82 protein-coding genes and 2 pseudogenes are annotated in these 105065 nt (G+C 39.0%); 30 read left to right on the forward strand and 54 right to left on the reverse strand.

What is annotated here, in order from left to right:
* Positions 1 to 222 precede the first annotated feature (222 nt).
* Positions 223 to 423: pseudogene (locus FJR09_RS01905) on the forward strand (low molecular weight phosphotyrosine protein phosphatase); the annotation flags it as partial.
* Between the two features lie 102 nt (positions 424 to 525).
* Here the strand turns inward: FJR09_RS01905 and FJR09_RS01910 are convergent.
* Both FJR09_RS01910 and FJR09_RS01915 read right to left on the reverse strand, forming a co-directional pair.
* Positions 526 to 1212, reverse strand: a complete 687-nt coding sequence (locus tag FJR09_RS01910; RefSeq protein ID WP_168653681.1) for a hypothetical protein — start codon at positions 1210 to 1212, stop codon at positions 526 to 528.
* The gene (locus tag FJR09_RS01915; RefSeq protein WP_168632809.1) at positions 1212 to 2366 is read right to left on the reverse strand and encodes an AAA family ATPase; all 1155 of its coding nucleotides are present in this window, start codon (positions 2364 to 2366) and stop codon (positions 1212 to 1214) included. Before FJR09_RS01915 ends, FJR09_RS01910 begins: the two co-directional genes overlap by 1 nt.
* Positions 2367 to 2678: 312 nt before the next feature.
* Here FJR09_RS01915 and mnmG point away from each other — a divergent pair, with 312 nt between their 5' ends.
* The 4 genes from mnmG to FJR09_RS01935 all read left to right on the forward strand — a co-directional run bounded on the left by mnmG (position 2679) and on the right by FJR09_RS01935 (position 8493).
* Positions 2679 to 4595: a tRNA uridine-5-carboxymethylaminomethyl(34) synthesis enzyme MnmG gene (gene mnmG, locus FJR09_RS01920; protein WP_168653682.1), complete on the forward strand. Its 1917-nt coding sequence runs from the start codon at positions 2679 to 2681 to the stop codon at positions 4593 to 4595.
* Positions 4596 to 4917: 322 nt separating this feature from the next.
* Positions 4918 to 6132 carry a hypothetical protein gene (locus FJR09_RS01925; protein ID WP_168653683.1) on the forward strand — a complete coding sequence of 405 codons (1215 nt, stop codon included), beginning with the start codon at positions 4918 to 4920 and terminating at the stop codon, positions 6130 to 6132.
* A gap of 55 nt (positions 6133 to 6187) precedes the next feature.
* Entirely contained in the window at positions 6188 to 7858 is a 1671-nt protein-coding gene (locus FJR09_RS01930; RefSeq protein ID WP_168653684.1) for an alpha/beta hydrolase, read from the forward strand.
* A 254-nt stretch (positions 7859 to 8112) separates the two neighbouring features.
* The gene (locus FJR09_RS01935) at positions 8113 to 8493 is read left to right on the forward strand and encodes a hypothetical protein (protein ID WP_148767013.1); all 381 of its coding nucleotides are present in this window, start codon (positions 8113 to 8115) and stop codon (positions 8491 to 8493) included.
* A 729-nt stretch (positions 8494 to 9222) separates the two neighbouring features.
* On the opposite strand, the gene FJR09_RS01940 is transcribed toward FJR09_RS01935, so the two are convergent.
* From FJR09_RS01940 to glyS, 4 genes are all read right to left on the reverse strand, one after another.
* A complete protein-coding gene (locus FJR09_RS01940; protein ID WP_168653685.1) occupies positions 9223 to 11043 on the reverse strand; it encodes an SUMF1/EgtB/PvdO family nonheme iron enzyme in 1821 nt (606 codons plus the stop codon).
* Between the two features lie 7 nt (positions 11044 to 11050).
* Complete coding sequence (locus FJR09_RS01945) at positions 11051 to 11446, reverse strand: hypothetical protein (protein WP_168632804.1); 396 nt, start codon at positions 11444 to 11446, stop codon at positions 11051 to 11053.
* A gap of 460 nt (positions 11447 to 11906) precedes the next feature.
* Positions 11907 to 13271 (reverse strand): UDP-N-acetylmuramoyl-L-alanine--D-glutamate ligase, encoded by a 1365-nt coding sequence (murD, locus tag FJR09_RS01950; protein WP_168653686.1) that lies wholly within the window; start codon positions 13269 to 13271, stop codon positions 11907 to 11909.
* A gap of 80 nt (positions 13272 to 13351) precedes the next feature.
* Positions 13352 to 15502 (reverse strand): glycine--tRNA ligase subunit beta, encoded by a 2151-nt coding sequence (gene glyS / locus FJR09_RS01955; RefSeq protein WP_168653687.1) that lies wholly within the window; start codon positions 15500 to 15502, stop codon positions 13352 to 13354.
* A 1034-nt stretch (positions 15503 to 16536) separates the two neighbouring features.
* Between glyS and FJR09_RS01960 the strand changes: the two genes are divergently transcribed.
* Entirely contained in the window at positions 16537 to 18984 is a 2448-nt protein-coding gene (locus FJR09_RS01960) for a DUF4912 domain-containing protein (RefSeq protein ID WP_168653688.1), read from the forward strand.
* Positions 18985 to 19360: 376 nt separating this feature from the next.
* On the opposite strand, the gene recJ is transcribed toward FJR09_RS01960, so the two are convergent.
* Positions 19361 to 21667, reverse strand: a complete 2307-nt coding sequence (recJ, locus tag FJR09_RS01965) for a single-stranded-DNA-specific exonuclease RecJ (RefSeq protein WP_168632800.1) — start codon at positions 21665 to 21667, stop codon at positions 19361 to 19363.
* 96 nt (positions 21668 to 21763) lie between these two features.
* Positions 21764 to 22000: a hypothetical protein gene (locus FJR09_RS01970; RefSeq protein ID WP_168653408.1), complete on the reverse strand. Its 237-nt coding sequence runs from the start codon at positions 21998 to 22000 to the stop codon at positions 21764 to 21766.
* A 142-nt stretch (positions 22001 to 22142) separates the two neighbouring features.
* On the opposite strand from FJR09_RS01970, the gene FJR09_RS01975 reads away from it, so the two are divergent.
* The 7 genes from FJR09_RS01975 to FJR09_RS02005 all read left to right on the forward strand — a co-directional run bounded on the left by FJR09_RS01975 (position 22143) and on the right by FJR09_RS02005 (position 40169).
* Positions 22143 to 23669, forward strand: coding sequence for a type II CAAX endopeptidase family protein (locus FJR09_RS01975; RefSeq protein ID WP_015080392.1), 1527 nt, complete (start codon positions 22143 to 22145; stop codon positions 23667 to 23669).
* A 692-nt stretch (positions 23670 to 24361) separates the two neighbouring features.
* On the forward strand, positions 24362 to 24637 hold the full coding sequence (locus FJR09_RS01980) for a TM2 domain-containing protein (protein ID WP_015080393.1): 276 nt from the start codon (positions 24362 to 24364) through the stop codon (positions 24635 to 24637).
* Between the two features lie 440 nt (positions 24638 to 25077).
* Entirely contained in the window at positions 25078 to 27495 is a 2418-nt protein-coding gene (locus FJR09_RS01985; protein ID WP_168652581.1) for a cation-translocating P-type ATPase, read from the forward strand.
* 297 nt (positions 27496 to 27792) lie between these two features.
* Positions 27793 to 28713: a TIGR01777 family oxidoreductase gene (locus tag FJR09_RS01990; protein WP_015080396.1), complete on the forward strand. Its 921-nt coding sequence runs from the start codon at positions 27793 to 27795 to the stop codon at positions 28711 to 28713.
* A gap of 33 nt (positions 28714 to 28746) precedes the next feature.
* Positions 28747 to 29928, forward strand: a complete 1182-nt coding sequence (locus FJR09_RS01995; RefSeq protein ID WP_015080397.1) for an aldo/keto reductase — start codon at positions 28747 to 28749, stop codon at positions 29926 to 29928.
* Positions 29929 to 30402: 474 nt separating this feature from the next.
* Positions 30403 to 39690, forward strand: a complete 9288-nt coding sequence (locus tag FJR09_RS02000) for a DUF4114 domain-containing protein (RefSeq protein WP_168652582.1) — start codon at positions 30403 to 30405, stop codon at positions 39688 to 39690.
* Between the two features lie 266 nt (positions 39691 to 39956).
* A complete protein-coding gene (locus FJR09_RS02005) occupies positions 39957 to 40169 on the forward strand; it encodes a hypothetical protein (protein WP_168652583.1) in 213 nt (70 codons plus the stop codon).
* A 361-nt stretch (positions 40170 to 40530) separates the two neighbouring features.
* Here FJR09_RS02005 and FJR09_RS02010 read toward each other — a convergent pair whose 3' ends face one another.
* The 5 genes from FJR09_RS02010 to FJR09_RS02030 all read right to left on the reverse strand — a co-directional run bounded on the left by FJR09_RS02010 (position 40531) and on the right by FJR09_RS02030 (position 45122).
* Complete coding sequence (locus FJR09_RS02010; RefSeq protein ID WP_174782864.1) at positions 40531 to 40881, reverse strand: endonuclease domain-containing protein; 351 nt, start codon at positions 40879 to 40881, stop codon at positions 40531 to 40533.
* A gap of 215 nt (positions 40882 to 41096) precedes the next feature.
* Positions 41097 to 41327 carry a type II toxin-antitoxin system HicA family toxin gene (locus tag FJR09_RS02015; RefSeq protein WP_015080401.1) on the reverse strand — a complete coding sequence of 77 codons (231 nt, stop codon included), beginning with the start codon at positions 41325 to 41327 and terminating at the stop codon, positions 41097 to 41099.
* Positions 41324 to 41563, reverse strand: coding sequence for a type II toxin-antitoxin system HicB family antitoxin (locus tag FJR09_RS02020; RefSeq protein ID WP_015080402.1), 240 nt, complete (start codon positions 41561 to 41563; stop codon positions 41324 to 41326). The genes FJR09_RS02015 and FJR09_RS02020 overlap by 4 nt, the downstream gene beginning before the upstream one ends.
* A 153-nt stretch (positions 41564 to 41716) precedes the next feature.
* Entirely contained in the window at positions 41717 to 43276 is a 1560-nt protein-coding gene (locus tag FJR09_RS02025; protein ID WP_015080403.1) for a tetratricopeptide repeat protein, read from the reverse strand.
* A 322-nt stretch (positions 43277 to 43598) separates the two neighbouring features.
* The gene (locus FJR09_RS02030; RefSeq protein ID WP_168654005.1) at positions 43599 to 45122 is read right to left on the reverse strand and encodes a hypothetical protein; all 1524 of its coding nucleotides are present in this window, start codon (positions 45120 to 45122) and stop codon (positions 43599 to 43601) included.
* 1061 nt (positions 45123 to 46183) lie between these two features.
* On the opposite strand from FJR09_RS02030, the gene FJR09_RS02035 reads away from it, so the two are divergent.
* From FJR09_RS02035 to FJR09_RS02045, 3 genes are all read left to right on the forward strand, one after another.
* Complete coding sequence (locus FJR09_RS02035) at positions 46184 to 46621, forward strand: hypothetical protein (RefSeq protein ID WP_015080405.1); 438 nt, start codon at positions 46184 to 46186, stop codon at positions 46619 to 46621.
* Positions 46622 to 46875: 254 nt separating this feature from the next.
* Complete coding sequence (locus tag FJR09_RS02040; protein WP_015080406.1) at positions 46876 to 47487, forward strand: peroxiredoxin; 612 nt, start codon at positions 46876 to 46878, stop codon at positions 47485 to 47487.
* A gap of 44 nt (positions 47488 to 47531) precedes the next feature.
* Complete coding sequence (locus tag FJR09_RS02045; protein ID WP_015080407.1) at positions 47532 to 48068, forward strand: peroxiredoxin; 537 nt, start codon at positions 47532 to 47534, stop codon at positions 48066 to 48068.
* 12 nt (positions 48069 to 48080) lie between these two features.
* On the opposite strand, the gene FJR09_RS02050 is transcribed toward FJR09_RS02045, so the two are convergent.
* The 17 genes and pseudogenes from FJR09_RS02050 to FJR09_RS02130 form a co-directional block, all read right to left on the reverse strand.
* Positions 48081 to 49781: a tetratricopeptide repeat-containing serine protease family protein gene (locus tag FJR09_RS02050; RefSeq protein WP_015080408.1), complete on the reverse strand. Its 1701-nt coding sequence runs from the start codon at positions 49779 to 49781 to the stop codon at positions 48081 to 48083.
* 155 nt (positions 49782 to 49936) lie between these two features.
* Positions 49937 to 50620, reverse strand: a complete 684-nt coding sequence (locus tag FJR09_RS02055) for a COP23 domain-containing protein (RefSeq protein WP_015080409.1) — start codon at positions 50618 to 50620, stop codon at positions 49937 to 49939.
* A 108-nt stretch (positions 50621 to 50728) separates the two neighbouring features.
* The gene (locus tag FJR09_RS02060; protein WP_371724998.1) at positions 50729 to 51889 is read right to left on the reverse strand and encodes an RNA-guided endonuclease InsQ/TnpB family protein; all 1161 of its coding nucleotides are present in this window, start codon (positions 51887 to 51889) and stop codon (positions 50729 to 50731) included.
* Positions 51890 to 52124: 235 nt separating this feature from the next.
* A complete protein-coding gene (locus FJR09_RS02065) occupies positions 52125 to 52820 on the reverse strand; it encodes a COP23 domain-containing protein (RefSeq protein ID WP_015080411.1) in 696 nt (231 codons plus the stop codon).
* Between the two features lie 195 nt (positions 52821 to 53015).
* Positions 53016 to 53717 (reverse strand): COP23 domain-containing protein, encoded by a 702-nt coding sequence (locus FJR09_RS02070; protein WP_015080412.1) that lies wholly within the window; start codon positions 53715 to 53717, stop codon positions 53016 to 53018.
* A gap of 378 nt (positions 53718 to 54095) precedes the next feature.
* Positions 54096 to 54962, reverse strand: a pseudogene (locus FJR09_RS02075) (DUF1565 domain-containing protein); the annotation flags it as partial.
* A 294-nt stretch (positions 54963 to 55256) separates the two neighbouring features.
* Positions 55257 to 56333 (reverse strand): glucose-1-phosphate thymidylyltransferase, encoded by a 1077-nt coding sequence (locus tag FJR09_RS02080; RefSeq protein ID WP_015080414.1) that lies wholly within the window; start codon positions 56331 to 56333, stop codon positions 55257 to 55259.
* Entirely contained in the window at positions 56330 to 57217 is an 888-nt protein-coding gene (gene rfbD, locus FJR09_RS02085) for a dTDP-4-dehydrorhamnose reductase (RefSeq protein WP_168650377.1), read from the reverse strand. Before rfbD ends, FJR09_RS02080 begins: the two co-directional genes overlap by 4 nt.
* Positions 57210 to 57755 carry a dTDP-4-dehydrorhamnose 3,5-epimerase gene (gene rfbC / locus FJR09_RS02090; protein ID WP_168650375.1) on the reverse strand — a complete coding sequence of 182 codons (546 nt, stop codon included), beginning with the start codon at positions 57753 to 57755 and terminating at the stop codon, positions 57210 to 57212. The genes rfbD and rfbC overlap by 8 nt, the downstream gene beginning before the upstream one ends.
* Positions 57756 to 58004: 249 nt before the next feature.
* Complete coding sequence (locus FJR09_RS02095) at positions 58005 to 58655, reverse strand: YdcF family protein (protein ID WP_254433013.1); 651 nt, start codon at positions 58653 to 58655, stop codon at positions 58005 to 58007.
* A 71-nt stretch (positions 58656 to 58726) separates the two neighbouring features.
* Positions 58727 to 59398, reverse strand: coding sequence for a pentapeptide repeat-containing protein (locus FJR09_RS02100; protein WP_015080418.1), 672 nt, complete (start codon positions 59396 to 59398; stop codon positions 58727 to 58729).
* Entirely contained in the window at positions 59395 to 60795 is a 1401-nt protein-coding gene (locus FJR09_RS02105) for a DICT sensory domain-containing protein (protein WP_168653894.1), read from the reverse strand. The genes FJR09_RS02100 and FJR09_RS02105 overlap by 4 nt, the downstream gene beginning before the upstream one ends.
* 206 nt (positions 60796 to 61001) lie before the next feature.
* A complete protein-coding gene (locus tag FJR09_RS02110) occupies positions 61002 to 62576 on the reverse strand; it encodes a photosystem II high light acclimation radical SAM protein (RefSeq protein WP_015080420.1) in 1575 nt (524 codons plus the stop codon).
* Between the two features lie 573 nt (positions 62577 to 63149).
* Complete coding sequence (locus tag FJR09_RS02115) at positions 63150 to 63494, reverse strand: DUF760 domain-containing protein (protein WP_015080421.1); 345 nt, start codon at positions 63492 to 63494, stop codon at positions 63150 to 63152.
* Positions 63495 to 63740: 246 nt separating this feature from the next.
* Positions 63741 to 64697 carry an RNA polymerase sigma factor, RpoD/SigA family gene (locus FJR09_RS02120; RefSeq protein ID WP_015080422.1) on the reverse strand — a complete coding sequence of 319 codons (957 nt, stop codon included), beginning with the start codon at positions 64695 to 64697 and terminating at the stop codon, positions 63741 to 63743.
* Positions 64698 to 65383: 686 nt separating this feature from the next.
* Positions 65384 to 68638, reverse strand: coding sequence for a carbamoyl-phosphate synthase large subunit (carB, locus tag FJR09_RS02125; RefSeq protein WP_015080423.1), 3255 nt, complete (start codon positions 68636 to 68638; stop codon positions 65384 to 65386).
* A 459-nt stretch (positions 68639 to 69097) separates the two neighbouring features.
* Positions 69098 to 69652: a Dps family protein gene (locus FJR09_RS02130; protein ID WP_015080424.1), complete on the reverse strand. Its 555-nt coding sequence runs from the start codon at positions 69650 to 69652 to the stop codon at positions 69098 to 69100.
* A gap of 360 nt (positions 69653 to 70012) precedes the next feature.
* Between FJR09_RS02130 and FJR09_RS02135 the strand changes: the two genes are divergently transcribed.
* Together FJR09_RS02135 and FJR09_RS02140 are read left to right on the forward strand one after the other, a co-directional pair.
* Entirely contained in the window at positions 70013 to 70249 is a 237-nt protein-coding gene (locus FJR09_RS02135) for an Asr1405/Asl0597 family protein (RefSeq protein WP_015080425.1), read from the forward strand.
* 101 nt (positions 70250 to 70350) lie between these two features.
* On the forward strand, positions 70351 to 70971 hold the full coding sequence (locus tag FJR09_RS02140; protein ID WP_015080426.1) for a (2Fe-2S) ferredoxin domain-containing protein: 621 nt from the start codon (positions 70351 to 70353) through the stop codon (positions 70969 to 70971).
* 52 nt (positions 70972 to 71023) lie between these two features.
* Here FJR09_RS02140 and FJR09_RS02145 read toward each other — a convergent pair whose 3' ends face one another.
* From FJR09_RS02145 to FJR09_RS02165, 5 genes are all read right to left on the reverse strand, one after another.
* Complete coding sequence (locus FJR09_RS02145; RefSeq protein WP_015080427.1) at positions 71024 to 71575, reverse strand: hypothetical protein; 552 nt, start codon at positions 71573 to 71575, stop codon at positions 71024 to 71026.
* Positions 71572 to 72120 (reverse strand): restriction endonuclease, encoded by a 549-nt coding sequence (locus FJR09_RS02150; protein WP_168654006.1) that lies wholly within the window; start codon positions 72118 to 72120, stop codon positions 71572 to 71574. The genes FJR09_RS02145 and FJR09_RS02150 overlap by 4 nt, the downstream gene beginning before the upstream one ends.
* Before the next feature lie 130 nt (positions 72121 to 72250).
* The gene (locus tag FJR09_RS02155) at positions 72251 to 73174 is read right to left on the reverse strand and encodes a hypothetical protein (protein ID WP_168633553.1); all 924 of its coding nucleotides are present in this window, start codon (positions 73172 to 73174) and stop codon (positions 72251 to 72253) included.
* Between the two features lie 228 nt (positions 73175 to 73402).
* Positions 73403 to 74089, reverse strand: a complete 687-nt coding sequence (locus FJR09_RS02160) for a serine/threonine-protein kinase (RefSeq protein ID WP_254433014.1) — start codon at positions 74087 to 74089, stop codon at positions 73403 to 73405.
* Between the two features lie 212 nt (positions 74090 to 74301).
* Positions 74302 to 75429, reverse strand: coding sequence for a CO2 hydration protein (locus FJR09_RS02165; protein WP_168653891.1), 1128 nt, complete (start codon positions 75427 to 75429; stop codon positions 74302 to 74304).
* Here FJR09_RS02165 and FJR09_RS02170 point away from each other — a divergent pair.
* On the forward strand, positions 75428 to 75688 hold the full coding sequence (locus FJR09_RS02170; protein WP_085929747.1) for a hypothetical protein: 261 nt from the start codon (positions 75428 to 75430) through the stop codon (positions 75686 to 75688). The two genes, FJR09_RS02165 and FJR09_RS02170, sit on opposite strands and share 2 nt — an antisense overlap.
* On the opposite strand, the gene FJR09_RS02175 is transcribed toward FJR09_RS02170, so the two are convergent.
* Both FJR09_RS02175 and FJR09_RS02180 read right to left on the reverse strand, forming a co-directional pair.
* Complete coding sequence (locus FJR09_RS02175; protein ID WP_168654007.1) at positions 75674 to 77170, reverse strand: NADH-quinone oxidoreductase subunit M; 1497 nt, start codon at positions 77168 to 77170, stop codon at positions 75674 to 75676. The genes FJR09_RS02170 and FJR09_RS02175 overlap by 15 nt on opposite strands.
* 100 nt (positions 77171 to 77270) lie before the next feature.
* Entirely contained in the window at positions 77271 to 79127 is a 1857-nt protein-coding gene (locus FJR09_RS02180; RefSeq protein WP_015080433.1) for an NAD(P)H-quinone oxidoreductase subunit F, read from the reverse strand.
* Positions 79128 to 79783: 656 nt separating this feature from the next.
* Between FJR09_RS02180 and FJR09_RS02185 the strand changes: the two genes are divergently transcribed.
* From FJR09_RS02185 to FJR09_RS02195, 3 genes are read left to right on the forward strand one after another with little or no spacing between them, the layout of a single operon-like run.
* Complete coding sequence (locus tag FJR09_RS02185; protein WP_015080434.1) at positions 79784 to 80092, forward strand: carbon dioxide-concentrating mechanism protein CcmK; 309 nt, start codon at positions 79784 to 79786, stop codon at positions 80090 to 80092.
* A 45-nt stretch (positions 80093 to 80137) separates the two neighbouring features.
* Entirely contained in the window at positions 80138 to 80482 is a 345-nt protein-coding gene (locus FJR09_RS02190; protein WP_015080435.1) for a carbon dioxide-concentrating mechanism protein CcmK, read from the forward strand.
* 6 nt (positions 80483 to 80488) lie between these two features.
* The gene (locus FJR09_RS02195; protein WP_015080436.1) at positions 80489 to 80794 is read left to right on the forward strand and encodes a EutN/CcmL family microcompartment protein; all 306 of its coding nucleotides are present in this window, start codon (positions 80489 to 80491) and stop codon (positions 80792 to 80794) included.
* Here the strand turns inward: FJR09_RS02195 and FJR09_RS02200 are convergent, their stop codons facing one another.
* Entirely contained in the window at positions 80795 to 80953 is a 159-nt protein-coding gene (locus FJR09_RS02200; protein WP_168652412.1) for a hypothetical protein, read from the reverse strand.
* A 40-nt stretch (positions 80954 to 80993) separates the two neighbouring features.
* Here FJR09_RS02200 and FJR09_RS02205 point away from each other — a divergent pair, with 40 nt between their 5' ends.
* Positions 80994 to 82655: a ribulose bisphosphate carboxylase small subunit gene (locus FJR09_RS02205; protein ID WP_015080437.1), complete on the forward strand. Its 1662-nt coding sequence runs from the start codon at positions 80994 to 80996 to the stop codon at positions 82653 to 82655.
* 63 nt (positions 82656 to 82718) lie between these two features.
* Here the strand turns inward: FJR09_RS02205 and FJR09_RS25710 are convergent, their stop codons facing one another.
* Together FJR09_RS25710 and FJR09_RS02210 are read right to left on the reverse strand one after the other, a co-directional pair.
* Complete coding sequence (locus tag FJR09_RS25710; RefSeq protein ID WP_256370232.1) at positions 82719 to 82844, reverse strand: hypothetical protein; 126 nt, start codon at positions 82842 to 82844, stop codon at positions 82719 to 82721.
* Positions 82789 to 83025, reverse strand: a complete 237-nt coding sequence (locus FJR09_RS02210; protein ID WP_254433015.1) for a hypothetical protein — start codon at positions 83023 to 83025, stop codon at positions 82789 to 82791. Before FJR09_RS02210 ends, FJR09_RS25710 begins: the two co-directional genes overlap by 56 nt.
* Between FJR09_RS02210 and FJR09_RS02215 the strand changes: the two genes are divergently transcribed.
* The 5 genes from FJR09_RS02215 (at position 83024) to FJR09_RS02235 (ending at position 87150) form a co-directional block, all read left to right on the forward strand.
* Positions 83024 to 83833, forward strand: a complete 810-nt coding sequence (locus tag FJR09_RS02215; protein ID WP_015080438.1) for a carbon dioxide concentrating mechanism protein — start codon at positions 83024 to 83026, stop codon at positions 83831 to 83833. The genes FJR09_RS02210 and FJR09_RS02215 overlap by 2 nt on opposite strands.
* Positions 83834 to 83933: 100 nt before the next feature.
* The gene (locus FJR09_RS02220) at positions 83934 to 84722 is read left to right on the forward strand and encodes a BMC domain-containing protein (RefSeq protein ID WP_168652413.1); all 789 of its coding nucleotides are present in this window, start codon (positions 83934 to 83936) and stop codon (positions 84720 to 84722) included.
* Positions 84723 to 84957: 235 nt separating this feature from the next.
* On the forward strand, positions 84958 to 85671 hold the full coding sequence (nblR, locus tag FJR09_RS02225) for a response regulator transcription factor NblR (protein ID WP_168633558.1): 714 nt from the start codon (positions 84958 to 84960) through the stop codon (positions 85669 to 85671).
* 158 nt (positions 85672 to 85829) lie between these two features.
* A complete protein-coding gene (locus FJR09_RS02230) occupies positions 85830 to 86357 on the forward strand; it encodes a DUF192 domain-containing protein (protein ID WP_015080441.1) in 528 nt (175 codons plus the stop codon).
* A 565-nt stretch (positions 86358 to 86922) separates the two neighbouring features.
* Positions 86923 to 87150, forward strand: a complete 228-nt coding sequence (locus tag FJR09_RS02235; RefSeq protein WP_015080442.1) for a DUF2949 domain-containing protein — start codon at positions 86923 to 86925, stop codon at positions 87148 to 87150.
* Positions 87151 to 87210: 60 nt separating this feature from the next.
* On the opposite strand, the gene FJR09_RS02240 is transcribed toward FJR09_RS02235, so the two are convergent.
* The 8 genes from FJR09_RS02240 to FJR09_RS02275 all read right to left on the reverse strand — a co-directional run bounded on the left by FJR09_RS02240 (position 87211) and on the right by FJR09_RS02275 (position 96674).
* Entirely contained in the window at positions 87211 to 88362 is a 1152-nt protein-coding gene (locus tag FJR09_RS02240) for an alanine--glyoxylate aminotransferase family protein (protein ID WP_015080443.1), read from the reverse strand.
* A 167-nt stretch (positions 88363 to 88529) separates the two neighbouring features.
* Positions 88530 to 88775 (reverse strand): DUF5340 domain-containing protein, encoded by a 246-nt coding sequence (locus tag FJR09_RS02245; RefSeq protein WP_015080444.1) that lies wholly within the window; start codon positions 88773 to 88775, stop codon positions 88530 to 88532.
* Positions 88776 to 88948: 173 nt separating this feature from the next.
* The gene (trpC, locus tag FJR09_RS02250; protein WP_015080445.1) at positions 88949 to 89830 is read right to left on the reverse strand and encodes an indole-3-glycerol phosphate synthase TrpC; all 882 of its coding nucleotides are present in this window, start codon (positions 89828 to 89830) and stop codon (positions 88949 to 88951) included.
* A 148-nt stretch (positions 89831 to 89978) separates the two neighbouring features.
* On the reverse strand, positions 89979 to 91409 hold the full coding sequence (gene lpdA, locus FJR09_RS02255; RefSeq protein ID WP_168633561.1) for a dihydrolipoyl dehydrogenase: 1431 nt from the start codon (positions 91407 to 91409) through the stop codon (positions 89979 to 89981).
* Positions 91410 to 91541: 132 nt separating this feature from the next.
* A complete protein-coding gene (locus FJR09_RS02260; protein ID WP_168654008.1) occupies positions 91542 to 92633 on the reverse strand; it encodes a hypothetical protein in 1092 nt (363 codons plus the stop codon).
* A 25-nt stretch (positions 92634 to 92658) separates the two neighbouring features.
* On the reverse strand, positions 92659 to 93699 hold the full coding sequence (locus FJR09_RS02265) for a hypothetical protein (RefSeq protein WP_148279049.1): 1041 nt from the start codon (positions 93697 to 93699) through the stop codon (positions 92659 to 92661).
* Positions 93700 to 93946: 247 nt separating this feature from the next.
* Entirely contained in the window at positions 93947 to 94828 is an 882-nt protein-coding gene (truB, locus tag FJR09_RS02270; protein WP_015080449.1) for a tRNA pseudouridine(55) synthase TruB, read from the reverse strand.
* Between the two features lie 85 nt (positions 94829 to 94913).
* Complete coding sequence (locus FJR09_RS02275; protein WP_168652415.1) at positions 94914 to 96674, reverse strand: alpha/beta hydrolase; 1761 nt, start codon at positions 96672 to 96674, stop codon at positions 94914 to 94916.
* A 764-nt stretch (positions 96675 to 97438) separates the two neighbouring features.
* On the opposite strand from FJR09_RS02275, the gene FJR09_RS02280 reads away from it, so the two are divergent.
* The gene (locus tag FJR09_RS02280) at positions 97439 to 99001 is read left to right on the forward strand and encodes a serine hydrolase (protein ID WP_168652416.1); all 1563 of its coding nucleotides are present in this window, start codon (positions 97439 to 97441) and stop codon (positions 98999 to 99001) included.
* 95 nt (positions 99002 to 99096) lie between these two features.
* Complete coding sequence (locus FJR09_RS02285; RefSeq protein ID WP_015080452.1) at positions 99097 to 99369, forward strand: hypothetical protein; 273 nt, start codon at positions 99097 to 99099, stop codon at positions 99367 to 99369.
* On the opposite strand, the gene dprA is transcribed toward FJR09_RS02285, so the two are convergent.
* From dprA to FJR09_RS02315, 6 genes are all read right to left on the reverse strand, one after another.
* A complete protein-coding gene (gene dprA / locus FJR09_RS02290) occupies positions 99366 to 100481 on the reverse strand; it encodes a DNA-processing protein DprA (protein ID WP_015080453.1) in 1116 nt (371 codons plus the stop codon). The genes FJR09_RS02285 and dprA overlap by 4 nt on opposite strands.
* A gap of 89 nt (positions 100482 to 100570) precedes the next feature.
* The gene (locus FJR09_RS02295) at positions 100571 to 101224 is read right to left on the reverse strand and encodes a DUF2301 domain-containing membrane protein (protein ID WP_168652417.1); all 654 of its coding nucleotides are present in this window, start codon (positions 101222 to 101224) and stop codon (positions 100571 to 100573) included.
* Between the two features lie 75 nt (positions 101225 to 101299).
* Positions 101300 to 102028: an ABC transporter ATP-binding protein gene (locus tag FJR09_RS02300; protein WP_015080455.1), complete on the reverse strand. Its 729-nt coding sequence runs from the start codon at positions 102026 to 102028 to the stop codon at positions 101300 to 101302.
* A gap of 277 nt (positions 102029 to 102305) precedes the next feature.
* Positions 102306 to 102533, reverse strand: a complete 228-nt coding sequence (locus FJR09_RS02305) for a ferredoxin family protein (protein WP_015080456.1) — start codon at positions 102531 to 102533, stop codon at positions 102306 to 102308.
* An 84-nt stretch (positions 102534 to 102617) separates the two neighbouring features.
* On the reverse strand, positions 102618 to 103823 hold the full coding sequence (locus FJR09_RS02310; protein WP_015080457.1) for an ATP phosphoribosyltransferase regulatory subunit: 1206 nt from the start codon (positions 103821 to 103823) through the stop codon (positions 102618 to 102620).
* The gene (locus FJR09_RS02315) at positions 103823 to 104755 is read right to left on the reverse strand and encodes a J domain-containing protein (protein ID WP_015080458.1); all 933 of its coding nucleotides are present in this window, start codon (positions 104753 to 104755) and stop codon (positions 103823 to 103825) included. The genes FJR09_RS02310 and FJR09_RS02315 overlap by 1 nt, the downstream gene beginning before the upstream one ends.
* Positions 104756 to 105065 lie beyond the last annotated feature (310 nt).

Raw genomic sequence — 105065 nt, forward strand, 5'->3', positions numbered from 1 at the left:
CAGAATTTTGAAACAGGAAAGTTTCATCCTCAACAGGACTTGCAGTCATGCAACTACGGTCGGGCAGACCGAAAGTTAACCCTTCGGCTTCGCTCAGGGTTAAAGCCGAGCGGAGTCGAGGCTTTAACGCTTGGGGAGAGTCCCACCTCTGAGCTAGATAACGCAAGGAGTCTAGTTTAAGTGGTCTCGTTGAACCAAGAATCCCCGTGTCTTTAGACCGGGGAGTGTCAAGATGATATTCTCGCTATTGACCCTTCTGGACAATATTATTCTCAAGTGAGAATGATGTGTGATTTTTGCTCTAAACACACTCTCAAGCAAGTTCCAGACCCCTATTATGGGGGAGTTGAGGGCTTTAATCAAGTTATTGATTTACTGATGGATGCTTGTGAAGGTTTGCTGAAACATATTACACAGAAATAATCAGGTATAAGGTTTGATTATTCCCTCTGCTTTTTGCAGGGGGTTGAAATATGATTTTTTCACGCAGAGACGCGGAGCCACAGAGAAGAGCGCAAGAGTAAATTAGAGTTGTTTTGACAATTTTGATTTAATCATATTACAAAATTGTATGAAGGTTTGGAAGGTAGGTAAATGTTCAGTTTCATTTTGAACCCTGGCTATTAATTGTTCTAAATATTCTTCTTTTATGACTTCATTTGTAATTTTATAATGTTTAAGATTGTTGATCTTAAACAATTCTCTTAAATAATCCTTATGAAATTGAGCATGAGTATTAAAATGTAGTTTACCCATAATTTCTGGACAATTAATTGAAACATCATAATAATTTGTATAATCTAATAATGGACTAATTTCTGCTTGTAAAGGGTAAATTCCTTTATTTCCCAAGCACCAAGTATCAAAGCAGCGATTTTGAACAATGATATGAAATTGGATATTTACTAAATCAATATTGTTAGACTTTAAACATTTATAAATTTCTTGTTCTTTATAATCAATAGTCACTTCTTCTGCATCTAAACAAATGACAAGATAATTATATTTACTATACTCTTGAATATTTGCAATAGCATCAGGTAGATGTCTATCAATGATTCCCGGTTGACCTTTTGCATTAAAAAGATAATAGTTATTATGATCAACTTGATGGGGTAGTCCAATTCGTGTTAATTCTGGTAGAAGATACTTAAGCCAAGCTTTATAAACTTTTTCTTCAGTATCTCCCTCCACAAGAAAATAGATATTCATTATGCTGATATTCCTTCATTATATTCATCGAGATTAATCAATTGCATAAATGCTTCATGTCTGGATTTACCTAATCCAAAATCTTTTGCATCTTTAGCAGTTACTACACCACCCTTGCGAGTAACTATTTTCCAGTGTTCCATTCCTACTTTATTGATTATATAAGGATGATGACTGGTGATTATAAATTGTAAATTTCTGCTTTCAGCTAGTAAATCACTTAAAACATTAATGCAATTAACTCCTAAACTATTCTCAAACTCATCAATTAAAATTACCGTACCTTCAGTAGATAAATAAATTGCACTGATAAGCATCAAAATTTTAAACATTCCTGAAGAAATTCGATGTTGATTAATCCAAGTATTTACACCTTTCTCCTTGATTTTCACAAAAGGATATTCTGTTAAAATCAGATGTAGATCTTCATTTTCATCTGGTCTTAACTTTATATCTTCTACTTGGTTAAAAATTTCTATAAAATTCTCTTTTATCAAATTAAATTCATTCGGAAAATGATCATATACTAATGCTAGTTTAATTTGAACTGGTAAGTTACTTCCTTTGAGATCACATAAAGTTAAAGATGAATACTTTTGAGTTAATGAAGCATATTTAATCGTCGGATAAATTGCATTAACTGAACTAGATTGATCGCTGTAAATTATTTGATTGAAACTATCCTGCACTGGTGCGATATCCGGTTCTTCACTTAATAGTGATACTGCACTTTGAAATCGAGATAATTTTGGTACAAATTTATCTTTAAATTTTATTCCTTTATCATCTCTTTTAATAAGAATTTCTCCATTTACAGATAAAGATTCATAAATAATTTGAAATTCTTGTTCTTCATTTTCTTCGCCATCTAAAATATCTTCCAAAATAAAAGCATCAAAATTATCAAGTTTTTTAGTTTCAAATTCTCCAACCCAATGATATTGTGAATTGTTATTTGCCGTAAAACAAATATCCCATTTTACACCATTTAATGACTTACCTTTGGCTATGCTTCGCATAGTAACTATTGCTTTCAGTATTTGTGTTTTACCTACACCAGAAATACCAACCAACAGCGTTAGTACAGAAAACTGAATTGGCTCAAAACGCCACTCAAATTCACGGTCATAGTAGGTTATTTCATTTATTCTCATATTTTTTATATTTAGTATTTAGCGAATGTTTTGAACAAAAAAAGTGACGCAACTTATTTTAACTTAATCTTTTTGGCTTAAATAAAAATTTATAACCATAAATTGATTAATTATAAATATCTGGTAAATTTTCTTACCCATTACTATAGCTCAACCCTCAATAAACCTTATATCTGCTACAACTAAACAATAACTCTCTCGTAGCTGCTCCTGTAACTGAACTAGTAAAAACTGAAATCGCCTCTAAATATACGCTAAAATACCGAATGTAACTAGCTTTTTAAACTTTTAATTTTTAATTCTTAATTGGTTATGACCATGCACAATGCCGCTGAATTTCCAGACGCTTATGATGTAATTGTCGTCGGTGCAGGTCACGCAGGTTGCGAAGCAGCACTGGCTACTGCCCGCCTCGGTTGTCGGACACTGCTATTGACCCTAAACTTAGATAAAATCGCTTGGCAACCTTGTAACCCCGCTGTGGGTGGACCTGCCAAGTCCCAATTAACCCATGAAATAGATGCTTTAGGGGGGGAAATTGGCAAAGTAGCAGACCGGACATACCTGCAAAAACGCATCCTCAATTCTTCACGAGGTCCTGCGGTATGGGCATTGCGAGCGCAAACTGATAAGCGGGAATATGCGGCGATAATGAAGGGAATTGTCGAAAATCAAGAGAATTTGACAATTCGTGAAGCCATGGTAACAGATTTAATCTTAAATGATAGTAATGAAGTTATTGGCTTAGAAACTTATTTTGGCGTATCTTTCCACTGTAAAGCGGTAATTCTCACCACTGGCACATTTTTAGGTGGTAAAATTTGGGTGGGAAATAAATCCATGGCCGCAGGACGCGCGGGAGAGTTTGCAGCAGAAGGTTTAACACAAACTCTCAACCGCTTAGGATTTGAAACCGGGAGACTGAAAACTGGCACACCGGCACGGGTTGATAAGCGTTCCGTTGATTACAGTCAAATGGAAATTCAACCGGGTGACGAAGCTGTGCGGTGGTTCAGTTTTGACCCCCAAGTGTGGGTAGAACGGGAACAAATGCCTTGTCACATGACCCGCACCACTAAAGAAACTCATCGTTTAATTCAAGAAAATTTACATCTGTCCCCTGTGTATGGTGGTTGGGTAGAAGCAAAAGGACCCCGCTATTGTCCGAGTATTGAAGATAAAATTGTCCGCTTTGCTGATAAGGAAAGTCACCAAATCTTTATTGAACCGGAAGGAAGGGATATTCCTGAATTGTATATTCAGGGTTTTTCTACCGGTTTACCCGAAACTTTACAAATTTTAATGTTGCGGAGTTTAACAGGTTTGGAAAACTGTGTAATGTTACGTCCTGCTTATGCAGTAGAGTATGACTATTTGCCCGCAACTCAGTGTTTTCCCACATTGATGACGAAGAAAGTCCCCGGATTATTTTGTGCAGGACAGGTAAACGGGACTACAGGTTATGAAGAAGCTGCCGCTCAAGGGATAGTAGCGGGAATCAATGCAGCGCGGTTTGTGCGGGGTGAAGAAATGATTATTTTTCCTCGTGAACAAAGTTATATTGGTACATTAATTGACGACCTGTGTACGAAGGATTTACGCGAACCTTATCGAATGCTTACCAGTCGCTCAGAGTATCGGTTATTACTGCGTTCTGACAATGCTGATCTGCGTATGACACCTCTGGGACGGGAAATAGGTTTAATTGATGACCGGCGCTGGGACTTGTATACTCAAAAACAAGCACAAATTACTGCGGAGAAAGAACGCCTACATTGTACTAGAATAAAGGAGAATGAGCAGGTGGGGCAAGCGATCGCTCAAGACACCCAACAAGCAATTAAAGGCTCTATTACCCTGGCTGACTTACTGCGTCGTTCAGGTATCCATTACATTGATTTAGAACGTCACGGACTCCATAACCCCAAGCTCAAACAAGCGGAAAAAGAAGGAGCAGAAATTGATATTAAGTACGCGGGTTATTTAGCAAGACAGCAACACCAAATTGACCAAGTTGCCCGTCAAGCAAATCGCCAGCTACCTGGTGATTTAAACTACTCAACCATTGAAACTCTCTCTAAAGAATCTAGAGAAAAGCTGAACAAAGTTAAACCCCTCACCATTGGACAAGCTGCGAGAATTGGGGGAGTTAACCCAGCCGATATCAACGCCCTGCTGATATATTTAGAAATAGCTAAAAACAAGGGTACTCCAGCGATTTCCCAATAAGTAATAGATAAGTAGGTTAGCATTGAAAATCGTCGTTATGGCACTAGGCAAGAGGCAATACTTCGACTTCGCTCAGTAACCAACTTCGACTTCGCTCAGTAACCAGAGGCAAGAGGCAAGAGTGAAGAGGGTTTGGGCGATTTTACTTTTCGTTGTTGGTTATTTACTGACTCCTTTTTCCCAACTCTGGCCATAAACTTTTCTAACTAAATATCACCAAAATTTTCCAGAACAGATTAAAATTCAGGTAAAAAAGCTAGTTGATTTCCACAGCAGTAGCGGCGTTGTTTTTTATTATTTTTAGCTACAACCGAAAAAGCCTATGTTACCCAAATCTAGCACTGATTTACTTGTTTCAGAAGCATCCGATAGCACCAGCATGGCGTTAGCCATAGATTCTGTCACCAGCGAGCCTGGGATGATAGAAACCTATGCTGAAAGTTTAATGGATGAACTTTTTAATGATATTGAAAATATTTTAGATAGTCCAAGTAAGCGGAATCATCATATAGACAGAAGAGAATCTATACCTGTCCAACCCATGTCATTTAAAATGCCTGATGTGGTTTTGCCATCAACAGTTAATATCCCATTACAGTCCGCTTCACCTATTAAAAATATCCAAACTACAACACTGGTAGTTAATCCTCCATCTATCGGGGGAATTACTACCAAAAGTGAACCACAAATTAGTAGTTTAAGTAAAGTAATATTCATGGGATTAAGCTTAACTTTAGGGACGCTAGGGATGGTTTACTTAACTGAGTCTGGTTTATTAACTACAATAAATACTCAATTAACTTCCCAAAGTTGGCCAAATCCTCAAATATCATCACCTGTTTCTGTGACAACAGATCCTCAATTAGATTTAGTAAATTATATGTTGGCAGCCTTGACTGTAATAGAACAGCAGGGAACAACCAATGATAAAATAACTATTAAACCAGGATTTCCTGCTGGTAATATTAATCAAACAACTGCCGCACCTTTATTAAATACCCAACCTACTGCAACTTTGCCTTTACCTGTAGCAGCGAATAATGTACTACCTGCTACTAATCAGCCAAGCTCCCCTAATGTGATTGAGCGTATGTATATTCCAGTTGATCAGTCACCAGTGACCCAATATCAACTACCAACTGTTCCCCCAGTACCAATACCACCCAAATTACCTTCATCTTCTTCTTTAGCAGTTCAGAATTTTCCTATTAATGATAAACAACCAGCGACTCAACCCATAGCAGAAACAACGCAGGTTAAGCCCAACCCAGTCGCAGTCAATGCTCTACCAGCAAAAGAACCTACTAACATAGTAGAACAGGTTTCTGTGCCTAGCTATTCCGCACAATTAGATGGATTATTGGAGTTAGGGAATGAATCCGTGGCTTTGTTTAAAGTGGATGGTATCAGTCACCGGATTAGTTTAGGTGAAAATATTGGTCATACAGGTTGGATATTAGTAGAAGTCAGTAACGGTGAAGCTATTATTCGTCGTAATGGTGAGGTGCGATCTATTTATACAGGACAAAAGCTTTAATTCTACTCTTGACTGAAAATCAGGTAGAATTTCCTAAGTTGAGTTACAATTAAAGATGTTCACACAAAAAAGCTGGAAGGATTTTAAGGTATTTGCAGGTGTATTTTGTGCTGTTGCTCTGACACCGTTTTTTGTAGTTAACACCTCTGCACAGGCTGCAGATACCGTTGTAATTCGCTATGGACCTTTGGAGGAATCTGTATCCTTAGAAGAGTTAAAAAAGTCTACAGAAACTGGCAAATTACCAGCTAGTTTGGGAACTTATACCAAGAGAATGACTGAAGAACAACGGCGCTTTTTGGTGGAGGGACTAAAAATCCGAATTCCCATAAATGTTATTACTTTAGATAGATTAATCAATACCCAAATTGGGACTACAATCCTCAGTGATGTCTCTACAGCTATTAGCCGTGGGGATCAAGCTGGATTACAAGCGATGAAAGGGGGATTAGTTTTAGGTGCTAATTCTCCACAGGGTTTATCTATACTGAGTTTTATAGCCGCATATCCCAGTCAACGTCTAGAAATTAATTTACCTCAAGCTATAACTGTAGCGAGGAGTTTGAATGGTGCATTTATCCGCACTCAGCGGTTTATGTTTGGTCTTTCTCCCCAGGTTAACCCCAAAGATATCAAAGATATCAAAGTTGCTTCTTTAGACCCGACTCAAGGAGGAAGCGCGCAGGTACAGACACTCAAGTTAAGTTTTAACGACCAAAAGCGTCAACGACAAATTCCCCTAGATGTTTATTTTTCTAGTGCTGCAAGTACAAATAAACCTGTAATTGTCTTTTCTCATGGTCGGGGTTCAGTGAGGACTGACTTACGCTACTTAGCTGAACATTTAGCCTCTCGTGGTTATGTGGTTGCGGCTTTAGAACATCCTGGTAGTAATGAAACTGCTTCTAAAGCAGTCAAAAAAAATAAAAACCAACTGGTTGCACCCCAAGAATTTTTAAACCGTCCCCGTGATGTCAGTTTTATTTTAGATGAATTGGAAAAACTTAACCAAACTGCGAATAGTCCCTTACAAGGAAAACTAGCAACTAATAATGTGATGGTTGTAGGTTATTCTTTTGGTGGAGGAACGGCTTTAGCATTAGCGGGAGGTGAGTTACAAATCGAAAACCTGAAACAAAGCTGTCAGCGGAAATTAGGTAAAACTAACTTGAGTGAAAGTCTTCAGTGTGCGGCGCAAGCATTACCAGAAAAGACTTATCAATTGAGAGATGCTAGAATTAAACAAGCGATCGCTCTTAATCCTACCACTTCTTTAATGTTTGGAGAAACTGGGTTAACAAAAGTACAAATCCCCACATTAATCCTCTCCAGTTCCGCAGATAAAATCACCCCACCATTAACTGAACAAGTTATCGGTTTTGCGAAAATTCCCTCTCCAAAATGGTTAGTTGGTGTGGTTGGTGGTTCTCATTTGAGTGTGATAGATCCTAAAATCACTCCATATCAACAAGGAAAACCAGGTAAACCTATATTGAATAAAGAAGTAACTGGAAAACAAGCTCAAGACGTGCGGAAGTTCCTCAAAGGTGTTACCCTAGCAATGGCGGCACAGTTAACGCCTGAAGCTAGTCAATATGCTCCTTTTTTGACTTCTGACTACGCTCAAATTTCCTCAACTCGTCTATTTCCCTTGCGGATAGTGCGAGAACTTTCTCCTGAGATGATACAAGAAGCACAAGGTCCAGGTATGACAGCCAATAAATAATAGGTTAAAGGACGAGCAAATAAGTAAAAAGGCTTGGAGGGTAAACCAAGCCCAACTTCACTCAGGGTAAAATATATAATCCATCCTACAGATTATTAATATGTTAATAATCCTTCTCAAGAGAGAATATTCAACATGATATTATATATTAATTATTTAATATTACAAATCATTAAACTTTAAGCATAAATAAACTTTCTTAATCTATATCTATAGGAAGATGAAATTTGCAACCCTCATGAGGATTTCCCCTAATGAAAAAGATGATCGTTGCCTTCTTAATGATGCCGTCTTTATTCTTCTCGCTAGTACAAGAACAAGCATTAGCTCAAGACTGTATCCAAACAGTGTTACAGGGTGCGGCTACTACAGCTCTTGGTATTTATGAACAAAAGTGCCTTACACTTAATTATTCTGGAGGCGTAGTAAAAAAAGATGTCCAATACAACTGCTGTGGTCCATCTGCCACAATCCGCATCAACGCGAATGACTGGGAATTACTCAGAAAAGCTGGAAAACTAGATGGTCTGCGCTATCAAAAAGTGACAGTAGGTGATAATAGCCGGACAGTTGAGTTCAAAAAGATTACGAATGACACACCTTCATTAATCGACGGCAAAGATTTCTTTAAATAAGCCAGATGAACGAAAATTTTTAAACTTGATTTTTTTAGGGACATAACAATGTTGTGTCCCTAGTTTTTTGACTCACACTTGCACTTCCATAAGGATGCTTATTTATTTGTGTTAATCAATAAATTTTGGGTTGCGCTTTGCTTAACCCAACCTACGGTACTATGGTACTAGGAAAATGTTTTTGAATTGAGCCAGTCAAGTCTTCGGTTTCCCTACCAAGCTAACTGGCTCGGTTTTATATTTGGATATAGTCACCTACATCACTGGGTTTGAGTTTGGACTCTCTGGTGTACGCTTGATAGAATCCCTCCTATCAACTCTGACTGTAGAGAGTGCTGGCGAGGAAGACCCGAACACAACACGAAAACCGAGATTATTGTCTTGATTACGCGCGTTGTTCCTGTTACGATTCGCCGAACGGCAATTGATAGCATTGTTGTACCAAGAACCGCCCCGTTTAATAACTCAACCCCAAGCTATGTGCCATACATACTAAGAAGTATAAGCAAGGATAGCCACCCTCAATTTACAACATCCGAATATTAATCGGCGATATTGTTTACAAGTCTTTAACAAATGATTTTTGATGATATTAAACCCTTTGTAGAGACGTTCCATGGAACGTCTCTACATTTTTGAAGATGTATATAATAAAAAAAATTCGCTCGCTGGCGCTCGCAAGGGTAAAGAAATAAAGAGAAGAGCGCAAAAGCGCAAGAGGGTAAAGGGCTAAGAAAGTCCTGGCGAGGAAGACCCGAACACAACACGAAAACCGAGATAATCGCCTCGACCACGCGCGTGGTGCCTGCCACGATCCGCCGAACGGCAATCGATAGCATTGCCGAACCAAGAACCGCCCCGACATATATAAGCACGGTTATCTTCTTTAACTACCTTTAATTCTCCCCAAGGTTCATTGCCATTACTTTTTAAACGCGCTGGCTTTTCGCTATAACTGTCGTGAAATTCATCCCAGCACCATTCCCAGACATTCCCGTGCATTTGATATAAACCCCAGGGGTTAGGGGTGAAACTATCCACATTTACGGTACATTCTCGATATTTGCCCTTGGGGGTATCCGCATAAGGATAATTGCCGTTATAGTTAACTTGATCAGTTGTAATAGTCTTACCAAAAGCAAAGGCTGTAGTTGTTCCAGCCCGACAGGAATATTCCCATTCTGCCTCTGTGGGCAATCTGACAGCCCGCTTTGTTTGTTCAGATAGCTTTTCACAAAAAGCCTGGGCTTCATGCCAGGAAACGCCAATTACAGGCTGCTTATCGCCTTGAAACTCGGAATCATATTGCTCACATGGCTTAGTTTTCATGACAGCGTACCATTGGGCATTGGTAACAGCATATTTGCCCATTAAAAACTCTTGCAGATACACCTCATGCTGGGGGGTAGACCAATCTAACCATTCTTCAGCCTTTTCACGCTCTACGTTATATTTCAGAGCATTTTCTAGGGCTATTTGGCGTTCTTCTGGGGGCATTCCCATCATAAACTTCCCTGTAGGCACTCGCACCAGTTCCAGGGTTAAACCTTGACCTAAATCTACAGTCAACTCCTGGCGTTTTGCTGCTGCTATTTTCTGTCCCTGTTCCTCTGCTTCTCGACGCTGTTCCGTTTGAAGCTGAGATTGCTTATTTGCTAATCGCTCAATTGCATCAAATGCTTGATTATCATCTCCACCTGAAGCGACAAGAACGCGCCTCCATAACTGACGAGCTAGAGGAATATCTCCTACTACTTCAGCATGAAGAGCATCATTTTTTAGAGCATAAATATCTGTGAGATTAGCAGATTTAGGCAATAAAATATAATGCAATTTTGTAGCAGGTTCTATGGCAGCATAGGGAGTCTGAGGATAATTTTTATGCTTTTGGGTCAATTGGGGAACTTGATAGCGCAAATAGTTATACAACCGTTCAACCGTCGCGCAGTTGCTTTCACCTTGAATTTGCAACCCATTGAGTAATACATGAGTAAAAGCGCCTTGTTTAATTTCCTCAATTTCGTAGGAAACCTGACTGGGACTACAGGAATAGAAGGTAATTACACCTTGCTGTTTTTCTTCACCAATTCCTAAACCGGCACTTTTTTCACCAGTGCTGCGACAAGCATCAATAAATAAAACTATATTATCTGCACCACTGCGCCGCAAACGTTCTGTGATGTAGGTAATGGGAATTGCTAAATTGGGTACAGTGCGAGGATTTCCATCTATGGGTAGTAAATAATCTCGTCCTTCGTGGGGCATCCCATGACCGCTAAAATAGAACCAGAGAGTATCCCCAGATTCTAAAAAAGGCTGTTCAAAGCGATCATTGAAAAAGCTGTTTAGTGTACCGTAGGTTGGTTGAGTTTTCTTTCCCAGGCTGTTGCGCGGTGAATCATCAGAGAAAAAATATAGATAGTTTGGTTGTACACCTAAACCAGTTGAAAAATAATCGCGCACCCGTTCTGCATCAGTTTTTGCATACTGGAGGCACTGAATTTCGTCATATTCGTTAACGCCAATGACAACAGCGCAATTCTTAGCCATATTGCGGTCAATTTACAGGTGATTGGGGTGATGAACGCTTAAATTTTAGCTCAATTGCACCCTTACCAGCAGCCTTTACACCCGTACCCAGTAATTTAATTTCACCTTCACTACTAATTTCTACCGTGAGGGTAATTTCATCAAGCTGGAGTTCCCCTTGGGTTTCGACTTGCTTCTGAACATTACTAAACACACCACTGATTACACCCACAAAGTGCGACATTTGCTTCGCTAAGGTGCCGGCTGTAATGCGACTGTTTTTTATTTCTTCATCCGTAACCGCAGGACTACTGTAAGGATTACCATTACCTCTAACAGCTTTCATCCCTTGTTTTGAACCATTATCAGAACTACTTGCGGTGACAATCCACAGTTCTTCATCTTGCCAGTTTTTGTCTGTCATGTTATATTCTCACACCTTCTTGGACAATTCTCGCACATAAGATGAGTAAAGTAGGTAGTCGGACAAAATTAAATTCACTCGTTAAGAAAGGGAACAGAGATCAAAACTATAACTTACGAATTGACAAAAAAAAACAGAATATATATTAGTGAAAAATCAGGTTCCTCGTAGGGGTTTAGCAGTGCTAAACCCCTACCATACTTGTCTGTTTACGATCAATGTAATCATCAATGAAAGCCTGAAACAACGTATTTCCTTCAATACATAAAATGATTAATTTGTATAGTGCGTAAGTCCTAAAAACATATAAATTTGATTAATATTAGACTTCCTTGCATCAACCTAACCTACAACGCTACTCATCCTCTCTGCGTCTCTGCGTCTCTGCGTCTCTGCGTGAAATAAATCCATATTTTCATTCACCAAAGCCAAATGCTGGGTTTCCTTGTGTCAACCCAACCTACGATACTAGATACTTTTGACACAATTGCCGAAAGTCTTCACCCCGCATTTCAAAGTTAGGATATTGGTCAAAACTAGCGCAAGCTGGAGATAATAATACTACTGAAGCTTGATGTTTTTTAGCTAATTCCGCAGATATGGGTAAAGCCTTTGCCATCGTTTCGACTATGTGATAATTGCTATATCCCACCTCTTGCAGCCGTTTTGCAAATGCTGGTGCTGCATTCCCAATGAGTAAGACGGCGGCGGCTTTGGCTTGAATTTGGGCTAACCAGGCGCTATCATCTCCGGCTTTGGCTTCACCACCAGCAATTAAAATGGCAGGACTTTGCACAGATGCTAAACCGACTTCGGCTGCGTCGTAATTGGTGGCTTTGCTATCGTTAATAAAATCAATGCCTTGCCAATTGCAGATATGTTCTAAGCGGTGGGGAACTCCGGGGAATTCACGGACAGCCTGGGAAATTGCGGTAATATCTATACCTGCTAATCTAGCAGCGGCCACAGACATGAGGAGATTTTGCTGGTTATGTTCCCCTACCATTCGCAATGCAGATACCTCCACAATGGGTTGGGGTGTGGTGGTAATTTTTTCCATTACCCAGCCATTTTCTATATAAAAGCCTTTTTCACCAATTAAGAATTCTTGACCTTTAACACTTGTCCAATAGGCATTTGGCCAATGATTTAATCCTAATTTACTCAAATAAGCATCATCACCATTAAATATTTGAATTTGGGAATTATGCAATAATTTGGCTTTGATATTATAGTAATTTTCTAATGTTTTGTGTCGGGCTAAATGATCTGGTGTGAAAGTTGTCCAAATGCCAATGCGAGGTGCTAAAGTTACAGAAGATTCGATTTGATAACTGCTAAGTTCGCCAATTATCCAATCGGGTTTTTTCGGAGATAAAGCAACTTCACAAGCAGCATGACCAATGTTACCACAGGCGGGAGCGTTTAATCCTGCGGTTTGGAAAATGGCCGCAGTTAACGCGGTGGTGGTGGTTTTACCATTTGTACCAGTGATTGCTACCCAAGGAATATCTTGTAAATTTCGCCAAGCTAGTTCCATTTCGCCAATAGTTTCTATGCCCAATTCTCGCGCTTTGGCTAGAATAGGAATATCCCAAGGAACTCCGGGACTGACAACTATTAACTTGGATATATCAGAATCGGTAAATTCTGGTGTGTTTCCTAATTTGACGGTAATGTGTTCACTGGCGAGTTTTTGTTGTTGTTCGAGGAGGGTTGGGGAGGTGCTACTATCGCAAAGTTCAACCTCCCAGCCTTCCTGTTTCAACAATCTTGCCGCAGCAACACCGGATTTTCCGAATCCAATAATTAGCGCTTCTGGCATAGACTATGTAGCATCCCTGGTTAAGCTTCCCTATTGTAGTGTTAATTGGCAGAAATTACACCACTTTTTGTTGCTTTAGGCTACAAATTTTTGACTATTGCGCCAAAGTCCGCCAGTACACGGGCGTGATTTCGCAGTAATCCCAGTAAATTTAAGCGATTTTGCTTAATATCGGGATTTGCGTCCATGACTAAAACGCTGTCTTCACCATCAAAAAATGTACCCACGGTAGGAGCGATTTTTGTCAGTGCGGTTACTAACAGTTGATAATCCCGGTTTTGTTGTGCTGCTTGGGTTTGGGGAACTAGTTCCAGCAAAGCGTTATAAAATGCAGATTCGGATTTTTTCTGGAACAGTTCGGGATTAATTAAAGACTGTGGTTCTAGGGTTTGAAAGTCTAGATTTCCCTGTGCTGCGAGACGGGTGGAACGGTTGACGGTTTCGTAGATTTTATCTAATGTACCATCTTTGCGGATTTGTTGTAAATAGAGAGCGCGATCGCGGACATCTAATAAATCCGTTAATGCCCGTTCTGTGTATTCTGGATCATTTTCTCCCAAAACCGCATTTACCAAATCGTAATCTATCTGTTTTTCATCTTGTAATAAGGTGCGAATCCGTTGCAGGAAAAATTCTTGCAATGTTTTAATTAAGGATTTGGCATCTTTGTTAAAAGTTGTAGCGAAATCTGTGGCGATTTGTTCTAAAAGGGTTGATAAATTAATTTGCAAATTCGCCAACCAGGTAATATTAACAATCGCATTTGCCGCGCGACGTAATGCAAAAGGATCTGATGAACCTGTGGGAATTAAACCCAAACCAAAGATACTCACTAATGTATCTAATCTATCAGCTAAACCGACAACTTGACCTGTGAGGGTTTGGGGGAAAATATCATCAGCATTTCTGGGTAAATAATGCTCAAAAATCGCTGTAGATACTTCTGGATTTTCGCCATTTGCTAAGGCGTATTTTTCGCCCATAATTCCCTGTAATTCAGGAAACTCATAAACCATTTGCGTGACTAAATCGGCTTTACAGAGTAATGCACCTCTTTGGATATTCTGGGTTTGGAATGGATTTAATTGTAATTGAGTAGCGATTTTTTCGGCATTTTTAACTATCCTTTGAACTTTGGCACGAACTGAACCTAAATCTTCTTGGAAGGTGACTTTTTCTAATTGGGGTAAATAGCTTTCTAAGGGTTTAGCTAAATCAGCTTCATAGAAAAATCTACCGTCAGCTAAACGCGCTCGAATTACTCTAGCATTACCGACAGCAATAATATCAGATTTGGCTGGATCTCCGTTACTAATGGTGATAAAATTGGGTAATAATTCCTGGCAATCAGCATTTTTGAAGACGGGAAAATAACGCTGATGACTTACCATGACTTCGGTAATTACTTCTTTTGGTAAGTTGAGAAATTCTTCTTCAAATTGTCCGATAACTGCGGTGGGATATTCAACTAAATTGACAACTTCTGCTAGTAAGTCGGGATAAATTGGGGTATATCCGCCTAATTTCTCAGCGGCGGCTTTCACTTGATTTGTGATGATTTCGGCTCGGTTTTCTGGGGGAACATTTACATAACCGGAAGCCAATGTTTTCACATATTCTGTAGCGTGGGAAATGCTGACGGGTTCGGGGTGTAATACTCTATGGGTGCGAGAAATGCGACCACTTTTAACAACTTTTGCCCCATTCTCTAATTGTAATGGTAAAATTTCCCCATCTAACAATGTGACTAAAGTGCGAATTGGCCGGGAAAATCTCCCGTCACCATGTCCCCAGCGCATTAACCGCTTACCTTCTAAGTTCCAGACCCATTGGGGGACAAGTTCGGTTAAAATGTCGGCTATGGGACGACCGGGAATTTGTTTGTTCACAAAGACGAAATCCCCTTTGTCTGTGGGACGAATTTCTAAAGCGGAAATATCTACACCTTGCTTACTCGCAAAACCAATGGCGGCTTTAGTGGGTTGTCCATCTTTAAAGGCTGCTTGTGCGGGTGGTCCTTTGATTTCTTCTTCCCTGTCTGCTTGTTGGGAGGGTAAACCGGTAATGAGAACTGCTAACCGGCGCGGTGTTCCATAGACTTCGACAACAGCTTCGGGGAGATTGTGGGTTTTGAGACTTTCAGGAATGCGCGATTTCCATTGTACAATAGCGTCACTCAAAAAACCTGCGGGTAATTCTTCTGTACCGACCTCTAATAAAAATGCTGGCATAAGATACTGTTTTTAACTTGGCGTGGCTTAATATTAGTCAATTCCAGTATTGTACGCCAGTTCTGACTCTTGGGAGTAACTCCATTCATAATTGTAAGGTTTATCTTTATAAAACACTATTCATGGCAATAAATACCCCAATTGAGAAAGTGTAATCAACTATCTTTATTGTCTGAATCAGGATGTCCAGGATTAGAGGATTTACAGGATGGTAATTTGTAAGTTGTTGGTGGGATACTGAAATTGTAATTGTCTGAATCAGGATATCCAGGATTTGAGGATTTTCAGGATGTGATTGTTTATTTGAAGTGGCGATTTTGAGGATTTTTTCGTCTGAATCAGATATTTTCATTATGTTGGGTTGCGTTCCTTAATCTAAGCTCCTACTGAACCGAATTGACAATATCAGCGATAGCACTTAAAATTTTATATAATAATTAGCTGACTGCTGAAAGCTATTAATTAACTATAAGCCTCTATCGGTAAACAAGAACAAACAAAATTCCTATCCCCAAAAGCCGCGTCAATTCTCCCCACACTTGGACATAACTTATATTCCTTATTCCAAAGTGCAGGATAAGCAAAGTCTACTTCCCCATGAACGATTAGAATTAGTAAAGGAAAATACACGGGATAAAAAACGAATTTCGGTTTTTAATTAATCAGAGTGCGTTGAAACGCAATTTAGCGATAAGACCGTAAGTTTATTAGACATCTGGTGAAAATTAAATATGCGTGACTTACAACCCTTGTAGAGACGTTCCATGGAACGTCTCTACATTCTTTTCTGGAGAAATTTATTTCGTGGTTGGGGTAGAAGCCAATAGATAAGCCATTTCTAGCTTCAGTTGACACCTCCTGATTCCTTCCTTGTGCTTCCGACTCCCGACTCCTACTTTTTTATTTTTATCACTTGTGTTATTACAGATAAAAATAACTAACGCTGTATAATTAACCCATCTTCTCAATCAAAACGATATTTTGAGTATTGGCGTTGGCGAGTAGTTCATTTATATTAGCTAAATCAGGGATATATGTGGCAACAACAAAAAAAAGATCGTGTAATGATCAAACTGGCCTTATTAACGGCTATAACTACCAGTCCAGTGGGAGCAAATCTCTTGATTTCCCTACCCGTCCGCGCGGAATCTGAGAGTAATACCCCGGCTTTTGCTTTACCGAAAAAAGTAGAAAATGGTACTGTCATTAAAATTGACGGTTCTCTTAACTCTATCATTGTCAACCAAAGCCTCAAAGAAAACTTTGAAAAACAGTTTTCAGGAACTCAGGTAGAAATTGACGTAAATGGGAATGAATATGCTATAAAATCGGTTTTAGATGGTAAAGTTGACCTAGCATCCCTTGGTCGTAGACTCACCCCAGAAGAAAAAGCACAAGGGTTAAAACAGGTGTTGGTGCGTCGAGAAAAAATTGCCATCATTGTTGGTATGAATAATCTCTTTTCTGACAGTTTAACTATTGAGCAATTTGCCAAGATTTTTCGAGGAGAAATTGCAGATTGGTCAGAAATAGGAAAAGGTAAAGGTAAGATTAGATTTATAGATCGTCCCTTAAATAGTGATACTCGCAGTTCTTTTGGTGAATATTCAACATTTAAGTCTGGACAATTACTAACAGGTGCTAATGCTGTGCAAATGCTGGAAGATAACACAACTGACATCATTAGAGAATTAGGTAATGATGGCATTAGCTATGTTTTAGCAAATCAAATTTCCAATCTGCCAGATGTGCGAGTATTAAAAGTACAAAATTACTTACCAAATGATTCTAAATATCCCTTTTCTCAGTCTTTTGTTTACGTTTATAAAGAAAATCCCAGTCCTAAAATTAGAGATTTTCTAGGCTTTATTTTAGCTAAACCAGGAGAAGAGTCAATAAAAGCTGCTAGAGAAACAGAAGCAATTGCTATTGCAGCCAGAACATTACAAACTATTTCTAGACCTATGGCTACCACAGCCACTCCTCAAGTTTCTCAAACTCCATCTTTAACAACGATTCCCGAAACATTAGTTACACCCCAATCTATAAAAAATAAAGGGGAAACACGGTTGATAAATCCTCTTGATAATCCTTCAATGATTACCAAGAATATGAAGTTTTTCTTACTACTACCTTTATTTTTTATTGCGGGATTAAGTATTTTTTTACCATTGTGGTTGAGAAGAAAAAATCGAGTTGCTTCCAGCGGCGCTTCGCTATCCTCAAATCCGGAAACCGATTCCCTTCCAGAAACAGTTTTTACTCTGTCAGATTCAGAAGCATTCGCATCAATTCTCGCTAACAATGGTAATGGCAATGGTAATGGTGCAAATCACTACAAACAAGAAAACTCCCAGGAAATAACAGCAATTGGCAATATAGCTGTCATAGATATACCGCAGACAAGTTCCCCTCACAATCAAATAAACAAAATTTCTGAAATTGATCTGAATATAGATTATGATGAAGTAGTTTGGGATACGGAAGACCCTGTAGTTGTTGTTAATAATCACTTTCCCCCAATCCCGAATATTCACCACCAACCAAATGATGCAGATATCTCCACAGATGAAGTCAGCAATTTTCTCTTAGAAGCACCAGAACTACCTGTAACTAAATCTAATCAAAATATTACATCCCTATCAGAATTACTTGGTATCACTTCGACACCAGTTAAGCCAGATATCAGCCTATCAGAACTCCTGAATACAACCCCTAAACCAGTCAACCAACCACCGCAAAATCAAGATTTACCATCAGAGTTAGGAGAGGCTTTAAACGCTATTAACAGTCCAATTGCACTCACACAACTGGAAATAGAAGAAGAGATATATCCTACTCTATTGCATCCCACAGCCACAAATGAAGACATAGCTATCGAGTTAGATGCAGAGATAGAAGCTTGGACTAATATTAATCCCATGACTGTGACTGGAAATACCAGAATTATCTTCACACCTCGCACTCCCAAATGGGCTTACCTGTCTTGGTATATTTCCGATAATCATCAACAAACATTACAGAATCAAGGACTTACCATTTTAGCAATTCGGGTCTATGATGTTACAAACCTTGATCTAAGCTATCAACGTCCTCAATTTGATGCACAATATGAATGTGAAACCGCAACATCTAGTCGTTATGTGCCTATTCCCAGGGGTGAACGGGACTACATGACAGAAATTGGTTATGTGAATAATGATAATCAGTGGTTGTGTTTAGCGCGTTCTGGTACAGTCCGTATTTTCAGTCGTCCGAGTACGGATTTCTGGGTTGTCGTTGATGCAGAATTAGTTCTTCATGGTGCAACAGAAGAAGGTGCAAATGTCACTATTGATGGTCAAAAAGTCAAAGTAAATCCTGATGGTACATTTAAGTTAACGATTCCCTTTGTAGATGACCTACTTAGTTATCATATAACAGCAACTTCTGCCAATAAAGAACATACCAAAGCTATTGATAAGAAGTTTTTCCAGGAATAAAAAGAGAGTTAAAAGGTAGGTTGGGTTCAGGCTTTGCGAAACCCAACAAAACCAATTATTTCTAATGTTCAAATGTTGGATTTTCCATTATTTCTAATGTTCAAATGTTGGGTTTTCCATTATTTCTAAGAGGTTGTTTGAAAAGTATTATATGAAACCCATAATCTCCAAAAACCTAACCCCCCTCCCCCCCCTTCCCTACAAGGGAATGGGGGTTTTAAAGCCTCTCCCCTGGTAGGGGAGAGGTTTGGAGAGGGGTCTGTTTACACATTAAAAACTTTTAAAACATCCTCTAATGTTCAAATGTTGGATTTTCCATTATTTCTGATGTTCAAATGTTGGGTTTCCTTACGTCAACCCAACCTACGAAATGAGATTATTTACCAATCATGGCAACAATAATAGATAGAGGAACATGAGAAAAATAATCTCTTTGAAATTGTTCTTCTCTGACTGCGGCTAAAAATTGACTAATAGCATAATCAGCAGGTTTTTGATAATATTTAAAATCCCAACTTATTTGTAAGTGATGATTTTGACGTTGGACGATAAAGCCTAAATATTTTAAAGCTTGAAATCCTAAATATAGGCTTTGGTCACTGATACCCAATTTCTCTAAAATCTGCACACGGGTAACTAGCTGGTTTGTGCGACCAAGATATTTAGCAATACCTACCAGAGTTACTAAAACATCTCTAGGAGTCTGATTTTGGGGTTTTCTCCAAGCAATCACTAATTGTTTTTGTTGATTTAGCGATTGTTTCCACCATAACCGGAGATTATCCCAATTAGTAGGACAATCTTTCATAATTAATAATGATTTTTCTGATTTTAATTCTCCTAAATCTTCCTGATTTCTCCAATCTAAAATCATTGCCGAATTCTGAGTTTTCAGTTCAGTTTCCGTATGGGAACGTACTGCAACTAATCTAATTTCATAGCGTTTTTTAAAGCTATTAAAATCAATTTCGGCAATACAATCACATTTACCTATAGGCAATTCTTCCTTATAATGTCCCCACCAAATTCCTGGAAAGGGATTATTAGTAGAATCATCTCGAAGATTAAAATCAGTTTTAATATATTGGATTTTATTTCCTTTTAAATCTTGTTCATTTCTATGCCAAGAATTTTCAAACCAACAATTTTTAATTAGTAGCTTGGGAATAGGATTTCCCATACCACAGGGTTCTAAAAGTTTCAATTCTAAAAATAAATCTTTACCCAAATCTGCAACCGTCACCACCAAATCAGCTTGGACTGTGGGAGTAAGATTAATTCCTCCTAAAGATTGGCGTAATTTTTGGTTAATTGCGGCTGTAAATAAGGGGATATTTTCTACTAATAAACTCAAACCCGCTGCAAAAGGATGTCCACCAAAACGATGTAATAAATGGGCTTGTTCTTGAACTAATTGATATAAATCAACAGAATTAATTGAACGTGCCGAACCTCGCGCAAAGGATGGGCTAGAATCTGCCCCATTTTCTTTTCCTTCTGTACTTAATAAAATTGTCGGTCGTCCCGTTTCCTGGGCAATTTGACCAGCAACCAAACCCAAAACACCACCTGCCCATTGAGGATCTTCTAAAACAATGACGCTGGTAGTGGATAAGTCTAATTGATTGAGTTTTTTCGTAACTTGGACTTGGACATCTTTTTGTAAAGACTTACGACGGGAATTAGCTAATTCTGTTTCTTCTGCAAGTTGTTGACAACGCTGCATATCTCTACTCGTCAATAATTCTACACAAAAACTAGCGTCACCATGAATGCGACTAACCGCATTAATTCGCGGTCCCAAACCAAAAGAAATATCTGTAGGGCGATCGCCACTTTTCTGGCATAATTCTAATAACTTACCTACACCTGGCCTTCTTCTGGCTGTTGGTAGTTTTTGATAATCCGTGTGTAATTGTTGAATTCCCAATTGTGCCAAATACCGACAATCACCACTTAATTGGACCAAATCGGCAATTAATCCCACTGCAACTAAATCTAGTAAATCAGTTAAAGGATGTGCAGGAATATCTGGCAAACTTATATATAAAGCTTCCACCAATTTATAAGCAACAGCCACACCAGAAAGATGATATAAAGGATGTTCCTTAGCTAAATAACGAGGATTGATAATTGCGACTACGGGAGGACGTTCTGAGGGTAATGTATGATGGTCAGTCACAATCACATCTATCCCTAAACTTTGGGCATAAATGATTTCGGCAATATTTGTACTGCCCGTGTCACAAGTAACAATTAACTGACAACCTTGTGCAGCTAAAATATCAATTCCTGGTTTATTTAAACCATGAGATTCAGTTAAACGATTGGGAATATAATAACTTAATTGACGATGTTGCTGAAAAAATTCACCCAAACCATCCCATAATACCGCAGTCGAAGTAATTCCATCTGCATCAAAATCTCCCCAAATAACAATTTTTGCTCCCGTTTTCCCCGCAGTGATTAACCTTTCTACAGCCAAATTCATTTCCTGTCCAAATTCAAAAGAACTGGCAGGTTGATAACTTTGATAATTAATAAAAGCCGCTAACTTTTCCTGATCTTGAATTCCCCGTTGCCAAAATAATTGAGCCGCAAAATCACCACCTGTTGGGTAACTTTTCACTAATTCAATAAACCAATTAGGGGGTTTTTCCGTTCCTGTTAAAATCCATTCCATTTTAGATCACATTCTAACTTTTGTATTTCTTTCTTTCTTTGCGCCTACTCTTCGAGATCAGGAAGCGTGATTGCGCCTTTGCGTGAGACAAGGAATTTATTCATCATTATTAATTATATCTGTGCTTAATTCATTGATTAAAGGATTGATAACTACATCATTAGGAATTACTTCTGTTTTGCCAAGACCCATGGTAGTCCGGGTACGTTTATAACCATGCTTAAACTGCTGGAATATTTGTGCAATATAGATTTTAGCAGTTTTTGACCCCGATTTTCTGTTTATTTGTGAGAAATCCGGGCTAGGAGAAGCAATAGAAGACTTCGTGGACATTACCGACCTAGAACAATAGCTAACACCCACACAGACCTGATCTAAGCTACTTTTTTGAAATTTTAATTTCCCTCTGCGGGACTAGCTTATAATTACCAAGGGGCTGATGATGCTCCTGTACTTGTAAGTCTAAGGGGGATAGATGACAATTAAACGGTTGCTGTTAATTGGGCTAACTTTGTTAGCAATAATGTTGTCGGGCTTATCTTTATTGAATAGCTGGCAAAAACCTCAGTTCCAGAGTCGTCTAGAATTGTACCAGACTAATATCGTCTTACAAGCCCAAGCATGGAAACCAGAAGATAGCAGCGACAAAAGTATTCAAACACTTCAAGAATCTATTCTCGGTGCAAATCCTTTAGAAAGCGCGATAAAGCAATATCAGGAAGCAAGTGAATCTATTCAAACTAGTTTAGAGACAACTAATAAAAAATTAGCAGCACTACAATCTTCAGCAGTTACTCCTGTTTCCGCAGAGGAAAAAAGTTTACAGAAATCTAGCCAACAACAAGGAAAATTGTTAGCGGAAGTAGATTTGCGGTTGGGAATTTTGCAAGCACAGCAACAGGAAGCAGATAAGGCTATTAAAACTTGGAATCAATTACAGCAACATTCAGATATCAACCCCAAATATCAAGAAACTGCTCAAGTATTAAGCGGAATATGGAGTAAACCTCCCCGTCTATTACCCAAAGCTGAACAAATAATTCAACAAAATTTAAATAGTTGGTTTCGTTTTACGGCTTTAGATCAATTATATCAACTTCAACAACGTCAAGAAGCTTTATTATCTCTAAAAATTGCCCAACAAGCAGCAGCAACCCAAGCATTGTTAAAATTAGCGATAATTGCTACTATCCCCACCTTAACAGCTTTTATAGGGCTAATTCTGCTGATTTTCTTATTGTTTCAACGCTTGCTTAAAGGTCAAGCATCCCTATTAGCGACAAATGGCAATTTGGTTTGGTCAACTCCTTGGAATTGGGAAATAATTATTCAGGTTTTTATCCTGGGATTTTTCTTGATGGGGCAATTATTTATACCAGAGTTATTATCTATTTTGCCTATTCCTCGTGGTACAGGAAATGCCAGAATTGAGGCTTTTGTGGTTTTAGTTAGTTATATGTTTGTGGCTTTTGGTTGCTTTTCAGTTCTATATTTTTCCATTAGGCGTTTTTTCCCCCTTCCTGAGAACTGGTTTCGCTTCAATTTCTTCAGTAATTGGTTTTTGTGGGGACTCGGTGGCTATTGTACAGCTTTACCGATTGTGGTGATAGTATCACTGATTAATCAAAAATTGTGGCAAGGACAAGGTGGCAGTAATCCACTTTTACAAATGGCACTAGAAAGCCGGGATAATACCGCATTGGGGATATTTTTCTTTACCGCAGCCATAGCTGCACCGTTTTTTGAGGAATTCCTATTTCGCGGCTTTTTATTACCATCTCTGACTCGTTATACGTCGGTTTGGGGGGCAATTTTGATCAGTAGCTTGTTATTCGCGGCTGCTCACCTAAGTTTATCAGAAATACTGCCGCTGACAGCATTAGGAATCGTCTTAGGAATAGTTTACACGCGATCGCGCAATTTACTTTCTTCTATGCTTCTCCACAGTCTTTGGAATAGTGGCACATTAATTAGTTTGTTTCTTTTAGGTAGTAATAATTAAGTTAGTTGTCAGTAGGGGCGAAGCATTTGGAAGATAAATTATCGGTCATTGCCAAAAATAGTTCTCCAAATGCTTCGCCCGTACAGTTGTCAGCATTTGGAAGATAAATTATCGGTCATTGCCAAAAATAGTTCTCCAAATGCTTCGCCCGTACAGTTGTCAGCATTTGGAAGATAAATTATCGGTCATTGCCAAAAATAGTTCTCCAAATGCTTCGCCCGTACAGTTGTCAGCATTTGGAAGATAAATTATCGGTCATTGCCAAAAATAGTTCTCCAAATGCTTCGCCCGTACAGTTGTCAGTGAACAGGTCAAGATAATTCATTAGGTTGTTGGTAACTGTTTTTATTATCACTGCTAACTACTTAATTACTTCTCAAACAAAATCCTCCGGATTTCATAACAATAAATATGTAGAAAAATCTATAGTGTCGGATCTTTACTAACTTTGAGGTTAATTACTACCTGAAAATTAGCGAAGATACTGCACAATATTTTTCTGCCAAATTTGTGATGTTTTATCAGAAAATTTGATATTTTTACGATTACTTTTCAGGAAAATTTATCCACATTTAAATCTTACCAATTACCAATCACCAATTACCAATTACCAATCACCAATCACCAATCACCAATCACCAATTACCAATTACCAATTATCAATCACCAATCATCAAGGAGTATAACTAAATATGAGTAATCTCAACCCATCTTACACTACTAAACAACTGTTGGCTGGTTATGCTGGAATTATTTTTGGTGGATTTGGGCTGCATAAATTTATTCTTGGTTACACATCAGAAGGTTTTATTATGTTAGCAATTTCTGTAATTGGTGGCTCTTTTACCTACGGATTTACATTGATAGTTATGCAAATCGTTGGTTTGATTGAAGCCATGATTTATTTCAATAAACCCCATGAAGAATTTGTTAATACTTATTTTGTGAATAAGCAAGGTTGGTTTTAGAAAGTTTATTAATTAATTGAAATTGATATGCAAATTATCAAACACAACCGAACTCACTTACTCATTTTACTAATGATGAGTATGGGATATTTCAGCATCGTATCAGATTGGGAAATTAATTATTTCTGCAAAAGCCTGATTTTGATGTTACCAGTACAATTAACGGCTGTAATTTACACAGCTAAAAGCAAACTATGATTTTTGTGATTTAAATGATTTTTAGGATTTTGGTGAAAGTGGCAGATTTCGCTTAACCTCAAAAATAACATCTGAACTATGATTTTTGTGATTTTTGTGATTTTGAGGATTTTGAGGATTTTGGGGAGTTGGGGAAACTTAATATTGTTCACTTAGTCAAAGTGGCGGATTTGGCTTAACCTCAAAGTAGAGACGCTAGTTATTAAGCGCTAAACTAACAAGAACGAACCTAAAAACTGGCCATGCAACTGATCCCCAAATCTGAAATAGTTATAGAATCTGCCCCTCCCACAAAAATACTTAACTCAGAGAAAATTATTTTAGATGTTGGAGGGATGAAGTGTGCTGGATGTGTTAATGCGGTAGAAAAACAGCTTATTCAGCATCCAGGAGTTAAAAGCGTTTGTGTTAATCTCGCAACAGAAGTCGCAGTCGTAGAGGCGGAAATTGGTACTGTAGATGCAGAGGCGTTAATTCAGGGATTAACGGCTACAGGATTTCCTAGCCAATTACGGACGGCTAAAGGTGCTGGTGATAAATCTACAATCCCTAACCCAGAAGTAAGACAACGCCAAGAAATGCAGGGGATAGTTAGACAGTTAGGAATTGCTAGTTTACTACTGTTACTATCGGGAATTGGTCATTTTGGTAATATTGGATCTGTTATTTTTCCCTTTTTAAATGACATTTGGTTTCATTGTGGACTGGCTACTATCGCCATTATTATTCCTGGTAGACCAATTTTAGTGGAAGGTTGGCTAGGTTGGCGACGGGGTGCGCCGAATATGAATACCCTCATTGGTTTGGGAACTCTAACAGCCTATATTGCCAGTTTGGTGGCGTTATTGTTTCCCCAAATGGGTTGGGAATGCTTTTTTGATGAACCGGTGATGATGTTGGGTTTTATTCTTTTGGGGAGAACTTTAGAAAAACAGGCTAGAGTCCGTGCGGCTAAAGCGTTTCGCCAATTGTTAGCTTTAGTGCCGCAAACAGCCCGGTTAATTATTAATCCAGAATCGGAAAAATTGATTGCTGGGGCTAATATTATGGAAATTCCGGCGGAACAGGTGCGTGTGGGTGAATGGTTGCAGGTGTTACCGGGGGATAAAATTCCGGTAGATGGTGAAGTGCGCTTTGGACAAACTACCATAGATGAATCCATGCTGACAGGGGAATCTGTACCCGTGATCAAGCAAGCAGGAGATACTGTGACTGGAGGCACTTTAAATCAGTCAGGAGCGATCGCTATTCAAGCTACTCGCACTGGTGATGATACAATTCTAGCCCAAATTGTGGCTTTGGTAGAAGCTGCCCAAACTCGCAAAGCCCCAGTTCAAAAATTAGCAGATACGGTGGCTGGATATTTTACTTATGGTGTCTTAACAGCGGCTGGTTTAACCTTCCTATTTTGGTATTTGTTGGGAACTCATCTTTGGCCAGATGTGACGATGACTGGTGGCATGATCATGGCTCACAATATGGGACATAATCCCCAGCATTTAATCCCCCATACCCAATATTCTGCCCTGTTAATTAGTTTAAAATTAGCGATCGCTGTCATGGTAGTTGCTTGTCCCTGTGCTTTAGGATTAGCTACCCCTACAGCCATCTTAGTGGGAACAGGTATGGGTGCAGAACGGGGATTATTAATCAAAGGTGGCGACGTTTTAGAAAAAGTCCATAAACTAGACACGGTAGTTTTTGATAAAACCGGAACTCTCACCACAGGTAAACCCACCGTAACTGATTGTCTAGTTATTACCGAATCAACTTTACCATTATCTCTCATTCAACTAGCCGCAGCCGTAGAAAGCGGTACTTATCATCCCCTGGCTACAGCCATTCAACAAGAAGCCAAACGCCAAGATTTAGCTATTCCCCATGCTGTAGAATTCCATACTGAACCAGGTATGGGCGTATCCGCTGTCGTTGAGGGAAAAAAAGTTCTTTTAGGTAACTGGGAATGGTTTAATTACCACCAAATTAATATTACTGAAACCGCAGAAAAACAGGGACAAAAACTAGCTACAGAGGGAAAAACCGTGATTGGTGTAGCTGTAGATGGAACTTTAACCGGATTAATTGCTGTTAGTGATACCCTTAGACCAGATGCAAAAACCGCAGTAGATAAACTCCGACAAATGGGTTTGCGAGTTATGCTCCTGAGTGGTGATAGATTAGAAGCAGCCAGTGCGATCGCTAAACAACTAGGAATCGCCAACACCGACATCATGGCAGGTATCCCCCCAGCCCAAAAAGCCGCCACCATTCAATCTCTTCAATGTGGGAAAATCAAAACTTATGTCGCTATGGTAGGAGATGGCATCAATGACGCTCCAGCCTTATCACAGGCAGATGTGGGCATAGCCTTACATTCAGGAACAGATGTCGCTATGGAAACGGCTGAAATTATTTTAATGCGAAATTCCCTAACCGATGTTGTCAAGGCGATTCAGCTAAGTCGGGCCACTTTTAATACCATTCGTCAGAATTTATTTTGGGCTTTTGCCTATAATACAATAGGTATTCCCCTCGCGGCTGGTGTATTATTACCTAGCTGGGGTTTTGTTCTCGGTCCTGCCAGTGCAGCGGCATTAATGGCCTTTAGCTCCGTTAGTGTTGTTACCAACTCAATTTTATTAAGGAGGTTTGCCCCATAGTTAATTATTTAGCCAATTTTTCTGTAATCTCCAAGAATTGCAAAAAAAAGATTCCCCGGTAGTGCGGGCATATTGCCCGCTACATAAGTACCTCATAACACCAGAAAGTTCTGTAAATTAAAATTTGTCCTTTATTTAATTCCCATTCCTCAGTAGGTATACTAAACACGGGTGAGATTTAAACTTTTGCCAAATGACAAAGAACCCAGATGTGTAGGGGTTTAGCAGTGCTAAACCCCTACGTTTAGAATCAAACAATCAAGCCGTTTTGAGTATAATCAACAACCAGCAATATCAATGAAAATAGCAATTAGTGGTGCAACAGGATTTGTGGGTAGTCGGTTGGTAGAAAGACTACACACGGAAGGTCATAGAATTTTGGTATTAACCCGCAATCCTACCTTTGCTCAAAAAGTATTTCCCTCCCCAGCTTTTCCTAACTTAGAAATTATTGCCTATACCCCCAGTGTATCCGGCTCTTGGCAAGATGCCATATCTGGTTGTGACGGCGTAGTTAATTTAGCCGGAGAACCCATTGCTGAGGGACGTTGGACACCAGAACGCAAGCAGGAAATTCTCAACACTCGCAAACTAGGAACACAAAAAATTGTCGAAGCTATAGCTAAAGCTAATCCTCACCCCATTGTCCTAGTCAATACTTCGGCTATTGGTTATTACGGAACCAGTGAAACTGCCAGTTTTGATGAAGATAGTGCTTCTGGTAATGACTTTCTCGCTCAAGTCTGTCAAGAGTGGGAAGCGGAAGCGAGAAAGGTAAAAGATACCAATGTGCGGTTAGTAATTTTACGCTTTGGGATTGTTTTGGGTAATGGTGGCGCTTTAGGGAAAATGATTACCCCCTTTAAACTCTTTGCTGGTGGACCTATTGGCAGTGGTCAGCAGTGGTTTTCGTGGATTCACTTAGATGATATTGTCAGTTTAATTATCCAAGCTTTAACTAAACCAACAATGGAGGGAGTATATAATGCCACTGCTCCTCAACCAGTTCGCATGAATGATTTAAGTACCACAATGGGTAACGTCATGAATCGTCCCTCTTGGTTGCCTGTGCCGGGATTCGCTATAGAAGCTATATTAGGAGACGGGGCTAAGGTGGTTTTGGAAGGACAACAGGTTTTACCCAAACGCACTTTAGAGTCAGGTTTTGAATATCAATATCCGAATTTGCAATCAGCACTAACACAAATTCTTACCTAATTCTTAGTTAATAGATAGTTAAAAAATTCACAAATGCTATACAAACGTTTTGGCCGGACAGAAATACAAATGCCTGTGTTTTCCTGCGGAGGAATGCGATATCAATATAAATGGCAAGATGTCACACCAGAGGAAATTCCCGTAGATAATCAGGAAAATTTAGAGGCTGTAATTCGTCGTTCTGTAGAATTGGGAATTAATCATATTGAAACTGCACGCGGTTATGGAACATCGGAAATGCAGTTAGGAAAAATCCTCCCCCAATTTCCCCGTGAGAAATTAATAGTCCAAACTAAACTTTCTCCTGTTGCAGACCCTCAAGAATTTCGCAAAACCTTTGAAAAATCTTTGGCTTATCTTCAGTTAGATTATGTTGATTTGTTTAGTTTACATGGCATTAATAATGCAGAAACTTGGAATGATAGTATTTGTGAAGGTGGTTGTTTAGAAGTAGCAAAACAGTTACAGTCTGAAGGTAAGATCAGATTTATTGGCTTTTCTACTCATGCTCCCACAGAGATAATTTTGCAAGCAATTAATAGTAATCAATTTGATTATGTGAATTTGCATTGGTACTATATTAATCGCCAGAACTGGGCTGCTATTGAAGCTGCAACTAAATTAGATATGGGTGTATTTATTATTAGCCCTTCTAATAAAGGTGGGTTATTATATCAACCTCCCAAAAAGTTAGTGGATTTGTGTGCGCCTTTAAGTCCAATGGTGTTTAATGATTTATTTTGTTTGAGTCATCCTCAAGTGCATACTTTGAGTATAGGTGCAGCCAAACCAACTGATTTTGATGAGCATTTAAAGACTTTGGAATTATTAGATAATGCGGCAGAAATTCTACCACCAATTATTTCCAGATTGGAATCAGAAGCAATCAATATTTTAGGAGAAGATTGGGTAAAAACCTGGGAAACTAATTTACCAACTTGGGAAGAAACACCAGGGGAAGTAAATATGCGGGTGATTTTGTGGTTGTTAAATATGGCTTTGGCTTATGATATGATTGACTATGGCAAAATGCGTTATAATCTCTTAGGACAAGCTGATCATTGGTTTCCTGGTAATCGGGCTGATAAGTTAGATGAATTAGATTTACGAGAATGTCTTATTAATAGTCCCCAAGCTGAAAAAATTCCCCAAATGTTGGCGAAAGCCCACAATATTTTAGGAAGTGCAGAGATAAAGCGTTTGTCTCAGAGTTGAAAACTGCAAAACCTAGTATATTTGATCATATACTAGGTTCTCACATATATTTATTCTTCGACTAAAGACTATGAGCAAGAATTACAAGCAGGCTTTTAAACACATATTTCTTCAAAGTATCCAATGAATTCAAAATATTTTATCGTAAAATGGGTAGTGCAATAGCGAAGCGCTCCGTAGGAATCGCCTATTTACGAAATGTTGCTAGGTAAAAAAACAAACTGTTGCTCAAGTTTTAAAATATCGTTGCGCTATCTAAATGACTACTCTCTTTTGAGTATTTATGCTTATTGCACAATTGATATGCTTTGTGTAATAATAACTATACTCAAAATAGCTTAATAATCTGATTCTATAGGTAAGAGTTTAGCAGTGTTAAACCCCTAAACATCTAGGTTTTTCGTAATCTTGTGAAAATTCAAATCTCAGCCGTCACAAGTATACAGTATTTTTTGAATAAAGATAGTCTTCGTTATGTTTTATTCTTCAATAAATCCTCAAGACCTTTCTATTTTTTCAACAGGTATTTCTACCTCCTACAGCGACGGGGCTTATGGGCTTTCCTCCGAAGTTTTCAACCCTTTGACTCATATTCAAAATACATCAGCAATATTTAGCATAGAAAGCGAATTAGTTAACGGGATAACAAATTATTCTCTCCCAGAAAAAATTATCTCTGCGGATTATTTAATCAGAGAAAAGTTTAGCAATTTTATCACTAATTCTAACATTGATGACTGGTTAGGTATTGCTTATGGAGGAGATTATCAAATAAACTTAGCACAATCTTTGTTACAAAGTCAAATTAATGACGGTTTTAAAGATGTACAAATTAGTGTTATCAATTCAGAAATTTTAGGTAATGCTAATGGAGCTTATGCCGAATCTATTAATACTATCTTTTTGGGGAATGAGTTTGTAAACTCTAATTCAACAGAAGTAATTGCTCAAGTAATTACAGAAGAATTTGGACATTTTCTTGATGCTCAAATTAATGAGACAGATAGTCAAGGAGACGAAGGAGATATTTTTGCAAAGCTAGTATTTAATCAATCATTGACATCAGAAGAATTAAATAGCTTAAAAGCAGAAAATGATCATGGAATTATTCAATTTAATGATCAATTTATCAATATTGAAAAATCAGCATTTAAAATAACTAACAATATAGGAGAAACTTTAGCCGTAACTGAAGATACGACTTTAGTTTTTCAATGGACACAACGAGAAGCACAATATAACAATGAAGTTGGAATTATAGTATTTGATAATCCTGAAGGAAAAATAGATGGAGTCTCACCCCAACAAGCAGGTTATTTCCAAAAAGTATTAAATTCAGAAAAAAGCGAAGTTATTTTTAGCAAAGGAAGTAGTGCAGGAAACTGGAAACAACTAGATTTTAAAGCTGGAGATTATGTTGGTTTTTATTTAATTCAAAATGGTAATAGCGCAGAATATTTAAATAACCCCAATTGTATCAATATTTTCTCATCCATTACATCTGCAAATACAGACAATTTTGATCATGTTCTCAGCACCAATCTAGGTAATAATATTTATCGTTTTAATTGGGAAGACTTAACCGGAGGAGGAGATAAAGATTTTAATGATGTAGTGTTTAATGTGTTCGAGAAGGGCTTTAAAGCTGGAGAAAATAATACTCAAACAGTGCCATTAACCGTTGAATTTTTATCTAATGAAGCAGCTTATAAAAACGAAATTGGTTTTTATTATGTTGATGATATCAATGGTAATATTAATGGCATTTCTCCTGATGATGCTAATTATGCAAAAGAAGTTTTTAAACAAGATAATTATCAAGTCACTTTTGGAGAAGGTAACTATAGCGGAGTTAAAGAATATTCTCTAGAAGGAAATCAATATATTGGTTGGTATTTGATTGCTGACAATACCAGCCAAGGATTTTTACAAACTAATCCCAATAACAATCCTAATGGTGAAGCTTTAGCTTACTTTTCCTATGCTGAAGCTAACCCAGATAACTTAAATCATCTAATTCATTATTCTAGTAACCAAATGGGTTGGGAAGATATTTTTGATGGTGGAGATAAAGATTTTAATGACTTAGTGTTCCGCTTTGAGTTAGGAAATCCCATTAGTGAGCATAATGATGAAAATCAAGCTCCTAGAGAATTAAAGTTAACGCCAAGTAGTAAACAAGAAAATGTTAATCATAATACCGTTATTGGAGTATTTAATACTATTGATCCTGATCTAGAAAACATTTTTACCTATAACCTAATTTCTGGAGAGGGAGATAGTGATAATATTGCTTTTACGATTACTGGAAATGAACTTAAAATTAAAGATTCCCCTAATTTTGAAGATAAACCGAACTACAGAATTCGTGTTAGGACTACTGATGTAAAGGGATTAAGCTATGAACAATCATTGATTGTCGATATTATTAACGTTAATGAAACATTGACTGATATTGCCTTAGATAATGACATTGTTGAGGAGAATATTTCTGGTGCAGCGATCGCCACAATCTCAATAACTGACCCAGATACGGTAGCTACCTTCCGCAACAATACCGTTACTGTCAGCAACAATCGCTTTGAAGTCATCAACAATAACGGCATTCTCCAATTAAAGCTTAAAGGTGGTCAAAGCCTTGATTATGAAACCGAACCGACAATTGCGATCGCCCTTACTGCCACTGATAATAGTAATAGCTCTCTGACTTACAGTGAGAACTTCACCATCAACGTCATTGATGTTGATGAAAACATTGAAACTCCAACCATTAGCGCAGCGCTCACCAACGATACGGGAGTAAGTAACAGCGATCGCCTGACTCTCGACCCCACTGTTAACGGACAGACACAGGGGGCTACTTCTCTGCAAGGGAATCTCAACGGCAATGGCTTTGTCGATATTAGCAGTGCGCTGAATGAAGACGGCAGTTTTACTATCTCTTTTGAGCAATATGATGTTTTAAGTAATGATACCTTGCCCAATGGAATTTATCTCCTTGAGTTAAAAGCAAAAAATAGCTCTGGTCAAGAATCCGAGATAGTTACGGTCAGCTTTACCCTTGACTGGATTGCTCCGCCTCTGAGCTTTGAATTAGCTTCCGAAAGCGATACTGGAGAGAAGGGGGATAACGTTACCACTGCCTATAAAGTTAACCTCATCGGCCAGACAGATCCGGGTCTGGAAGTAATGTTGGTTGAGACTCAGCAGAAAGCAGTCGCTGATGAGACGGGGGCATTTAGGTTTAATGATGTTACCCTGCCCTCTGCCGGAAAAGCTCCCTACTCGTTGATGGTGTCAGATGCGGCGGGGAATCAGGGGCCAGAGCAAGAGTTTTTGACCAGGGAAGGAATCAACGGCGCACCGGAAATTACTAGCACTCCTGGAACAGTTTTCGATACTACCCAGCAAACAACTTACACCTATCAAATCGCAGCGACTGACCCTGATAACGATGCACTTACTTATACTCTTATCAATGCCCTACAAGAAGTAGAAATTGACGAAGATGGATTATTGAGCTTCACGCCATCAGGAGTTTTGAAACCATTTTATAACTTTAATCTCGAAGTCAGCGACGGTCGCGGTGGAAAGGATACTCAAACCTTTACCGTTGATGTTATGAATGAGAATCTAGGAACTATCAGAGGTACAAAGTGGGAAGATTTGAATAAAAATGGATTGCGAGATTTAGCGATATTTTCCAATTTTGACGACATATCAAGATTAAGCCTAAAAGGTGACACCACTATTGTTGAGTCTGACTTAAGCGGAGAAACTGCCTTAAGATTAACGAGAAATAGAGGTTTTCGTGTTGACACTTCTGGTAATGCTCTACTCCAAAATCCTTTTGATCTTGTAGATGAAGATGGAAATATTTTATCATTTTCAACCAAGTTTGAATTTGCCATCACCTCTAGTATGGGCATATCTGATGAAGATGGAGTAGGTGCTGATGGTATTACATTTATTATTTCTCCCACGGATACTTTAGGTAGTTACGGAGGAGGACTAGGCTATGGCGGCTTACTCAATAGCATTGCGATCGAATTAGATACTTTTAATAATAATCCCTTTGGAATCAGTGATGTTAGTGGAAATCATATCGGTATTGATCTGAATGGAGATTTGAACTCCATAGCACAAACTAATATTGACGGTCGTTTCAATGATGGAGAAATTTGGACTGTTTGGATTGATTATGATGGCAAATCACAAACTTTAGAGGCTAGGGTAGCTCAAGGAGATACACGTCCTCAAGAAGTATCTGTCTCCACAATAGTTAATATTCCCGAAGTTTTAGATCAAGAAAATTTCTTTGTTGGTTTTGGTTCGGGTATTGCTGCTGGTTGGGGAAATCATGACATTTTATCTTGGGAGTTCGGTCTTAATGAACCAGGACTAGCAGGAGTTAGTGTTTATTTAGACAGCAATAATAATGGCAAGCTTGACCCAGATGAACCTGTTAAATTAACGGCAGAAGATGACCTCAGCACTCTTGATATTGATGAAACAGGGAAATATGAATTTAATAACCTTTTGTCTGGTAATTACACTGTTCGGGAAATAATTCCACCTGATTTTAAGCAAACTTTTCCAACTGGCAGTATTTCTGGACCTGACTTCTATACTGTTGAATTAGATGTAGGAGGAATTGTCGAGAATATTAATTTTGGCAATGTAAGATCCACTTCAGAAAATCGCTCTCCACTGATTATTTCTGAACCTGTTACTCTTACTGTTCCTGATGTTCCTTATCGTTATCAGATAAGAGCTACTGATGCTAACGGAGATACTCTAACTTACACCTTAAAAAATCCTCCAGATGGCATGGCAATTGATGAAAATGGACTAATTACTTGGAATCCAAATGCCATTGGCAATAATGCCGTAGCGATTGAAGTTAGCGATGGTAAAGGTGGAGTAGCTACGCAAAACTATAGTCTTAACGTTATTGAAGTTACGGTTGATACCGAAGTTCCTCAAGTCTATCTGGGATTTAGCAGTAATGTTTTTGAGCGGGGCGAAACTATTAACTTACAAATTCAAGGTTTTGATAATGTTGGTTTGGCTGATTTAGACCTTTCCTTTGACGGTAATTCCTTAACTTTAGATCCAGATTACGCCATTGTCGGTGGAATCAGTACAGCTTCTGTGGAGCTTACTCAACCAGGAATCTTTACAGTAGTGGCAACGGCCACAGACTTGGCTGGCAATAAGGATACGGAAACCCTTTCTGTACGGGTATTCGATCCCAATGACACCTCAGCCCCGATCGCCAAGCTTGATTTAAGTGGTTTTGACCCATTGAATCTGGTTATTCGTCAAAAGACAGAAGTTAAAGGTAAGATTAACGATCAGAATTTAGAATTTTATCGAGTTGAACTTGCTCCTGTTAGCTTAATCGATCTCAGTAATCCCGCCGCTAAAGATCCTGATTACATCACGATTGCAGAAGGAACAGGCAATATTGATGGGATATTAGCAAGCATTGATCCTGCTCTTTATCGTAACGATAATTACTTTGTCAGAATCTATGCTCAAGATATTAATGGGAATATCACAGTCGAAGGGTTCGGAGTCGGCATTGACTCTCAAACGAAACCCGGAGAGTTCAGCCTCGACTATACCGATCTATCCATTCCCTTAACCGGAATTCCCATTGAAGTGACTCGTCGTTATAGCAGTCTCGATGCTAATTTCCAAGGTGACTTTGGTTATGGTTGGGAACTCGGCTTACAAGATGCCCAAATTGTGGAATCAGCACCCACAGGGGTCGATCTCAATTTTGATGATTTCTTTGGCGGCAATTCCTTTACGGAAGGAACGCGGGTAACACTGACCACACCTGATGGACGGCGTGTGGGCTTTACCTTTACCCCTGAAGTGTTTAGTGCCAGTGCTGGAATTTTCTTGGGACCAGACTATTATGCTTGGCAACCGAAATTTACCCCAGATCCAGGCGTTTATGAAACTTTGGAAGTTCCTTATGTACCGATTATGCGCCTGAAGGATGGCTCTTTTGGTATCTACTTGTTTGGTTTGACCTACAATCCCAGCGATTACATTCTGACGACGAAGGATGGGACAAAGTACACTTATGACCAATATGAAGGATTAGAGACTATAGTAGACCGCAACGCCAACAAACTGACCTACACCGACAACGGCATTACCAGTTCTACGGGAGCAAAAATTGACTTTATCCGCGATACTCAGGGGCGGATTACGGAAATCATTGACCCCGATGGCAAATCCTTGAAATACAGCTATGACACAAATGGCAATCTCATCGAGTTTGGCGATCGCACTAATAACGAAACTACTTTCAAGTATCAAGCTCAACGCGACCACTACCTCACTAAAGTCATCGATCCGTTAAACAGAACTAGCGTTCGCACGGAATACGATGAAAATGGACAAATTAGCAAGATTATTGACGCTAATGGCAATGAATTAGAAATTAACTTTGATGCTGCTGCTTCTAGTCAAACTATCAAAGATCCTTTCGGTAATAACATTACTCGAATTTTTGATAAACAAGGTAATGTGATTCAAGAAGTTGACCAATTGGGAGGTATTACTTTAAGAACATACAACGCTAATAATAACCTTTTGAGTGAAACAGATCCAGAAGGTAATACCACCAGTTACACCTATGATAATCGGGGTAATAAGCTTATAGAAACTGATGGAGAAGGTAACACTAAAACCTATACCTACAATGCTAAAAACGACATCCTTACAGAAACCGATGCTTTAGGCAATAAAACCACTTACACTTATGATGTTAGTGGCAATCTCACTCAACGAGAAGATGCAGAAGGTAATGTCACTACCTATAACTATGGTGCAAATGGATTATTAACAAAAGTCATTGATGCTAATAATAAAACCAGCACTTTTAGTTATGATAATTTTGGCAATCTCACTGAATTAATCGATCCTACTGGTGCAAAAACTACCTTTACTTATGATAATAATGGACGGGTTAAAAGTGTCACCGATGCTTTAGGAGCAATTACCAATTACATCTATGATGCACAAGGGCGGTTAATTGAAAAAGCTGATCCTGAAGGTAGTAGCTGTGGTTGTGCAAGAGGTATTACCAAAACAGAATACAACGCCGCAGGAGAAAAAATTGCGGAAATTGACGCATTGGGAAGACGGACAGAATACCGTTATAATGAGCGCGGTTTATTAATTGAAACTATCCTTCCTGATAGCACTCCAGATATTCTAACCGATAATCCTCACACCAAAAATGAATATGATGCTTTAGATCGGTTAACGATTTTTACTGATGAATTAGGGCGTAAAACCTACTATGTCTATGACAAATTAGGACGACAAATTGAGGTTATTTATCCTGATAGTACCCCTAATGATTTAAACGATAATCCTCGCACTAAGAAAGAATACGATAAAGCCGGATTAGTGATTGCGGAAATTGACGAATTAGGCAATCGGACTGAATTAAAATATGATAATGCTGAACGCCTAATTAGCCGGACTAATGCCCTAAATGAAGTCACCACCTATACTTATGATGCAGACGGGCGACAAATTTCCATGACTGACGCTTTAGGGCGTAAAACTATTTACGGTTATGATGATTTAGATCGTTTAAATTCTACAAATTACGCTAATAATACGGCAATGACCACCAGTTATGATGGGTTAGGACGAGTCATTGCAGAAACCGATTTAGCAGGAAATACCACTAATTATGAATATGACGCACTAGGAAGATTGACGACGGTAATTGATGCTTTAAATCAACGCACGGAATATAAATATGATGCGGTGGGTAATTTAATTGAACAAAAAGACGCAAATGGAAATATCACTAAGTTTGAATATGATAGTTTACGCCGTCTTCAAGCCACAATTTTACCGGAAGGACAAGAAAATGAGACAATTCATAATAAGATTGGCAATTTAATTGAGGTGACAGATTTTAACGGTGTTGTTACTACTTATAAATACAATGAGCGTAATTGGTTGATTGAAAAATCTTTCTCTGATGGTACACCAACAGAAACTTTTACCTATACTCTTACAGGAGAATTAGTCACTGTTACCGATAATCGAGGAGTGACAAGTTATGTTTATGATGAGCGTGATAGGTTAATTTCTCGGACTGAACCTGATAGCCGTAAGATTCAATATACCTATGATAATGCAGGAAATATCCTTACTTTAATCGTTCCCTCCAGCACAACTACTTACACCTACGATAAAATCAACCGCATTGATACAGTCAAAGACGCTGATAATGGGGTGACTGACTATGATTATGATGCTGTAGGTAATTTGATTAAAACTAAGTTTGGGAATGGTGTGATTGAAAATCAACAATATGACCTTTTAAACCGTTTAACTTACCTGGAAAATCGCAATCAAACGAATGTTATTTCTAGTTATACCTACACTTTAGATGGTATGGGTAATCGTCTAAAAGTGGAGGAAAATGACGGGCGGATTGTTGAATATAGTTATGATGATCTTTATCGTCTCACCCAAGAAAAAACCACTGATTCTGTTGTTGCTAATAAGACTATTCAATATCAATTTGATGCTGTAGGTAATCGTTTACAAAAGATAGATTCTGTTGAGGGAACAACTACCTACACTTATGATGATAATGACCGATTATTACAAGAAACCCTTGGCGGTAAGGTTACAAACTATCAATATGATAATGAAGGTAATCTCAAAGCTAAAGTTGAAAATGGCACAACTCAAGCTGAATATGAATGGAATGCTAAAGGGGAATTAACAGCAGTAGAAGTCACGGAAAATGGCGAAACGGGACGAATTGAATTTGAATATGATCATATTGGGATTCGAGTCGCTATTAATGTTGATGGTGAAGAAACTCGCTTTTTAATTGACAATAATCAACAGCAATATGCCCAAGTAATTGAGGAATATCAAGTTAATGGTGATGTTAAGACTACCTATACTCATGGTTGGGATTTGATTTCTCAAGATAATGGCAATAATCGTATTTATTATCAAGTAGATGGTTTAGGTAGCACTCGTCTATTAACAGATAATAATGGGGCTGTTGTTGTTGAATATGATTATGATGCTTATGGTAATTTAACCCGTAAAGTGGGGGATGCGGATAATAATTATCTGTTTGCTGGTGAGCAGTTTGATGATGCGGTAGATGGTTATTATTTACGTGCAAGGTATTATGATTCTGCTACGGGGCGGTTTGTTTCGACTGATCCTTTTGAGGGTTACAATAATCAGCCGATAACGTTGCATGATTATTTATATGCTAATGCTAATCCGGTCATTTACACTGACCCGAGTGGACGTGCCGCTATGGTCGAATACCTCCCCTTACTCGGAGGAGCAGTAGCTATGACTGTTACCGTATATTCTCTATATCTTTATTATTCATATGACATCGCCACATATTTAACAGAGAAAGTTCGTGTTAACACTGATGCAAAACCTAATACAAAAACAAAAGAAAGAACCTGTGATGACGATAGACTAAAATATTTGGAAAACTATAAAGATGAAATGTGTGAGACCCCAGCGTGTAATGGGGATGATGATCCTGACGTAATTCTGGACAAAATTAATAGAGTTCTTAAGTGTATTAATCTTAGACAAGAGATTACTAAACAATGTTATAACAATATTCCTGACCCTAAGCATGAAGACCAAATTGATGAGAAATGGAAATTCATTAAGAATTGCAGAACAATTCTTAATAGGCATAAGGGTAAGGGCAACTAATTAAGTGTGATCGCGGATCTTGTAGTGCGATCGCTGATCTTGTAGGGTGCGTTAGGCGGCTACAAATTTGGGCAAAAAAACAACATTAACAATCCGCCGTAACGCACCACCCATATTATTAATTTGGTGCGTTACGCTGTCGCTCTAGCGTAGCCATGCCCGAAGGGCTTTACACACCCTACTTTTTCATTACCTAAGCATCATTTTCAAAATAATAAAAAATGTTTTTTATAAATATTTAGTATAACAATTGGAGGAGTGAAACAATGATGTGGCTGAATTCAATTATTAGCGCCCTTCCTGGAGCTTTAATTAGTGGTGCTGTTATCTCATCAATATTTAATTGGCAATTAAATAAAAGACGTTTACAATTACAAACAACCTTTGAGCTTCATCGTGAATGGAATGGTGAATCACTACGCCTTGGGTTGAATGGGATGGAGTTTAGAGGTGTTTGTAAAGTATCGGAATTGATCTAGATCCCCCTAAATCCCCCTTAAAAAGGGGGACTTTGATTGATATATTTCCTTACTTAAAAAGGGGAACTTTCTTCTTTCTTGTTCCCCCCTTTAGAAAGGGGGGTTAGGGGGGATCTAATCCTTCAATGAGATCCCCCTAAATCCCCCTTAGAAAGGGGGACTTTGATTGATTTATTTCCCACTTAAAAGGAGGGACTTTCTTCTTTCTTGTTCCCCCCTTTAGTAAGGGGGGTTAGGGGGGATCTAATCCGGCAATGAGATCCCCCTAAATCCCCCTTAGAAAGGGGGACTTTGATTGATATATTTCCTTACTTAAAAAGGGTAACTTTCTTATTTCTTGTTCCCCCCTTAGTAAGGGGGGTTAGGGGGGATCTAATCCTTCAATAATAGTCACAACACCAGCTAAATTATCCAACACATCATGATTATTAAACCTAATCACTTTTAAACCGTAACCTTGTAATATTTCCGTTCTTTGGCGATCGCACTCCTGAGCATTTTCTGTGTAGTGACTATCACCATCTACCTCAATGACTAACTTTAATTGAGGACAGTAAAAATCTACAATAAAGTTATCAATAGGGCGTTGACGATGAACTCTATATTTGAAATCCCGTAAATAGTCATACCAGAGTTTTTTCTCTGCCAAAGTCATATTTTTTCTTAATTCCTTGGCTCTTGGTACAAGGTTTTTGTTGTATGGTAAATACATTTTGATCCCCCCAACCCCCCTTAGAAAGGGGGGCTTTTTGAGTTCTATTTTAACCTATGGTGCGATCGCACTCTTGTGAAATAGGCGTTCAGGTTGGTTTGGTTATTGAAATAGCGATGATGGTACTGTGAAATAGGCGATAGTGCAAGCTTTTAGGATGCGTTAATTAAATATAACCGACAATTTAAAAAAATGGAGGATTTGAGAAGTATCTCCTATCTTCCTAACAAATTGAAGAATGTTTCTTTATCAATACCAACATCTTGAATCATTCCTGTTAAAGTACCTTGTTTGATATCTTTTCCCGAATGAATAGGAATAACAACCCTACGCCCATCATTATGCTTGTAAATGACGTGACTGCCCTTTTGACGATCAAAATAAAAACCTAATTTTTCAACAACTTTAATAAACTCTTTAGCTTTGACACTTGGAAAAATACTCATACTAAAACAGTTAATGGCTTGACAATAAAATCTTCTTTAGGAATAGGTTGATTATCAGCCATGAGACTTTCAAGATATAATTCTACAGCTTCTGTGATATTGGCGATCGCTTCTTCAAAAGTATCTCCTTGAGAATGACAGCCCTTAAGAAGGGGACAAAAAGCATGATAGCCTCCATCTTCTTCCCTTTCGAGAATGACGGTGTAATTATAAACTTGTTTGCCCTGATTATTCATATACTTGTAAGTTACTCACTAATAACTATTTTATTATAAACTGTTTTGATAAATTTTAAAGTCAGATTTTAATAATTATTGACCGCAGATAAACGCAGATAAACGCAGATAAAGACGGATGATTTTATGATTCTGTACCACAAAAAATTGATATTAGAAATTTAAAATATCTAAAGATGCTTCTATTTCTAATTCTATTATTCTAGCTTGTGTATCTTTATATTCTGCTAATTTTCCTGCTTGCCAATATAAATTTGCTGCTTTATGGAAATCCTCAACTGCTCCCTGTTTATCTGCAATTTCTAATAGGGCATTTCCTCGATTATAATAAGCATTAACATAGTGAAAATTCATTTTAATTACCTGAGTATAATCGGCAATTGCTGCTGCATATTTTCCTAAATCAAAATGAGCATTACCCCGACAATAATAAGCATCAATATCATCAGGATTAATTTGAATTACCTGATTATAATCAGTAATTGCTCCTTCATAATCTCCTAATTCAACCCGATCATGTCCACGATTTTTATAACCAATAGCATCATGAGGATCAATATCAATTATTTGCTTTAATTGCTGTTGTTTATCTAATAAATATCGAGATATTTGTCTATCTTTTTGCGTGGTAGCATAATCAGGATTAAGGTTAATTGCCTGATTATAATCTTCAATTGCTCCTTGAGTATCACCAATATGAGAACGAACATCAGCACGATTTTTATAATTAATCGCAATATGAGGATTAATTCTAATTGCTTGGGTGTAAGCTTCTATGGCTATGTGATAATTACCTATTTGATAATGTACTAAACCTATTTGATTGTAAGCTTGAGGATGATTTATATTAATATTTATTGCTTGACTATAATTAGTAATTGCTGTGTGATATTCACCTAATTGATAATTAACTAAACCGAGTTTATAATAAATATCAGCATCACTATTATTAAACTGTAGAGCTTGATTGTAACTATTAATTGCCGCTGCATATTCCCCTTTTTGGAAATATTCATCACCGAGATTTAAATAAAAAATAGTTAAATCAACAGGTGTAGATTGGGGTTTAATTATTTGACTTTGAGGTAAATCAGATTTATGAGAATTTGCCGAAATTGAAAATTGTTCTAAATAGGAAAATAAACCACCACCATACAATAATTGATTAATTCCAAAGGAAATTTTCCCAGTTTTCAATTTAATCATTTGCGTGGGGAGAAATCCAGCTAAAAAAAGGTGATATGCAGATTGAGCTTCATTGACTTCTTCTTGAATCAAAATACAAACAATTACTGCATTTTTTTCCACTTCTTCTGCACTCACTGACCATCTAACTCTATCAATACTACCGTGACGAGATTTGACTTCAACGCCAATTACAGAATTAGCAGTGAGTGTAAAATCACTTTTACCATCACCACCAAAGCGTTTTTCATAATCTACTTCCGTAATAAAATCCGCTAATCTTTCTTTAACAACTTCCTCGCCTAATTTACCTTTAAGATTATTAATAAAAACGTCACGGACTGGGGAAGTGCGTTTATATTTTTCCGCCATTAACCAGCAAAATTCCCGTAATGCCTTTAATCTCTCACCAGAAATGATAGTTAATTCACTATGTTGACCTTCTATTTCACAATGAAGTAGACAACTAGATGTTAACCTTTTCAGAAAGTCAGATTGTAGCGATCGCAGGAGAGTAATCCAATCCATGTCTAATATTTCTGCGGTCTTTTTATGTAAGGGTAAAGCAAGAGCTTCATTGGTGTCAACTTAACGCAAAACCCCATGCCGAACTCAAGTTCCTTGCTAATATCGAAAGTTCTCTTTTGATGACTAAACACTAGCAAAATTTATTAGTCCGTTTTAACGGACTTGAGCTATGAGACAGGGAATTTATTCCCTGGCGGTTCTTACGTTGACACCAATAAACACTGCTAAACCCTTACAAATCTATAGAAATCCGGTTTGATTCTTCAAAAATACGTAAGGTGTGTTAACGATAACGTAACGCACCAGATCCTTGATCATGGTGCTAAGGATTTTTTCTTTCTTCCTTGATTTGGCGTAAGGTTTGGATAAGTTTTTGATTAGATTCAGTAGATACAGCCGGCGAATTACTACTGGATTTTTCAGAAGTGACAGAATTAGAAGTATTTACTGATGGAGTTTCGGGACGATTTTTAGTATTTTCAGATTCAGGTAATTTTTGAGAATTTGGTGTTAGTGAAGGTTTGATTTGCACTTCAGGTAATTTTTGAGAATTTGGTGTTAGTGAAGGTTTGATTTGCACTTCAGGTAATTTTTGAGAATTTGGTGTTAGTGAAGGTTTGATTTGCACTTCAGGTAATTTTTGAGAATTTGGTGTTAGTGAAGGTTTGATTTGCACTTCAGGTAATTTTTGAGAATTTGAAGTGGCTGTTGGTTGAATCTTAGAACTTACTCCCGTAGAATTGGGATTATTTTGGAACTTGAGTTGGAAAGGATAAGAGCTAATTAACTGCTTATCAGCTTGAGGTGGATTAGCACTGAAAAATTCCCTAGCCTTAGATTGTAACTTAGGCGATTCTGTTCCTGCTTGGAATTTAATATCTAAAACCTTACCATCTGGATCTACAACTAATCTACCCACAACTGTCCCTTCCATCTCCGGTGTATCTGTAGAGATGGTTTCACGAATTACCCCTTTCTCTTTAACATTGGGATATTCTTGACGAATATTTTGTCTAAGAGTATTGTAGGAGTTCAGTTTAGCCAGTAATTGTTCAGTTTTTTTACCTTTTGATTCAGATTCATTTGTGATGATTTCTGGCGATTGTCCCCTAGAATTATCTGTTAAAGCTAATTTTTCCCCACCTTGAGGAATCTTAACAGCATTATTTCCTGAGGCCACTGTTTGTGGTGGTGAAATACCTGCTGTTGTTGTACTGCCAATATCAATAGCTTCAGCAGACGGATTATTCAGTGGTTCTCCAGGTATTTCATGACTTTGTCGCAGTTCTGGTAACCGATTAATACCGAGAGATCCGGTTTCTTTCATTCTCTGATCTAGATTATTGACAAAAGGAGAAGTCGAGGAAGTCGAGGGAGTATATGTACTTCTTGGTAATCTAGACATTGCTATCTGTAAATCATTGCGAGTCAATCTTTCAATAGATTGCTTGCTAGGCAGATAAGAAAGGTTCAAGTTAGTTGGCGAACTCGGAATAGCTGGTAATACCGACTGACTAGATAATTCCGGTTGTAAAGCGGGATAGTTAGTTAATAGACTGCTTGAATTAGCACCTGGTAGTTGTTGCTGTAGCGGTAATTGGGGTTGCTGTAAAGCTACTGGGGATGTACTAGGGGGTTGTGGTAATCGGCTTTGATCAGCGGTACTCAGTTCCATCAATCCCACTGCTTTGGGTGAGTCAGTTTTAGAAGATTGACCAGAGTTAACTGGCATTAATGGCACAATTAAGGCAATAGCGCCGTGGATACCAAGGGAAGCTATAGCGGCTATTCCCGTTGGTTGGCTGAATATTTCTGGTATGTTTTTTAGGAGAGATACGTAAGACATACTGTTATGGTTGATTCTGATCAGTTAAACTTGAATAGAAATTTTATCAACAAAGAATTCAGGGGTTATCTTCATAATACCTGCGCCATTTTTGCTTTGTTGGGTTAAGCAACAACCCAACCTACGAATCAAGGCTTTTTTCAATTTGGCGAAGGTATTGCTCAATAATGAAGTTAATATCCCACAGTATCATCTACTTAGGGAAGGGAAATAATAATACTCAAGGTAAAACTGATTAACTCCTGAAATTTGTGTCTTCTCAATTATTTTTGATCTTTTAGGCTATTTTGTCATAAGAATACCCGGTAAGCGTGAAACTCAGCGGCTTTAGCCCTGAGAGGGAAACGACACGGGCGGTTTTAACCGCTGTGAATATTTTTTCATTACCGCCTTGGAGTTGAGAAATTCGGGGTACTTTTGTGGTGTACTTTCAACGGGACAATTACCGATTCAAATTTCCCAACTCTGTACGCATAATGTGTTGCTCCGAAGAGCCTCCCATTTCTGGGGTAATGTTAGCTGAATGCCTCCGGCACGCTTGCGCGAACGTCAATGTTTTAAGAGCTTGTTAGGCTTGCAACACTGTTTCAGTGACTTTGAAACTGTTTAATCACAAGCGACAGAGCAGGGAACTAGCTACGCATTCCAGGGTGTCGTGACTCAAAAAACGTAGTCAGTTAAGACTTAGACTGGTCAGTACAGCTTGCAATTTCTTACAAGCTCAGTCCCTTTAGGGCTGAGTTACTGACTGCCAAGAAGCACCTTACTCCCATACATAATAACTTCCCAAGGGGATAAGTTCAACAGGGGAATTAATGATATCTTCAGTTTTTATGTTCTCGTGATCTGAATATGACACATAACCTTAGCAACAAACTAAGCCTGAATGATGTCCAGGACAAGCTACGCTGAAGCATCTTGGGAATAATGGGGTGCAATCAACATCAAAATTCTCCGAATGCTATACTTTTCCCTGTTCCCTGACTCCATGAATGAATTTAATTTTATTCAACTACTTATATGATAATAAATCAAGCAATTTGATACTTAGGAGTATTAAAATGGGACTGAATGAAGAATTAATGAATTCTGGTCATAAGGACTTGATTGTCCAAGACTGCTGCACCATGATAGACGCACAACTGGCATCTAAGTCAGGCATAAGCGGTATGGCCATGAAAGCCGCCTTTGCTGCACTCAAGGGAATTCAACCGGGTTATATCACCAATGTGGTTGAGTCCCTCCTACCGGTTTGCTTAACTGCAATTGATCCCATTTGGAGTGAAGGAGTGCAACAGGGTGAACCGGTGGAATACCTCACAGCCAATAGTAATCAGACCGCAAATGCGCTGCTAGGTGTAACTGATGCCAGGGTTAAAAATACCAAACGCCAACTGGTGCGAGGAACTTACGAAAAATTCCGTAATTCCGCAGAAAAACACGTACAAGAGGCAGTACCAGATTTTGCTCAGGTGATTGGTAAGTATGTTAATAACTAGCTGAAAAATAGAAGTTAGTTTTTAAGTCTTCAGATGCGCTTCCACATAAATAATGGGAGCGCCTATCACCAAAAGCCGATTTGCTGATATATTCCTTCATGATATAATCGTCTGCTGAGGATATTAAGTTAAAAAGTCCCTAATTGAGCCGAAAACATGAGTTTTTCAAGACTCTAAAAGTTTCAATCTAACCGATGTGCCTGCGCTCAAAAATAAATCCAACTATGATATAAAGTTAAAGGAGAATTAGATTAATGACACTTACCTATGGAACAGAGGGATGTCTCCGGATTGGTCAGCAGGCTCCCGATTTTACAGCAACAACCGTAGTAGATCAGGAGTTTAAGTCAATTAAATTGTCTGACTATCGTGGTAGATATGTTGTTCTGATGTTCTACCCCTTGAATTTTACCTTTGTTTGTCCCACTGAAGTTACAGCATTTAGCGATCGCTACGCAGAATTTAGCCAACTAAATACAGAAATTTTGGGTATTTCCGTTGATAGTGAATTTTCTCACCTCGCTTGGATTCAAACAGATCGTAAATCTGGTGGAGTCGGTGACATAAATTATCCCCTAGTTTCTGACATCAAAAAAGAAATTAGTGCCGCTTATAACGTTCTCGATCCCACCGCTGGTATTGCTTTACGCGGTTTATTTATCATAGATAAAGATGGCATTCTACAACACTCCACTATTAATAATCTAGCCTTTGGTCGGAATGTAGATGAAACCCTGCGAACATTACAAGCAATTCAGCACGTTCAGTCCCATAGCGATGAAGTTTGTCCTGTTAATTGGCAACCTGGGGACAAAACCATGAATCCTGATCCCGTGAAGTCTAAAATTTACTTTGCTGATATTTAGAGAGTTGGGAATTTGGTAATTAAACTTTTAATTTTGAATATCTTATGTTGACTTCAACTGATTTTACTGGCTTATTTAACGAGCGATTTTTCCATAATTTTCTCCCTATACCCGCGTTAGATAATTTCAGATTGGGTATAGGCACACCAGATTTTAAATTATCAGATATTACTAACAATACTGTTGTTAAGCTATCTGATTTTCGAGGTAAACAACCTGTAATAATTGCCTTTACCAGAATTTTTACCGAAAAGCAATATTGCCCATTTTGTTATCCCCATATTCAAGCCTTAAATGAAAATTATGAACAGTTTAAAAATCGGGGAATTGAAATTCTATTAATTACTAGCACCGACAAAAAGCAAAGTCAAATAATAGTTCAAGACTTGGGCTTAAAAATGCCATTATTGAGTGATTCCAGTTGCCATACATTTCGTACTTATAGAACTGGACAGGCATTAGGAGCGCCATTACCAGCACAATTTATATTAGATAAAGATGGCAAACTGCTCTACAGACATTTATTTTCCTTCTTAGATCATAATGCCGGTGTAGAGACACTTCTAGAAAAATATAATTGAATAGGACACAGTTCATTTCCAAGATTCTAACCTACCTGTACCGCGATTGTATTGATAATTTTTCTGAATTAAACTAGGATGAGGATTGACACAATATTGTTTACCATCAATCATAATTTGCACTATTTTTTCTCCAGAGGTACAGGAAACATTTGTTAATTCCCAGCTTTTAATTAACTCTATATTGGCATCAGTGGTAAGCTGGGAAGTTTGTTTTGGCTTTTCCTCGACTTGAGAAGTAGATTTTTTAACATAACGTCTATTAAATATTTCTGAAGATTTTTGATAATCTGCAAGAGCGCCTTGATAATCATTAGTCAGAGTGCGAGCTATGGCACGATTTGTGTAGGCACTGAAATTATCAGGATCAATCAAAATAGCTGTACTTGATACTTTTATAGCTGATTGATAGTCTTTTAAAGCATTAAAAATATTTGCCTGAATAGAATACCCATAACTATTGTTAGGATCAAGACGAATAGCTTGTTTAGAAGATTCTAATGCCGCTTCATAGTTTCCTAACTTTAGATAAGCCATACCTTGATGAGCATGAGTAATAGCATAGTTAGGATTAAGACGCATAGCGCGATTAAAATCCTCAAGGGCTGCTTGATTATTTTGTAACGAAATCTGAGTCCAGCCACGATTAAGATAACCATCCAAATAATTAGGATCAATAGCAATAACTTGGTTAAAATCTACAAGAGCTTCTGAATATTTTCTTAACCATGTGTAGACATATCCCCGTTTAAAGTAAGCTTCTGAATATTTAGGGTCAAGCTTGATTGCTTGATTAAAATCTTCCACCGATTCTTGATAATTATATTGATCAAGTTTAGTAATACCCCTAGCATAAAAGTCTCTTGCTGACTGAGGATTACTTAAACGAGTAGCAGGAGGTTCATTCGTAGAACTCTGATTTTTTTGAATCGGAGTATTTTTAATACTTGGTTCACTTATAGCTAAAAAAGTATTAACAGGAATCCCCGCATTAAATCCTGTCTTCTGAGTCACGATTTCTCCTGTTTCTGTTTTATTCTTGGCTGATGTATCAGCTAATCCATGAATTGCCACAACTCTACCAATAATATCAAACACAGGACCACCACTATTACCAGTTACAGTTCTGGCATCGTAAATCAAACCATAGCCATTAATAGGACTATTATTCCGAGAAACAACTATTCCCTTGGTAAAAGCAAAGTCTCTGGCAGATCCAACTTTACCAAATACGGCTGGAAACCCACCAACAAAGATATCCGTACCCTCTACCATCTCATCAGAATTGCCTAAAGTAGCAATGGGATAATCTTCTGTAGCCACAAAAGTAGCTAAAGCTAAATCTGGGTCGTTTCTACCCTTCTGCAACACTTTGATATCTTTAACAGCATAATCTTTCCCTGTATTTGTCCGAATAGAATAAGTAATGTCTTTAGCGCAAACAATTTCTCCCGGTCTGTCTAACACATCACACACCACATGATTAGCTGTAAGTACGGTATAAGTATTACCTTGTCTAGCAATAATTACACCTGAACCTCCAGGAGTAATATCACCCTCTGCATTAATTTGGACTGAGGTGTTTTTGGCAATTTGGGCAATCTTTTGAAGACTGATAGGATCAGCAGCAGGTGTTGGGATAGAAATGACAATAGCTGCCACTATTGCCGTAGTCAAAACTGGATAATTTACCCTAGTAAAATATAAACTCATATGCTTAATTATTTTTGTAAATTCTGGTAATGACAGGAATTCGGTTTAATTTCTGTATCTCTGGCAGGAGACGTAAGCAGGTTGGCGTTCAAAATTGCCCTTGTCGTTATGACAATTTTTAACATCAACCCACTTATAGCAACTTCAATTAATAATTACAAGCCACTAGATTTATTTTCAACAGCAGGTTTTCTTGTAGTTTGCCGAAGTGAGCGATTGACATTGTTTGTGAGTAAATCGCTCAATCTAACCTTTACACGACCTTGTGTTTCCCGAATTACACCAGCGCTAGAACCTTTACGACTGATTTGGATGATTTGGGCAAGAATTTGGTCTGCTTTCTTGGCATTTTCGGGTTTGAGGGTAAACAGAGTATTGCGTCCATTACAACCAGTATCATTTGCAGAAACTACGCAAATGACAGTGTTGTTATTAACTCGACCGTTCATCAATACAACATCTTTGAGGCTACCCCCACTTTCAGCTACGGCCGCATTTAATTTCGGTGTGACGATTTGGCAACGACTTTGAGGAGTAAATTTCTGACCAAAGTATTTTGAAGATGCTGAAGTCCAGATAATTACAGGGATTGGCTCTCCACCAGGTCGCTGACCCACTGTAGCCACGTTACCATCACCTTGGGATACACAGGTAAATTGAGTTCCAGTGTTGGCTTCCTCCGATGGGTCTACATCTGCCACCGGACTACTGTTGCTATTATTGACTTTGTTGTTGCCATTATCTACTGGTGGTAAGGCTTGAACTGAAGATCCCAAGGCAACAATGCTGGATATGGCTAAGGTAGTAACTAAAATTGCTGTCTTCAATTGATGTTTCATAAAACCTCGTAAATTTTAAAAGTGAACTACCTACACTGACCTGACGGTACAGTGTAGGCTTCCCAATTCAATGGGGACTGCCTCGGACTTCATGGATTTTTTACGTCCCTAAGACTTTGGTCTTACATCCCCTCCAAGGGCAGAAGCGCTAGTTCCTAACGCCCAAAGTCGCAAACCTTCATTTCTAATATTTATTGCGGCATTGATATCTCTATCATGCTGTTTTTGGCAGTGAGGGCAATCTACAAACCTAACTCCTAACGAATCATATCCTTTTTGCCACACCGGAATTGGTAGTAGAGTTTCACTACAAAGTTGAGAAGACGGGAAGAAACGACCTATTTCTTGATAAGTATGACCAAATCTTTCAGCTTTGTATTTGAGCATGGTTTGAAACATTCCCCAACAAGAGTCACTAATAGCTTTTGCCAAGTTGGGATTTTTAACCATATTCTTAACTGCCAAATCTTCTACACAAATAACTTGGTTTTCGTATGCTATTTTGCGAGATAGTTTGTGTAGAAAGTCTTCACGGACTCTAGCTATTTTGCTAGAAACTTTTGCGACTAAACGTTTGGCTTTACGACGTTTATTAGATGTTTTATCGGTCTTCTTAGCTAGTTTTTTCTGCTTGCGCTTTTTATTCTTTTCAAGAAGAGCTAATTGCTTCTTAGGAAGGTCATATTTTGAGCCTTCGGAAGTTATAGCAAAGTTTTTCAATCCCAAATCAACACCAATAGCTTTTCTAATTGCAACTACCGGATTGTCATTTTGGTTAAAAAGAATAGATGCATAATACTTACCGTCTGCATTTCTTGATATTGTTACAGCCGTGAATTTTGCATCGGGCAATTCTTTATGGAACACGGTTTTCATCATCCCTAAATTGCCAGGAAACTTAATCACAGAATCCTCTGGCATCAGTTTCACATTTTGGGGATATTGAATTGATTGTTTACCATGTTTAGATTTAAAGTTAGGAAATTTAGCACGGTCTTCAAAAAAGTTGACAAACGCACTAGAAAGATTGAATGTGACTCGTTGCAACACTTGACTGTATGCAAGTCCTAACCATTCATATTCCTTTTTTAATCCTGGAAGCAACTTATCCATAGCCGCTTTAGAAAGCCCAATGCTTATTTCTTTATACGCGACAGTAGTGGCATTAAGCATATAATTCCACAACCATCGAGTATTACCAAAACATTGAGCTAAATATGATTCTTGCTCATCAGTGGGATAAATTCTAACTTTAATTGCTCTATACATGGTATCGACCTTACCGTGTTCGTATATTCATGGTAACACAAATAATCAAAACATACCGAATAAAAAACGAATATTTTGCTCGTTTCGTCGTTGTAGTCTTTCCGGTTTTCGCGGCGCACCCTGCGGGAAGCAAGCTACAAATCTGGTCAGACTACACTCCTTTCCTCACGCGCAATTCATCTCAACACTGACCTGAGTACAGGTACAGTGTGAGCCTTCTTGCTGTTTAAGGTAATTACAAACCACCAGAGTTATTTTCAACAGCAGGTTTTTTGGTAGTTTGCCGCAGTGAGCGATTAGCTTTCTTGGTGAGCAAATCGTTCAATCTAACTTGCACACGACCTTTTGTTTCCCGAATAACACCAGCGCTAGAACCCTCACGACTGAGTTGCATCATTTGGGCAAGAATTTCTTCAGACCGCTTGGCGTTTTTTGGGTTTAAGGTGAAGAGAGTATTAGTCCCATCACAACCAGTATCACTGATAGAAACTACGCAAATGACGGTTTTCTCTCCGACTCGACCGTTCATCAATACAACATCTTTGAGGCTACCCCCACTTTCAGCGACGGACGCATTTAATTTCGATGTGACGATTTGGCAACGGCTTTGAGGAGTAGATTTCTCACCAAAGTATTTTAAAGATGCTGAAGTCCAAATAATTACAGGGATTGGTTCTCCACCGGGTCGCTGACCAACTGTAGCTACGTTACCATCACCTTGGGATACACAGGTAAATTGAGTTCCAGTGTTGGCTTCCTCCGATGGGTCTACATCCGGCATGGCGGTACTGTTACTATTATCATCTGTATTATCCACAGGTGGTAAGGCTTGAACCGTAGATCCCCAGGACAAAATACTGGATAGGGCTAAGGTGGCAATTGTGATAGCGAAGCCCGACCTCGGAATCGTTGTTTTCCATTGATGTTTCATAAAACCTCGTAAATGTTTAAAGTAAGAGGAGCATCAGCATGAGATGTAAGTAGGTGGGCGGAGGAAAATCAAAATATATTTCGTTTTGTGAAATGGCTAAAACTCAAGCACAATAACGCATTGAGGTAAATTTACATATCGTTATACATTTTGGTTATTTTACGTCCACCTACTTAGTACCCATTAAATTAATAATTACAAACCACCAGACTTATTTCTAATAGCAGGTTTTTTTCTGATTTGCCGAGGTACGCGATTATTCTTATTCTTTCTGGGTAGTAAATCGCTCAATGTTACCTGCACACGACCTTTTGTTTCCCGAATTACGCCAGCACTAGAACCCTCACGACTGATTTGCATCATTTGGGTAAGAATTTCCTCTGGCTTTTTGGCGTTGTCCGGGTTTAAAGTAAATAGAGTATTATTACCATCACAACCAGTGTCATTGACAGAAACTACGCAAATGACAGTTTTATTGCGGACTTTACCGCTCATCAGCACGACATCTTTGAGGCTACCGCCACTTTCAGCTACAGCCGCATTTAATTTCGGTGTGACGATTTGGCAACGGCTTTGAGGAGTAAATTTCTCACCAAAGTATTTTAAAGATGCTGAAGTCCAAATAATTACAGGGATTGGTTCTCCACCGGGTCGCTGACCAACTGTAGCTACGTTACCATCACCTTGGGATACACAGGTAAATTGAGTTCCAGTGTTGGCTTCCTCCGATGGGTCTACATCCGGCATGGCAGTACTGTTACTATTATCATCTGTATTATCCACAGGTGGTAAGGCTTGAACCGTAGATCCCCAGGACAAAATACTGGATAGGGCTAAGGTGGCAATTGTGATAGCGAAGCCCGACCTCGGAATCGTTGTTTTCCATTGATGTTTCATAAGACCTCGTAAATGTTTAAAGTAAGAGGAGATTAGACTTTTCCGTTTTCTGACTAAAAAGGTGGAAATAATTGATAAAGAACAAAAACACAGATCCTATAAACCCTCTTTTTTCGGACGGGAAGCTCTGTTGGGGGAATTGACTAAAGCTTTGAGGTTGCCATTACTCTGATTATATTCGTAACTATTGGCTGTTAAGTCAGGATGGGGCATAACACAGTATTGTTTACCACCCATCATGATGGTAATTACTTGGCTGCCAGAGGCACAGGAAATGGGTGTTAATTCCCATTTTTGTAGCAATGCGATGTTGGGATCGTTGGCTGATAAATCATCGCTTTGGGAGGAATACGGTGTTGATCTTTGGCTGTTACCTATTTCGACTGAACCAGCAATACGTGAGGCATCAACATTGTTACCAACAGCAGAAATGAAGTTTTTGGTAGCATTGTAGAGGTTGTAACGACCATTATTGCTGATACTATTGCTACCAGGATTATTGTTAGTACCCAGATCCGGTGAAGCATTCAGAATGAGGACAATACCATCCCGTTGATTATTCTGAATTACATTTTTACGCAGTAAAGGTTTGGCTGATTCAGAGATGACTATACCATCTTTATTTTGGACTATTTGATTTTCTGTGATTAAGGGTGTGGAAGTATCACCAATAGCTAAACCAAAGCCATTATTCTGAAATAGATTATTGCGAATTTCGCCCTGGCTTGATTTTGTGATAGCAATGCCATTGGCACTGTTTTGCACAAATTGGTTATTTTCAACTTGAGGATTTCCCGTGCCTGTGACAAATACACCTTCCCTGAAGTTGTTAGTAAATGTATTGTTTATGATTTTGGGGTTGCTTGATTCTACCCATAGACCCGTACCCCTTTCATTGGTATTGGTGACTGTGATACCAGCAATTGTGGTATCTTGATCTGCCAGGATAGTAATGTTCTGTTTAGCGAAGGTGCGACTGATATAAATACCACCACCGGAAATAACTACTCTTCTACCTTTGCTTGATTCGTCACCCCGTAATGTTATTCCTGGTTTGAGTAATATAGGGAATGTTTCGCTGCTATAGTTGCCGGGAGCTAACTGAATCACTGAACCCGGTTTAGTCTGACTCAGTGCGAAGGTAATGGTTTTGTAAGGAGTTGTTGCCGATGTGCCAGCCTCAGCAGTATTTACACCAATAGCTGGATCAACATAAATTACCTGTGCAACGGTCGGCAATTGCGCCTGGACTGGAAAAGTGAAGATTAAGGAACTAGATATAGCTAAGTTCGCCAATAAAACAGGGGTTTTTGATCTAAACTGGCTGCTCATAAGTACATCCTTGATTTGATGAGTGTATCCTTCCATGACTTAATAGGAATTAAACCATAAATTCTCTGATAAGACAAGTAAAACTTATAACGAAATTGGGTGAAAACTCCGATAGTTTAGGATGAATTTAGCCATAGAGAACCCATCAAAAGCCAAAAAGTTTTGATGGGTGAGTGGAGAACCCCGTTAAAAAGCGAGATTAAAGCGTCAAGTCAGTTCAATTTGAGAATCATCACCAATTAAAAAGCGTAATGCTTTAGGACGACGGGGGGCAATACTTAACTGGGCGCGTTGTCCAATTAAACTATCAATAATTCGTTGCTGAATTCCAGTAATTTTAGCACCTTCTAAAACCACGCTGTGTTCTAAATCTGTTTCTATGAGTGTTGAATTATCGGCAATACTACTATATGGACCGATAAAACAGTTTTCTAAATAGCAATTATTACCAATTACCACGGGTCCGCGAATTGTACAGTTGATGATTTTAGATTCAGTCCCAATTTGCACTCTGCCAGTAATTTGAGTTTTCGGATCAATATCGCCTAAAATTGATTTTTGCAAATAGGTATCAAGAATGAGACGGTTAGCTTCTAATAAATCATCTTTTTTGCCCGTATCTAACCACCAACCATCAAGATTATAAGCTAAAACTTCTTTTTCTTGATCTATTAAACATTGAATTGCATCAGTAATTTCTAATTCTCCTCTAGCTGAAGGTTTAATCAGAGAAATCGCATCATGGATAACTGGTGAAAAAAAATAAACCCCTACCAATGCTAAATTTGACGGGGGAACTTTTGGCTTTTCAATTAACTGTAATACTTTGCCTTTTTCGTCTACCTTTGCCACACCAAAAGCGCTAGGATTTGTGACTTCACGTAACAGAATCAAAGCATCTGGTTGTTGTTGAGTAAATTTATCTAAAAATGAACTTAAATCTCCTTGTTGAATCAGGTTATCTCCCAAATACATGGCAAATGGGGAATCTCCTAAAAAAGTCTGGGCAACTTGGACAGCTTGAGCTAATCCTGCTGGCTTTTCTTGTAAAATATAGGTGATATTAACACCGAATTTTTCGCCATTTCCAGTTTTATTCTTGACTTCTGCCCCTGTTTCTGGGCTGATAATAATACCAATTTCAGTAATCCCCGCAGCAGCCATTTCTTCAATGCCATACCATAAAATTGGTTTGTTGGCAACTGGAACAAGTTGTTTTGCTCCTGTATAAGTTAAGGGGCGTAATCTTGTCCCTTTTCCACCGGATAAAATCAGTGCTTTCATAGAGATTTTCCTTGTAATTCTTTTAACATTAATCTTAGTTCTTGTCGCCAATGAGGAAGATAAGTTCCTAAGATTTGAGATATTTTCTCACAAGCTAAGACAGAATAAGCAGGACGTTTTGCGGGTGTGGGATATTCGGGGGTAGTAATGGGAATAATATTGGCAATTTTCAGGGGGAAACCAAGTTTTTCTGCTTCTTCAAAAATTGCTATGGCAAAGTCATACCAACTGGCTACACCACTATTTGTATAGTGATAAATTCCCGCATTTTCTGAGGTTAATTGGGGGATAATTTGGGTAATTGTTGAAGCTATATCTTGCGCCCAAGTAGGACTACCAATTTGATCGGCAACTACTCTAACTTCTGATCTTTCTTGACCAACTCGTAACATGGTTTTTACGAAGTTGCTTTTTCCATAAGTTCCATAAACCCAAGCTGTCCGCAAAATTATGTGGTGGGGACAATTTTGTTGAATTGCTATCTCTCCCGCTAATTTTGTTTGTCCATATACACTCAATGGATTGGTACTATCTGTTTCTCGATAGGGATAATGACTATTACCATTAAATACGTAATCGGTGGAAAGATGAATTAAGAAACTTCCTAATTTTTGACTTTCTTCAGCGATAATTTGCGGGGCGACAGTATTGATCAGGTGAGCATTTTCTGGTTCACTTTCGGCTTTATCTACTGCGGTATAAGCAGCAGCATTGATAATTATTTCGGGTTGGGTTTCTCTGATAATTTGGCGTAATTTGTCAGGGTGAGTTAAGTCTATTTCTGGACGGGCAAGGGCAATAACTTTGTAGTTGGATGCTAGGGTATGTTGTAGTTCTGTACCAACTTGTCCGTTACTACCTATTAGTAATATTGATTTACTCATAAACTTCGGCGTTTTTGAAAGTTGGAGCGTTGCTATCTTTAGCTGATAAAATTGGGGGTGTTTCTAGAGGCCAATCTATGGCTAAATCTGGATCATTCCAAAGGATAGCGCGATCGCCTCCTGGTGTATAATAATCTGTAGCTTTATAGATAACTTCGGCAATTTCTGAAAGCACGAGAAAGCCATGGGCAAAACCTGCTGGTATCCACAATTGGCGTTTGTTTTCGGCGCTGAGTTCGTAACCTACCCATTGTCCAAAGGTAGAGGAATTTTTTCTAATGTCTACTGCAACATCAAAAATTGTCCCGACAATGGTGCGGACTAATTTACCTTGAGGTTGGATGATTTGATAATGCAATCCTCGCAGCACATTGTATTCAGATTTGGAGTGATTATCTTGGACGAAGTTGGCTGTGATTCCCAGTTTCTCTGTGAATGTTTTTTGATTGTAGGATTCTAAGAAAAAGCCCCGTGAGTCTTGGAATACTTTGGGTTCTAGGAGGAGGATATCAGGAATAGAGGTGGGGATAATATTCATTGAATGGTTGAATATTTCAAAGAACACTTAAAACAATATCACTATTTCAGTCAATACCTTCAGTGTTAGTAGATTAGCATATATGCTCAAATTCAATTTGACTATTACAGCACTTTCCGGTGTTATGAGGTACTTATGTAGCGGGCAAGATGCCCGCACTACAGGAGTTTCATAGTTCAAGTTTGTACCTCATTAGAGCGAAATCTGCTGTATATAATTTGTTTATGAATAAAGGAAAGCCTCTAGCCTTCATCCCTTGTCTAAAGCACAGATGTAGCTTCCTAAGTCAGCTACATCTTCAAGGGTTTTCGGCATTTCCCTTATAAATGTAGTTGCTTTAATGCGAGGATTAAAACTAGCTCCAGTTCGATTAGTCACAATCCACAAAACAGATCGCCCACAATCTCGCATGACTCGCAGCAGAGATTCTGAATTGTCACCCAATGACGGCACAGCAATAGGTGTAACCACAATCCCTTGACTACCAAGGACAATAGTAGCGATAGCTCTTGATCTTCGGATATGATAATCCGATGTAATTAAATAAAGATGCTGTAACTTACTGTCAGCAAATTTGTTTACCAAAGTTGTAAAATTAGTTACTGTATCTGTCGCTCTGCCATCAAACCGTAATTGCCGATTAGGAACACCAAACTTTTCAAAAATCAGGCGATTATAATTTAAGTCTGATTCAAAATCAGAAACCCAAATATCTAAATTTCTGTGAGATTGCCAGAACTGGGCAGCAAATTCCATCCGACTACCATTACCACCCAATACAAGGATTGCTTGGGGTACAGGAACTTGGTGAAAGGCTATCGCTATCTTCACAGGAATTATGCCCACTAACACCAATATGATCCCGAAAACAAACCAAGCTAATTTAACCTTCCATTTCATAGGCTATCAAGTTCTACATAATTCTTCTTCCTCTTTCTTCCTCCTGACTCCTGACTCCTGACTCCTGACTTCTAACTCCTAACTCCTGACTCCTGACTCCTGACTCCTGCTATAGCTTCCAAAACTGTTCCCCGCAAACACACCCGATCTAAATTTGCGCCATTTAACTTCACTGCATCTAATTCAGCACAGAGTAAATTAGCTCCGGTTAAATCAGCCCCTGCTAAATTTGCTGCTCTTAAATCTGCTTCTTCAAGATTCGCTTCAATTAGTACAGCACCTTGTAAGTCTGCACCGCTTAAATCTGCACCTTTGAGATTAGCTGCAGTTAAATTTGCACCTCGTAAATCTGCACATCGCAAGTCAACACTCTGCAAATTTACACCATGCAAATTAGCACCACTTAAAAAAGCACCCGCTAAGGACGCATCATTGAGGATTGCTCCCATCAAGTTACTACCCCGTAAGTTGCTACCACGTAAATCCGCACTTGTCAAGTTAGCCTGCATCAAGTTTGCACCCATGAGGTTAGCCCGCAAGTCGGTTTCTTGCAGATTAGCCCCCATTAAATTTGCACCTTCAAAATGACCACCCTCTAATTTAGAACCAGTGAAGTCAGTCCCCACCAGTTTAGCCCCTGTTAAATTTATCTTCCTTAAATCTAGGTGAGATAGATCCTCATCTTCTAAATTTGCACCGGGGAGTTGTTTGTTTTGTCCTAATCTAATGGTTTCTATATTCATTTGCTGTACACTGAAATCTGCTCACTACTTTTGCTGTCGGTATCCCAACGGGAGTCAAGTAACCATAAACCGCTGCTGACCTTGGGTGTCATTATCGGTAAATCAAGCCCCTGTTGTAAACCCATCACTAATAAAGTTAATGTATCTACAAGTTTAGGATCAAAGCGAGTAGATTGTTGTTTTCGGCACTGATCTAAGGCTTGAGAAAATATCTCTGCTCCCCCTTTGCTAGAGTATTTATACTGGTTAACTTGTAGCTGAAATTCTGCAACCAATGATAAAATTCTTGATTCTAAAGGAATATCATCACCAGCTAAACCGGCGGGTTCGCCTGTACCATTCCACCATTCGCTTTGGTGGGTGATAATTTGAGCTATAGCCCGTAGTCTTGGCATGATTCGTAGTGCTTGCGCTGCTGGTACGAGGGGACAAGCCAGAGGACAACTAGGAGATTGTTCTTGATAAGCTGTTGTTATATGACTGGGACTAATCAGGCTTTCGGCTTTTTGCAGTGGGTCTAAGCGATGCAATAAAGCAGCTAGGCGTAATCTTTTAATTTGCCATGCTGGTAAATCCAATAATTGCCCCATTGTTTCAGCGAGAGATGCTACTTCTGACGCGGCTACAGGATTACGGCTATCTGCTAGATCAATCAATTGTGCCATCCGCAAAAATGCCTGAATTTCGTTAGATACCAAGTTATGATCTAGAAATTTTTGGTGAGATGCTGTGAGAACAGGTAAGTTACCTTGTCCGGTTTTGAGGTAATCAACAACACGAGAGACAACGGTAGCTACTTCTTCTCCTGGACAGATAGCTGGGTGAATTGCTTGTTTATATTGACTTAGTTTGAGTGCTAGTTCAGGATGATAGTCTTTGATATGAGCGATCGCTAACTCTGCGGTTTCTTCCACTAATTCCGGTTCAAATGTCCATAAACCGTAGAATTTACGCTCTAAATCGCAAGTTGGCAAACCATCCTTCCCATAGTCAGCTTCAGATAACTCTTGACAAATTACCATAGCTGTGTAGTCAGGAGCTAAAATCATCAAATGCCACTCCTGCGCCACAGGATCATCAGCAGCTAATCCCACTAAATCAATATTAGGTAATTGACCAGTAGGATGTTCGGCAAAACCAGCATCAGCCGCCGCCATAATCACAATTGCCCGGCTGTGTTGCGCGATATCTGCGTATCTTTGAGCCTCTTCCAGATACCATTTACCCTGCTGGAAAGCCGTAATCACCAAAGGATCATTATCTTTCGTTAAAATATGATCTTCCAAGGCATGGCAGAGAGACACTAAGGTATTTTTATAGTACACGCCAAAATGAATAGGTCTAGCACTATGGCGGTGAGATGCTTCTAACTGTTGAAGAATTGAACCTTGTAACATGGAATTAATTGGGGATTTCGGATAATAGGGCGGTTAGAAACCGCGTCTACACAGGCAAAACCCACACTTCGGCAAGCTCAGTGACCGCCTTCGTGGGTTCAATATCTTAAGTTTTAATTAGTCCGCACAGGCGGACTTCGTTTGTGTAGCCGCGTATCCCTAACGGAAGCGAGAGGCATCTTTCTGATCACCTGGGCTTATGTTTTCTATAATACGCCAGCCAATTGTTTCTCTGGTTTTTCTATCGGTGCAGAAAGTGCATCTTCCAAATCAGCGCAACCCAATTTGATTTCCAAAATATTCATCACTTCCCGTCCGAAGTCATTGGGATTTTGTCGCCAAGCTTGTAAGCAAACTTCACCAAAGAAAGAACCTAATGGTTCAGGATTCCAAAGGAGTTTTTTTGCTGTCCAAGGCATTAAACTCATGGGATCATAACCAGGTTTGAGAATCCCCTCTTTAAAGGCATATTCTTCTAAATGGGTATGGGGTTGGAGTCCAATAAAGAAAATAGCAGGTTCAACTTTATCAGCCCCAAAAATCCGTTCGAGTTCGCGGTGATAAGCAATAGTTTGGCGAATAGTTTCAGGACGTTCATCTATTACATTAAAGGAGTAGTTAACAGAAACTACATCATTGAAACCGGCGGATTTTAAATCACGACAATTTTGTAAAACAGTTCGTAAGTTATAACCCATTCGCATTTTGCGAACCAGTTCTTGAGAACCGCTTGTAATACCGATTTCAAAATAATTCATGCCTGTTTTTACCATCAACTCACACAATTCGGGTGTTAAGTTGTCGGCTCTAATGTATGCTGCCCAATGAATATCTGACATTCCCGAATCAACGATTTTCTGGAGAAGTTCTACAGCATCATCAATGAATTTACGGGCGGGAATAAATTGAGCATCTGTAAACCAAAAGTTACGAATTCCTCGATTGTATAATTCTCGAATTTCCGCAACAACTTCGTCACTAGGGTTAATGCGGACTTGTTTACCCTCGACTACTGTATAAACACAATAACAGCAATTATGAGGACAACCACGTTTGGTTTGGACACCAATATAAAAATCCTGTTCTTGCAGGTAATAATTAAATTCTGGCCAAATGGTTTCGATGTAATCGTAATTACAAACTGTTTTTTCTAGGGGTGTAGGTTGTTCGTGAATTAGGCGTTGACGGGGTTGATTTTCTCCCACTACATAACAGCGTTCATCCTGAAAATCTTCACCCTTGAGTAGTTTTGTGAGTAGGGTTTCTCCTTCACCGACGGAAATAATTGTTCCGGGCGGTAAGCTTTTACCCAACTGTTCATAAAAGACGCTAACTGCACCGCCACCTAAGACTACACGGGCTTGAGATTGATATTTTTGGGCGCGTTTTAAACCCCGTTTAACTAATCCTAAATTGCGCCATAATTCTACATAATAAGCAATAAAAATTCGTAATCCGCCAAAAGCACCACGCAATTTAATCAAGGGATTTTTTGCGTAGTAAAATTCAAAGGCGTTTTGGAGAGGATTACCGCCCCGTCCACCTACTGGCGCATAAATTTGAATATCCCGCCAAGAAAAGACGAGCAATGTGGGTTGAAACTCGTCAATACATCTGTCTAAGGCAGAAGTATAATCTAGTGGGGGGATTGTGCCTAAGTCAAAAATCCGCTGTTCTGCATGGGGAAATAGCTTGTGAACATGATCTGCAAGATAGACAACACCAATGGGAAAGATGGGGTTACAGGGAAGGCGAACGTAGAGGATTTTATTTGCGTTCATACGTATTTAAACTGTAATGCTTGCCGTAGTTGAGGAAAAGAGAGTTATACCAGCATTATCTTTGACATTTCAGTTGTTTTGTGGTGTGCAAAAATTTTTGCCGTTAGCAATCAGATTGAAAGCGAAAACTGCACTGCATAAAATTTGCTTTTTATATTATGTGGATGGTGTTTATACCACGGGGATTAAAATCCCTCCTGTCGCGGCTGGTGAGCCATGTCGAACCATCCCTTTCAGGGAGCCAAGCCCCCGAGTTTCCCACTTACCGCGAGATATTATGAACAAAATTTTCATATACATTTACCATAACATCGAGTTTATAAATTTAGCGATGATTTTTAGTTGTAATTCTAGAGATAGAGTCAGAGATAATTCAACTTACCAGCGAGAATAAAGTTTGGGGATAAGAGGCTGAAATTCTTATCTACAAACTATTTACAGAGATTCTATCGAAAATAAACAGCCAGATTTTCGTTTATTAGCTATTTTGTAAAGTAAATATAAATTTATTTACAAAATTTTTAGAGAAACACTTGGTAAGCGAAAAACCCAGTGACTTCAGCCCTGAAAGTGTTAATCAACTTCGCTATTATTAGTTTCTGTGCTTTGCATAACCGTATCAAAACCCATTCTTTGTTCTGCATTTCGCAAAAAATAACCACTAATCATCGCAGATGCCAATAAGCGACCTAAATTTTCCCGATTAGTAGAAATAGTAATCCCGAACTGTTCAGAAGGTAAATTTCCTAAAAGTCCGATAATATTCCGTTCCATTACCTGCAAAACTTCCGTAGAAGTAGGTTTAGATAATTGGTTAACTGTTTCTGGACTTAATGATTTAACGTATTGCCATAATAAATTACTTGTTTCCGACTCACTATTAAAAAATTCTGATACTCGATTAGATTTGTTACTCACCTTTGACCTCCTTTACTGCCACTACTAACGACGGTGTTTGTGACTGGAATAACTGGTAGTTATTGCTGATTCTATTTAGCTAACTATTATATAATTCATGTCAACCAATCTAACAGTTTATTCCTTTCGAGGGAGTCGGTTTAACCGTACTAAAATGGGAGTGTTTTTCACCTATTTAGTGAGTATGGGTGGGGAAACTCCACCCACAAAGCAAAAAATAACTGACCATTGACTAATAACAACCGACTAACTGGCAAGGTACTCATTCATAGTGGCTTTAGATTTGCGAAGTTTGTTTAAAGCTTCGCGTTCAATTTGGCGGACTCTTTCCCGGCTAATATTCAAGACTTCACCAATTTTAGCCAGAGTTAAAGATTGTCCATCTACTAACCCAAAGCGGAGACTAATGACTTCCTTTTGTTGGGGAGTGAGTTCTGACATGATCCGTTCTAAGTCATAGGAGAGGGAAGTTTGCATGACAAAATCTTCCGGTGTTGCCCCTGTGTCTTCTAACATTTCTCCCAGTTCAGTATCATAGTTATCTCCTAACCGCAAGTCTAGAGATAATGGCAGACGGGCTTTTTCTAAATATTCTCGCACCTGCTTGGGTGTTAGATCTAACTCTTGGGATAATTCCGCTACTGTGGGCGCACGTCCTAGACCTTGGGACAGTTGCCGCTGGGCTTTTTTAATTTTGTTGAGTTTTTCCGTAATATGAATGGGCAAGCGAATAGTCCGGGCTTTTTCGGCGATCGCCCGAGTAATAGCTTGACGTATCCACCAATAGGCATAGGTAGAAAATCTGTACCCTTTGGTGGGGTCAAATTTTTCTACACCTCGTTGCATTCCGATGCTGCCTTCTTGAATGAGGTCAAGTAAATCAACATTGCGTTTAATGTACTTTTTGGCAACGGACACAACTAAACGGAGATTGGCTTCTACCATTTTCCGTTTGGCTATTTCACCAACAGCGATCGCCTGATTTAATTCTGATACTTCTATATCAGAGGCTGCTGCCCATTCTTCTACAGTTGGTTCATGACCTAACTGGGCAGCAAGACCTTCCCGGATCTCATGCAAAGCAGTAGATCGTTGCACCTGTTTACCATAAAAAATTTCTTCTTCGTGGGTGAGGAGTGGCACACGGCCAATCTCACGCAGGTAAGTCCGCACGAGGTCGGTGGCTGATTGAGCGGTCTTCATGGCGCTACTCTTGGGTAATGGTGGGTTTGCTGATAGGGTCGTTAACGGAATAATGTTTTGAGTTGGTCACACCCGATCAACTCAGGTTACTCTTATTTGGGAAATTAGGTACTTTACTGCTAAAGGTTACACCTGTCTGCTTGTTTCCACAAGTATCTATAGTTAGATACACAGTAGCAAGTCAAACATTTTTTGTGTTTTCGGGAATATTAATAATTGTAACATTTATGAGAATAATTTGACTATAGGGAAACCCGCACTTTGGCCGTAATTTGAGATCACCTCAGACGCTGAAATTACTGAATAGCATACATTTACTGGGATAACGATCAATTCTCTAGCCCGGAAATAGCTTCCTCATATTTGTTAAAATATCTCAATGATAACCATAATTATTCTTTTGTAACAATTGCTTAATAATGTCGGACTATGATTTTTAGGATTATTTTGATGAAGATGAGGAAAACGTCTGAACTATGATTTTTCTGATTATTTTGATTAATATGAGGGATTTTCCCGATAAATCCGCAGGATTCATCATAAAAATCATCAAAGGTCTGAACTATGATTCTTGTGATTCTTTTAATTAAGATGATATATCTGTCGTAAAAATCATAGATTTCTGCGAAAAACTAGCCAAATAATCATAAAAATCATCAAAATCACAAAAATCATAGTTTAGACAATTAACTCATGGGACAGTATTCTTGGATTACCTTGACATCCAAAGTTGTGTTTTGCAGAGAATAGATAGCAGCGGCTGTGGCTCTAGCACCTGCAATAGTGGTAATAATGGGGATTTTGTAGCCTAAAGCCGTGCGACGAATTAGCTTAGAATCGGCATGAGCTTCTTCTCCAGAGGGTGTATTGATGATGAGTTGAATTTTTTGATTTTTAATCGCATCCAGGACGTGGGGACGACCTTCATGGAGTTTGAGGACAGATTGAATTTCTAACCCTTGTTCCTGAAGAACTTGACGCGTTCCTTGGGTAGCCATGATTGTAAAGCCTAACTTAATAAACTCCTTGACTACATCTGCTGCGAGAGGTTTGTCTCTGTCACTCATGGAAACAAATACAGTTCCTTGAAGCGGTAATTTTTCCCCTGCGCCTAATTCTGCTTTAGCAAAGGCGCGGCCGAAATCGCTATCAATACCCATTACTTCGCCAGTTGAGCGCATTTCTGGACCCAAAATGGTATCTGTACCAGGGAACTTACTAAATGGTAAAACCGCTTCTTTGACGGCAATATGAGAGGGAATGACTTCTTTTGTAAATTTCACTTCCTCTAAGGTTTTCCCCGACATAATTAAGGATGCGAGTTTGGCTAATTGTACGCCCGTAGCTTTAGATACAAAAGGAACTGTCCGTGATGCTCTGGGGTTAGCTTCCAAAATATACACTTGGGGAGAATAACCATTTGCACCAACTACAGCAAATTGAATATTCATTAATCCCACTACAGATAGAGCTTGTGCTAGTTGAACTGTCCATAACCGGATTTGGTTGAGGACTGCGGGAGAAAGGGAAATGGAAGGTAAGGAACAAGCTGAGTCACCGGAGTGAATTCCCGCCTGTTCAATGTGTTCCATGATGCCACCAATGACAACATTACCAGTATGATCGGCGATCGCATCTACATCCACTTCAATGGCGTTTTCTAAGAACTTATCAATTAAAATCGGGTGATCTGGTTCTACTTGCACAGCAAAGGTCATGTAGCGTTCTAACTCAGTATCAGAATAAACGATTTCCATCGCTCGTCCTCCCAATACATAGCTAGGACGCACTACCACAGGATAACCAATGCGCTTGGCAACAATCAAAGCATCTTCATAACTTCTCGCCATACCATTAGGCGGTTGAGCGATATTCAATTCTTGCAGAATCTTTTCAAAGCGTTCCCTGTTTTCCGCCATATCTATAGAATCGGGAGATGTTCCCCAAATCTTGGTGATACTATTGGAGTTTTGTAAATATTCTTGCAGGGGAATGGCTAATTTTAATGGTGTTTGTCCACCGAATTGGACAATTATCCCCACGGGGTTTTCGGCTTCAATGATGTTGAGAACGTCTTCTTTAGTTAATGGTTCAAAATACAGGCGATCGCTGGTATCGTAATCTGTAGAAACTGTTTCTGGGTTAGAATTGACCATAATTGTTTCATACCCGGCATCATGTAAAGAATACGCAGCATGACAACAACAATAATCAAACTCAATTCCTTGACCAATGCGGTTTGGTCCACCACCCAAAATCATCACCTTGGGTTTATCTGTTGGTAATACTTCCGTTTCTTCTTCGTAGGTAGAATAGTAATATGGGGTCAGAGCCTCAAATTCAGCAGCACAGGTATCAACGGTTTTGTAAACGGGGATAACTTCTAGCTGTTTGCGATAGGTGCGAACTTCATCTTCTTTGGTTTTTGTAGCATAGGCTATTTGGCGATCGCTAAAACCATTTCTTTTGACATCATACATTTGTGCTTTTGTCAACTGCTTTAGAGGAGTGCGCTTGAGAAACTTTTCTATTTCTAGCAGTTCTTGTAATTTATCTAAAAACCAAGGGTCAATTGCCGTTAGTTCATAAATTTCCTCATTACTCATTCCCAACTGCATAGCATGACGCACAGAAAAGATTCTTTCTGGGTTAGGAGTCCGTAATTGAGCGCGAATTTGTTCCCCACTGGGCAATTTTTCGGCTTTATCACAACCCCAACCAGCGCGTCCGGTTTCTAGGGAACGCAAAGCTTTTTGGAAGGATTCATTAAATGTCCGGCCAATAGCCATTGCTTCTCCCACAGACTTCATTTGGGTAGTTAAAACCGCTTCTGAACCAGGGAATTTTTCAAACGCAAACCGGGGAATTTTCGTAACTACATAATCAATTGTTGGTTCAAAGCAAGCGGGAGTTTTTTTGGTGATATCGTTTTGCAATTCATCCAAAGTGTAACCTACAGCTAACTTCGCCGCAATTTTGGCAATGGGGAAACCTGTGGCTTTGGAAGATAAAGCCGAACTACGAGATACACGAGGATTCATTTCAATTACCACCACGTCACCATTAACGGGATTTACGGCAAACTGGATATTAGAACCGCCGGTTTCTACACCAATTTCGCGGATAATTTTAATGGCCATATCCCGTAACCGTTGATATTCTTTATCGGTCAGGGTTTGGGCGGGGGCAACGGTGATAGAATCTCCGGTATGAATCCCCATAGGGTCGAGATTTTCAATAGAACAGATAATCACGACGTTATCGGCTAAATCCCGCATGACTTCTAATTCATACTCTTTCCAACCCAATAAAGATTGGTCAATGAGAATTTGGGAAACGGGACTAGCGTCAATTCCTACTTGCGCCATTTCTTCAAACTCTTCTTGATTATAGGCGATACCCCCACCAGTCCCCCCCATTGTAAAGGCTGGACGGATAATTAAGGGATATGTGCCAATTTGGAGAGCGATCGCTTTTGATTCGTCTAAAGTAGAAGCTGTACCACTGGGACATACTGCAACCCCAATCTTAGCCATAGCTTCATTAAACAGTTTTCTGTCTTCGGCTTTTTCAATTGCGGGTAACTTCGCACCAATTAACTCGACGTTGTATTTATCTAAAACGCCATTTTTCGCTAACGCTACAGCCAAGTTAAGGGCGGTTTGTCCTCCCATTGTTGGCAACAAAGCATCTGGTCGTTCTTTGGCGATAACTTTTTCGACTATTTCCGGTGTTAGCGGTTCAATATAGGTGCGGTCGGCTGTTTCCGGGTCGGTCATAATGGTAGCTGGGTTGGAGTTTACCAGCACGACTTCATAGCCTTCTTCTCGCAAGGCTTTACAGGCTTGAGTTCCAGAGTAATCGAATTCACAGGCTTGGCCAATCACAATTGGACCTGAACCTAACAGGAGTATTTTTTTGAGGTCTTGACGACGGGGCATAGTTTTTACCTTAGATGACAAAAATACAAATCTTGACTATTTTAAGGGTCTTTATGTCCTCATTATCAACTTTTCCGGGTAGCGGTTGCGTTAAGGGGAAGAATTTATGGGAATGGGGGATTTTTGGTAATGGTTTTTACGTTTTTTTTCTCACGCAGAGGCGCAGAAGCACAAAGAGAATTTAATTGTTTATTTATTCGTTATGGATTATGACAATAAAGCTGCACAGATAATTAATTTATCTTTTTTTATCTGCGTTTATCTGCGTTCATCTGCGTTCAATTATTTATTGTTAGATATATAAAATAGGCAATAAAAATAATTGGCTTTAAAGTCCTGATATAGAAAATGGCAGAAATGGTAATTTACTCTTTTCTGCCAAAAGGATTAATTTTGTAAAATTCTCAATTACTAAAATTTTCTCTGTCTTGATTTTGTTAAATTGAGATTATGAGAAGTTTAATTTTGAGCAAGTTGCACAAAACCCAAGGTTAAGCTATCTTTAGCTAGAAAATGAGCTAAGTGATAAGCTCTTTCTTCAGTTTTTAAGAGGATTTTTTCGTATAAGTAGCGTGTGCCTCTATCACCTAAACTCTCTGCCTGTGCGGCTTGACGGCGAATTACTCCAATTAATGCTTGTTCGGCAATTAGGTTATTTTCTACCATCTTCCGAGCAGAAAATACGCCATCTGCTTCTGGTTCAAAACAGCATAATTCAGCTAATTTACTAAAACTTGCTGCGGGTATACCACCCAAACCATTCAAGCGCTCGCCGATTTCATGGATGTGATCTTGTACTTCTTTGTAGCTGGCGTTAAAGAATTCATGCAGTGAATTAAATTCTGCACCTTCAACTACAAAATGATGTTTTTGGTATTGTAAGTACAATGCCTGAAAACTAGCTAATACGACATTAAATCCTTCAACAACTGGGGCGGTAACACTGTGATCTAGTAATACAGGATTGTCGTAAACCTGACCAAAATTGTGTAATATAGTTTGCGTATCAGACATGGTTTTTCTCTCTTTTTAACAGTTATAGTTTTTAACTGCTTATTTTTAACATCTTAGCATTTTCAAAATAAAATCAAGGCTACTAAATCTAAAAAATTTTGGCATTATTACCAATCATAAGTATCAATTTTTCTGCGATATCTATGCTTAAAGATATATATTTGGTATTTATCTTGACTTCAGCCTCAAAGTGTGCATATATCTCTATAAAGAAAAAATGAGATTTTTTCTCAAAATTAATGATAATATTTTGCAGTTAGTGTATTCTAAAGAAAGAAGCTAAACTCCGACTAACTCGCAAATTTAGGCTGTGGGTTTCTAGTTTTACTGCAATTTTATGGCATTTTGAGGGCTACTCGCTTGAAATCTTCTAGCTCGGACACAGATAAAAAGCACGTTATTGATATAAGTTGGGCAGATCGTTGGCAGGTTTATCAACGCTTACAAGAATTAGATATAATTTGTGTTTGTGAGACTAACCAACCTTTAATGGTAGAAATAAATAACCCCACCGCAGCTATTCAACTTTGGAGTGTGATTCAACAATTTACTGCTTCTCGTCAAGACTTGATTAAGAATCTTGAAGCTTGTTGGTAGAAAACGTCGGAACTGTGATTTTTTTGATTCTTGTGATTTTTGTGATGATGATTTTTTACTTCTGACTCTTAACCATTATTTATAGTGAGCGAAGTTGAACCATGAGTATATCTACTAATGCAGCAGTAACGGAATTTTGTTTTGAAGGCAGATTTTTGGATTTTGTCATCAAGGATGGATATAAGCTGAAAGGTTTGTTATTAGGAACTTCTGAGGGTGAATGTTATATAAAATTAGCCAAGCATTTACGGAGTGCTTTTGATTTGCGTTTACCTCAAGGGACTTGGCTGCAAGTTGTGGGGACAAAACAATATAATGCGAAAAAAGATCAGGTAACTCTGGTAGCAGAACGAGTTATGGCTGCAAGTGCTGATATGGGAACAGTTGCAGCGCAAAGTCCAGCTAAGACGAAACCAGCTAAAACACAAACAATTCTGATTTGTCAAAAATCTGATTGTATGAAGCGCGGTGGAAAGGCTTTGTGTCAAGCTTTGGAGTCGGAGTTAATAAATAACGGGTTAGAAGATTCAGTCACTATTAAAGGGACTGGCTGTATGAAAAATTGTAAAGCCGGTCCTAATTTAGTGATGCCCGATAAAACTCGTTATAGTAAAATTAAAGCTGAACAAGTTCCAGATTTGATAGATAAGCATTTTTCTGAGGAAATTCGGGAGAAAGCAGAGGATATGGTAGTAAATATTCCCAGCTTTGTGGAAGTTTAGTTGCTGTTTATTGTTGGGTTTTCTTGCGTCAACCCAACCTACAAATATATGGTTAGTTAATTGCGACAAAAGACGGAGTAAGTGATGATAAAAATTCCATTATTTCTTGTATTAATGGATGTTGTTGTAATATCTTAATTTGTTCATCATTTATATTGCTAAATATTTTCTCATTAATTGATTGTTCTTTTCCTAAAACTGTCTCTAAAAATTCTTTAGGTTTACTTTGAGCAAATTTCCATTCTAAATCATTAAATTGACGTTGTGCTATTTTTTCAATTAATGATTTATCTTGGATTAAGATAATTTCTATTTGTGGAACAGCTAGAGAAGCTTGAAAAGGGATACCGGCAGATGCTCGACGCAATAAATAATTAATTAAATCTTGCTTTTCAAATATTTGAGATTCATTATCTGTATCTGCATCTAGGATTAAGATAACAGGAGTATTTCTGGTAGCAAGTAGTGAACTTGCTAATGATCTGACTTGATACTGTCCGTTTCCTACAACGAATTTAACATCTTGCAAAAGATGTTTAGGAAGTAATTTCTGCAAGATTTCTTGATCTATATTACCTTCTAACACTATATAAGCTAATGTCATAATACAGCCTCAGTTTTAATGTTGTAATTAGCTAGTCCTTGTTCAACACAAATACGATATTTTTTGATTAATGCTCTACGTATACACTCATTTTCTAAGGAATATTTAATTTCTTCTCCTCCCCACAATAGAATAGTTTGAGGTGCAACAAATCCGGCTAAGGTTTCCGATGCTTCTGTAAATCCACTACGACTAAATATACTTCCAATAGTTGCTGCTGGTCTGCGTAATAGTTGATTTCTTAGCTTGGCTATAGGTTCAATTTTAACAGGTTTTGCTGTGTCTTTACATTCTATTATACAAGATAAGCCATCTGCATAAATTACTCCGTCAATTTGTTCTATTTCTTCTCCATCTAAATACACGCTGTAAGGCCAGGTTACTTCGGCGTTGTTGAGTTTAAATGCTCGTAAAACGAGATATTCTAACGCTTTACCTGCATCCCAATTTGGTGTATTACCTGATTCAATTTCTGACCATAATTTGATTAAATCATCCCAGTTATAGCTGGTAATTCTTGCTTTATATTCTGCATTTGTGGTCATGATTCTATCTGATGTTTCGTATGTTGTAACCTTTATTATTAATTCTACGTTACGCTGTTATTGATTATTGTTGGGTTTCCTTGCGTCAACCCAACCTACTAAATTACAAAAACTATTTATTAATTTTGGGTTAAAATATTCCGCGTTCTTCCTTACGATGCAAAAATGCTGCAATTTGTGCAAGTGATTTTAACTTCACTGTGTGCTGACATTGAAAATGTGGACATCTTAGATGAAACATATCTAAAACTACATTTGAGTGGTTAGATTTATCTTTTTCTTTCAAAATCATAGGTACATGGTGTATTGGACAAAGTACATCTCTATCTTCTGCTCCTAAATGTTGTCTCAGCCTAACAACTGTCTTTTGAATTAGTGGACGAGTAAAACTTTGACCAAGTTCGGTATTTGATAGCTGAAGTTCAAGTATATTGGTTTTGTGGAGTAAACCAATATCTTGTGTTTGAAATCTTTGTGTACCTCGACATTGATTACTGTAATAACCAACACAAGACCAAAAAAAATCATTCAATAAAAATATACTACCATCTTTACGATCTCTATGCTGTAACATCATTGGTCTACCGCATACACATCGCTTTTCTAAGACAACTTGCCCCATCTGAAACTGAAGTAGATGAACCTTCTCATTATTCAAAAATGATGTTTCATAGGAATCAGGATTTTTTGCCTGTTCAATGATAACTTCCTGCGTTTTAGCCTTTTGCCACTGCTCAAACTTATCTTCACCTTGCTTTTTGAGTTCTTCTAATTTCTCTCTATCACTTAAATTGAGAGAACCATCACGCGCCCGCTTTTTCTCAATCTCTGTTTGTTCAATATCATTATTTTTGATATCATTTTGAACATTTTGAACATTGTAAAAATGCACATTAACAGAATTTGGATTTGATGCAGGCTGGTTTTCTACACCTCTCTCTCTTAAAGCTTCATCAACAAGTCTAGCAACATAATTTTTTGCTAGTTGATGAAGGGTGTTGATTCCCTTGAAAACAAAAGATCCAGCTCCAAAAATTGCGTCGATAAATCCCATATTCCTAATTTTTGAATAGATTTTTGATTGCCAGTTTATATTTTAATGTCTAAAAACAAAACCGCAAATGTACGCAACCCAAACACAAAATTATCTGCGTGCATCTGCGTGTATCTGCGTTCTAATTAATGCACCAACTCAATAGCCAGCTTAGTCATCCTGTTGTACAGACAATACTATTGACAAAACCCTGAAACCCTATTGATATCGTCACGATTTTATTGGGTTTCAGACATATTTAGGAAAATTGGCAATAGTATTAACAGAATAACCGTTTTGTTGTTCTGGTGGTGAATAACCTTGAGAAATAATTCTAGTATGGGAATTTCCGGCTAAAATTGTGGTGGTGATTTGTCGCACTGCACCAAAATCAATTAAAACCAGTTGCCCACTAGGTCGCAGCATGATATTCTGAGGTTTAATATCACGATGAAAATATTTTTGAGCGTGGACTAAAGCCAGAATTTCTACTATTTGTTTGAGCCAATTAAGAGCTTCTTTTTCAGAAATTGTTTGATAATTACGAAATTCCATCCATTGCTCTAAATTTACCCCTTCGATTTTCTCCATTACCAAGCAATGCAATGGTACAGAACTATTTTTAGGTAAAACGGTAAAATAACCATCTGCTTCTACTTTGGGAATACCCACACTGTTTAACTGACTCAAAACCTTGGCTTCTTGTTGAAACAATTCCACAGCTTTGGGATTATTTTCAGTTAGCACTTTTAAAACTTTGGTTTTTCCACCGTCGTCAATTTCAAAAGTGTTCCCAAAACCACCTTGTCCTAGTTGTTTAAGTACCCGATAACGATTTTGCAGCAGTAGTTGTGACCCACAGTTACGACAAATGGGATTATTTGCATTTGCTAGGTCAATGGGTTTGGGACAGTGCGGGTTGATACAATAGCTCATTACGCCATACTACGTCGTTATACTATTTATTATTAATTTAGTTTAAGCTTGTTTCGTTTAATGATAAACAACCTTGCTTATGCACAGAAGATAGTTCTTCCTCGTCAAAACTATGATAACACGGTTTTCAGTCCCTGTCAATAGATTTCCTTCTTTTAAATGCGAAAAAATAATGTTTTTGAAATCTGATCATGTAGCGAAGCCATATTATCCTATTTATTCACTGCTAATAACTGGGAATTCTCTAATCTTGCTAACCACTTTTCTAAATAAATTTGATTGTTTTTTTGCTCAAATGAATCTTGAGTATCCAATGGATAAGGTAAAAGTCCTAAAATCGCGGCTGTGGTTACACAAAACATGGACTTTTGGAAACTCATACAAATTTGTATTCGCAAATCATCTTCACTTCTGAGACTGCGACGATAAATATTATGTAAATATTCTGGCAAATAATGACGCATATCTTGCATTAATAATGTGGGAGGAATTCCTGCACCACCAATAGGTAAAGGATCTGCGTATAATGCACCATATTGGAATCGAGATTGATCTGGAGGAACTTGATATGCTTGAGCGTTTAAAGACACTGTTCCTAAAAATGGTGTACCTCTAAAAAATACGGCTTCTACATAAGGAACTGCGGTATCTGCAAGGAAGGTTAAACCAACTGATTTGGGAATCAGATCATAGACTTTATCGCCTATTTTGACACTGTATGTAATTGGTGTCATTGCATCTGCAACTAAAGCCAGTTTAATATGTTCTACAACTTGGGGAATTGATTTAATTTGTCCGTTGTCATAGCGATCTGATAGACTCAGAAACATATCAGCCATGACTCGCCAAAATTGACCTAAACCAGTGTAATAAGCGGAGACTCGTAACTGTTCTATTAAGAATTCGGGAAACAGTTCATTAAGTCCCAAAATCAGGGGATTATATTTAAATTTAGCAGCAATAACAGCTTTAGCTCTATCTTGAAATTCTTTAGTATCTAAATATGCGTCTAAACCACCACCACCATGCCACATCATGGTTTTCATGCAATATTCAGCATATTCAAAATTAATCCGATCATGCCATAAATGGCGGAATAATTTAGCAAAAGAAACATCACCATCAAAATATTTAAAGAAGGGAAAAAATATTAAAAATTGATGTTCAGCAATGTAGATAAGATTTTTAGAATAAGCATCTAAAACCACTCCATAACTTTTAAGAATGCCAACAACTTCTAAAACGTTTTCGGGACTATCTTTGAGTAATGCTTCTCCAGTTTGTAATCGGTGAATATATTCAGACAAAGGGTTGTAGGTGGGATTTTTTTGAGTTTTCATGATGTCAATTCTCCTGGAATTCAACTGTCTTAACTATGATTTTTGGGATTTTTTTGATTTGTTTGATGATCTGGTTGTGGTGATTATCGGCCTCCACTGTCTTAACTATGATGTTTGGGATTTTTTTGATTTGTTTGATGATCTGGTTGTGGTGATTATCGGCCTCCACTGTCTTAACTATGATGTTTGGGATTTTTTTGATTTGTTTGATGATCTGGTTGTGGTGATTATTTTTCTCGGAAAGTTAAGAATCCAATAGTTCCCGATTTGCTACTAGATGATGATTATTCGTTTTTACCATTGTGGTAATTGTGGCTTGGGTATAATGGACTAACCAATTAGGTTGAATGCCGAAAATAACGATCGCTACTGCTAGAATGATGGCAGGGATGCGATCGCTCCAATACACACGAGGTAAGTTCATCACTGCTGCTGATAACCGCCCAAAAAAGGCACGATTCAGGAGAATTAGGAAGTAAACCGCAGTTAAACCATTTCCGAGCATTGCTAACAATGTTTGTACCGGAAAAACTGCAAAACTGCCCCGAAAAACAATAAATTCGGAAATAAATCCCACCATTCCCGGTATACCTGCACTGGCCATAACGGCAAAAATCATTAAACTACCAATAACTGGTAAACCTCGTTCTGGGTTTAATAGTCCCCGAATGACATTTAAATCTCGACTACCAGCTTTTTTGTAAACAACTCCTACCAACAGAAATAACATAGCGGATATTAATCCGTGACTAATCATTTGCATTACTGCCCCCAAGACGCTGAGGGGTGTGGATGCGGCTGCTGCTAACAAAACATAGCCCATGTGGCCAATAGAACTATAAGCCACCATTTTTTTCATGTCTGTTTGCGCGATCGCACAGGATGCCCCAAACAAAACGCTAACTACTGCCCATGTAGCTAACCAAGGTGCTGCATAAGCCCAAGCATCTGGCAATAAATTCATGCCAAATCGCAGTAAGCCATAAGTCCCTAATTTTAATAATATCCCAGCCAACAGCACAGATATGGGTGTGGAGGCTTCCACGTGGGCATCTGGTAGCCAAGTATGAAAGGGAACGAGGGGGATTTTAATACCAAATCCTACTAAAATGCCGACAAGGAGTAAAATTTGCGTTGCTAAGGGTAGAGATTGGCAATTTAAGGTTGCTAGTCCAAAACTGGGAGAACCACTCAACCAAACCATACCCAGGAAACTGGCTAAAATAACGATTCCTGAAAAAGCTGTATAAATCAGAAATTTTGTGGCTGCATAACCTCGTTTTTCACCTCCCCAAATCGCAATTAGCAGATATAGAGGTATTAATTCCAATTCATAAAACAGGAAGAATAATAATAAATCCTGTGCTAAAAATGCTCCTATCACCCCAGCATTTAATAGCAGAATTAGAGAGTAGTAAAATCTCGGACGTTGTTGGGATTCATCGCTGCTATAAATAGCAATACAGGTTAATAATCCATTAAGAATTAACAACGGGAGAGATAAACCATCTATCCCCAGATTGTAGTTTAAGCCAATAGCATCTACCCAAGGTAAGGATTCAGCAAATTGTTGACCAATTTCTCCTGGGTTAAACTGAGTTGCTAGGAAAATACTCCATGCGAAAATAATCACGCTAAAGACGAAAGCAATGATTCGGGATAGTTTACCAGAGATGGTAAAAGGATAGAAACCAATAAAAGCCGCACCAATTAACGGCAGTAAAATCAATGTACTCAGCATAGAAGTTGGGGAGGTTGGGGAGGTTGGGGAGGTTGGGGAGGTTGGGGAAGAATATTACCAATTACCCATTACCAATTACCCATTACCAATTACCCATTACCTAAAAAGGCAATTTGTCGAATAAACCTAATGAGAAACTAATGGCAAAACCGAGGATGCTAATGACAATGAGGATTGTTAGCATATAGCCTTGGGATTGACCAGAAATGCTGTATTTCAAACTTTGTCCGCTAAAAATCGCAGCAAAGCCGACTAAGTTGACTAGACCATCTACCAAAAAGCGATCGCTCCACGCGGATATCCTCGATAACAGCGCCACAGCACTTACAATCGTTAAGCGATAAATGCGGTCTATGTAAAAATCATAGCCTAATAAATCTTGGATAAATCTCCAAACCAAAATTCTCGATCTTGACCAGGCTTTGTGGAGATGAATTGTTGCGCCAATAGTTACTCCAGCAACCGTAGAAGCGACTAAAGATCCAACTATATACCAATCGAGGCTTTCCCAGCTAGGTAATAAATACCATTGCTGTAGCATCAGCGGTAATAATAGAGTGAGTATAGTTAAAGTCACCATTGGTAATGCCATTGGCCAGGCAACTTCTGGAGCGCGGCGGCTTTTGGGTTGGGGTTGTCCCCAAAAAACTAACCGGAATACCCTAGTTAAATTCAAAGCCGTTAAGCCATTAACTAAGATTAAAACCACAATTACCCAAGGGCTAATTTTGACTAAGCCATCAGCCCATGCTATCATTGCCCAAAAACTGCCCAGTGGTAGTAGTGTTACCATACCTGCTGAACCGACGACAAAAGCTGTGGTTGTGGCTGGCATTCTTGACCACAAACCCCCCATTTCTGTCAAGTCTTGAGTTTGGGTAGTGTAGATAACTGAACCAGAACTCATGAATAACAAGGCTTTGGCAATAGCATGACTCAGAAGTAACATTAACGCCACTCCACCCTGTTCCAAGCCTACCGCTAAAAATACCAATCCCATGTAAGCACTGGTGGAATGGGAGAGCGATCGCTTAATATCAATTTGGGCAATAGATACCAATGTTGCTCCCACTGCTGTCATTATCCCCAGCACCACTAAAGTATTTAAGGCAATGGGGGACAAAGATAATAATGGTTGAACTTTGTAGAGAAAATAAGCACCCCCACCTACCACTAGAGAGTTTCGCATCACCGAAGCTGGGTTCGGTCCTTCCATCGCTTCGTCTAACCACAGGTGCAGGGGAAATTGGGCGCACTTACCCGCAGGACCAGCAATTAAACCTAAACAGAGTAAAGTTGATGTGACTGGATTTAAATCAGCAGTTTGCGCCCACTCATACAAATCCGAAAAATTTAAGCTGCCGGCTAAAGTAGAAAGAGTCACTACAGCCATCAATAGCAACAAATCTCCTACCCGCTTCGTTAAAAAGGCATCTCGCGCCGCGGTCACTACCAAGGGTTGAGCATACCAAAATCCGACCAGTAAATAAGTAGAAAGAGTGAGAACTTCCAGCAAAGCATAGCTGAGAAACAAGGAATCACTAATTGCTAGACTACTGAGGGCGGCTTCAAAAAATCCCACCAGACCAAAAAACCGGGCTAAGGACCAATCTTTTTCCATATAGCCTAGTGCGTAAATTTGCGCCAACAGACTTAATCCAGTAATTAAAACTGTCGCCCCCACACTGACTACGGAAATTTCTAAAGCAAAAGATAATTGAAAATCAGCAGCTTGAAACCAAGTAATTACTAAATTTTCTTGATCCCGATTCCAGATATCTTTAAATACTAATAAACTATGGACAAAACCCAAGATGGTAGTCAATAAGTTCAAGTAGGCCGCAGGTCTTGGTCCTGTACGTTGGATGATTCCTATGCTCCAAGGCAAAGTTAAAATTGCCCCTAGTAAGCTATAAAGAGGCACGAACCAACTTGTTAAAAATAGAAACTCATTCATCTAATATTTTCCTTGACAACTCAGTTCCGATTCTCTTAAACAGCCTTTAAATAATCATTTGCTCAAAAAACAATATCTTTGAGAAAATCTATGTTTTCTTAACTTTTCTTAGCTCAATATGCCTAAGCACATTTACTTTAGATTAGCCTATTGTTGAGCTATTAAATATAATTTAACATTTTAGATATTCTAATAATTGTTGAACAACATTTTTTATTTTTCTGCTTTTTTTAAATTTGTTTTTTAGATACGTTGGTAAAATTTGCAGATTTTTACCCACTGTTTATGGCAATAGCGAATCACAGGAAAGATATAGCCAGTAGCTCGTCTATCCCATATATAGCACTCACCAATCCTCCTCATCAAAGAATTAGCTTGGGCTATGAACTATAGTAATTCTCAAACTGATAAAGAAATTATAAAGCATAAGTTGTCACTGTAGGGATCAGTAAACTTTAATGTCACAAAAGACCCTATAAAGTTTTGTTAACTTTTTTTAATCTATTTTATTACAAACTATTATAGTAATTTATGTTGCCAGAGATGCCAAGGTTTCATAAGCTAAGATGTGGCGGTATTTTGAAATCAGGATGAGCATCCCCGTCCAAAATTTCCATCCATAGTTCTAATTCGATTAATTTTTTAGGAGTTCTGCGATGCCAATTGCAGTTGGAATGATTGAAACTAAAGGCTTTCCCGCAGTAGTAGAAGCTGCTGACGCAATGGTGAAAGCCGCCCGTGTGACTTTAGTAGGATATGAAAAAATTGGTAGCGCTCGCGTTACAGTCATTGTCAGGGGAGATGTTTCTGAAGTGCAAGCTTCGGTAGCTGCTGGCGTTGAAGCGGCAAAAAGAGTCAACGGTGGTGAAGTGGTATCTACCCATATCATTGCTCGCCCCCACGAAAACTTAGAATATGTCTTGCCAATTCGTTATACAGAAGCCGTAGAACAGTTCCGCGCTTAGTTTAAATCTGGTACAAGTAAAAATTTAATTTAAGGACAAAAACAAATGTCAATTGCAGTAGGAATGGTAGAAACTCTAGGCTTTCCAGCCGTAGTCGAAGCTGCTGATGCCATGGTAAAAGCTGCTCGTGTTACCTTGGTGGGTTATGAAAAAATCGGTAGTGGTCGGGTAACAGTTATCGTGCGTGGTGACGTTTCCGAAGTTCAGGCTTCTGTCGGTGCGGGAGTAGAATCAGTTAAGCGCGTCAATGGTGGACAAGTGCTATCTACCCACATCATTGCTCGTCCTCACGAAAACTTGGAATATGTCCTCCCCATTCGTTATACCGAAGATGTAGAACAATTCCGGGAAGGTGTTAACACAATTCGCCCTTTCGGTAGAAGACCATAATTAATAATGCAAATTGCCAGAGTTCGTGGCACAGTAACTAGCACCCAAAAAGATCCCAGTCTGCGGGGTGTGAAGCTACTAATGTTGCAATTAATAGATGAAAATGGCAATCTCCTGCCAGTATACGAGGTAGCAGCCGATAACAGTGTAGGGGCAGGAGTGGATGAGTGGGTACTTGTCAGTCGTGGCAGTGCTGCTCGTCAATTATCAGGTAATGAACAACGACCGTTAGACGCAGCAGTAGTGGCAATTATAGACACCATTTACGTTGAAGATCGTGTGATTTACAGCAAAAAAGACCAGTATAGATAGTCAGGGAAGAGGTAATGGGTAATGGGTGATGGGTAATAGGTGATGGGTAATAGGTGATGGGTAATAGGTGATAGGTGAAAACTTACCAATGACCAATGACCAATGACCAATGACCACTGACCAATGACCAATGACCAATGACCAATGACCAATGACCACTGACCACTGACAAAAAGCTTATTTCAGGAGGAATCTCGCAATGGTAGTCCGCAGCACGGCGGCACCCCCAACCCCGTGGTCAAGGAGTTTAGCAGAACCAAACATTCATGAAACTGCATTTGTCCACTCTTCTTGTAACCTCATTGGTGATGTCAATATAGGTGCAAATGTAATTGTTGCTCCGGGGACTTCGATTAGAGCCGATGAAGGGACACCTTTTTGTGTTAGTGAAAATACTAATATTCAAGATGGTGTGGTCATTCATGGGTTGGAGCAAGGCCGAGTCGTTGGTGATGATGGCAAGAAGTACTCAGTATGGGTTGGGAAAAGTGCCTCCATTACCCACATGGCACTGATTCATGGACCTGCTTACGTTGGCGATAGTTGTTTTATTGGCTTTCGTTCTACGGTATTTAATGCCAGGGTGGGTGCAGGCTGCATTGTCATGATGCACGCCTTAATTCAGGATGTGGAAATTCCACCGGGTAAATACGTAGCTTCTGGATCAGTAATTACTACCCAGCAGCAAGCGGATAGATTGCCAGATGTCCAAGTGCAGGATCAAGAATTTGCTCACCATGTAGTCGGGATTAATCAGGCTTTGCGGGCTGGTTATCACTGTGCTGCGGATAGCAAGTGTATTGCGCCTATTCGGGATGAACTTAATCTTTCCGTAGCTAAATCTTATACAAGCATTGAAGTCGAAGAGTTAGAAAGGAGCAGTGACGTGGCGAGCTATAGCTTAGGTGCAGAAACAGTAGATCAATTACGTTATCTACTAGAACAAGGATTTAAAATTGGGACAGAACACGTAGACCAAAGACGGTTTCGGACAGGTTCTTGGCAAAGTTGTCAAGCCATTGCAACTCGGTCTTTAGGTGAAGCTGTTTCTGCTGTAGAGTCTTGTTTGAGAGACCACAGCGGCGAATATGTGCGTCTATTTGGGATTGACAACAACAGAAGACGGGTATTAGAAACTATTGTTCAACGTCCTGAAGGTGTTGTTGCTGGTACATCTAGCTTTAAAGCCCCTGCTGCTGCATCTGCTGGCAGTTACAACGGTAATGGCAACGGTACTGCTGTTGGTAGTGCCAAACTGAGTGCGGAAACTGTAGATCAAATCCGTCAACTTTTGGCTGGTGGTTTCAAAATTGGGACAGAACACGTAGATGAGCGCCGTTTCCGTACAGGTTCTTGGGATACTTGTCAACCAATTGAATCTAATTCGACTCAAGCAGTTGTATCTGCTTTGGAAGAGTGCATTGAAACTCATCAAGGCGAGTATGTACGTTTAATTGGGATTGACACCAAAGCTAAACGTCGCGTATTGGAAGCAATTATCCAAAGACCAAACGGACAAGTAGTATCTTCTGGTAGCACCAAATCATTTACCAGTACAAGTTCTGGAACTGCAACCGCAACGGCGACAGCTACCAGCACCCGTTTAAGTACCGAAGTAGTAGATCAATTGCGCCAACTGTTGTCCAGTGGGGCAAAAATTGCAATTGAACACGTAGATCAACGCCGCTTCCGCACAGGTACTTGGACAGTTGCGGGTCAAATTCAGGCTACATCTGAAAGAGAAGCGATCGCTGCTTTAGAAGGATATGTTTCTGAATATCCAGGCGAATATGTGCGTTTAGTTGGTACTGACCCCAAAGCCAAACGTCGCGTACTAGAAGCAATTATCCAACGTCCATAAAGAGGCAGGGTCCAGGAGGCAGGGTGCAGAGAGTAGGGGAGAACATTTTTTTCCTTCTTCTTTCTAACCACTGACCACTGACAACTGTACGGGCAAAGCATTTGGAGAACTATTTTTGGCAATGAGCGATAATTTATCTTCTAAATGCTTCGCCCCTACTGACAACTGACAACTGTACGGGCGAAGCATTTGGAGAACTATTTTTGGCAATGACCGATAATTTATCTTCCAAATGCTTCGCCCCTACTGACAACTGTACGGGCAAAGCATTTGGAGAACTATTTTTGGCAATGATAGATAATTTATCTTCCAAATGCTTCGCCCCTACTGACAACTGACAACTTCCGGCTTCCGAGGTAATAAATTCCATGTCTGTATCGCTGCTACGCCTGGGCGATAGATTTGATGCTCATATTCATGGCGACGTGATTATTCATCCCAGCGCGGTATTAGCTCCTGGGGTAGTTTTGCAAGCAGCTACTAATAGTAAAATTGTGATTGGTGCTGGTGTATGCCTGGGTATGGGGTCAATTCTCCAAGTAAGTGAGGGTATTCTAGAAATAGAAGCAGGCGCAAACCTGGGAGCCGGTTTCTTGATGGTTGGTGAAGGCAAAATTGGGGCTAATGCTTGTATTGGTGCAGCGACAACGGTTTTTAACTGTTCCGTAGCACCAGGTCAAGTTATTCCCTCTGGTTCAATTTTGGGAGATAATAGTCGGCAGATTGTTGAACCTTCAGCGGTACAACTAGAATCTACCAATCCTCCCCCAGAGAAACCAGAGGAATCAGCCGAAAAACTTGAATCTCCTCATTCTCAACCAGAGAAACCAGAGAAACAGGAAAAAGTATTTTCCTCAACTCAACTCTCGGTTGCGGCTTTTCTGGAGTTTAAACATCAATCTACGCCTGTATCTCCACCTTCACCTACACCGAAAAGCCAGTCTCCACCAGAGTCAGAAACGGCTGTGGTGGGTGATGCTACGTCGCTTGAAACTACGCTCCCAGAGTCTACAGAAACTACCACTGAGGACATAAAACCCAGCGAGTCTGATCTGGAAACTCACAATATTTTTGGCACGCAAATTTATGGACAAGGTAGCATAAATAGGCTGCTGAGTACATTATTTCCCCATAGACAATCTTTGGGCAACGAAAACTCTAACAATTCTTCAGGTTAAGTGTTAAGTATGAAGTGTGAACTTAAGTCCATATTGAAATGCTAGTTTTCATTCTTCTGTGATTGAAGACGCTATACGAACCTTATCCTGGAAAATTTAGATGGAAACATACAATCAACACGCTTTGAGTACGATTCACGCAGCACGTCGCCGTGATAGCCTCAAAGATACTGCTTTGGGTATGGTGTCAACCCTCAGTTTCCCCGCTATAGTTGGCACGGCTGACATGATGTTAAAGTCGGCTGGGGTCCACTTGGTTGGTTATGAAAAAATTGGTAGTGGTCATTGTACAGCAATTGTCCGAGGTGGCATTGCTGATGTCCGCTTGGCTGTGGAAGCTGGTGTACAAACGGCTGAACAGTTTGGCCAGTTGGTTTCTAGTTTGGTGATTGCGCGTCCTTATCCTAATTTAGATATAATTCTACCTATTAACCGTCTGACTCGATTTATGGGAGATGGTGGTGGATACAGCCGTTTGAGTAATCAAGCCATTGGGTTGGTGGAAACTCGCGGATTTCCCGCTATGGTTGGCGCTTGTGATGCTATGCTTAAAGCTGCTGATGTGCAATTAGCATCTTATGAGAAGATTGGTGCTGGTTTGTGTACGGCAATTATTCGCGGTTCGGTTGCTAATGTGGCTGTAGCTGTGGAAGCAGGTATGTTTGAAGCGGAACGCATTGGTGAGTTAAATGCAGTTATGGTGATTCCTCGGCCATTAGATGAGTTGGAGGAAACTTTGCCTGTGGCTAGTTGCTGGCTGGAAGAACGTCAACCAGTTAATATACCCATTAATATTAAAGATAAAATAACGGATGTGGAAGCGATAGAGTTGCCTGATTTGGCAAAACTGCCTGTGAGAGTTAAGGAAGAAATTTGGAATGATGAATAATGAGCAGCTATTTTTTCTAGATACCAATCATGTGACTTTAACCTAATTACCTCTGCTCGATCTTTGACTTTTTGTGGTAAATCCCTTGTTCTTAGGTTCAACAGGGTTTTATCTTGCTCACGAGTTAAAAATACCCTTAAACGAGCGCCCATATTTTAATTACCTCAGTAGATTGATTTTCCGTATTTACTCATAACTCATATTAGCAATTACCAATTACCAATCTCCAACTGCTATGATAGCTACCCACAATCCCGCTGTTTTTGTTTTGGTGATTGAACCAGATGAAACCTTGGCTAATCAATTAGCTTTTGATTTGCAAGAAGCTGGCTATGATGCCATTGTGACCCATGATGCAGCCAATGGATTAAAATACTGTAGTGATGCTTCCAGGAATCAAAGTCATCGCCAACCTGCTTTAATTGTTGTAGACCGAATGCTCGTCGGTGAATCAGGACTATCTTTGTGTAAAAATCTCAGAAATATCGGCAATCGTTCTCCTATACTGGTTCTGATGGCCAGAGACACAGTAGATGATCGGATAGCTTGTTTAGACGCTGGTGCTGATGATTACATCCTCAAACCTTACCGTTCGGAAGATTTGTTAAGGCTGGTTCGTCTGTATCTCAAACCTGATATTGATACCGCAGAGCAATTACGCTTTGGGGATCTGATTTTAGATATAGGAACCCGTCGGGCTTTTTACAAGAGTAAGGCCATTGACTTAACCATGAAGGAATTTGAACTCTTAAAGTTCTTAATGGAACATCCCCGTGAAGTATTAACTCGTGAACAGATTTTAGAAAATGTTTGGGGTTACGACTTTACGGGTGAGTCCAATGTCATTGAAGTATATATTCGTTACCTCCGGCTCAAAATTGAAGAAGAAGGTCAAAAACGCTTAATTCAAACTATACGCGGTGTAGGTTACGTACTCAGAGATTCGTAAAATCTATAAAATCTAAATTTGTAGGCAATTTTGCAAAAATTAAGTAAGATAGTCAGAATCTAAATTGCATAAATAATTTAATTAGTGATTTGGTAAGAGGTGATTAGTAAAATCATCACTTTTTCCCTATTCCCTGTTCCCTATTCCCTAGACAACTTATGGTTTCTTGGCTTAGTTTATGTTCAATATTACTTAGTATATTACTGATGGGCTGTTCATCACCTACCACGGCTCAATCTCCAGTCGTAACACCGGAATCATCAACCCAAACACCAGTAAATACTGGACAAAATCTGCCAATTTCTGCTGAAGCTATACTTCCTAAAAATATAAAAATTCAGTTAGAAGTAGCACGAACACAAGAACAGCAACAGATGGGTTTGATGTATAGACTAGCTTTACCAGATAACCGAGGAATGCTATTTTCTTTTGCGAACCCACAACCAGTAAAATTTTGGATGAAAAATGTACCTGTTGCCTTAGATATGGTATTTATCCAAAAAGGTGTAGTTCAGTACATCCAAGCATCTGCTCCTCCTTGTGGCATAGAACCTTGTCCCACCTATGGTCCTAATGTACTGATAGATCAAGTAATTGAACTGAGGTCAGGACGAGCCGCAGAACTAGGCTTAGATAAAGGAGATCAGGTCAAAATTGATTTCCTAACTTCTGATATTTCTCAGTAAACAGGATCAATATTTTCTGACAATGATCCCGGTTGGATATAGCAGAAGTCTTTATTCTGAATTTTTATCGAATACAGAATTGTTTTGTCAAAAAAAATATTACCTAACCTGGCACAAATAGTAGTAAAGAGGTTAATATTTAGCAGTAACTTGAATAACATCGGATTTTAGTTTTTTCCAGTTAAAATCACAACTCAGGGTTGAGTAGCAAAAATCTCTCTTTTGACGCAAGTGTAAATAGTCGTCAATAGAGGAATATAAGCTATGAAATCTTTTTTACTTAAACCAGAACAAAAAAACTTGAATGATGTTAGTGTCACCATTAACATCATGGTTAAAGTATTACCTAAATATTATCCTGATGGAACACATAAGTCACTGTATTAGGGATTTCCCCCGTGATTGTAAGTACCTTGGTTTAGTAGTACATTCATGTAGGTTAATACTTTACAAAAAAGGTTATTTAGAAAATTTTTTTATACCACCTTTAACTTTTATTTACTTACAGCAATGTGACAAATAAAATACTGGTTATACAATACCCACAAAATTAGATAAGCAATCTATGATCATCAATTCTACTCAAGGAGGTAAGATACAAATGACACCATCAAGATATTCTCGGCTAATTAATTTTCTCCAAGAAGATTTGGCAATTTCCGCCGCTTCCCTAGCTGTAGCATTACGTAACCGTGATCAAGATCCTGGTTCTTTAACCATGACTCTTTGGCAATATGGGTTAATTACTCTAGAACAGTTAGAACAAATTTATGATTGGCTAGAGACTGCGTAACAATTGACAATTGACAATTGACAATTATCAATTATCAATTATCAATTACCAACCTAATAACTATGAGGCAAAAACTTTTGCTGCTGCTGCTATACCAGCTCCGGGGGTGAAGTTTTCATGACCAACTTGTGGGAGGACAACTTCTAGGGAAGCGATACAGCTAAGAATATCTCTATCGCACACAAAACCCAGATGACCTATGCGGAAAATTTTATTACTCAGATGGTCTTGTCCACCTGCTAAAGCAATATCAAACCGTTTTTTCATCAAAGAGCGAATTTTATCTGTTTCGATGCCTGGTGTGGCTACAGCGGTAATGGCAGGACTGGCACATTCATCAGCAGCAAACAAAGATAAATTCAACGCCTTCATAGCCGCACGAGTAGCATTTTTTTGGCGTTCATGACGGGTAAAAATGGATTCTAATCCTTCCTTTTTCATCATTCCCAAGGTGGTATGTAGTGCCACCATTAAGTTGACGGGAGGAGTAAAGGGGGTGGTATTTTTAGCAGTGGCTTTCCGATATTTACCTAAATCTAAATAATACTTAGGCAATTTTGCGGTTTTATAAGCCTCCCAAGCTTTAGGACTGACAGAGACAAATCCTAAACCTGGGGGAATCATGTAACCTTTTTGTGAACCAGAAGCGACTACATCCAAACCCCAAGCGTCTACAGGGACATTGTAAGCCCCTAAACTGGTGACAGCATCCACAATAATTAAAGCCTCTCCATGTTCTTTAACGTGGCGGTTAATAGCTTCTAGGTCATTAATGACACCTGTTGAGGTTTCGCTGTGGGTGATAATGACAGCTTTGATTTCTTTGTTGGTATCAGCTTGGAGTTTAGCTGCAAATTGGGCTGGGTCTAAGGGTTGTCCCCATTCTGCGGTAACTGTTTCCACATTTAAGCCAAAAGCTTGACCAACTTCTACCCAACGTTCCCCGAATTTACCATTAGAAGCGACTAAAATGCGATCGCCTGGAGAAAGAAAATTAATCATCCCCGCTTCTACAGCACCCGTACCGCTGACGTTTAACATCAATACATCACTGGCGGTTTGATGTAGCCATTTGAGGTTTTCTGTCACCTCTGCCATCATGCTACTAAATTCACCGCTGCGGTGACCAATAGGGTGTTTAGCTAATGCTAGTAAAGCAGCTTCTGGAACTGGGGTAGGACCAGGAATCATCAGCATCAATTTATCGTCCATGTTTGTGTCCTAGTTGAAAATTTCAATACAATCCAAATTAACCGCTACAGGGGATAAAAACACAAAAAAAACCTACTAAAATTTTTCGTAGGAATGCCAGTTAAAAACTGTTAATTAACCCCGCTGTTGCAGGGCTGGGTTTTTGTTCAGGTGGAAATAGACATTCATCAGGAGCAATCCACTTTATCACCAAAATGATTAATAGACCAACGGTGATCAATGCTCAGAGAAGAAGATTGAAAACTTTCTTCTAGTCGCTTTTGTTGGGATGCAGCTTTTCGCATGGTAATAATCAGTTGATTAACTTGATTGCGGAGGTCTTGGTTTTGACCCAGAGAAGTCATGGTTTGTCTTTCTAAAAGTTGAAGTATAAGTTCGTAATGGATAGGAGAAGGTAAAGGAATTGGCTCCATGTAGTTTATTGTGAAGTTGTAACTTAGGGATGTTTAATTTTTAATTTAGTTAAACTTTAGTTAACTCCAAATTAATTGTTACACAAGAAATAAATAATTGCAGTTATTCAGTCACAGGCTAGAGGAAAAATGAGGATGTAAACCCTTGTTTTATATGGCATTTAAGGCTGTAATTAAGCAAAGAGATTGGCTATTGCTAATTGAGGATCTGGTTGTTTTACCAAGGATTCACCAATCAGTACAGCGGATGCACCTGCTTTTTTAACTACACTTAAATCCTCTGGGTGATGCAATCCTGATTCGCTGACTACAAGAATGTTTTTTGCTTGTAACTTTTCACCTCTATCTGTGAGTAATTGACAAGTTGTTTGTAAATCAACAGAAAAATCCTCCAAGTTGCGATTATTAATCCCGACTAAAGAAACATCATCTAAGGCTAACACCCGATCTAATTCTGCTAAATTATGCACTTCTATTAAAGCTGCCATTTTCAAGTTATTAGCAATTTTGATAAAGTATTGCAAATCTTGATCATTAAGAATTGCTGCTATTAATAAAACTGCATCTGCTCCATGAATTCGCGCCCAATACATTTGGTAAGGATAGATAATAAAATCCTTGCACAGTAAAGGTAAATCTACCGCTGAACGGACTAAGGATAGATTTTCAAAACTACCTTGGAAAAATTTAACATCTGTCAGCACAGAAAGACAACTAGCTCCACCTTTTTGATAAGATTGAGCGATCGCTACTGGGTCAAAATCCTCCCTAAATACCCCTTTACTGGGAGAAGCTTTTTTGACTTCAGCAATCAAAGCCGGATTAGTTTTACCTTGACGCAAGGCATTAACAAAATCACGAGTTGGTGGTGCTGATAGGGCTTGTGTTTGCAATTCCCGCAAAGGTAGCCTTTCTCGCATTTTCTCAACTTCTGTTTCTTTCTGCCAGACAATTTCTTCTAGAATATTATTTGGTGCAGCCCCTTCTATAGCGGATTGATACTGAAGTATAGAAATATTAATAACTGGGCTAGGTGAACGACGACGGATTTGCATATTTTTTAAGGAGTCAGGAGTCAGGAGTCAGGAGTCAGGAGTCACCGAGTCAGGAGTCAGGAGTTCGGAAAGAAGAATGAAGAAGAAAGAACATTTTTCTCTTCCCCATTACCTATTACCTATCACCTGTAACTCCTTAATTCTTCTATTAACTTACTAATGCCCGTTTATAAGCTTCATCTAAAACTTCTGAAAGTGTTGGATGAGCGTGAACCAGGTAAGCAAGAGTTTGGATAGATTGACGATTAGCAATAGCGGCTGCGGCTTCGTGAATTAAATCTGAGGCGTGGGGACCAAAGATATGTACACCTAAAACCTCGCCAGTATCTTTGCGATAAATTACCTTCGTCATTCCATCAGTATCATTTTCCGCCAAAGCCTTGGAATTACCTTTAAAGTAACTCTTACTGGTGGCGACTTCAAAACCTTGAGTTAATCCTAAAGCATGGGCGGCGGTTTCTGTTAAGCCCACATAACTAACTTCTGGATGGGTAAAAGCAGCCGCAGGAATGCTGCGATAGTCAACTGTTTTCTGACGACCCAAGATATTTTCTACAGCAATGATCCCTTGGGCAGATGCAGTATGAGCTAACATCATTTTGCCGGTAGCATCACCAATAGCCCAGAGATGGGGGATAACTTCCCCATTGGCCAATACCGCCATATTATCATTGACAGGAATAAAATTGCGGCGGTCAAGTTCAACGCCAACGGATTCTAGACCAAGATTTTGGGTAGCGGGAACCCGACCGGTAGCGACTAAACAAGCGTCAACTTCGAGAACTTCTAAATCTTCTTTAGTTTCAAAGTCAGCCAACTCAATGACTACTGGTGAACCAGGAATGACTTTTTTGGCGTAAATACCGACTTTGGTTTCAATATCGCGGGGGTTAATTAAAACCCGTTCTGCCAGTTTAGCAATATCCCGATCAAATCCTGGCATTAACTCACTGAGGGCTTCAATTAAGGTAATTTCACAACCTAAAGCCGAGTAAACATCAGAAAATTCTAAGCCGATATAACCGCTACCAATAATCGCCACCCACTTGGGTAGAGTTTCTAATTTAACGCCTTGGTCACTGGTAAATACAGTTTTGCCGTCTACTTCAATTCCAGGGGGAACGAAGGGGACAGAACCAGGGGAAAGGATGATATTTTGGGCGGTGATGGTTTTCTCACCTTTATCTGTGACGATGGTAACTTTTTGTGTCCCAGATACCTTGCCCCAACCTCGGATAATCTCAACTCCCAAGCGTTTGAGACTGTTGGTTAAGTCCCCTTGAATTTTGGAGACGAGATTGTTAGCATGATCAGCGATCGCTTGCCGTTCAAACTCGACATGGCCAATCTGTATTCCCAAAGACTTGAGATGATGGGCATTACGTAATTCCCTCACCTTTCCTGAAGCCGCGAGTAATGCCTTAGAAGGAATACAACCCCTGTTTACACAAGTTCCTCCCATATCTCCAGCTTCAATAATTGCTGTTTTCTGACCGCAACTGATAGCGTGTAAAGCAGCACCATGACCACCCACACCAGCGCCGATAATCACTAAATCGTAATCAAATCCAGGACTCACTTTTATTTCCCCGTTGTCTTCGCCTATTATCAACTTAACTTTTTTATGTAACTTTCTCAAATTAACAAAAAATAACGGAGAAGCTCTTGTGTCTCCCCGTTATTTTCTGTTAATGTGTGATTGGGCTTGAGATTAGTTGACCGCTGTTCTCAATTCTTTTAGCGCTTGACCAATTGCCACAAAATCTTGGCTTTGTGAAAGCGCTTGCAAAGTCACCGGACTACTTTGTTGAATAATCTGGTTGTAAGTATTAATAGCATTATTCAACTGGTTAATATCTACATCCGCATTTCCTTGATTGGGTACAATCCTACTGAGGATTACTCTTAAGTTATTTCCTAAGTCTGTATTAACACCTGCATTAGTTAGGAAATTTGTCAAGTTATCAGATGCGGTCTGTCCAATTGATCCGCCTTGCAAGAGGGCTACTAAAACTCCAGAATTGTTTCTATTTAATAGGTCAAAAGCAGCCTCATTTACTTGTTTCTGAGCCTCTAGTTTAATCCCAATGATATTTCCCTGCGGTGTGCGGCGGATGGTAATGGAAGATGCTCTAGGTATAAGAGTTTCTCCAGAACCTGAAGGATTCTCATTATTTCCTTCATTATTATTGCCACCATTGTCGGCATTGTTAGCTGTCTCTTCACCAGCACCACTCTGACCACCAGCGTTCCCGCCACTAGCACTGGTATTCTCGTCGGGATTACCATTGTTAGCTGTCTCTTGATCAGCACCACTCTGACCGCCAGCGTTGCCGACACTAGGACTGGTATTATCATCGGGATTACCATTATTAGCTGTCCCGTTGCCAGCGCCACTCTGACCGCCAGCGTTGCCGACACTAGGACTGGTATTATCATCGGGATTACCATTATTAGCTGTCCCGTTGCCAGCGCCACTCTGACCACCAGCATTGCCGACACTGGGATTAGAATTAGTATTACCATTAGAGCCAGTAGTTCCACCGCCACTCTGACCACCAGCAGTTCCGACACTGGGATCGGGGTTGGAAATAGTATTACCACTGGTGCTAGTGTTGCCACCGCCACTCATGCCACCAGCAGTCCCCACACTAGGACTCGTATTAACTGGTCCAGGAGCGCCACTCATACTCCCGGCTGTACCCAGACTGGGCGAAGTTTGGGCTGGGCTAGAGGTCTGCCAATTGAGCGCCAATAGGGGAGTGAGACTGAGGGCAAGAATAAAAGTTCTGATTTTTAACATGGTGATTTTCTCAAAATTGAAGTGTTTATTTAGGTAGGAAATTGAATCCATAGCCTACACTTAGAACAAAGACTGTGCCGCCTTGGCTAGTATCGGTAAGATCCGCGCCGACGGCATTAATGGTCAAGGGAATAGTAGATATAGGTACGAAAGAAGCCCCAACATTTAAACCAACTCCACTCCAGCCCATACCCACACCTATTTGGGGATGAACTTGTACCCCAACTCCAGCAAATACACCTGTACTTGCATCACCTGTGCGGAAATCGCCACCACCGGCTCCTACGGAAAAGGAGATGGGCATTTTATTAACAGTATCCTTAGGCTTTAATAGGGAGTAACTTGTTACCACACCATAGACACCGGAAGGTCTCACGGTTTCTCCACCACCAACGTGCGATGCAAAAGTTCTCCAGCCAGCAGCCGCGGCTATTTGAGTGTTGTTTTTAGCATAGATAATGCGGTTGGCTTTGAGGTCAAAAGTTCCATTTGCACCAAAACTCTTGATACTGCCAATATTATAGCCAAGTTCTAGACCGATTAGTTTCCGGGCATCTCCTAACCCAAAACCCATACTGATACTCCCGTCTGGTTGAGTTCTAGCTTTACCAGTGGTTGCTGCGGATGCCCCTATAAAAACGTCACCCCAGGTAGCTCCAAAGGCGCTTGGCGTAGCAAAGGTAAGTGAAGGAGAGTAGGTTCGCTTGGCTGGAATTACTTTAACAAGGGGATCAACTAATAAATCCTGGCGTAATTTATCAGCATCAATTTGACTGTTATTTACAGGGACTGGAGTTTCTGTTTGAGCAATGATCCCTGCTTCTTTTTGCTCAACAAGAGATTCAATCTTCTGCCTGGATTCTACGTTTTTCGCTAACACCTCTTGCAGATCCGGTAAGTTAGTCTTTAAGGCGGCTTGATTAGTTATTAATTCCTTACTGCTATGGGTTTTAGACGCTATCTCATTTGTTGCATAAGCAGGGGTAACTGAAAGACTGGTGGTAGCCCATATATAGCCTAACAAAGTTGTACATATACACTTTAGCCAATTTGTGTGTAACAACATACATAGAAATTTTACCTTTCTCAAAATTTACTCCTCACAACGGTTATATGCACCCGAATGTATATTAGAGTAATTCCCAAAAAAGAGTCATGTACAGGATGAATTGTGCTATTTTTGTGAATTTGTCGTGAATTTATCAGGAGAATTATGAACTTTTGACACTCCCCTCGGCTAAAGCCGAGGGGATTCTACATTCATCGTCAACTCCTGACAGCAGTTCTTTCTTTAATTTATAATTGCTTAATTTTTAATTTGGATATTCATAAAACACCATTTGGGGAACTAATAAATCATTGGTTAATTTCCCAATTCCTAAAAAATTGGTTTGGGTTTCATAAACTCGCACAAAGTCGGGAATATCAAGATTGAGGGAAATTTTTTGACCTTGACACCATCTTTTGGCTGATTCTGCTGGTAAATTTAGGGATTTTAGGTGTTGTAATGGTGCGTCTGGGGATATGGGTTGAAATCTGCCGTTTTCGATTTCGGTGGCTAAATCTGTGAAGCTGAGACTGGTTTGAAGTTGAAAACTGCTGCTTTCTGTGCGGATTAGGGCAGATAGAGTGCCACCTGTGTTTAATATTGTACCTAAATCACGAGCGATCGCACGAATATATGTTCCCGAACCACAGGATATGGCTAGATCTAATTCTGGAAAATCTCCATCTCGCCAATCTAACACCTGAATTTGGGAAATTTCGACTGTTCGCACGGGAACTTCAACTTTTTCCCCTTTCCGCGCTAAATCATATAAGCGTTGGCCATCAACTTGAATGGCGCTGTAGCTGGGGGGGATTTGCTCAATTTTACCGATAAACTGGGAAAGGACGGTTTTGATATTCTCCAAATCCAATCCTGGACAGGGTACAGAGGTAATAATTTCCCCTTCTAAATCATCTGTAGTAGTTTGTATCCCCAGCCGAACAGTGGCTTGATAAGCCTTTTCTCCTGGTAAATATTGTAATAATCTGGTGGCTTTACCCAAGGCTATTGGTAATACTCCGGTAGCTTTGGGGTCTAAAGTTCCTGCGTGTCCGACTCGTTTCATATTCAGTAGTTTGCGGACTTTGGCTACGCAGTCATGAGAAGTCCAGTCAAATGGTTTGTTTAAATTGAGAAAGCCTTGCACAATTTTAGATTTTAGAGTTGAGATCTTTGTATTTTCACACAAATAGGAAATAGGAGATCCCAGACTTCTTGAAGAAGTCGGGAATTTAAATCAAATGCAATAGGGAAATACCGATACCCAGCAGCCAAAATCCAAAATGGACGATGGTATGAGAAAGTCTTTTTTTAACGGGGTTGGTTTCTGGGAAATGCTCACCTAAAGTTGGTGCTATTTTGAGATGATCAAGAGACTGAACAAGATTTAAACCGAGAGACTGACTAGAAATACTTTCAGCATAGGCGGCGTTAAGATAGGAAAGATATTCTAGTTTTTCGGCTATATAGGTTTGGAAGAAAGGTAAACTCAAAGCATTGATATAATCATGAGCTTGAGAAGCATCACCGATCATATCTGTTGGTAATGCCATTTGTGTACTGTCAGGATTGCTATTCCCAATGGTGGAAAAATGCGTACCACCAAGTAGCATGACTAAATATTTCTGGGGATGAGTAATCCAAGAAAAAGGGACAATTTGCTCATATAATGCGGGAGCAACGGTATCTTCACTGCTACCAATGATCATGATTGGGGTGTGAATTTGGCTTAAACCGGCTTGTCCGAAAATAGAACTGGTGATGGGATTAACAGCGATCGCTGCTTTGATTCTGGTATCTTGTAAATTGTACTCTTGTCCTGACTGGTTGGGCAATTCTAAAGCTTGACATTGCAACAGTAAAGACATATTCCAAGTATTTCGCAATTTGTCGTGATCACAGTCTGCTTGTAGTTGTTGAAAGTTAATTTTTGCCCCTGCTAAAGCTAAGGCAGTATAACCTCCTAATGACTGTCCAAATATGCCTACTTGTTGTAAGTTAAATCGGTGCTGAAATTGTGAATCTGACTCTAATTGATCTAAAATATATTTGATATCTAAAGGTCTATCTTTAAATTCATTGGGGTGCGTGACTTGATTGCTATTACCCTTAATTAAAGATTGTAATTGTTGAGTATTACTACCAGGATGATTGGGAAGAATTACAGCAAAACCATTTGTAACTAAATGATTTGCTAAATAACGAAAATTACTACTATCCAAACCTAAGCCATGAGAAATAACAATTACAGGGGCAGGATTTTGGGTATTAGGAATATATATATCTGTGGATAAATGTCTATTTCTTGAAGAGTCAAAAAACTTGATTATTTGTTTTCTTGCTAAAAGATTGGGTTGATTTGGCAATTTTGGGAATGGAGACAAATTAGCTTGGGAGATTTTAGCAGCTTCTAATTTTGATGTTTGGATTAATGCGGAAATAGTTTTTTCAGTTTCGCTGATCATTTTCTCCAATTCATCAGCAATTTTTATGCTGGAAACCATATCAATTTTAATATTATTTTGAGGATATTTACGTAATAAATTTAATAAATTCAACCCTTCCGGTTCAGCCGCAGCGGCAATTAAGGCTGTGCGTAATGACTGAGATACAAATTTTGGATAATGGGATTTAGTTTTAATTAATTCTGCTAATCTTTGTAAGATAAATTTCCCTTGTTGGGTGTCAAGAAATTGGGCAGCTACAGCCGGACTAATTTTCAGCGGCTGCATTAAAATCTTCCTTACTTCTGGCAGTTTGTTTTTGGGAATATATTGATAATATCCGGCTAAATCTGGATTAATTATTCCATATTTAGCATAGCTTTCTAAGGCACTAATGGGGATAGAAATTTCTAGTGCTGAATAAGAAGCATGAATTTGTTCTGCTGCCATAACAGAGTCACTTATCCCAAATGTTGGCAGCAATATGGATAAAATCAGTGATAGGAAATTCCTTTTCAGGGTGCTGCCCCAATTACCAAACATATTCATCGCTTAACTTTTGTGGTGATGTTGTTGAGCGAGGCTCAAATTTTGGTAGTTATTTAAACACCCTGTTAACAAATTTAAAATAATGCCTATGACAAGCTACGCAAACAAATTTAAGACTGGTTTAAATGAGGTTGCTGCTAATTAATTACTAGGACTTCTTGTAAGATCATAATAAATACAGAAATTATCTACATCAGTATTTATTATGTGTTATTCCTGATTAATAAAATCTAAATAATGCTAATTAATCCTATTAATTAGATTTCTTTAATGCCATAGATGTCAAACTCATAACAATTTAAAATGCACTCATAATTAAATACCACTAATCCGAACTTTGAAATATCATTGATAATGACTAAATTAGACAAATCATTTTGACATGATAGTCAAGTACCAGTAATACTTAATTACTTCTGGCTGTTGGCTAGGAGTCCGGGTAATATTAATTTTAGATACCTCAGCAATTAAAAATCAAAACTTGAAAATGAATAAAGATATCTGTGGTAAGGCTTCTAGCAATTTTGATTATGCAAATTGTCTGCATGGCAATTTTAATTTACATAATTTCATGTAAATCTTCTTACTGTTGACTAACCGTAATATTAAAAACGCCAATTTGGGTTATCATGTACCTAACTGATTACCCAAAAAGATAAATATAAAGTAGACTAGACACAAAAATGCTACTTAGTCCCAAAAGGTAAACTGAGTATCAAGGTGCATAAATTTACAATCTGGGTCGAGGGTGACAAGGAGTAGCTATGTCAGAAACGAGTGACAAACTCATACCTATATCACAAAGGCAACCTGTACAGCGTCGCCGGCGTAAACGTCCAGTCTCCAAGACAGGACAGAAAAAAGTTATCAATCAGCCGGCAGTTTCTAGCCCAAGAGAAGCGGCAGCATTGGCTTGTATAAATAATCATATCAGTTCTGCGCCTATCCCGTCTGGGGGGCGAAGACCAGCATCACGGAAGATGATGCCCCCAGGTGTTAAACCCGTCCCTACGGTCAAGAAGAATACTCAAATTTCGCCACCGGGGAATGTGAGATTAAAGACGGTACCCATGGAAAAGCCGAAAATAGCCAGAAAAGGATCACGCAAGACCAGGTTAAAACCCATGGCTAGAACCATGTTATATGCCTTGCGGTTGTTGATTGTCGGGGTGGGTGTCGGTGCGATTGTGGGTACGTTGTTGTCATTCCTAGACCCTGCTAATCGCATTAATTCAGTTATGTCGGTAGCTCAAACTACAACTTCTCAAAAATCATCTCAAAGTTCTAATACAAGCTTATATCTGGCTCAGGAAATTACTCCTTTAAAAAATTCTTTGCAAACTCTCACCACCGCTAATTCTGATTTGATACCAGGGGTGTTTTTATTAGATTTAGATAATGGTGGTTATATAGATATTAATAGTAATATAAGTTTTGCTGCGGCCAGCACGATTAAAATCCCGATTTTGATTGCTTTTTTCCAGGATGTGGATGAGGGTAAAATCCGCCTGGATGAAATGTTGATTTTGCAAAAGGAGATGATTGTCGGGGGTTCGGGAAATATGCAATATCAACCCACAGGCAGCAAATACACGGCTCTTGATGTAGCTACGAAGATGATTACAATTAGCGACAATACAGCCACGAATATGCTGGTCGCTAAATTGGGTGGACAAGAGGCGTTAAATGGGCGTTTTCGCAGTTGGGGACTGATAACGACGATGATTCGTAATCCTCTCCCGGATTTAGAAGGGACTAATACTACTAGTCCGCGAGAATTGGGGAATTTGATCTCGATGGTGAATCAAGGTAATATGGTGAGTATGCGATCGCGTGATTTAATTCTTAATATCATGAGTCGCACTGAACGAGATAATCTTTTACCTGCTGGCTTAGGAAAAGGCGCAAATGCTTATCATAAAACAGGTGATATTGGTACTATGTTGGCAGATGCGGGGTTGATTGATGTCCCGACAGGTAAGCGTTATATTGCCGCTATCATGGTAAAACGTCCCAATAATGATCCTCGCGCTGCGAAATTAATTAGTTCTATTTCTAGCGCTGCTTATCAACATTTTAGCCAAGCTACAGTCACACCCAGCAGTCCGACAAATAATCAACCAGTTACTCAACCAGTTACTCAACCAATAACTCCACCTATTTCTAATTATCAACCACCTGTTCAACCCTTGATTCAGCAACCTATTCAACCACAGTTGATGAATCCTACTATGCCTAATGGGATGGTTAATAATATGCCTGTAGGCAGTTATCCACCGCCTGTGATGACTCCACAATTGACTCCGCAATATTATCCACAACAATAAATAATTCCAAAAATAATTCAAAATTCGGTGTTGCAGAAAATGTGGGTTTATTGTTAGAACAGCGTTAAGGCTATCTATCAGATGGAGAATACATTATGAATATTCAAATTAAACCTGAAACAGAGGAATTAATACAAGCTTATATTGACACGGGGCGATTTGAAAATATAGAAGATGCAGTAAATGAGGCTTTTAGTTTGCTGCTGGACAGAGAAAGAAGACTGGAGGAACTACGGGGAAAAATAGCGGTAGGAACTGAACAGATTAAGAATGGACAAGTAACAGATGGTGAGGTAGTTTTTGCTAGACTACAAGCAAAAATTAAACTTGTTTGCGTAAATTTTATAACTTTCTCACCATTATTTTAACATTTTTGATATCGCATTCCTGGAAGTTGGGTAATTAAACCCATGAGTTCTAATTGTAATAAAGAACTAGAAACTAAAGCCGCATTCATACCTGTTTTTTGAATTATAAAATCAAAAGATAAAGCATCAATAGTTAAAGTATCTATGACTTGTTGTAATTCTGGTGGTAAGTTAGGAGGAGGGGATTTAATTATAGTAGTTTCTATATCTATTTGGGGAATCGCACCCAACAGGGTTAATAGTTCACTGAGTTCTTGATTAATTAAACCTGCACCTTGACTAATTAATTTTAAACAACCTTGGGATGGTTGATCATCAATTCTTCCTGGTAATGCGTAAACATCTCGACAAAATTCATTCGCATAAGTAGCTGTGATTAAAGCCCCAGATTTTATTCCTGCTTCTATGACTAATACCGCACGACTTAAACCGGCAATGATGCGATTTCGACGGGGAAAATGGGTGCGGTTGGGTGTGGTTTTCGCAGGATATTCACTAATTACTATGCCAGATGTCAATATCTGTTTATATAAACTTTGATTTTTATAGGGATAAATAACATCTACACCTGTTCCCACCACTGCGATTGTTCTTCCTCCGGCTTTCATTGCTGCTGCGTGACTTTCGGTGTCTATTCCTTCGGCCATTCCAGAAACAACGGTAAAACCATTTTTGGCTAATGCGGTACTAATTTGACGCGTCCATTTAATTCCGTATTCTGTGGGTTGACGAGTTCCCACAATTCCCACTAAGGGTTTTTGTCCTGAATTTTCCTGTAAATCAACTTCTCCCCGATAGTACAATAATGGGGGTGGACTGGGGATTTCTCGCAGTAATTGGGGATATTCTGAGTCTGCTGGTGTCCAGAAATGGGGGTTTATTTGTTGGTGTTGAATGAGGAGTTGTTCTGGGTTTAAACGGGATTTTTGTTGAACAACTTTTTCTAATGTTTGAAATCCGAAACCTTCAACTTTTCGTAATTCTCCAGGACTGGCTTTCCAAGCTGTTTCTAAATTACCAAAGTGCTGTTGTACTCTTTGTAATAATATGGGACCAATTCCCGAAATTTGCGACCAGGCTAACCAATATTTACGTTCTTCTGTGTTTGACATAGGAAATTAAGATTTTTAGAATGATTTAACGCAGATAAACGCAGATGGACGCGGATGAATACGGATGATTTTTATTCTGTGCAATTAGATTAAACTTTTGCTAAATGTTGATTTTTTAAATAATCAAATACTGATTTATCGCCAATGTCGGGAGGAATGGGTTGGATAATTTTTCTCACAGCAAAGATTAAAAAGAAAATTGCCCAAGTTGCTAATAAAATCGGTTCTGCTGGTGTTGATAAAATTCCGGTTAAATGTCCTAATAGTAGTAAGGGAACAAGGGGGGTTAAGATTTTGGTTTCTAAACGATGGAAACAAAAACCTTCTTTGAAAAAAATTCCTGTCAAAGCGGCAAAGGTAAAACCAATTCCTAATATGGTTAGGGGTTGATTATAAATAGTAATTGCAAATGCTTGACTATCACTATGTCCAAAAATAAAGGCACAAATGCTGCCAATTATCCAAAAAACTTGGAGAATGCGGTGCAAAGATGCCATGTAAATATGAATAGTTAATAAACTAACTCCAAGTGCAATACTAAAACAGGTGTAGAGAGGGGTCAGGGCGGCAATTGCAGCGGGTTGGGGATAAAATAAGGCTAAACCGCTACCAATGGCAAAACACAGGGCTGCTATCGTTAGCCCTGCCCGATAAATTATCACACTTTGGCGATCGCTTTGGGTAATTGTAAATTCGCCAAATTGACCTTGATATATTTCCGGTGATATTGTTTGTGTCGTCATAAATAGTATATTCCTTAATAGTATAGTCTTTAGATCCCCGACTTCTTGAAGAAGTCGGGGATCTTGTTTTTGTTTTCAATGTCTCTTTCCAGCACCTAAATATAATTCTCCCACTTTCGGATCATTTAATAATTCTCTACCTGGTCCTGACATAGCATCTTTCCCTGATTCTAACACATAACCACGATCTGCCATTTCTAAGGCTTTTCTGGCATTTTGTTCAACTAAAACTATCGCAGTCCCTGATGCTTTGATTTGTTTAATTTGCTCAAATACTTGAGTTACCAAAATGGGCGATAATGCGGCGGAAGGTTCATCTAAAAGCAGTAAACTCGGTTCTAACATTAATGCTTTTCCCATTGCTAACATTTGCCTTTCTCCACCGGAAAGAGTTCCCGCGCGTTGACGACGGCGATCGCTCAATCGGGGAAACATATTGTATATTTTATCTTTAAGAGGTTTTAATGGGATATTCCGCACAAAAGCCCCCATTTCTAAGTTTTCATCTATGGTTAAAGATGGAAAAACATTAGCAATTTGCGGAACATAAGACATTCCTTTGGCGACAATTTGATTTGATTTTAAACCAATTAAATTTTTCTCTTTAAAGGTAATAGTTCCAGTATGAGGTGTTAAAAGTCCAAAAATAGTTTTTACTAAGGTGGATTTACCTGCACCATTGGGACCAATGACTGTGACTAATTCTCCTGGTGCAATGTGAAAGTTGATACCTTGCAAAATATCTACATCTTTAATATATCCAGCGTGGACATTTTCTACTTTTAATAAATAGTTATTAGTCATTTGTGATTAGACATTTGTAGGGATTTGGTAATGCTTACTCCTGTCAACTGAAGCTTAAAATAGCTTATCTGTTAGCTGACCTACCCGCCCGGAAATAAATTTCCGGTCTTATAGCTAAAGTGCGTTAAAACGCACTCTAATTACCTAAAAATCAACCTTCATGTTTTCAATTGAAGAAATAAGGACACAATAGTCGGTTTTAACCGACTTTAGCTATAAGACAGGGAATTTATTCCCTGGATTCTGGATTCTGGATTCTAGATTCTGGAACTTCTGACTATGCTGTGATTTTTTGCAATTCTGGTCTTTCTTCTGGTAAAATCGCCTCTTCCACTGGGCAAACTGCTATACAAATGCCACAATCTATACAGGTAGCGAAGTCAATCCAGTACCAACCTGTACCTTTAACGTTTTTCCCTGGACCTTCATGAATACAAGCTACAGGACAAGCACTTACGCAGTCAGCAACACCTTCACAAACGTCTGTAACAATGGTATGTGGCATTTTTTCCGATTCCCTCTTTTTTGTCAGTCTCTCTTGTTCTACTCCTGTAGGGGTTTAGCATTGCTAAACCCCTACAACTCCTTTTTAACATCCTGCTTCGATGGTATGTGAGCCATCGGCTTTAATCCAAGCAATTTGGGCAATGGTGCGATCGCTTGCATATTGACGAATCGCCTCTGCGTCCCTATCTCCCAAATCTATTTCTACTCTAATTAAATCAGAAGAATTACGTAATTTCTCAGCATAGGCAAAAGCCGCAGCTTCAGCGCCGGGGGTTTCTGGGACGACTAACCAATTACTAGCGGGGATATCCTGGGGTAGTTGCTGATTTAATAGGAGAATTTGGTATAAATCATCAATATTCAGTTCAAAGCCGATACCGGGAATATTTTCTTTTTGGGGATGATATAAACCTAGTAATTGGTCATAACGACCACCACTTCCTAAAATCTGTGCTTGGGAATTTGTCTCACTAACTACTTCAAAAACAATGCCTGTGTAGTAGTCAATGGTTTGAATTAGGCTCAAATCAAGGATTAAAGGAAATTTGCCATCTAGTAATGCTACTAGGGATTTGAGGTTATTTATTGCCTCATGCTGGTCTGGTTCTAGATGTAAACTGCTGACTTTTTCTAAAACCTCTCGACTATCACCCCGCAAATCCAACATGATTTTAGCGCGTTGGCGGAGTTCTTCGCTCAAAGGTAAGGTATCAATAGCTATACTATCCAAATTAGCGATCGCCCTGCGGACTTGATTTCTGATTTCCGGGGGAAAAGCATTCAGCAAAGAACGAGTAATTCCCGCTTCCCCTAAAATTAACCGCCACCCTTGTAAACCCAATGCTGTTAAACAATCTGCGACTAATAGCAATACTTCCGCATTGGCTAATAATCCCCCCGCACCCAGTAACTCCACCCCAGCTTGATAATACTCTTGCTGACGATTATGGCGGCCTTCCCAATTACGGCGGAAAACATTAGCGTTGTAATATAGTCGCTGGGGATAGGTCGCATCTGTCATGCGAGTCACCACTGTGCGGGCGATAGAGGCAGTCAATTCTGGACGCAATCCCAATTCTTCATTTTGACTATTTTGGAGTTGAATCACCATGGGACGCTGAATTGCTTCACCTGCCATGAGGGTATCCATTCGTTCCAGAGTTGAGGTGATAATCCTGTGATATCCCCAACGTTGAAATACTTGTTCTAATCTATCTTCAATCCAGCGTTTTTGCGCCACATCTAAAGGTAGTAGATCCCTTGCTCCCGCTGCTGGTTGATACACCATTATTTTTTCTTCCCACCAAACAAACCACCAAACAAACCACTTTTTCCAGACTTATCTGGTTGCTTCTCTTCAGTTTTAGAAGCGGAACTCCCTTGAGAACCACTGTTTCTAATTCCTAAAGCTTGATCTACCTTGGGTTTCCATTCCAAAGCGATTTTTTCATTAGGATCTATTTTCAGGGCATTATCAAAGTGAATTTTTGCCATTTTCAGTTGATTTTGCCGTAAATATACCATTGCGATTAAACTATGGCAACGACTATTTTTCGGCTCTAACTTTAGGGCTTCCTGTAATTCTACTTTGGACTGGGACAATTGGTTTGTTTCTAGCAAATTTTGAGCGCGACGCAGGTATTGTTCTACTGGTGAATCTTCTTCGGGTGGTAAGGTTAGAGTTGGTGGTAAATTTGGGGCAGAACCTTGAGGTTGACTAGATGGGGGCTGATTCGTTGACCCTCCTGCCACCCGCATCAGGTAAACTAGATTTAGCTCACTAATTTGAGCGATAATTTGGGATGCTTGTTGCAAATCACTAAATTGAGTTTCGGCAATTTTAGCGATCGCTTCCTGATAGGACATACTAATATTAGGCGCAGTTATCAATTGCTGGGCTAGTTCCGTTTTTAATCTGATTGCTCCTGGTTGTTGTGCAAACCGTTTGCCCATTTGTGATAAAATAAACAAGTATTCAGCCCGATTGGCTTCTACCGACAGCTTTTTATAAGCCGGGTTAACTAGCTTTGCAAACAGTTGATTAGCTATATCTTTTTCTAATGCACCCACTACCTTGGAACTATCTGGGTGTAAGCGCCGGGCAATTTGTAAATAACGTTTACGTATTTCTGGAAATTCAGCATTAACTGGCACACACAAAATTGCGTGATGATCTATGAAATCATAGATAAATAATCCACCATCTATTTTTAACGACATCTTTATTACAAGTATTGCACCACAGCATATTCTTTTTAGTTTACAGGGAATAATAGAGAGTTGCAAATCTAGTCATAACCAAAAAGTTGAATCAGAGAAACTACGGTGCGGACACATATTTAATAAACCCCACCCTAACCCTCCCCTTGGTAAGGGGAGGGAACTGAATTTTCCGGTTTCCCCCCTTAGCCCGGATTTCTCACAAAGAAAAGAAAAAAAGGGGTCAAAAACTGCGAAAATGTATATCTAAAAAGCATTTCAGCAATTATAAAATATGACCCCAATAAGAACAGATAGTACACCAAAACAG

The sequence above is a fragment of the Dolichospermum sp. UHCC 0406 genome (assembly GCF_009712025.1).
In the GTDB taxonomy this organism is placed as follows: Bacteria; Cyanobacteriota; Cyanobacteriia; order Cyanobacteriales; family Nostocaceae; genus Dolichospermum; species Dolichospermum lemmermannii.

What these genes read in the sequence shown, in the direction of transcription:
- FJR09_RS02280 (WP_168652416.1), top strand. Translation starts at nt 97,439, where the DNA reads ATGTCAGAAACGAGTGACAAACTCATACCTATATCACAAAGGCAACCT.
- FJR09_RS02180 (WP_015080433.1), bottom strand. Translation starts at nt 79,127, where the DNA reads ATGAATGAGTTTCTATTTTTAACAAGTTGGTTCGTGCCTCTTTATAGC.
- FJR09_RS02275 (WP_168652415.1), bottom strand. Translation starts at nt 96,674, where the DNA reads ATGAATATGTTTGGTAATTGGGGCAGCACCCTGAAAAGGAATTTCCTA.
- FJR09_RS02155 (WP_168633553.1), bottom strand. Translation starts at nt 73,174, where the DNA reads ATGGGATTTATCGACGCAATTTTTGGAGCTGGATCTTTTGTTTTCAAG.
- trpC (WP_015080445.1), bottom strand. Translation starts at nt 89,830, where the DNA reads ATGCAAATCCGTCGTCGTTCACCTAGCCCAGTTATTAATATTTCTATA.
- FJR09_RS01925 (WP_168653683.1), top strand. Translation starts at nt 4,918, where the DNA reads ATGTTACCCAAATCTAGCACTGATTTACTTGTTTCAGAAGCATCCGAT.
- FJR09_RS02110 (WP_015080420.1), bottom strand. Translation starts at nt 62,576, where the DNA reads ATGAACGCAAATAAAATCCTCTACGTTCGCCTTCCCTGTAACCCCATC.
- FJR09_RS01990 (WP_015080396.1), top strand. Translation starts at nt 27,793, where the DNA reads ATGAAAATAGCAATTAGTGGTGCAACAGGATTTGTGGGTAGTCGGTTG.
- FJR09_RS01930 (WP_168653684.1), top strand. Translation starts at nt 6,188, where the DNA reads ATGTTCACACAAAAAAGCTGGAAGGATTTTAAGGTATTTGCAGGTGTA.
- FJR09_RS01910 (WP_168653681.1), bottom strand. Translation starts at nt 1,212, where the DNA reads ATGAATATCTATTTTCTTGTGGAGGGAGATACTGAAGAAAAAGTTTAT.
- FJR09_RS01985 (WP_168652581.1), top strand. Translation starts at nt 25,078, where the DNA reads ATGCAACTGATCCCCAAATCTGAAATAGTTATAGAATCTGCCCCTCCC.
- FJR09_RS02100 (WP_015080418.1), bottom strand. Translation starts at nt 59,398, where the DNA reads ATGAATATAGAAACCATTAGATTAGGACAAAACAAACAACTCCCCGGT.
- FJR09_RS02025 (WP_015080403.1), bottom strand. Translation starts at nt 43,276, where the DNA reads ATGGATTGGATTACTCTCCTGCGATCGCTACAATCTGACTTTCTGAAA.
- FJR09_RS02310 (WP_015080457.1), bottom strand. Translation starts at nt 103,823, where the DNA reads ATGGTGTATCAACCAGCAGCGGGAGCAAGGGATCTACTACCTTTAGAT.
- FJR09_RS02120 (WP_015080422.1), bottom strand. Translation starts at nt 64,697, where the DNA reads ATGAAGACCGCTCAATCAGCCACCGACCTCGTGCGGACTTACCTGCGT.
- FJR09_RS02305 (WP_015080456.1), bottom strand. Translation starts at nt 102,533, where the DNA reads ATGCCACATACCATTGTTACAGACGTTTGTGAAGGTGTTGCTGACTGC.
- FJR09_RS02175 (WP_168654007.1), bottom strand. Translation starts at nt 77,170, where the DNA reads ATGCTGAGTACATTGATTTTACTGCCGTTAATTGGTGCGGCTTTTATT.
- FJR09_RS02220 (WP_168652413.1), top strand. Translation starts at nt 83,934, where the DNA reads ATGGAAACATACAATCAACACGCTTTGAGTACGATTCACGCAGCACGT.
- FJR09_RS02190 (WP_015080435.1), top strand. Translation starts at nt 80,138, where the DNA reads ATGTCAATTGCAGTAGGAATGGTAGAAACTCTAGGCTTTCCAGCCGTA.
- FJR09_RS02185 (WP_015080434.1), top strand. Translation starts at nt 79,784, where the DNA reads ATGCCAATTGCAGTTGGAATGATTGAAACTAAAGGCTTTCCCGCAGTA.
- FJR09_RS02035 (WP_015080405.1), top strand. Translation starts at nt 46,184, where the DNA reads ATGGGACTGAATGAAGAATTAATGAATTCTGGTCATAAGGACTTGATT.
- FJR09_RS02105 (WP_168653894.1), bottom strand. Translation starts at nt 60,795, where the DNA reads ATGTTACAAGGTTCAATTCTTCAACAGTTAGAAGCATCTCACCGCCAT.
- FJR09_RS02040 (WP_015080406.1), top strand. Translation starts at nt 46,876, where the DNA reads ATGACACTTACCTATGGAACAGAGGGATGTCTCCGGATTGGTCAGCAG.
- FJR09_RS02145 (WP_015080427.1), bottom strand. Translation starts at nt 71,575, where the DNA reads ATGACATTAGCTTATATAGTGTTAGAAGGTAATATAGATCAAGAAATC.
- FJR09_RS02050 (WP_015080408.1), bottom strand. Translation starts at nt 49,781, where the DNA reads ATGAGTTTATATTTTACTAGGGTAAATTATCCAGTTTTGACTACGGCA.
- FJR09_RS01935 (WP_148767013.1), top strand. Translation starts at nt 8,113, where the DNA reads ATGAAAAAGATGATCGTTGCCTTCTTAATGATGCCGTCTTTATTCTTC.
- FJR09_RS02210 (WP_254433015.1), bottom strand. Translation starts at nt 83,025, where the DNA reads ATGGAATTTATTACCTCGGAAGCCGGAAGTTGTCAGTTGTCAGTAGGG.
- FJR09_RS01945 (WP_168632804.1), bottom strand. Translation starts at nt 11,446, where the DNA reads ATGACAGACAAAAACTGGCAAGATGAAGAACTGTGGATTGTCACCGCA.
- FJR09_RS01960 (WP_168653688.1), top strand. Translation starts at nt 16,537, where the DNA reads ATGTGGCAACAACAAAAAAAAGATCGTGTAATGATCAAACTGGCCTTA.
- FJR09_RS02245 (WP_015080444.1), bottom strand. Translation starts at nt 88,775, where the DNA reads ATGGAGCCAATTCCTTTACCTTCTCCTATCCATTACGAACTTATACTT.
- FJR09_RS02055 (WP_015080409.1), bottom strand. Translation starts at nt 50,620, where the DNA reads ATGAAACATCAATTGAAGACAGCAATTTTAGTTACTACCTTAGCCATA.
- FJR09_RS02230 (WP_015080441.1), top strand. Translation starts at nt 85,830, where the DNA reads ATGGTTTCTTGGCTTAGTTTATGTTCAATATTACTTAGTATATTACTG.
- dprA (WP_015080453.1), bottom strand. Translation starts at nt 100,481, where the DNA reads ATGTCAAACACAGAAGAACGTAAATATTGGTTAGCCTGGTCGCAAATT.
- carB (WP_015080423.1), bottom strand. Translation starts at nt 68,638, where the DNA reads ATGCCCCGTCGTCAAGACCTCAAAAAAATACTCCTGTTAGGTTCAGGT.
- FJR09_RS01915 (WP_168632809.1), bottom strand. Translation starts at nt 2,366, where the DNA reads ATGAGAATAAATGAAATAACCTACTATGACCGTGAATTTGAGTGGCGT.
- FJR09_RS02095 (WP_254433013.1), bottom strand. Translation starts at nt 58,655, where the DNA reads ATGAAATGGAAGGTTAAATTAGCTTGGTTTGTTTTCGGGATCATATTG.
- murD (WP_168653686.1), bottom strand. Translation starts at nt 13,271, where the DNA reads ATGCCAGAAGCGCTAATTATTGGATTCGGAAAATCCGGTGTTGCTGCG.
- FJR09_RS02215 (WP_015080438.1), top strand. Translation starts at nt 83,024, where the DNA reads ATGTCTGTATCGCTGCTACGCCTGGGCGATAGATTTGATGCTCATATT.
- rfbC (WP_168650375.1), bottom strand. Translation starts at nt 57,755, where the DNA reads ATGAATATTATCCCCACCTCTATTCCTGATATCCTCCTCCTAGAACCC.
- FJR09_RS02195 (WP_015080436.1), top strand. Translation starts at nt 80,489, where the DNA reads ATGCAAATTGCCAGAGTTCGTGGCACAGTAACTAGCACCCAAAAAGAT.
- FJR09_RS02065 (WP_015080411.1), bottom strand. Translation starts at nt 52,820, where the DNA reads ATGAAACATCAATGGAAAACAACGATTCCGAGGTCGGGCTTCGCTATC.
- FJR09_RS02315 (WP_015080458.1), bottom strand. Translation starts at nt 104,755, where the DNA reads ATGTCGTTAAAAATAGATGGTGGATTATTTATCTATGATTTCATAGAT.
- FJR09_RS25710 (WP_256370232.1), bottom strand. Translation starts at nt 82,844, where the DNA reads ATGCTTCGCCCGTACAGTTGTCAGTTGTCAGTAGGGGCGAAGCATTTA.
- FJR09_RS01970 (WP_168653408.1), bottom strand. Translation starts at nt 22,000, where the DNA reads ATGTCCACGAAGTCTTCTATTGCTTCTCCTAGCCCGGATTTCTCACAA.
- rfbD (WP_168650377.1), bottom strand. Translation starts at nt 57,217, where the DNA reads ATGAGTAAATCAATATTACTAATAGGTAGTAACGGACAAGTTGGTACA.
- FJR09_RS01995 (WP_015080397.1), top strand. Translation starts at nt 28,747, where the DNA reads ATGCTATACAAACGTTTTGGCCGGACAGAAATACAAATGCCTGTGTTT.
- FJR09_RS02070 (WP_015080412.1), bottom strand. Translation starts at nt 53,717, where the DNA reads ATGAAACATCAATGGAAAACAACGATTCCGAGGTCGGGCTTCGCTATC.
- FJR09_RS02165 (WP_168653891.1), bottom strand. Translation starts at nt 75,429, where the DNA reads ATGAAAACTCAAAAAAATCCCACCTACAACCCTTTGTCTGAATATATT.
- FJR09_RS02260 (WP_168654008.1), bottom strand. Translation starts at nt 92,633, where the DNA reads ATGTTAAAAATCAGAACTTTTATTCTTGCCCTCAGTCTCACTCCCCTA.
- FJR09_RS02080 (WP_015080414.1), bottom strand. Translation starts at nt 56,333, where the DNA reads ATGAAAGCACTGATTTTATCCGGTGGAAAAGGGACAAGATTACGCCCC.
- mnmG (WP_168653682.1), top strand. Translation starts at nt 2,679, where the DNA reads ATGACCATGCACAATGCCGCTGAATTTCCAGACGCTTATGATGTAATT.
- FJR09_RS02265 (WP_148279049.1), bottom strand. Translation starts at nt 93,699, where the DNA reads ATGTTGTTACACACAAATTGGCTAAAGTGTATATGTACAACTTTGTTA.
- FJR09_RS02020 (WP_015080402.1), bottom strand. Translation starts at nt 41,563, where the DNA reads ATGAATAATCAGGGCAAACAAGTTTATAATTACACCGTCATTCTCGAA.
- FJR09_RS02060 (WP_371724998.1), bottom strand. Translation starts at nt 51,889, where the DNA reads ATGTATAGAGCAATTAAAGTTAGAATTTATCCCACTGATGAGCAAGAA.
- FJR09_RS02030 (WP_168654005.1), bottom strand. Translation starts at nt 45,122, where the DNA reads ATGTCTTACGTATCTCTCCTAAAAAACATACCAGAAATATTCAGCCAA.
- FJR09_RS02235 (WP_015080442.1), top strand. Translation starts at nt 86,923, where the DNA reads ATGATCATCAATTCTACTCAAGGAGGTAAGATACAAATGACACCATCA.
- FJR09_RS02130 (WP_015080424.1), bottom strand. Translation starts at nt 69,652, where the DNA reads ATGTCTGATACGCAAACTATATTACACAATTTTGGTCAGGTTTACGAC.
- glyS (WP_168653687.1), bottom strand. Translation starts at nt 15,502, where the DNA reads ATGCCAGCATTTTTATTAGAGGTCGGTACAGAAGAATTACCCGCAGGT.
- nblR (WP_168633558.1), top strand. Translation starts at nt 84,958, where the DNA reads ATGATAGCTACCCACAATCCCGCTGTTTTTGTTTTGGTGATTGAACCA.
- FJR09_RS02160 (WP_254433014.1), bottom strand. Translation starts at nt 74,089, where the DNA reads ATGAGCTATTGTATCAACCCGCACTGTCCCAAACCCATTGACCTAGCA.
- FJR09_RS02170 (WP_085929747.1), top strand. Translation starts at nt 75,428, where the DNA reads ATGATGTCAATTCTCCTGGAATTCAACTGTCTTAACTATGATTTTTGG.
- FJR09_RS02015 (WP_015080401.1), bottom strand. Translation starts at nt 41,327, where the DNA reads ATGAGTATTTTTCCAAGTGTCAAAGCTAAAGAGTTTATTAAAGTTGTT.
- FJR09_RS02005 (WP_168652583.1), top strand. Translation starts at nt 39,957, where the DNA reads ATGATGTGGCTGAATTCAATTATTAGCGCCCTTCCTGGAGCTTTAATT.
- FJR09_RS01975 (WP_015080392.1), top strand. Translation starts at nt 22,143, where the DNA reads ATGACAATTAAACGGTTGCTGTTAATTGGGCTAACTTTGTTAGCAATA.
- FJR09_RS01940 (WP_168653685.1), bottom strand. Translation starts at nt 11,043, where the DNA reads ATGGCTAAGAATTGCGCTGTTGTCATTGGCGTTAACGAATATGACGAA.
- FJR09_RS02045 (WP_015080407.1), top strand. Translation starts at nt 47,532, where the DNA reads ATGTTGACTTCAACTGATTTTACTGGCTTATTTAACGAGCGATTTTTC.
- FJR09_RS02300 (WP_015080455.1), bottom strand. Translation starts at nt 102,028, where the DNA reads ATGACTAATAACTATTTATTAAAAGTAGAAAATGTCCACGCTGGATAT.
- FJR09_RS02240 (WP_015080443.1), bottom strand. Translation starts at nt 88,362, where the DNA reads ATGGACGATAAATTGATGCTGATGATTCCTGGTCCTACCCCAGTTCCA.
- FJR09_RS02295 (WP_168652417.1), bottom strand. Translation starts at nt 101,224, where the DNA reads ATGACGACACAAACAATATCACCGGAAATATATCAAGGTCAATTTGGC.
- FJR09_RS02150 (WP_168654006.1), bottom strand. Translation starts at nt 72,120, where the DNA reads ATGACCACAAATGCAGAATATAAAGCAAGAATTACCAGCTATAACTGG.
- FJR09_RS02010 (WP_174782864.1), bottom strand. Translation starts at nt 40,881, where the DNA reads ATGTATTTACCATACAACAAAAACCTTGTACCAAGAGCCAAGGAATTA.
- FJR09_RS02285 (WP_015080452.1), top strand. Translation starts at nt 99,097, where the DNA reads ATGAATATTCAAATTAAACCTGAAACAGAGGAATTAATACAAGCTTAT.
- FJR09_RS02140 (WP_015080426.1), top strand. Translation starts at nt 70,351, where the DNA reads ATGAGTATATCTACTAATGCAGCAGTAACGGAATTTTGTTTTGAAGGC.
- FJR09_RS02205 (WP_015080437.1), top strand. Translation starts at nt 80,994, where the DNA reads ATGGTAGTCCGCAGCACGGCGGCACCCCCAACCCCGTGGTCAAGGAGT.
- recJ (WP_168632800.1), bottom strand. Translation starts at nt 21,667, where the DNA reads ATGGAATGGATTTTAACAGGAACGGAAAAACCCCCTAATTGGTTTATT.
- FJR09_RS02000 (WP_168652582.1), top strand. Translation starts at nt 30,403, where the DNA reads ATGTTTTATTCTTCAATAAATCCTCAAGACCTTTCTATTTTTTCAACA.
- FJR09_RS01980 (WP_015080393.1), top strand. Translation starts at nt 24,362, where the DNA reads ATGAGTAATCTCAACCCATCTTACACTACTAAACAACTGTTGGCTGGT.